Here is a 115,343-nt window from a genome sequence, read left to right as displayed (position 1 = left end):
CGAACAGAATCCCTGAAATCTCAGACGAATTATATAAAATTGATGATGCGATGAAAGCCGGTTTCGGATGGGAAAATGGTCCATTTGAAATTTGGGATGCCATTGGTGTCGCCAAAGGAATCGAAATCATGAAAGCAGAAGGTTTAGAGCCGGCTGCATGGGTTACTGAAATGTTAGCTTCCGGAAGTGACAGTTTCTATTCTGTAAAAGAAGGAGCCTCTTATTTCTATAATATCCCGACAAAATCTCAAACAAAGGTTCCGGGACAAGACTCCTTTATTATCCTGAACAACATCCGCGAAAGCAAAAAAGTCTGGAGCAACAGTGGTGCAATCATCCAGGACTTAGGAGACGGAATTTTGAACTTAGAATTCCAATCTAAAATGAATACCATTGGTGGCGACGTACTTCAGGCGATCAATAAAGCAATCGATTTATCTGAAAAAGAATATCAGGGTCTAGTTATTGGAAACCAGGCAGCGAATTTCTCTGTGGGAGCCAATATCGGAATGATTTTCATGATGGCGGTTGAGCAGGAATACGACGAACTGAACATGGCGATCAAATTGTTCCAGGACACGATGATGCGCGTTCGTTACTCTTCAATTCCGGTTGTAGTAGCACCTCACGGAATGACTTTTGGCGGTGGATGCGAAATGAGCTTACACGCTGATAAAGTAGTAGCTGCTGCAGAAACGTACATGGGATTAGTTGAATTTGGTGTTGGTGTACTTCCTGGTGGTGGCGGATCTAAAGAAATGGCTTTGCGAGCTTCAGATTTATTCCGTAAAAACGATGTGGAACTAAATGTTCTTCAGGAGTATTTCTTAACTATCGCAATGGCAAAAGTATCAACTTCCGGTTACGAAGCTTTTGATACCGGACTTTTACAACATGGTAAAGATGTGATCGTCGTAAACAAAGACCGTCAGATTGCAGAAGCTAAAAAACATGCGTTGTTAATGGCTGAGGCAGGTTATACACAACCAATCAGAAGAACGGATGTTAAGGTTTTAGGTAAGCAAGCACTTGGAATGTTCTTAGTTGGAACGGATCAGATGGAAGCCGGAAAATACATTTCTGAGCACGATAAAAAAATCGCCAACAAACTGGCTTACGTAATGGCCGGTGGTGATTTATCTGAAGCCACTTTAGTATCTGAACAATATTTATTAGATATCGAACGTGAAGCTTTCTTATCTCTTTGTACAGAGCGTAAGACTTTAGAGAGAATTCAATATATGTTAACTAAAGGAAAACCTTTGAGAAACTAGTATCAAGTAATAAGAATTAAGTATTAAGAAATGCACCAGTTTGAAAAATTAAAGATTTGGCAGAAAGCAATGGATATTGCGGTTCATGTTTATGAGATTTCTTCATTGTTACCCAATGACGAGAAATTCAATTTAATTCATCAAATAAAAAAATGTGCCGTTTCAATTCCTTCAAATATTGCTGAAGGTTCTGGGAGAAATTCAGATAAAGAATTTATGCATTTTCTAGGAATTGCAAATGGTTCAACTTTTGAATTAATAACTCAATTAATACTTGCTAAAAGACTTAAGCTTGTAGGTGAAGATCTAATTCAACCCACTATTAATCAATTAGTAGAGGTTTCAAATATGAATTTTTCATTTCAAAGATCACTAAAAGATAAAATCAACAAAACAATTGGAAAATCTTAATACTTAATTCTCCAATCTTAATACAATCATTTATGAAAACAGCATATATAGTAAAAGCTTATCGTACAGCGGTAGGGAAAGCACCAAAAGGAGTTTTTAGATTTAAAAGACCTGATGAATTAGCTGCAGAGACCATTCAGTTTATGATGGATGAACTGCCTGATTTTGATAAAAAACGTATTGATGACGTAATGGTAGGAAATGCCATGCCGGAAGCAGAACAAGGTTTGAACGTTGGTCGTTTGATCTCTTTGATGGGATTAAAAGTAGAAGATGTTCCTGGTGTAACCGTAAACCGTTATTGTGCTTCAGGATTAGAAACTATCGGAATGGCGACAGCTAAAATCCAGTCAGGAATGGCAGATTGTATCATTGCCGGTGGAGCAGAAAGTATGAGTTTTATTCCGATGGGAGGTTACAAGCCAACTCCGGATTATAAAGTTGCCGCTGCAGGTCACGAAGATTACTATTGGGGAATGGGTTTAACTGCTGAAGCGGTGGCCAATCAATACAAAATCTCCAGAGAAGATCAGGATGAGTTTGCTTACAACTCTCACATGAAAGCCCTAAAAGCACAAGCGGAAGGGAAATTTGATAAACAAATCGTTCCGATTACTGTTGATCAGACTTTCATCAACGAAAACGGAAAAAAAGAAACTAAATCATACGTAGTAAAACAAGACGAAGGCCCAAGAGCCGGAACTTCTGTTGCTGCATTGGCAGGTTTAAGACCTGTATTTGCTGCTGACGGAAGCGTAACTGCCGGTAACTCTTCTCAAATGAGTGATGGTGCTGCTTTTGTTTTAATCATGAGCGAGGATATGGTGAAAGAATTAAACCTGGAGCCAATTGCAAGATTGGTAAACTTTGCTTCTTCGGGTGTTGAGCCAAGAATCATGGGTATCGGTCCGGTAAAAGCAATTCCGAAAGCCTTGAAACAAGCTGGTTTAGAATTGAAAGATATTGACTTAGTGGAATTAAACGAGGCTTTTGCTTCTCAGTCTTTGGCTGTAATTCGTGAGTTAGGTTTAAATCCTGATATCGTAAACGTAAACGGTGGAGCCATCGCTTTAGGTCACCCACTGGGATGTACAGGTGCTAAACTTTCTGTTCAGTTATTCGACGAAATGAAACGCAGAGGCAGTAAATACGGAATCGTAAGTATGTGTGTGGGGACTGGGCAAGGAAGTGCAGGAATCTACGAAGTACTATAGATAAAGTATGCGTTCAGTTTGTCATTTCGACGAAGGAGAAATCTCCGTAAGTAACTCGACAAAGATTGACAAACTATGCGGATAATTGTCGCGGAGATTTCTCCTTCGTCGAAATGACAAGATTGTGGAATATTAGCAATAAAAAACAAAATAATTGAATTTCAAAAGATGACAACAGGTTTCATAAGTAAGTTAGATTAAAATCTTTCTTCTTGACTCTTTCATCTTTATCTAAACAAAAACAAAATGGCAGATACAATCGAAAAAAACGTAACCCGTGGTGGTCAGTTTTTAGTTAAAGAAACAAAGTGCGAAGATGTCTTTACACCAGAAGATTTTTCGGAAGAGCAATTAATGATGCGTGACTCTGTAAAAGAGTTCGTAGACAAAGAATTATGGGCGCATAAAGATCGTTTCGAGAAAAAAGATTATGCGTATACTGAAGCTTCTATGCGTAAAGCAGGTGAATTGGGACTTTTAGGAGTTGCCGTTCCGGAAGAATACGGCGGATTAGGAATGGGATTTGTATCTACGATGTTAGTTTGCGATTACATTTCGGGTGCTACAGGATCTTTCTCGACTGCTTTTGGTGCACATACCGGAATTGGGACAATGCCAATTACCCTTTACGGATCTGAAGAACAAAAGAAAAAATACGTTCCTAAATTGGCTTCAGGAGAATGGTTTGGAGCTTACTGTTTAACTGAGCCAGGCGCAGGATCTGATGCCAACTCAGGAAAAACAAAAGCGGTTTTATCGGAAGACGGAACGCATTATAAAATTACAGGACAAAAAATGTGGATTTCGAATGCAGGTTTCTGCAGCGTTTTTATCGTTTTTGCCCGTATTGGTGATGATAAAAACATTACTGGTTTCATCGTAGAAAACGATCCGTCTAACGGAATTTCTATGAATGAAGAAGAGCATAAATTGGGAATCCGTGCTTCTTCGACACGTCAGGTTTTCTTCAACGATACTAAAGTTCCTGTTGAAAACATGTTGTCTGAAAGAGGAAACGGTTTCAAAATCGCCATGAATGCTTTGAATGTTGGTCGTATTAAACTGGCAGCTGCCTGTTTAGATGCACAACGAAGAGTGACTACAAATGCTGTAAAATATGCTAACGAAAGAATTCAGTTTAACACTGCAATTTCATCTTTCGGAGCGATCCGTTCTAAATTAGCTGAAATGGCAACGAATGCTTATGCGGGAGAAAGTGCTTCTTACCGTGCTGCAAAAGATATCGAAGACAGAATCGCTGCCCGTGAAGCAGAAGGAACTTCTCATCAGGAAGCAGAATTGAAAGGTGTTGAAGAATATGCTATCGAATGTTCTATTTTGAAAGTAGCTGTTTCTGAAGACGTTCAATCTTGTGCTGATGAAGGAATTCAGATTTTTGGCGGAATGGGATTCTCTGAAGACACTCCAATGGAAAGTGCCTGGAGAGATGCCCGTATCGCAAGAATCTACGAAGGAACTAACGAAATTAACAGAATGCTTTCTGTGGGAATGTTAATCAAAAAGGCTATGAAAGGTCATGTTGATTTATTAGGACCGGCTATGAAAGTTTCTGAAGAATTAATGGGGATTCCATCTTTTGACACTCCTGATTTCTCTGAATTATTCGCCGAAGAAAAAGGAATCATTGCGAACCTGAAAAAAGTTTTCTTAATGGTTGCAGGAAGTGCCGTTCAGAAATACGGACCGGATTTAGATTCTCACCAACAGTTGTTAATGGCTGCTTCTGATATCTTAATCGAAGTTTATATGGCGGAAAGTACTATCCTTAGAACTGAAAAATTAGCCAAAAACCAAGGTGAAGCTAAAGTACAAGAGCAAATTGCAATGGCAAAATTATACTTGTATAAAGCGGTAGATATCGTAAACTCAAGAGGAAAAGAAGGAATTATTTCTTTTGCTGAAGGTGACGAACAACGTATGATGTTAATGGGACTAAAACGTTTCACAAAATATACAAACAATCCAAATGTGGTAGCTTTAAGAGAGGTTATTACATCTAAATTAGTGGCAGAAAACGAATACTGCTTCTAATATAAAAATAGTTTTTAGCTTTTAATTTGTTTAAACCCGCACTTGTCCGAAACAGTGCGGGTTTATTTTTGCTTTTTTTTATCCTATTTTTTTTTTTACCATATAAGTGATGTAAGTTCATATAAAGCAGGTTGTAATTTGTTTTTTGTAATTTGGATAACTGCATCACAATTTACCCCGTCCTTCTTAAATGAACTTACATCACTTACATGGTTTAAAAACCCCTGCCCTTATTTCACAAATCTTTATTAAAATTACATTTCTGTTACATATCTGATAGTGAATTTTCAATTCTAATGTTTTATATTTAGCATTTCAAAAAACTAAAAGCTTAAAAATGAAACAGATTAACCTGATTGCCTTATTTTTTCTGTGCCTGTGTACCACAAATATCTTTGCACAAAAAAATAAAAAAATGGATATTATCGCTTATTATACAGGTGATGATAAATTGATTAACGAATACGAAGTCAACAAATTAGACCAGATTATTTTTAGTTTCTGTCATTTAAAAGACGGAAAATTAAGTGTTGATTCTCCTAAAGATTCTACCACCATTAAATATTTAGTTTCTTTAAAAACCAAAAATCCACAGCTTAAAATTGTTTTATCACTTGGTGGCTGGGGAGGCTGCGAGCCTTGTTCTGCTGCATTTTCAACCGCTGAAGGACGATTGAAATTTGCCAAATCGGTAAAAGAAGTGAGTACTTATTTTAAAGTAGACGGTTTAGATCTAGATTGGGAATATCCGGCAATTGAAGGACTTCCGGGACATTTATTCCAAGCCGCTGACAAAAGTAATTTTACCGAATTAATCAAAATTTTACGTTCTACTTTAGGTAAAAAATATGAATTGAGTTTTGCTGCCGGAGGATTTCAAAAATACCTTGACGAATCCATAGACTGGAAAACGGTTGCGCCATTGGTAAATCGTATTAACATTATGAGCTACGATTTGGTTAATGGCTATTCTAAAGTTACCGGGCATCATACGCCTTTATACAGCACCAATCCGAACGAAGAATCGACAGACAGAGCCGTTAACTATTTACTAAAACAAGGCGTTCCTGCTGAAAAATTAATCATTGGAGGTGCATTTTATTCCAGAACATGGAAGAATGTTGAAAACGTAAACAACGGTTTATATCAGCCTGGTGAACATATTGAGGGGGTTAATTTTAAAAATTTCGCTTCAACTTATACGGAAGCGAACGGATGGAAATATTTTTGGGATGAAAAGGCAAAAACCCCTTATTGGTATAATGCAGCATCAAAAACATTTGCGACATCCGATGATCTTAAATCGATCAAAGCAAAAACCGAATACGTAAAATCTAAAAAACTGGGCGGCATAATGTTTTGGGAACTTACTTTAGACAGTCCTCAAAACGGAATGGTAAATGCCATCTATGAAGTTAAAACAGCCAAATAAACTGATTTGAATAAATAATAAACGGTTGCGATTTTAAAAATCGCAACCGTTTTATTTTTGTCGAAAACTATATTTATATTTTTGCTTTTGGAGCTTTAATTTCACCATCGTAAGAAATTGAAGCCCTGTTATTACTGGTAACTGACACATTTGTTCCGCCATCAAAAAAAACGGAAAACAAAAGAGTGTAAACATCATCCTTCCCTTTTACGACCATTTTTATGCTATAGCTTTTTTTCTTTTTTTCTATCGTAATATTTTCCGGCTTCCCTTCAAACTTCATTCCTCCGTCAGATGATCCGTAAGCGACATGATACGCACGTCCAAAATACGGGAGATCACATACAACATTCTCTTCCGTAACTTTTATAGTGTACGTATTGTAATCGAGAATAATCATTCTGTACCCTAACGGATTCGCTTTTTCAGCATTAAAAACAAAATTTTTCGAATTAATCAGACCTTCAGTTTCCTTCTGTTCTTGAAGAGCTCTTTCGGCTTTTAGCTCTTTTTTAGATTTTTCCTGGGCGAAAAAAGAAACACTTAAAAAGTAAAATAAAACTAATAAAATCAAGGATTTAGTTTTCATAAAATATATTTTTAGCAGGTTATAAAATGAATGCTACTTTTTTGTAAATCGCATCATCACAATATCACCGGAAATAAGATTTAATGTCTTACCGTCCTCGGTTACATCATAAGAAGTTATTTTTTGCAGTGTATTCATAAAAACCTGATCACCTTGTCCGTTATCAATACACATCATTTTAGTTGTAGCCATTGGCCCTGTAAAATCAAGTTTATTTCCGTTTACAACAAGTTTTCCCGTAAACGAGTTACAACTATTATTTCCTGAAACCTGATTCTCCTTACTATTAAAATTAATTCTGGGCTTTTTATTCGGGTACAAACCATCAAAAGTAATTCTTGGGCCTGTTATATAAGTAAGCTCCCAATTCCCTTCAATCTTGGAAACTGCGTCTGTTTTTTTACATTTGAAAATACTACACGAAATCAAAATTGTACTTAAGACAATAAGGATAAAAACATTCTTCATCATAGGGTTAAACATTTAATTATTAATGAATTGAAAAACTGTAGTTCGGAATTTTTTGATTAAAAACCTACACGAATTTAAGCAATATTTTTGGGTACTATTCCCAAAATGACATTAAATTACAACCAATAGTTTTAGATTTTTTTAACTTTTAGCTTCAAGTATATCGGTATTTTTATGTTAAATTTACTTAATCTTTAATTTAAAAGCCCTACAGATGAAAAAAGTAATTCTTTCTTTCGCTATACTTACAGCCTTAATTATTGGGTGTAAGACCAGTACAAAATCAAATGACGCCAAAACCCTGACGGTAAATTTAGAACCAAAAAGCAATAGTACCGTAAGCGGAACTGCCACTTTTACGGAGAAAAATGGTAAAGTAACTTTTGTTGCAAAAATGGCAGGTTTACAACCGGGAGTTCACGCCATCCATATTCATGAAAAATCAGATTGCACCGCAGCAGACGGAAGTTCTGCCGGCGGACACTGGAATCCTACCTTTAAAAAACACGGAAAATGGGGTTCAGCCGAATATCATAAAGGTGATATAGGAAACTTTACCGCTGACGCAAAAGGAAACGGAACCATCACTTTAACTACTGACGAATGGTGTGTTGGCTGTGGTGATGCAACAAAAGATGTGTTAGGAAAAGGCCTGATCGTACATCAGGGAACGGATGACTTTACTACTCAGCCTACCGGAAATGCAGGTGGCAGGGTTGCCTGCGCCGGAATCATCAAATAAAAAAAGACAATAACCACTATTTCACAAAATCTAGTGGTTATTTCATTTAAAAACTAATCTTAACACCAGAAAAAGATATAGCTTTGTATTCTCAAACCAAAAGTTAAATGATTAACGCATCGGCATCAGGCTGGATAGATAAATTTTTTAATGAACAAAAGTTTTCAGAAGCGATACCTTTTGAAACCATAGATTCGTTTTATTATAAAGTTAGAGAAACTGGCTTTATCTATGGCCATATCATCTCTATTGATTCCCAGATTCCTATTCCGATAAAAGGCTGGTTTAAAACCGAAATTTCGAAAGTAGCACTCTTAAACACCTTATACCATGTTTTTTGCTTAGAAAAAAGAAGCTCTGAACCCAATAATTTTATAGCTGAAGTCTTAAAATTCTACAAAGAAATGAGTCCCGAAGGATTCAGTCTGTTCAAAATTTTGCTGCCAAAAGATACTCCTTCCTTAGCGTTAGAAAACATTATTGATGAGAGGGTTCAGACCAATGACAGTATCATTAGTAAAAACTTTTCGCATCTGGTAACCAATGCTTTATTATTTATAGATGTTTTGGCTTTCCGGCAGTATTTAGCAAATGGCGAAATTCCTGAAAAATATTTAAAGCGAATTGAAGAAACGGTTCTCGGCATTGTGGCTTTGGCCTTAAAAACAAAAACAGTTAAATCACAGCATGATGATTTGCTGATTAAACTGTTTGAAGCTTCTATACGATATTCAAAATTTTCGAAAGTTACCGTGGATACTCTGGAGACCTTACAACTGGATTATTTCAGTAATAAACTCGAACAGTATTATTTAATTGATATGGCCGGAATGGCTTTGTGGAGTGATGGTGTTGTCGAAAACGAAGAAGCTTATTTTCTGTATTCCTTAGGTTCCATGATGGGCGTTTCCGATGATTTTGTAACCAGGAGTATTGACACGACCCACACTTTTATCACAACCCATAAAAAGAAAATTCCGTATTTTAATTATTCCAATCCGGTCAAGCACTTTTATGATCAGATGACGCACACCGTTGTAAAACTGATTGTAAGAAACAAAAACCGATTGGTTAAGGAAATTGTTCAAAGTAAGGAATTAATGATTCTGCTGGCGCATTCGACAACAAGAGATCTGGATGCCAAAGAAAAGAAAAAAGTAAAAAAACAATTGTTGGATATCTGTAAAACGATTCCGTCACTGACTATATTTTTACTTCCGGGCGGAAGTTTACTGCTTCCCATTTTAATTAAGTTTATTCCAACTTTATTACCGTCTGCTTTTAACGAAAATCTGGACGAAAACGAATAAAAAAAATCGCCCTTTTGAGGCGATTTCTTTTTTTATGTAATTTAAAGATCCAATTGGTAAACTTCGTCAAGTTCTTCATTCGAACTGATGTTTACATTTAAATCGGTTACAAAACCTGAATTTAAACCGTAAACCCATCCGTGAAGCATTAGTTCCTGACCGTTTTTCCAGGCTCCCTGTACAATCGAAGTTTTGGCTAAGTTGTACACCTGCTCTTTAGCATTAATTTCAACAAAAGCATTAAAACGCTCTGTCTCATCTGCAATTGAATTTAGATATTTATCGTGTAAACGGTATTCGTCCTTAATATGGCGAATCCAGTTATCGATAATTCCAACAGACTGGTTACCCATTGCTGCTTTCACACCACCACAACCATAATGTCCGCAAACAATAACGTGTTTTACTTTTAGTACGTTTACCGCATAATCTAAAACACTCAGCATATTCATATCCGAGTGAACTACCATATTGGCAATGTTTCTGTGTACAAAAACTTCCCCTGGTTTAGCACCGATTATTTCATTTGCAGGAACGCGGCTGTCAGAACATCCAATCCATAATAATGGCGGAGTTTGTCCTTTGGCTAAATCTGCAAAATAATTAGGATCTAATGCTAATGATTTTTCAACCCACTCTTTATTGTTTTCTAATAATTTATTATAAAACTCTCTCATTCTTTTTTTATTTTTTTGAACGGTATTGCTACAGGGTTAAACATCTCAAAATAAGTTTACTGTAAAGCTACCTGATTTTTGATACTTCCTTTACTGTAGAAATACCCTAAATTATTTAATTTGTTTTAAAATCTTCCTTTACCACCTCTTTTTTAACCAATGCTCTTTTGGCAACATCATAATAATGTTCAATTGACACATGGTTATTAATATCCGGTGAATTTTCTAACTGATAGGCTTTCTTAAAGCCTTTCAGTTTTACTTTGATATTTTCATCAATAGCACGGGTTTCCTTAAACTCACGAATCAAATCTAAAACATCATGTGCAATATACTCGGTATCATGTGCATTGATGATTACTTTAGAATTTTGAGGAATTTCACTCAAAGTTAATTTTATAGCCGCTTTATTCAAAAAGGAAACTTCCTGAGCTAAATCAATATGAATAACATCTCCGTCTTCGTATTCTTCTTTTTTGAAACTGTAGGCTCTTTTCAGGTTCCCTCTCAATACGAAAATAATACTTATGATAATTCCTAAAGCAACACCTTTAAGTAAATCTGTAGCGACTACAAATACTAAAGTAGCAATAAAAGGAACAAACTGATATTTTCCTTTTTGCCAGAAATGAATAAATGTTGCCGGTTTCGCTAATTTATAACCAACCAAAATCAATACCGTTGCCAAAGTTGCCAATGGAATTTTATTCAAAATTGACGGTATAGACAAAACGCTGATCAATAAAAGTACCCCGTGAATGATTGCCGACATTTTAGATTTTGCTCCCGCGTTGTTATTTGCAGAAGACCTAACCACAACTGAAGTCATTGGCAAACCACCTAAAAGTGAACTTAATATATTACCAATTCCCTGAGCTCTAAGCTCTACATTGGTGTTGGTATAACGTTTCTGAACATCCATTCTGTCAGCAGCTTCAATACATAATAAGGTCTCAATAGAAGCTACAATGGCAATGGTAAGTGCCACAACCCAAACCTTCGGATTAGTTACCGCTCCAAAGTCTGGCAGAATCAAAATAGACTTAAATTCATCAAAAGATTTCGGAACCGGCAAAGAAACCAAATGTTCTTTTGCAATTGCCAGTGAACTTCCCGAGGAAACGAAAATTTCGTTTAGAACTACTCCCGCAATAACAGCAATAAGTGCTCCCGGAACTAATTTTAAGTTCTTTAAGAACGAAATTTTATCCCATGAAATTAATATTACCAAAGAAACCAGGGAAATCACTACTGCACCTAATTGAATATGATTCAGGAGATCAAACAGAAACGAAAAAGTATTACTGCCATCGTTTTGAATAAAAGCCTGATCACCTTCAAAATCAGCATCGTAACCAAAAGCGTGTGGCAATTGTTTTAAAATGATAATGATTCCGATACCCGCCAGCATTCCTTCGATAACATTGGTAGGAAAATAATTTGAAATACTTCCTGCTTTTAAAAACCCTAAAGCTAACTGAATTAATCCAGCAATAAAAACAGACATTAAAAACACATCGAAAGCGCCAAAATCAGTAATAGCTGTTAAGATTATAGCTGTCAGGCCAGCTGCTGGTCCAGATACACTAATGTGAGACTGGCTCAAATAGCCTACCACTATACCACCAATAACACCTGCGATAATTCCGGAAAATAAAGGAGCTCCTGAAGCCATTGCAATACCTAAACACAACGGAAGAGCCACTAGGAAAACCACTAAACCTGAAGCAAAATCAGATTTAAGGTTGGCAAAAAGATTAATTTTTTTTGTCATAATACAATACTAAGAATTGATACATTAAATAGCTAACTGCATTTACGATAAATACAGTCGGTTTAAAATAATCGGAAGTATTATGCCAAATTTGGAGGTGGAGCAAAAATGCTTGGAGAAATATTATCTAACTTTACAATATTGCCTGATAATATGATTTTACACTCATTAAAAACTGGCATAACCAATTCATGCTGAAATATAGCTGCAAAAACAGCTGCTTTAAGTTCTTTGTGCGCTTGCTCCTCTTCAGAAAAACTGAAGGCTACAGCCGTATTACTGCTTTTTTTTATTACCGTCACAATAGTTGGGGTGGATAAAAAAGCAATAAATATGAATAGTAATATGCGAGCGATTAATTTCATTGTGGCAAAAATAGCTTTAAACGAATAAAATCAAAGCCTGAAGGCAAAAAATTTATACAAATTTAACATTCATAAAAAATCAGAATGATTAAATTTCACCATTCTGATTTTAACTCATTTATAATGAGATTTTTATAATGTTTCTTCTAACCAGGCATTCATCATCCAAATGGTCTTTTCCTGCTCTGCAATAAAATCACTCATCATGGAATTTGTTCCTTCATCATTAATTTCATCTGATTTATTCAGAATTTCTCTTTCAATTTTTAATAAATCAGACAGAGAATGAACAATTAACTGTACTGCTTTTTCATCATTAGAAATATTTTTTCCAATGGTTAATTTGTTGTTTTTAATATAATCTTCAAAAGTATGAAGAGGTGTTCCGCCAATAGTTAAAACTCTTTCGGCTATCATATCAATTTTTAGTTGTGCGTCTGTATACAATTCTTCAAATTTCACATGAAGATCAAAGAAACGTTTCCCTCTGATGTTCCAGTGAATTCCTCTTAGGTTTTGATAATAGACCTGAAAATTGGACAATAATATATTTAATTCTTTTACTACTAATTCTGACTCTTTTACCGGTAATCCTAAAATATTTGTTTTCATAATCTTGTTTTTTACACTAATTTACTACAAAACTACAGCAAGTTCCTTAAATTTTATATCAATAAAAATTATATTTTCTTATTTTTGCATCAAAAAATACTATCAACATGACGATAACTCAATTACAATATGTGTTAGCTGTTGCCGAACATAAAAATTTCACACTTGCTGCGGAAAAATGTTTTGTAACCCAGCCTACCTTAAGTATGCAAATTCAGAAAATTGAAGAGGAACTTAACATCCTGATTTTTGACAGGAGCAAAAAACCAATTCAGCTTACAGATATAGGCCATAAAATTGTAAATCAGGCCAAAAACATTGTAAACGAAGCAGACAGAATTAAAGATATTGTAGAACAGCAAAAGGGGTTTATTGGCGGAGAATTTCGTTTGGGAATTATTCCGACGATCATGCCGACACTTTTACCTATGTTTTTAAGTAATTTCATCAAAAAATACCCAAAAGTAAAACTCCTTATCGAAGAGTTAAATACAGATGAAATTATAACAAAATTAAAAAATGGTCATTTGGATGCTGCGATTGCTGCCACTCCGTTAGAAGACGAAAAAATCAAAGAAATTGTTTTATACTTCGAGCCTTTTGTAGCTTATATACCGGAACATCATGCCAGTTTTGAGAAAACAGAAATTGAGGTTTCCGATTTAAACCTGAATGAAATCCTGCTTTTACAGGATGGACATTGTTTTAGGGACGGGATTTTGAATTTATGTAAAAATGGAACTGATATCGACCAGAATAATTTTCAGATTCAAAGCGGAAGTTTTGAAACTCTTATAAAATTAGCAGACGAAGGTCTTGGTACAACGTTACTTCCGTACTTGCACACTTTGGACTTAAAAGATTCCGATAAACTGAAACTACGTAACTTTAAGGAACCAAAACCGGCTCGCGAGGTAAGTTTAATTTACCCTAAAAGCGAATTAAAAATGCAAATCATTGACGCGTTAAGATCCACAATCGCCGGAGTTGTAAAAGGAGCAATTGTTTTTCAGAATGTTCAAATCATTAGTCCGCTACAAAAGAAATAAAAATAAAAAAGGAGCCAATTGCAATTGGCTCCTTTTTTTATACGTTAATTAGTAGTAAACTTTGTTTTAATTCTGGTTTCTCAATTATGAAATTTAATAACCATTCTTGTAATTGTTCCATTTCGTACGGTAACAGTGTTTTGATAGCTTTCTCTAATTCTTTACAGAAAAGTATCGGGTCGAAACTAACTCTCTCAAGTATTGATTTCGTGTAATCAAACATCATTTTTGACATAATAAAATAAGATTGTTGGGGGTTATCTATATTTTTAAACTTGCAGCAAATTTAAACAAATATGATATATAAACATTGATTTTAACTTATTTTTTTAAAAACTTTAGCAACGAATACGTTTTCTTAATATACATAAATCAATTTAGAACTATTCTAAACAACTCATTTAAACCTTTTTAAAAGCCCGAAACATTTCTCTTTTCCCCGGAGGGCCTGCCAGCTTTTCGACGGTAAATCCAACAGCAATCATACTTCTTTTAACAACGCCTCTTGCAGCGTAAGTTACCAAAACACCATTAGGTTTTAAGCTATCGTACATTTTCTGAAAAATTTCAGTGCTCCACAGCTCCGGCTGCACCCTGTATCCGAAGGCGTCAAAGTAAATCAAATCAAAAATCTCAAAATCGTTTATTTCATCAAAAAATTGTTTCCTTTTCGTTAACGAAAAATCGGTACTTATTGCGATTTCCTCATTCCATTCACATTCATGCATTTTTGCAAAGACAGCTTTGTAGGCATCAGCTTCTAATTCAGCAACATAATTCATTTCCAAAACTTCTTTCGCTTCAACCGGGTAGGCTTCTACTCCAACATACTTTATTTTTTGTTGTTTTTGAACTCCCTCCAAAAAAGTAATAAAAGCATTTAGTCCTGTACCAAAACCTATTTCCAGAATACTAACCGGATTACGCTCAAATAAGGAAAGTCCGTTTTTAATAAATACATGTTTAGCTTCCTGAATTGCTCCGTGTTTAGAGTGATAACATTCATCCCATTCCTGCAAATGAATTGTTGTTGAGCCATCTAGCGTTTTAATTATTTCTCTTTTCACCTTTTTAAAAATTTACGATACGATTTCGTTGGTTTTCAAGTTAATTCAGGAGTCAAATTTAGTCAAAACAAATGCGTAAAGCCTTAAAAATCGATGGTTTTTTCATAAATTCTTTATAAAACTGTGCCAATTTTTTGAGTTTGTTATAAGATAAATAAATCTCAGTCAAATGCGGTAATTAATGCAGTTTTACTAAGTAAATTACATATTTTTACTTAATTTTGCATTTATTAAAATCAATTTTAGACCAGATCATTGCTTTAGTTTTTCTATTGAAATGAAAATTCTATAAAACCTTTACATACTTATGAGTACAACTCAAACAAGCAAAATTGAAATCAGAAAAGCTACTTCTTCGAAAATAAGCGAAGTTGACTTTGAAAACCTAAGCTTTGGCTCTGTTTTTACAGACCATTTATTTGAATGTGATTTTAAAAATGGCCAGTGGCAAAATCCTGTCATTAAGCCCTATGCTCCTATTTTGATGGACCCTTCTTCAAAAGTCTTCCATTACGGACAGGCTATTTTCGAAGGTATGAAAGCTTATAAAGATGAGAACAATGATGTTTGGTTGTTCAGACCTGATGAAAACTTCAAGCGTTTTAACAATTCTGCAGTTCGTATGGCAATGCCTGAAGTTCCGGAAGATGTTTTTATGGATGGTTTGAATGAATTACTGAAATTAGATCAGGAATGGATCAAGAGAGGAAACGGAAGCAGTATGTACATCCGTCCTTTTATGATTGCTACCGGCGCAGGTGTTGTGGCAAACCCGTCTGATGAATATAAATTCATGATTTTACTTTCTCCTGCACAATCTTATTATGCCGGTGAAGTAAAAGTAATTATTGCTGAACATTACAGCAGGGCAGCAAATGGTGGAATCGGAGCTGCAAAAGCTGCCGGAAACTATGCTGCACAGTTTTACCCAACTAATCTTGCCAACAAAGAAGGATTTCAACAAGTGATCTGGACAGATGATGCAACACATACAAAACTGGAAGAAGCGGGTACAATGAACGTTTTCTTCAGAATAAACAATACTTTACTTACTGCTCCGACAAGTGAAAGAATTTTAGATGGTATTACCAGAAAGAGTTTAATTGCTATGGCCGAAAAAGAAGGATTAAATGTAGACGTTCGTCCTGTTATCGTTTCAGAATTGGTAGAAGCGGCTAAAAACGGAACTTTGAAAGAAATCTTTGGAGCCGGAACTGCTGCTGTTATCAGCGTTATTAAAGGATTCTCTTATCAGGATACGTATTACGAAATGACGCCGGTTGAAAATTCTTATGCTTCTCTTTTAAAAGAAAAACTAACAAGTCTTCAAAACAAACTTTCTGAAGATACTTTTGGCTGGACAGTAAAAGTTCAATAAATAAAAGTCCTTTAAAACATAAAAGCCCGACAAATTTTTAAAATTTGTCGGGCTTTGTTTTTATAACAGTTTCGAAAAATCCGGTTTAAAATAATTCGGCCCTTTCATGACTTTTCCGTCTTCCCTGTAAATAGGCTTTCCGTCTTCGCCCAATTTACTCATATTGCTACGCTGAATCTCATCAAAAACAGCCTCGATTTTATCCTGCAAGCCGTGTTCAATAATAGTTCCGCACAAAATATACATCATATCTCCCAGTGCATCAGCGATTTCAACTAAATCATTTTTCTGAGCTGCATCCAGATATTCCTCATTTTCTTCTTTCATTAAATTATAGCGAAGGTATTTTTTAGTTTCGCCTAAATCTGCAACCGGCGTTTCGCTGTGCCCTATTTTAAAAGCAGTGTGGAATTCCTTAACTGCATCTATTTGCTTTTTCATGATTTTATTTAATTAATTGAACTACCAAATTAGTAACTATTCCTATACAATTCTCTAAATTTGCCAAAAATAATTTTCAACTATGTTTAGTCAAGGACAATTAATATTCGCACTCTGTTTTTTTATTGCATTTGTAATCGTAATGATATTTGCTTATCGAAAAGATCTGGCATTACATAAAGTTTTTTATAAGGGAAATTATAAAGTACTGATTGGTTTCCTTCTTTTTATTGCGATCTTATTTGTCATCAAAATATTTTTAAAAAGATAAGTATCGATTTTTTGCTTATATTTAAAAATCAAAAATAAACACCGGAGATTTGCCTACTATTTTCAAAAATTGTTTTATTTAAACACTATTTGATCAGAATATAAGCAAAAATTGTTATTTATATTTAATACCGCCCCCAAGACTAGTAATAAAATTTATAACTTTACGACACCAAACAACCTACCCAATGAAGATTTTAAAATATCTGTTTCTTTTAGCGTTACTAAGCTTAGTTGCCCTTACTGTTTTTGTAGCTACTCAAAAAGGAGATTTTTCCATAGAAAGAAGTAAAGTAATCAATTCACCAAGAAATACGGTCTATAACTACGTAAATGATTTTAGAAATTTTGAAGATTTTGAATCCTGGTCTATTGAAGATCCAACGATGAAAATGTCATTTCCGGCGAATACAATTGGCAACGGAGCCTCATTTTCATGGGAAGGCACTGAAGGAACAGGGAATTCGCTTACGCTAAAAACAAAAGACGGAGAAAGCATTCATCAAAAAATGACTTTCAACGGAACTCAGGCAGATGTAAACTGGACCTTCAAAGACACTTTGGCCGGTAAAACAAAAGTGACCTGGAAGGCAAAAGGAACGATGAGTTTTATGTTTAAAATATACACAGCACTAAATGGCGGTTTTGATAATGTGATTGGAACTGTTTATGAAAAAAGCCTTGTAAATATTGATAAAAACCTAAACTACGAAACTAAAACATACGCCATTAAAGTCAATGGTGTTGTAAAGAAAACGGAAACACCTTATATCAGACAGACTTTTACAAGTGAAATTCAAAAGATAAATAAAAATGCCAGAGTTGTAATTCCGAAACTGATACATTTTAGTCAGACAAACGGTTTACAGACCAGCGGAAAGCCATTTATCATTTATCATACTTATGATACAGCAATCGGTTTAGCCAAAATTTCGATCTGTTTACCTATAAATAAAGACATTTCGATAAGCGCGGGAAGTGATATTTTATCCGGAAAACTAAATGGTTTTGAAGCGGTAAAAACGACCTTAACTGGTGATTATTCCCATACAGCCGAGGCAATTACAAAAACAACGACTTTTATAAACAACGAAAAAATAGTTCCGGATTTAAGCTGGTCACATCTTGAAATCTTAACCGTAAGCAAACTAGATACAAAAAGTCAATCTAAATTAATGACCGAAATCTATTTTCCGGTAAAACCTAAGGTAGTTCCGGTTGCGAATGTTCCGGTTTCCACACCGCAAACAGAAACCACTACTCCCCCTGCTACAACTACAACGACTGTAAAACCGAATACAACTGTAAAACCAAAAAAACCTGCTTCTCCGCCAACAACCCCACCGGCAGAACAAGAAGAGTCTGAATTCTAAAAAAGAATAAAGGCAGATTAAACCTTTTGTTTTAAATTCATTCTAACTAGATAAATCAACAAGTTTGACAAACGAGAAGGAATTTATAGCACAATTATTAAATCCCAAAACGCAGAACACGGCGTTTCAAAAACTCTTGTCCGATTATCAAAGGCCATTGTATTCTCATATCCGAAACATTGTTTTGAATCATGACGATGCAGATGATGTGCTGCAGAATACTTTTGTAAAAATTTTTCAATATTTAAAGAACTTCAAGGGAGAAAGTAAGCTTTTTTCCTGGATGTATCGGATTGCAACCAATGAAGCCCTGACTTTTCTGAACCAAAAAGCAAAACTAAACGGGTTGACATCTGAGGCTTTACAGAATAAAACAATCGAAAATTTAAGAGCCGATATCTATTTTGACGGAGATGAGATACAATTGAAACTCCAGAAAGCGATAGTAACATTACCCGAAAAACAGCAATTGGTCTTTAAGATGAAATATTTTGAGGAATTAAAATATGAAGAAATATCAGAAATTCTTGGGACTTCTGTAGGCGCACTGAAAGCCTCTTACCATCATGCCGTAAAAAAAATTGAATTATATGTTACGTCAAATTAAACCTTTTGTTATAAAACATATCTTATAGACATTATGAAAGCATTTAAATTAGAAAACGAACCGAAGATAACAACAGGATTTAAAACACCTGAGCATTATTTTAATGCTCTTTCGGAAAGAGTTTTACAGCAAATTAATGAACAAGAAGTAAAAGTTATCCCTATTTATAAACGTAAAAGGGTTCTTACAATGCTCGCCGCCGCTGTAATTGTTATTGCATTAATGATTCCGATAGTAAATAATTACAACAATACATCAAAAGAACTGGACGAAAACACCTTAGAAACATATTTGACTTATCAGTCTAACCTGAATCAGTATGATTTAATTAATCAGCTTGACTCAAAAGATATTGAGTCACTTAATAAGAATGTTGCCCTCGAACAGGAAACACTTGAGGACATTCTGTCTTCAAATCCTAATATTGAAAATTTAATTTCAGAATAAAACAAAAACTTAAAAATATGAAAATCAAAAATATATTGCCGCTACTTCTATTTTTAGTTAGTTTTTCTTTCTATGCACAAAGTGACAAAACAGATGAGAAACGCGAAAAAATCAAAGCTTACAAAGTCTCTTTCTTAACAACTGAGCTTGAACTTACTTCTACAGAAGCTGAAAAATTCTGGCCTATTTATAATGCTTTTGATGATAAGCAATTTGAATTGCGTCATGATAAAATGAAAACCTATCTGCGTAAACTGGATGATGACAACATCAATTCAATTTCAGAAAAAGAAGCTTCTGCACTCCTTTCACAAATAGAAAGCACAGATAAGGAAATATATCTTTTACGCGAAAAATACATGTTGAATCTTAAAAAAGTTCTTTCGGCAAAAAAAATATTGAAGCTTAAAAAATCAGAAGATGATTTTAACCGAAAATTATTAAAACAGTATCGGGATAAGGCGGTTAAAAACTAACAGCGCAAGAAACAACAGCGATAGGAACCCTATATAATAATACTTACTTTATTATTTAGGGTTCTTATTATTTTAATTGAAATGCAATCTGGCTAATTTATTGAAACCCGCAGCAATTGCCGTATTTTTATTAATAAAACGAATGGTAAAGAATTTATTGTCATTGGACAATTCTTTCCAGGAAGCCCCTCCATCTGCAGAATACTGAATACCGGACGCACCCACGCAAACCAGTTCTTTGGCATTTCCTCCCGGAACATATTGAATGCATGAGGCATATCCAAAACCCTGTTCCTGACCTATTATTTCCCAGGTTTTTCCACCATCTTTTGTAAAGGCTTTATTATCATTTTTATGCTCAGGAAGCTCATAGTCTCCACCGGCAATAAACCCTTGTTTGGAATCGTAAAAATCAGCTGTAAAAATTCCTGTCATTGTTTTTCCCTGAACAATCGGCGTATCCATAACTTTCCATGTTTTTGCTTTATCAGAAGAATAAAAAACGCGTGCTTTTTTTCCTCCCGAAACGAGCCATGTATGATCACCTTTAATAACTATATTTGAATTGCTGGCAGCAAAAGCAGCTTCGCCTTTAGCGTTTGTCGGCAATTTATCGGATAATAATTTGGTCCATGTTTCACCTCCGTCACGGGTAACAATGATCGAAAAAGTATCTTCTGTAGGATCACCTATTGCAATACCTTCTTTATCGTTCCAGAATTGCATACTGTCGTAAAATACTTTCGAATTGATTTCTTTGTATACTAATTTTACTTTTTGGGTCTTTTTAGAAACCTGATACAACAAGGCAGGATTAGCTACACTTAATAAGAAAATATTTTTTGAAGTCTGTGCAATACTCCTAAATTCCAATTTTAAGGTATCCCTGTAAATATGATCTTCAAATTTTTCTTTTTTATCTAAATCATACCATCCAAAACGAGAATTATCACCTCCATACCAGATCTTATCTTTATCAATTGCAATCGCCCTGATACTAATTTTATCCTGAAATAAAGTTTCTATTTGTACTGAGGTGAAGCCACTGTTTACGAACTCTTTTTCATTATTATTCAATGTTTTAAAAGACACAAACAAAACAAAAGCACCAAGAAATAAAATTACTTTTTTCATATTAATTACTTTTTTTTAATGCTAAAATACAATTAATTATAACATATAAAATATGTTTTGTTCTTTTTTCTGGCACAGTAATTGGATATCCCACAATATTAATCTTAATATGATTTGTCATGAAATCGAAACTACTTTTTATAGCATTACTAGCCTTAGGTTTTAGTACAGTTCCGGCACAAAGCCAAACAACTGTTTATGCAAAAAATTCAGATATAAGCGACAACTTAGACCTTAGGGCCGTTGCTTCCATATTTGGAGAATCAGCCAATCTTCAGGATTTTGAAAGACGATTGAATGATCCGAAATATCAGATCTCTAACCTTGATTTAAATGACGATGACGAAGTTGACTACCTGCGTGTAATTGAATCTGTAGAAGACAGAACCCACGTTATAATCATACAGGCCGTTTTGGATCGCGATGTGTATCAGGATATCGCAACAATTGATGTTGAAAGAGACAACTCCAACAAAGTAGTTGTTCAGGTGGTAGGAAACTCTTATTTGTATGGAGATAATTATATTTATGAGCCTGTTTACAATGTAACTCCGGTAATTTATACTTCATTTTGGATCACTAATTACAGACCATACTATTCAACATGGGGATGGAATTATTATCCTAATTATTACACTGCATGGAGACCTTACCCTATTTACAGATATAGAAATAACATAAATGTTTGTATCAACGTAAACAACCACTATAATTACGTAAATAACAGGAGAAGTTACAGAGCTCCGGCTTTGTATGAAACAAGACGTTCTTACGGATATGAAACAAGACGTCCCAATTATAGCTTTTCTCAAAGACATGCGAACACCAACAACAGATATGAATTAGATCAAAGACGTGTTGCAAGCAGAGAATCTAACAGAAACCAAAATGTTTACAATACCAATAGATCCAATTCAGGAAGAACAACCGGTACAGACAGAAACTATGCCGATAATAGAAACGCAGCTGTTAACAGACCCAATTCAGACAGAAATTACAACACCAATCGTGCAACACCAACCAGCAGAGATAATTCACCAAGTGTAAATACTCCCGCAAGAGTTGAAAACACACAGAGAAATGAAGTGAGAAGAAATTCTAATGATAACAATTCAAGAGTTTATTCAGAAAACAGAGGGAATTCTAACAGAACTTCTGCTCCGGTACAACGAACAGAAGCGCCGAGAAGCATGCCTGAAAACAGAGGAGGCTCTGAAAACAGAGGAAACACTTCGCGAGCACAGGCACCACAAAGAGCTGAATCTCCAAGAGTAAACCAGGAATCAAGAGGCAGTCAGCCACAAAGAGAAAATAGTTCAGGGTCAAGAGGAGGAAACAGAAGAGGTTAAATTCTGTTCCTTAAATATCTAATAAAAATTAAGGCACAATTTTACGATTGTGCTTTTTTTTATCTTTTTAATTTTAATTGACGCTAATTTATTTTAAAACAGTAAATTTGCAACCGTCTTTTATAAAAACATACATGAGCGCAGCGCATAAAAACTTACACAGTAAGTTGTCTATTGGAGGTTTACTAATCACATTAGGGATTATTTATGGAGATATTGGTACTTCTCCATTATATGTAATGAAAGCCATTCTTGGAGAACACATCATCAGTGCTGACATTGTTTTAGGAGGTATTTCATGTGTTTTCTGGACCTTGACCTTACAGACTACCATAAAGTATGTGCTTATTACACTAAGCGCAGATAATCACGGTGAAGGTGGTATTTTTGCATTATATGCATTAGTCAAAAAAACCAAGATAACCTGGCTGATTGTCCCGGCCATTATTGGAGGTAGTGCTCTGCTCGCAGATGGAATTATCACGCCGCCTATTTCGGTTTCATCGGCTGTGGAAGGAATAAAAACCTACTATCCTGAAATTAATACGATCCCGATTGTTATCGGAATTTTATTTGTTCTCTTTACCATTCAGCAATTTGGAACTAAATTAGTTGGGAAATTCTTCGCTCCGATGATGCTAATCTGGTTTACCATGTTAGGAACTCTGGGAGTTATTCAGATTTCTAATCATCCGGAAGTTATTAAAGCCCTAAATCCTTATTATGCGTATCATTTATTACAGATACACCCTGAAGGCTTTTTTGTTCTTGGACTAGTATTTTTGTGTACAACGGGAGCAGAAGCATTGTACTCAGACATGGGACACTGTGGAAGAAAAAACATCAGAATAAGCTGGATTTTTGTTAAACTTACCCTGGTATTAAACTATTTCGGTCAGGCAGCCTTTTTGATCCATCATGAAGGACAGACTTTAAAAGCCTTAGGAGGAGAAAATGGCAATCCATTTTATCTTATCATGCCGGACTGGTTTCAGCCGGTAGGAATTGTTATTGCAACTTTAGCAGCCGTAATCGCATCACAGGCTTTAATCAGCGGATCCTTTACTTTGATAAATGAAGCAATGCGCCTTAATTTCTGGCCAAAAGTTAAAATCAAATATCCGACCGAAGTAAAAGGTCAATTGTATATTCCGTCCATCAACTGGCTGTTATTTTTTGGCTGTGTTGGAATTGTTCTGCATTTTGAAAAATCAAGCAACATGGAGCATGCCTATGGTCTGGCAATTGTTTTATGTATGATCATGACGACCATTCTGCTTAACTATTACCTGATCATGAAACGTATTAAATTATTTTTCATGGTGCCGTTAATTACCATTTACCTGATAATTGAATTTAGCTTTTTGATTGCCAATGTCACCAAATTTGCCGAAGGTGGTTATGTAACTTTAATTATTGCAGCTGTCTTAATTTCGATTATGACGATCTGGTATCTGGCCAAGAAAATCAATAAAAACTATACCAAAATTGTCAAAATCGACGATTATAAAAAAGTATTGATGGAGTTGAGCGAAGACTTATCTATTCCAAAATATGCGACCCATTTGGTTTATATGACCAATGCAAACCGCGTAGATGAACTGGAACAGAAAGTAATGTATTCGATCCTGCAAAAGCGTCCAAAAAGAGCCGATATCTACTGGTTTGTACACGTGAATATTTTAACGGAACCTTATAAAACACAGTATAAAGTTACCGAAATTGCAAAAGACGATATTTACAGAGTCGATTTTAATTTAGGATTCAGAGAGCCAACCAAAATAAACCTGATGTTTCGTGAAGTAATCAGGGATATGGTAAAAAATGGTGAAGTGGATATTACCAGCCGCTATGAGTCATTAAACAAAAATAATATTATCGGAGACTTTAAATTTGTATTGTCTGAAAAGTTCCTTTCTAATGATAACGACTTAAGATGGCATGAAAATATTATCATGAACTCTTATTTCTTTATCAAAAAATTAAGTTTGTCTGAAGAAAGAGCTTTTGGTTTAGACAGCAGTTCCGTAAAAATAGAGAAATTCCCGATGGTGCTTCATGCTCCGGAAAATATTGGATTGACCAGGATTCTAAAATAAAGTTATTCCAAAAATAAATTCAGAAAACACTCTTTTAAACTTTATTAGAGTGTTTTTTTTTCTTTTTAATGAAAGTCTAAATAACAATCAAAATTAAAAATTTAACTTTCAATCAATTAATAGTACCTTTGCAACTCAAATAATTAAAATGAGATTACACAGAAATTTAGTTTATACTACCATCGATTCTTTAAATGCCATCTTCAATGAAGGAGAATATGCAGACAAAGTGGTAGCAAGAGCATTAAAAAAAGACAAACGTTGGGGAAGTTCCGACAGGAAGTTTGTTGCTGAAACGATATACGAAGTTGTTCGTTGGAAACGATTATACGCAGAAATTGCCGAAGTAAAAGAACCTTTTGACAGAGACAATTTATGGAGAATGTTTGCGGTTTGGGCCGTTTTAAGAGGATATCCAATTCCGGATTGGAGACAATTGGAAGGAACACCGGAAAGAAAAATCAAAGGACGTTTTGACGAACTTTCTAAAATCAGAGCCCTTAAAGAATCTATTCCGGACTGGATGGATGAATTGGGAGTTAAAGAATTAGGTGAAAAAGTCTGGGCAACAGAAATTGCTGCACAAAACCAGCCGGCAAAAGTTATTTTAAGGACCAACACACTTAAAGGAACCAAAGAAAACCTGAGAAACACCCTGATGGATTTAAATATTGAAACCGAATATTTAAAAGATCAGCCGGAAGCTTTAGTTTTAAAAGAAAGAGCAAACGTATTTTTGACGGATGCTTTCAAACAGGGACTTTTTGAAGTTCAGGATGCAAACTCGCAATTGGTTGCTGGTTTTCTTGATGTAAAACCAGGAATGCGCGTTGTGGATACTTGCGCAGGAGCCGGAGGAAAAACACTGCACATTGCTTCTTTAATGGAAAACAAAGGACAACTGATTGCAATGGACTTGTACGAAAGCAAATTGAAACAATTAAAATTACGAGCAAAAAGAAATGGCGCTTTTAATATTGAATATCGTATTATTGACACCACAAAAGTGATCAAGAAATTACATGAAAAAGCAGATCGTGTATTGATCGATGCGCCATGCAGCGGTTTAGGAGTTCTAAAAAGAAACCCTGATGCGAAATGGAAACTGCAACCTGAATTTATTGATAACATTCGTAAAGTTCAGGCAGAAGTTTTAGAGAGTTATTCTAAAATTGTAAAACCAGGCGGAAAATTAGTATACGCTACTTGTTCTGTTTTACCATCAGAAAATCAGGAACAGGTAGAAAAATTCTTAAAAACTGAAATCGGAAAACAATTTACTTTCATAAAAGATCGTAAAATTTTAGCCTCAGAATCAGGTTTCGACGGATTTTATATGGCTTTACTGGAACGTAAAGATGCTGTAATTAAAGAATAAGTAAGCTTAAATTCCAAAAAATAAAAAATCCCAAATCCCAATTTTTACTAATTGAGATTTGGGATTTTTACCTTTGGAATTTTTATTTAAACCAAACTCCCTTTACGTAATAATTTTCCGTTTTGGTTTTCTTTGAATTTCGGAACAAAAACAATTTCTTTTGGTTTTTCATACTTTCCCAAACCATCAAAAAAGTCGGTTGCAAAATCTTGTTTTTCGCCTTCAATAACCAGAATCAGTTTTTCGCCCAGAGCAGCATCCGGAATTCCGGTTACAAAAAACCTTCCCTTAATTTTATCCAGCAGTTTGGCTTCTATCTGTTCCGGAATAAGCTTCACCCCTCCACTATTAATAACATTATCAATTCTTCCTAAGAAAATAAACTGATTTTCTCTTACAATCTCAACCAGATCATTGGTAACAACAGGATCTTCAGAAATAACCGGAATGGTAATTACCAGACATCCACGGTCGTCCTGAGCTATTTCTACATTCGGCAAAACAGTGAAAACATTCTCTCCCACTTTTCTGGCTGCAATATGAGTAATAGTTTCGGTCATTCCGTAAGTCTCGTAAACCTCCGTTTTCAAAGGCAATACTTTTTCCTCAAGTGACGCATCCATTTTAGCACCTCCTACAATTAGTTTCTTTACATTTTTCAAAGCTTCAATTGAATTTTGAACTTGCAAAGGAACCATTGCCACAAAATCGTATAACGTTGTATTCAGAGCTAAAGGTGCGGTACTGGGAGCCACTACATCCAAATCAAGACCTAAAATCATACTTCTCACCAACATCATTTTCCCGGCTATAAATTGAACCGGCAAACACAACAAGGCTTTATTTCCGGGTTCTAAGAGAAAAAAATCTCCCGTCGCCAAGGCAGAATGAATCATAGCGCGTTTTTCCAGCCGAACCAGTTTGGGTAGCCCGGTTGTTCCCGACGTTTTCATTTCGATGAATTCTTTATTATCGAACCAGTCCAATAGAAATTCACCAATGGCCTGTTCGTTCGAATCTCCCTCTTTTATATAACTGTAAGCGACACGGCATAAATCTGCCGCGTTGAGATGATATCCGTTTATATTAAAATAATTGTGGACATTTCTATGTGTTAATTCTAACATGAAACTTTTAATTTGATGATTCTACACTATTAATTTTACCTGTTAATTTTTCCTTCCAATTGCTCCAGCCGTATTTTTTAGCAAAAATAAAAAGCAGAATCGGGTAAATAACCAACACAGGCAAAATCACATCCAAACCCGCTGAAGGTTCTGACATATCTTTGAAAATAGAATGAGTCTGAAAAACAGACCAGTCTGAAGTAACCAATAAAGCCCCAATCAGATTATTAGCAGCATGAAACCCTAGGGACAACTCAATTCCTTCATCCATAAGTGTTAAAATACCTAAAAAGAAGCCTGTACCAATGTAATATATCATAATCACATAACCCATTTTAGCGACTTCAGGATTAAAAAAGTGCATGGAACCAAAAATTAGCGATGTCATCAATAACGGAAACCATCTGTTTAAGGCCAGATTAGCAAACCCCTGCATCAGATAACCTCTAAAAACATATTCTTCTGTACTGGTCTGTATCGGGATCAATACAACACCAAGAGCAACTAAAATCAGAAAGGGAACTAATTTAAAATTCCACACAAAATTTTCAGGAGATTTAAAATAGAGCGCTACAAAACTCAGCAGAGAAAAAACCGCCCATAACGTAAAAGAAAACAAAATACGTCCCCAGTCTATTTTTTTGCGGGCAGTTGTTATTGATAAAATTGTCTGATGGTGGAGGTGTTTTACAACAAAATAAATCCCGGCAAATGCAAAAGCAAAAGAAATCATCACCAAAAACAATGTCAAATTAGGTTCAAACATTTTTAAAGCTGAATCACTATCTGTTGGAAAAGCTTTATTGGAATTAAACGTTTTATAGAGAACTGCGATAGAAAAAGGAATCTGACCAATAAAAGACGCAGTAATGATAAAAACGGATCCTAAAAGATATTTCCAGAATTTATTTTCGGGTTTAATTCCTAGTTCTAAAAACATATTTATAAAAATTTAAAAATGAGAATTCAGTTTAATAAGTAAATCTTATTTTTGGTCTTGCTAAAATACCGAATTCTCCTGTAATAAATTAAAAAAAATAAAATGATCGAAGTTTACCATAATCCACGTTGCGGAAAATCAAGAAATTGTCTTGCCTTTTTAGACCAGTCCAATCAGGATTACAAAATCATTCCGTACCTGACAGAAACACCTTCGTTTACTGATTTAAAAAAGTTACTTGAAAAACTAAATTTAAAACCTCTTGATTTAGTAAGGATTAAAGAAAAAATCTGGATAGAAAATTACAAGCAAAAGACGCTGACTGATGATGAGATTATTCAGGCAATGGCTGACCATCCTATTTTAATAGAACGCCCAATTGTAATAAAAGACTCAAAAGCCATCATTGGAAGAGATTTAGATTTGGTAGCTTCTTTTTTAGATTGATTATAAAGAACAGCATTAACATTTTTTTGTGACTTTTCGCTTTAAACCAAAAGCTAAATTTGCGGTCTAAGAAGAAAAAGAACCAAAAAAGACAATGAAACAAATCAAATTTGCTGTATTACTTGTATTGCTTTTTACAAGTTTTTACAACTATGCACAACAACTGCCATCTGGTGGCAATAAAGTAAAAGTTAGCGGAAAAGTTTTCGAAAAAGTAAGCAAGCAACCTCTGGAATATGCTACTATTTCGATTATGGCTCCAAATGACACTAAAGTTATTGCGGGTGGAATTACAAATCCAAAAGGAGAATTTGAAGTAGCGGTTGCTCCGGGAACGTACGATATAAAGATTGAATTTATTTCGTTTAAGGCAACCGAGATCAAACAAAAAAACATTGAGACTGATACTAATTTAGGTGTCGTAAATCTTTCTGAAGATGCTGCGCAACTGAATGAAGTTGTTGTTCGCGCTGAAAAATCTACCGTTGAAATAAAGCTGGATAAAAAAGTTTATAATGTGGGTCAGGACATGATGGTAAAAGGCGGAACTGTAAGTGACGTTTTAGATAATGTGCCGTCTGTTTCTGTGGATACCGAAGGAAATGTAAGCTTAAGAGGAAGTGATAATATCAGGATTTTAATTGACGGAAGACCTTCAAACGCGATCAATGTAGCTGAAGCGTTACGTCAGCTGCCTGCCGATGCTATTGACAAGGTAGAAGTTATCACTAATCCATCAGCGCGTTATGATGCTGAAGGTGGTTCAGGATTAATTAATATTATCCTTAAAAAAGGGAAAAACCAAGGGCTTAACGGAACTTTTATTGCTTCAACAGGTCTTCCTGAAACCTATGGTTTAAGTGCGAATCTGAATTATAAAACAGAAAAATTAAACTACTTTACAACTGCAGGATACAATTACAGAACCAATGAAGGTACAGGTTTAACCAATTCCGAGTATTTAAATGAAGATGGTACCACTAAAAGTTATTTAGATGAAGACCGTGACACCAAAAGAATCAGAAAAGGATTTAATGGAAGAGCCGGAGTTGAATGGACCATTAATCCAACCACTTTTTGGACAAATGCGATCAATTACCAGAATAATTCAGGTGAAGACAAAGATTTGATTAACTATAATAATTTTGATGTTAATCATAATTTTACCGGTAGTTCTTACCGATTAAACAAAGGGATTACGGATAGCGATAATATAGAATACACTTCTAATTTAATAAAAAACTTCAACGATAAAGGACATAAACTTACCGTTGACGCTTCTATTTCAAAGAATAATGATGATAGTAACAGTGATATTTCAGGAACACAGAAATACAACAGTACACTAAACAACCAGGTGCAGAAACAAGTTCAGTTACAAACCGACTATGTTTTGCCAATCAGCGAAGGAAGTCAGTTCGAAGCAGGATACAAAGGAAGTTTCAGTAATTTAAACAATGAGTATTATGTTATTGATCCTGCAGGGGCGACAATTACTAATTTATCCAACACTTTAGAGTATAAAGAAAACATCAATGCACTTTATACCCAATATGGTTTTAAAGTAAACAAATTCTCCTATTTATTTGGATTGCGTTGGGAAGACACCAATATTCAGGTCAATCTTTTAGATACAAAAGAGTTCAATACGAAGAAATACAACAATTTATTTCCAAGTGCTTTTATTAGTTACGAGATTTCAGATCAGAGTAATTTCTCAGCAAGTTACAGCAAACGTCTTTCAAGACCAAGAGGACGTTTTATGAATCCTGCCGTCAACTATTCAAGTAATATCAATATTTTTCAGGGAAATCCGGATTTAGATCCTTCCTTAACAGATAAATTTGACCTTGGTTATATCAAACGCTGGGACAAGGTAACTTTTAATACATCAGCTTATTTCGAAAATACAAAAGATGTATTTAGCTTCGTTCGCTATCCCAACGGAGATATGGTAGGTGGAATTCCGGTAATTGTTAACACACCGATTAATGTAGGGAAAGAACAAAAATTCGGTTTTGAATTTACACTTAATTACACCCCTTATAAATGGTGGAGATTAAACAGTAATTTCAATCTTTATAATGTCAAAACAACCGGAGAAAATACTTATACTGACATACAAACAGGTAACCTTGTAACTCAGAATTTAGACAATCAGGCTAATTCGTGGTTTGCAAGAATCAGTTCAAAAGTGACTTTACCATACAAAATCGACTGGCAGCTGACTTCTATGTACAACGGTTCTCAGAAAACAGCACAGGGTAAAAATTTAGGGCAATTCGGAATGAATACTTCTTTTAGTAAAGATGTACTGAAAGACAAAGCCACTATTGCTTTTAACGTGAGTGATGTTTTCAACTCCAGAAAAATGAAATCCTATACGTATCTGGACGAGGTGAATTCATATAGTGAATTTCAGTTCCGTAAGCGTCAATTCAATTTATCCTTTACGTATCGTTTTAACAAAGCTAAAAACGAAAGAGAAAAGAATCCTGCTCAAAAAGAAGGAGGAACCGAAGGCGGTGGAGAATTTCCGGGATAACTTAAGTTAAAATTCCAATTTTTTTAAATTCCAAATTCCAGTTTACTAAAACTTATTTATGAAGTCTTAGTAAACTGGAATTTGGAATTTTTTTATTAGATTTTGGATTTTCCTCAATAAAAAAAAAGGACTCGTAAAAACGGGTCCTTTTTTTATGAAATCAATTTAAAATTAAATTGATTGTTCTTGCTTTTTCTTTGCTCTCATTTCTTTGAACATTTCCCAGCTTGCTCCCGTAACCCAATAAGATACGAAACCAACTAAGAAGAACATTAACCAAAAACCTATAGTTAGTATGGTTAAGAAAAGTAAAAAACCTAAGTACTGTGAAAATTCAAACATGTTTTCCGGAATTTTTGAATGTAAGCACAAATGTAGGTTTTATATCTTTCCTTGCCAATAAAAACCAAATCAATTTTCATAAAATAACAATAATCCGTATATTTAAACTCATTTTAAATAAGGGCTTTTTAAAAAAGTTTACAGTCGCAGTTTACAGTCACAGTCGCAGTTCACATTTTACAAATAATATTTTACAGCTTACAATTCACAATTACACAAAACAAACAAATGAAATACAGAATAGAAAAAGACACCATGGGAGAAGTTCAGGTCCCGGCCGATAAATATTGGGGTGCGCAGACAGAACGTTCGAGAAACAATTTCAAAATCGGACCATCGGCATCTATGCCAAAAGAAATCATAGAAGGCTTTGCTTATTTAAAAAAAGCTGCTGCATATGCGAATTATGATTTAGGCGTTTTACCACTTGAAAAAAGAGATGCTATTGCAGCGGTGTGTAACGAAATCCTGGCAGGAAAATTAGACGATCAGTTTCCATTGGTGATTTGGCAGACCGGTTCGGGTACGCAAAGCAATATGAACGTAAATGAAGTAATTGCCAACCGAGCACAAGTTCTTAAAGGTTTTCAGATTGGTGAAGGCGAACAATTTATAAAAGCAAATGACGATGTCAATAAATCGCAATCCTCCAATGATACTTTCCCAACCGGGATGCATATCGCTGCTTATAAAATGATTGTAGAAACTACCATTCCCGGTGTCGAAAAATTAAGAGATACACTGCATGCAAAAGCAGTAGCCTATAAAGATGTTGTAAAAATTGGACGCACCCACCTTATGGACGCTACGCCGCTTACTTTAGGTCAGGAAATTTCAGGTTATGCTGCCCAATTAACATTCGGATTAAAAGCATTGAAAAATACTTTAGCACATTTATCTGAAATTGCACTGGGCGGAACCGCAGTTGGAACAGGACTTAACACTCCGGAAGGTTATGACGTAAAAGTGGCCGAATACATTGCCAAATTTACCAATCATCCTTTTATAACGGCTGAAAATAAATTTGAAGCTTTAGCAGCCCATGATGCTATTGTTGAAACACACGGAGCATTAAAACAACTCGCTGTTTCTTTAAATAAAATTGCAAATGACATTAGAATGCTGGCTTCAGGCCCCCGCTCGGGAATTGGAGAAATTCATATTCCTGAAAACGAGCCCGGATCGTCCATAATGCCCGGAAAAGTAAATCCGACACAATGTGAAGCTTTGACAATGGTTTGTGCACAAGTTATCGGAAACGATATGGCTATTGCTATCGGTGGCATGCAGGGACATTATGAATTGAATGTTTTCAAACCGCTCATGGCGGCCAATTTTCTTCAATCAGCTCATTTATTGGGTGATGCCTGTATTTCATTTGACGAACACTGCGCACAGGGAATTGAGCCCAACCATAAACGTATTAAAGAATTAGTAGACAATTCCCTAATGCTGGTTACCGCTCTGAACACCAAAATCGGATATTATAAAGCAGCCGAGATCGCTCAGACCGCACACAAAAACGGAACAACCCTAAAAGAAGAAGCCGTTCGCCTGGGCTATGTTACACCCGAAGATTTTAATGCCTGGGTAAAACCGGAAGAAATGGTGTAAAAAAAGTCTTCAGTCTCAGTTTGCAGTCTCAGTTTACAGTCTAAGAGGGTATGTAAAAGTATACCATTCCAATAACTGAAAACTGAGACTGAGACTGCAAACTTATTTCCCGTCTACATAATCCTGTAAATAACTAAATCTTGGAGTCAGTTTTCCATTCTCTGTTATTTTGGCTCTTTGCAGAATTCCATCTTTATCTCCATTAAAGAAAGCAGGGATTACGTGTTCCATAAATTGTTCCCCGAAACCTTCACTGGCATCTTTTGGAATTTCACACGGAAGATTATCAACCGCCATTACGACAACTGCACCCGGGTGAAAAACATCTACTTCTTTATCTTCGGCAGGCCAGTATCCGTAGATTGGTTCTGCAATTGTGGAAGAACGTAAGGTACAGGCAATTGGCCCTTTGACATCACAGGAAATATCCGCTACCACTTTTATCTTACAATCACTTGCATTCAACATTTCTCTTGTCAAAATTACCGGTGCTTCACTTGCATAAAAATGACCCGTGAAATAAACGTCGGTTACTTTTGTGAATTTTTCAAAATCAGAAACATAAGCTTCCGGATGCGTTACAAAATCATTAAAATCAAGAACCTGTCCGTCAATTCGTTTGTTGTATTCTAAAACATCCAACTGAACGTATACCGGTTGGGTGTAGTTTTTAGTTAAATAATTTTCAACCGCAATTTCTTTTATTTTTATAGCATCCAGAATTTCTTTGGCTCCGCTCCCAACTTTACCAGTTCCGGTAATCACAAATTTTAAAGGAGGTAACGTAATGCGTTTCAAATGCATAATCAGGGCCTCTTTTCCGGCAAGAGTTTCTGCTTTTGGCAATTTAAACAATTCGAATTTTAATCCAAAAGCACGAATTCCGTTGTAAACACCAACCATTCCGGCATATTTTCCAAACCCAATCAGCCTTCGGTTATTACTGTCCACAATAGTTTCGTGATCGTATAAATCGATATTTTTTTCCAAAATAGCCAATAATAGCTTTCTGTTATAAGGTTGTTTCTTTATAGTATGAGAAAAAAAGAAATACGATTTATTTGGAATTAAATTTTCTACAGGAACTTCTTTCACTCCGAATAAAACATCACAACCAGAAACATCATCTGTAATAGTTATCCCTAAACTTTGGTATTGAACATCAGAAAATATTCTAATATCTGAGCTTTCAACTTCAACTGTAGCCTCATGATAAAGCTGTTTCAGTTTTGCAAGTTCACTTGGTGCAAACACAACACGTCTGTCTGGTGGGTTTTTTCTTTCTTTTATAATACCAAATTTCATTTATATCGGATTAGAGTAAATATTAATATAACTTTTCAGGCTTAATTTGTTTCAAATATAACAAAATAAGTTAAATTTTTGTTGTAATTCTTTAATTTCAAACAGATTCATAATGCTAAAAGCTGATGCACAATCGACTACAAAAAAAAGAAGTTAAAAAAAAGTTAAAAACTATATTCTGCAGATTAATAAAGGGCAAATCAAAAGTATTGAATTCTATATATTTGTTTTTAAAGAATGATGAAAATGAGCTTCCTTAAAAAAACAAATATACCACAAATACTTTTTCTAATCTTAGTTTTAGGATCCTGCGGAAAAGATAAAAAAAACACAGAAAAAGAGATTACAGCGGTCGAGGATACTTTGCCTAAGATGAAACCTTTAGGACCGGAAAAAAAAATAAGTCAGGCTTATATCAATTCGGTTGCAGGAAGAATAAATCACTTTTACACTAAAAACTGGAAGAACAATAGTATGAACGGCGGTTTTTTGGTAGCAAAAAATGGTCAGATTATTTTTGAACGATATAATGGTTACGCAGACCGAAATGAAGGTACAACCATCAATGCAGATACACCTATTCATATTGCATCGGTAAGTAAAGTTTTGACAGCGACTGCAGTTTTAAAACTGGTGAATGCCGGAAAACTGGATTTAGACCAAAAAGTAAACACCATCTTAAAAACCTTTCCTTATCCGGAATGTACGGTTCGAATGTTATTGAGCCACCGCAGCGGAATGAGAAATTACGCTTATTTCACCGACAGGGATAAATCGGTTTGGGACAGACACAATCAACTGACCAATAAAGATATTTTGGAGCTCCTGGCTACTAAAAATATTGGATTGGAAGCCACAACGGGAACCCGTTTTGCATATTGCAACACCAATTATGCCATGCTGGCGCTTATTATTGAAAAAATAACGGGACTGTCGTATAAAGAGGCAATGACCGAAATGATTTTCAAACCTCTGGGAATGAAGCATACTTTTGTTTTTGACTGGGAAAAAGACCGGAAAACAATCGTTCCGTCTTATAAAGGAAACAATGTCGAAATCGGACTGGATTATATGGATGCTGTTTATGGTGATAAAAATATTTTCTCCACTCCACGCGATTTATTAAAATTTGACCGTGCCAGAAATTCACCCGATTTTTTAAAGCCTGACTTATTAAAACAAGTTTATACCGGTTACAGCAACGAACGTAAAGGCACCAAAAATTATGGTTTGGGAATCAGAATGATCAATTGGGAGACCGGACAGAATTTTTACTTCCATAACGGCTGGTGGCATGGTTATACGTCATCTTATATTCCGTTACAGAAAGAAAACATCACTATTATAGCTTTATCGAATAAATTTACGCGAAACACTTATGCAGTCCGTAAACTGGCTCCTGTTTTCGGAGATTACCCGTTTAATTTTAAGGACGAAGAATAAAGATATTTTTCTGAAAAATTTATTACGAAACTAACTTCAAATAGTATAAATTTGCAAACTCATTTTTGGGGTCGACTGGTTTTGACAGCAAGTCGAATTGAAAAGTAAGCACGTCGAGCATTGAGACCTTGCTCGTAAATATAAGATCTTACAATTTCACACGGCGAAAATAACTACGCTTTAGCTGCATAATCTGAATTACAGTAAGATTAGCCACGTCCCTATCAGATAGGGAAGCTGGATTCTCCTTGAAAGCCTTGGTTTGTGGCGGTCAGTATAGGGGAACCGTAAAAATAGACCTAGATTTCCATGAGCTTCGGGTGGATTTCGAAATTAAGAAGATAAGTGTTGAGTGGTTGTTCCTGACCTAGCTTAACATCGAAAATCCAATCAGGAAATAAACGTGTAGAAAGCTCTTTAGTTGCTTGTTTGGACCCGGGTTCGATTCCCGGCGACTCCACTTAATAAAATCGCAATTATCAAAACATCTGATAATTGCGATTTTTTATTTTAATCCTTCACCAATCTTCACCCTGTTATTTTTATAACTTCTTTTTTCCTCAGGCATTTTTTCAGTCAGAAAAGACGTTTACGATTTTGTTACGATTTATAACACTCTATTCATTCTGCATTGTTACAATTTGAACTAATTTTGATAAACGTAAAATATAAAAACCACGATTTATAGCTACGATTGAAAGCGTCTGCCTGTTTCAAAGTGAACAGGGGATTTCCAAAAACAAAAGAGTAATCCTAAAAAGATCATTTTATTGGATGAAGATTCATCGCTTTCTTTTATAAAGGTTATAATTATAAAAGAAATCAAAATGGTACACGAAAGAGTAATGGAAAAGCTGGCTATTTTGTCTGATGCGGCAAAATACGATGTTTCTTGTTCGTCGGGTCAGAGTAATCGAAAAAATAAAGACAAAGGACTTGGGAATTCCAGCGGTTCCGGAATTTGCCATTCCTATACCGAAGACGGGCGCTGTGTCGCTTTACTGAAAATTTTACTGACCAATCATTGTATTTTTGACTGTGCGTATTGTGTCAGCAGAAAAAGCAATGATGTAAAACGAGCCGCATTTACGGTACAGGAAGTCGTGGATCTTACGATTGGTTTTTACAGGAGAAATTATATTGAAGGTTTATTTCTCAGTTCCGGTATTTTTGACAATCCTGATTTTACTATGGAGCGTTTGGTCAGAATTGCTAAGAAATTGAGATTAGAACATAATTTTAATGGCTACATACATCTAAAAGCGATTCCAGGAGCAAGTGACGAATTATTGAAAGAAGCCGGAATGTACGCCGACCGCTTAAGTGTAAATGTAGAAATGCCAACCGAACAAAGCCTGAAATTACTGGCACCGGAGAAAAATCACATTGATGTGATCAAACCCATGCACTATCTTAAAAATCAAATTGCCGGCCATAAAGAAGAGCGAAAATCAAACTATAAAGCCCCTGTATTTGCTCCCGCCGGCCAAAGTACCCAAATGGTAATTGGGGCAACAAAAGAAAGCGACCTTGAAATTTTAGGAATGGCAGACTATTTTTATCAACAAATGAACATGCGGCGGGTGTACTATTCCGGATATGTCCCTATAAGTTATGACAACCGCCTTCCTTCTATTGGAACTCCGGTTCCTATTATACGTGAAAACCGTTTGTATCAGGCCGATTGGCTGATCCGCTATTATGGTTTTAATGTAAATGAAATCGTCGGATTTGACCAGCCTAATCTGGACCTTGACATCGATCCCAAACTTGGATGGGCGCTGCGCAACCTGAATCAGTTTCCTGTTGACATTAATGTCGCGGATCTTGAACTCATCAAACGCATTCCCGGAATAGGCTTTTTAAGTGCCCGGAAAATTGTAGCTGCCAGAAAATTTAAAAAACTTACTGCTCCGGACTTACAGAAAATGGGGATTGCCTATAGCCGGGCCCAGTATTTTCTGGCTTTTGCATCACCCTTTCAACTGCAGAAAGATTTTACCGCTATCCAGATTAAGGACCATATTTTAGATTCCCAAAAAAGTAAATACAAAAACGATTTCTCCAATCAACTTTCTCTATTTGGCGCATGACGCAGGTAATTTATGACGGTACTTTTGAAGGATGGCTCACTGCTGTCTTTGAAATTTATGAGTTCAAACTAAAGGATATTGTTTTTACAAAACAAGAACCGACAACAGCTTTCCTTTTTGCTGCCACTTATTTTGTGGTAACAGATCCGGAAAAAGCAAAACGTGTTGCTGACGGATTAAAAAACCGGCTTTCAAAAGAAGGATTTAAAAGAATCTACGGCACTTTTTTATCAGAAACAGAGCAGGCAGAGGATCTTATGTTTCGGTTTGCCAGCTATGTATTTTCCACTACAAAAAACATAGAAGAAGACTTATCGAATAATGAGGTTTGGGATATCAGAAAAGCGGCCCGGATAACAAGAAGAGAAAGCCACCGAATGAAAGCTTTTGTTCGTTTTAAACTAACCAAAGATCAGCTGTATTATGCCATTATTGAACCCGAATGTGATGTACTTCCTGTTATCGAGAATCATTTTGTGAGTCGTTATGCAGATCAGCGCTGGCTTATTTACGATGCAAAACGAAAATATGGAATTTATTACGATCTCGAAAAGGTCTCGACAGTAGAATTACAATTTAGCAACGATTTGAATTCTACTAAATTCCTGGCTGAAATTTGTGACCAGGAAGAAGCGTTTTTTCAAAATTTGTGGGTGCAGTATTTTACTCATGTCAATATTGAATCCAGAAAAAACACACGCCTTCATCTTCAGCACATGCCAAAACGATATTGGAAAAACCTGACAGAGAAAGTGGCAAACCTTAAAAAATAATTATAATTAGGATGTGAGGGTTACGTTTTAAATTTAAAAAATCTAAAAGTGATAATTATTCGTACATATAATTGGATTATTCCCAAAACATATTGGTAATTAAGCAGAAAGTGTTATTAAAAAATTAACTTTGAAGAAAAACATGAAAACTACAATGATTAAAATTTTAATGCTGTCGGCTATTTTTTCTTTTGCAAGCTGCAGCGTAAGTTCCGGCAGCCATTCCCATAACTCTAGCGGAAAAGTAAAAAGTGTACCGCCGGGTCAGGCCAAAAAAATGAATGGTGATAAAAGTGCAAAAAAATACGCTCCGGGACAAAACAAATAGCCTACAGACTACTTCATTTTACGCAGTCCTTTTATACAAAATCAATTTTTAGCTGTTTCGTTTTTAACTTCGGCTCAGTTTTTGTTTTTAACCTAATTATTAATCTAATAAAAATTACGATCATGAAATCTTTAAAACATTTATTGACGATACTATCTTTTTTTGCATTGAGTTTTTCATATGCTCAGGTCTCTGTTAATGTAAACATTGGAACACCTCCTTCATGGGGTCCTTCAGGATACAATGATGTGCGTTACTACTATCTTCCTGACCTTGAAACCTACTATGATGTAAATACTTCAAATTACATTTATGTAAGTAATGGAAAATGGATTCAATCAAGATCCTTACCTAGAGCGTATCGTAATTATGACCTTTACAACGAATATAAAGTAGTACTTACCGATTACAGAGGAAACAGACCTTATGATAATTATAAAGTTCATAAAGTAAAATACGGTAAAGGTTACAAAGGAGGCCCACAAAAAACAATTGGGCAAAAACCCGGTAAAGGAAACAATAAACATTCCCATGATGACCATGATAACGGTCATGGAAATGATAAAGGTCATGGAAATGGTCATGGCAAAGGAAAACACTAAAACAAAACAATACTATACGGACTGCAATGCAGTCTAATTCACAAAAGACCTGTAAACGATATGTTTACAGGTCTTTTGTTATTACAAAGTTTTCTTCACTTAAATACCTTTTAAATCTAAGATAAGAATGCTAACTTAGTAAAAATCAATTCTGGTCCTTAGAATCTATTTAAAAAATAGCTTAATGAAAATACTCTGGAAATATTTAAAACCACATCGCAATCTTGTTTTTCTTTCTTTATTACTCGCCGGAATAGCGCAACTTCTTACTTTGGTTGATCCTGTAATATTTGGAAAAATTATAGATCAGTATGCTACAAACAAAAACAACCTTCCTGAAAATGAACTGATTTCGGGCATAGTATACTGGCTGGGAATAGCACTGGGAATATCGGTATTTGCAAGACTCAGCAAAGCAGCGCAGGACTATATTACAAGAAAAGCCGTTGCCGGATTTGGAATGTCTATTTTTAATGATGGACTGAAACAAACCTTAAGGCTTTCCTATCAGGAATTTGAAGAAAGCAGGAGCGGTACTACCCTATCGGTACTCCAAAAAGTAAAAACAGATTCCGAACGATTTATCAATTCCTTTATCAATGTAATGTATTCGTCGCTTATTGGGGTTGGTTTTCTTATTTGGTACAGCATCAACAAAAACTGGCTGCTGGTTCCTGTATTTTTTATTGGAGTTGTTTTACTGGGATCGCTAACCGGACTGGTTTCGAAAAGAATAAAAGGGATACAGAAATCCATCAACAGACAAACGGATAAACAGGCCGGAGTCATTACCGAAAGTCTGCGAAATATAGAACTCGTAAAAAGCCTTGGCCTTACTTTTGCCGAAATTAAAAGAATGAATCAGCAGACTTTACGGATCTACAATCTGGAAATGCAAAAGGCAAAAAAAGTGAGCGTTCTTTCTTTTCTTCAGGGCAATATGCTTAATCTGCTCAAACAATCGATCCTGTTTATTTTATTATGGCTTATTTTCAGGAAAGTATTGACGACAGGCGAACTGATTGCGATGCAATTTATATCGACTGCTATTTTTACTCCTTTACAGGATTTGGGAAATATGATCATCTTATACAGAGAAGCAGATGCTTCTTTAAAAACTTTTGACCGATTAATGAACAGACCCATTGAAAAGCGACCTGAAAATTCTGTTGAAGTTGATCAATTGGAATCTCTTGAATTTAAAAACGTAATCTTTAAACACAAAACTGCCGGCTACAATGCTATTGATGATATTTCCTTTAAAATCAGTCTGGGAAATACAATTGCCTTTGTAGGCCCATCCGGTTCGGGAAAATCTACTTTGGTAAAATTGCTGGTCGGACTTTATATTCCCGTAGAAGGAGCTATTTATTTTAATGAAATTAACTCCGATCAGATCCGTTACAACCCTTTGCGAAGACAAATTGGTTTTGTTACGCAGGATACACAGCTGTATGCCGGATCTATTAAAGACAATCTGCTGTTTGTAAATCCCGCTGCAACAGATGAGGAAATCGATGAAGCATTGCGAAAAGCATCTGCAACTGCACTGATTGCAAAAGCCTCACATGGTTTACACACAATATTGGGAGAAAGCGGAATGAAACTTTCGGGTGGTGAAAAACAACGTCTTTCGATTGCCAGAGCCTTGTTGCGAAAACCACAACTGCTCATATTTGATGAAGCAACATCTGCCCTGGATTCTCTTACCGAAGAACAGATTACTGCTACTATCAGGGAAATTTCACTAAGCAGAAAGCGTATGACCATATTAATTGCACACCGACTTTCCACCATCATGCATGCGGACACTATTTATGTTTTAGAAAAAGGAAAAATTTCTGAAACAGGAACCCATGGCGAACTTCTGGAGAAAAAAGGACTTTATTACTCGATGTGGCGCCAACAAGTCGGTGAGAGAAGATAACAATACATTGATATGTTGGAAGATACGACAGGTTCAAATTATATAACAAAGCCCCATAATTGTATAAATTAAAAATTAGGTTCGTCTGTATTTTTGAGCTGTCTTTTAAGAGATAAAAACAGTATCACCAACAACCTTTATCATAAATACATTCGACCATGGCTTACGCAAATAATGATTTAACCCGCTTTTTAGATGCTCAGAACAAAATGTATCTTACTGCCTTTTCGGAAATTAAAAAAGGAAAAAAAGAATCACACTGGATGTGGTTCATCTTTCCTCAGATAAAAGGATTGGGTAAAAGCAGCATAGCCGATTATTATGCCATTGCAGATCTAAAAGAAGCCAAAGCCTATCTTCAGCATCCTATTTTAGAAAAGCACCTTGTAGAAATCTCACAACTATTATTACAATACAAAAGGAAATCTGCCGAAGCTATTCTGGGAGAATTAGATGCCCGAAAATTGCGTTCATCCCTGACACTATTTTCTCAGGTTGAAAATGCAAATCCTATCTTTAAAGAGCTTCTGGACACTTTTTTTGCTGGCCATTTAGATCCGTTGACTTTGTCTATTGCTCATGCCACGATGCCGGTTCTTGAAAAAGTAGCGTAGTTTAAAAGTGAAATATGAAATGAAAATTTAGGAACAAGCCCCATAATTTCATAAAACACCAATCGTATAGAAAGTTTGTTTTTCTTAACTTTGCAGAATGGAAAACAAAAATGAAAGGGCAGTTTCCGAATTTAATAGCGGACTCAAACTAAAAGGTTTTAATGTATTTCAAATAGAAGACGATACTACCGCCACAAGGGTTTACAGCAGAAAAGATTTTTATAAAATCTGCCTGACAACCGGTAAAAGCATTATACACTACGCAGACAGAAGTTATAAAACCGATGGTACTGTTTTATTTTTCGGTAATCCAAATATCCCTTATTCATGGGAAACACTCTCAACGAGTTACGTAGGCTACACTTGTCTTTTTTCGGAGGATTTTTTAAAACCATCTGACCGTTCTGACAGTTTACAACAGTCTCCTCTTTTCAGGATCGGAGGAACTCCGGTATTAAATATATCCGAAAAACAACGTGGTTTTCTGAATACCATTTTTCTGAAAATGATTGAGGAACAGCAAACTGATTATCCTTACAAGGACGACCTCATTCGCAATTATATTAACCTGATCATTCACGAGGCCTTAAAACTTCAACCTTCAGAAATCTCTAATCAGAAAGACAATGCTGCTTTACGACTGACAACAGTTTTTCTGGAACTTTTAGAGAGACAATTCCCTGTTGAGAGTACAGACCGTCAGCTTCAGCTTAAAACAGCACAGGATTACGCTAATAATCTAAATGTTCATGCTAATTATTTAAACCGTGCCGTAAAGAAAATTACAGGTAAATCTACAACCACACATATAAGCGAACGCATAGCCAGCGAAGCAAAAGCACTCTTGCAGCATACCGATTGGAATATAGCAGACATTGCCTATGCCCTTGGATTTGAATATCCCTCTTACTTCAATAACTTCTTCAAAAAAATAACCAGTACCAATCCCACGAGTTTCAGAATACAAAAGGTTTGAAATTCTTAAGCATTGGTTTGAATAGTATTAACTCTTTACTTACTTCCTTACATAATTTTGCCTCTGATAACTGAAGCGATTTACTACGCTTCGTAAATACAGGAAATTATGGAAGATAATACCGAAAATATTTTTAGCCGGGACAGATCTGGTCAAACCATCCGGCTGGATGATCCGGACTACCCAAGACTTTTTGAGGTAATCAAAAAAGCCCTACGCGTTACAGCAAAACTGAACACGCTCGTAACTGATGATTTGCAGGAAATTAATACCGTTTTCAGCGAGCTCATTGGAAAAAAAGTAGACCCCACATTTTTTCTCATCCCTCCTTTCCACTCCGACTTTGGAGAAAATATAAGTATCGGAAAAAATGTTTTTATCAATCATGCCTGCACTTTTATGGACAGAGGCGGCATTACGATAGAAGATGATGTGCTTATAGGACCAAAAGTAAATCTTATTACCACCAATCATCCGGTGTCTCCGGCTGCCAGAAGAGCCACTATTTCAAATCCGATCCACATTAGGAAAGGAGCCTGGATCGGTGTCGGGGCGACTATTTTACCGGGAGTTACTGTCGGAGAAAATGCAATAGTCGCAGCCGGCGCAGTTGTTTCTAAAAATGTACCTGAAAATACAATTGTTGGTGGTATTCCTGCAAAAATAATCCGATCGATTGATGCCTTTTAAATCATTAAAACAGAAAAAATGACAAAACAAATGCGAATGATAACAATGACTATCCTTTCAATTATAGGAATCTCCGAAACAATTACGGGGCAGCATACAAAATCTGTAAAAACGGAAAAAATGAATAATACAGAACAAACAGATCATTATACCTTTGAATTAAGTGATAAAGTAACACGCCAAAAAGTAACGTTTAAAAATCGTTACGGAATTTCTCTTTCGGCAGATTTATACGTTCCTAAGAATAGTAAAAACCAACCCTTAGCCGCGATTGCCATCAGCGGTCCGTTTGGCGCGGTAAAAGAACAATCTTCAGGATTATATGCACAAACAATGGCAGAACGTGGTTTTGTAACCCTTGCTTTTGATCCGTCTTATACAGGTGAAAGTGGCGGTGAACCCCGCAATGTGGCTTCACCGGACATTAATTCAGAAGATTTTAGTGCTGCAATAGATTTTTTGGGATTGCAAAATGCAATTGACAAAAACCGTATCGGAATTATTGGTATTTGTGGATTTGGCGGAATGGGACTAAATGCTGCTGCAGTGGACAAACGCATCAAAGCTGTTGCTACAACCAGCATGTATGACATGTCACGGGTAATGGCAAAAGGTATAAATGATAATATGACTGTAGAACACCGCACAGAACTGCTGGAAAAAATGAGTCAGCAGCGTTGGATAGATGCGAAAAACGGGACACCTGAAGCCGGTTCCCGTATTTTACCGGAAAAACTAACAGGAAATGAAGATCCGGTAACTTTAGAATTTTTTGAATATTATCGAACACCACGCGGATTTCACAAAAACTCACCGAATTCAAACGGTTCATGGACAGCTACAAGCGCCTTTTCTTTTATGAATATGCCCTTACTGGCTTACATTAAAGAAATAGCACCTCGTCCTATTTTATTAATAGCGGGAGAAAAAGCCCATTCCCGTTATTTTTCTGAAGATATCTATAAATCAGCAGCGGAGCCAAAAGAACTCCTTATTATTCCCAATGCAAATCACGTAGATTTATACGATAAAACAGCTGTTATTCCCTTCGATACTTTAGTTTCTTTTTTTACGAAAAACCTGAAGTAAATTGAAATTCAAATCCTTAACTTTATACCTGAGCACCATATTAATGATTATGATATGGGCTTGTACAACTAAAAATTCAGAAAAAATGACAACAGAAAATAATGATGCCCTTTTTCCAAAAGGCAACAAACTACCCAATGACTGGTTTAGCGGAGAAGCTTTTTTAAACCCTTTGATCGCAAGAGACAAAAACAACGAATTTTCGGCAGGCAGCGTTAGTTTTGATGCCAAAGCAAGAACCAACTGGCATACACACCCAAAAGGTCAGGTATTAATTGTAACTGAAGGTCACGGTTATTATCAGGAAAAAAATAACGCTGCCCAAATCATTAAAAAAGGTGATGTAATTAATATTCCTGAAAATGTAGAGCATTGGCATGGAGCTTCGGAAAACACCAATATGACACATATCGCAATTACAAATTACAAAGACGATTTGCAGGTAACCTGGCTTCAGCCTGTAACAGATGAAGAATACAAAACTGCCATACAATCCACCGAAAATAATTAATGTTAAAAGCTTTATTCCAATTAGCATCAGTACTTTCTTAAAATAAAAACAGCTACCAAATTTGCTATTTCAAATATAGACTTCAAAAAAAAACCTGTAAATCTATTGTTTACAGGTTTTTAACTTTTAACTTTAAGCTGATTTTAAAAAACTGTACTTATTTTCTTTTTATTTCATTATAAAGAAAAAAAAATATCCAACGGAAACAGATACACTATTTAAGATATTAAAGCCTGATACTATGAACAGTACTTCCTTACTTCGCCCTTTAGTATTGATAACAATGCTGCTTTTTCTGTCTGATTTAAAGGCACAGGGAAAAGGTTTTCAGGTGCTCTTTACTACTGAAAATGATTTTTTAGCCATTAATAATAAGGATGAAAATTATACCGGAAGTGCCAAAATAGAAGTGCAGTTTCCTGAACTCGTTAAAGGGTTTCCCTTTTTTAAATACAAAAAGCCGGAAGAATCCCTCACTATTCAGCGGATTGGGATTGGAGGAACAGCGTACACACCCCAAAATTTAGCCGCTTCAGAACCTATTACCGATGACAGGCCCTATGCCTCCCTCATGTTTCTTAATTTCGGAAATACTTCCTTTAATCTGGTAACGGGAGCTGTACTGCAAAGTGAAATTGTAATTGGCGCCGTAGGCACTTCCCTGCCCGGCAATGCGCAGTCTTACATTCATAAACATCATTGGTTTGGTTCCACACGGGATGTCCCAATGGGCTGGGACAATCAAATTGGATATAAAGGATCTTTTATTTTTAATTATAATGCCCGAATAGAGTATCCTGTTTTTTCGGGATTTAATGCTGATGCAAAATGCAGCTGGCTGCAACTGCGTTTGCGTGCCGGAGCAGAATTGGGAAACTACACTGCCAATTTAAAAGGCGGAGTAAAAATAAATCTCCTCAATTTAAATAGCGGCATCATGCAGGACTATTCTCCGAGTGTTCCCGGTACTTTTCTAAAAAAAGCAAATACCATTTTTCCTGCGATCCGAATGAATGTTTTTATCACGCCCGAAATAAGAGCCGTTGCCTATAACACCACTTTAGAAGGATTACTGTTCAGCGATCACAGCGTTTATAAAATTCCCCACAGTGATATCTCACGCGTTGTATTTGACGTTAGTGCCGGAATAAATGTACTGATCAAAGATCGGTTTTATTTAAAATATGCCTTATACGGAAGAAGCAGTGAATATCAGGGAGGTAAAGATTTTCACTATTGGGGAGGGATTTCACTAGGATATTCTCCAGCCCGATGGAATCGATAGGGAAATTTTCCTGCCATAAACAGATTTCGCACCTTTAATTTCCATTTAACAAAACCTTCCAGTCACATCATTTTCTTTATAAAACCGGATTAGCATTTAACATCTTCTGCTGCTATTTTTTCGTAATTTTACAGTTATCCAAATCTCTCCAATGAAACGTTCCGGTACGGCAGATCTTCCTTTACATTACGGTCATGTTCCTTTATGGCTGGCTGACCGAATGTCAAAACTTGGCTTTGCGATTGTTGAGACGATTGCTATGGAATTTTCAACCTCTGAAGTAATCAGTAAGCTCAGTAATCCGTTTTGGTTTCAGAGTTTTGGTGCTGTTATGGGAATGGACTGGCATTCTTCGGGAATTACAACTTCTGTTTTGGGAGCTTTAAAAAAATCGGTCAATCCACATTCCAAAGAACTCGGAATTTATATCTGCGGCGGAAAAGGAAAACATTCTATGCTTACGCCTCAGGAACTTTTGTTTGTTGGCGAAAGAACAGGACTTGACGGTAATGAGCTGGCCAATTGCAGCAGACTAACGGCCAAAGTAGACAACACGGCCATTCAGGATGGTTTTCAATTGTACCAGCACAATTTTATTGTGGACAACAAAGGACAATGGGCGGTGATCCAGCAGGGAATGAATCCGAATTCTAAAACTGCCAGAAGATATCATTGGCATTCCAGGGATTTAAAATCCTTTATAAATGAACCCCATACTTTCATATATGGAGAAAATCAGGGCTCGATCCTTAATCTTACGGCCGGAACCGCGGAGAAATCCAGAGCCGGTATTTTAGAATTATCGAAAGAATCCCCGACCAAAATCATGAAGGAAATGCAATATCTTTCGATGCCGTCACACCATGATGTCAGAATAGAAGACGTCAACATGAAACGTCTCGGCGCCATGTTATGGGCTACTCACGAAAATAAACCGGAAGATTTTGAGGAACTTTTACTTTTAAAAGGAATGGGGCCAAGAGCCTTACAATCATTAGCACTGGTAAGCGAGATTATTTACGGAACGCCAACCCGTTTTGAGGATCCCGCGCGTTTTTCTTTTGCGCACGGCGGAAAAGACGGACATCCCTTTCCTGTTCCGTTAAAAATTTATGACGAAACAATCTGTACTTTAGAAAAAGCCATCCAACGTGCCAAAATTGGCAACAGTGATAAAGTTGATGCGATTCGAAAATTATCTGAAATTTCCCGAAAGGCCGAAGAAGGTTTTACCCCAAACAATAATTTTGATGCTCTCCTTCAAAAAGAAAGAGATGAGTCACATCAATATGGCGGAAGAACCATTTTTGGGGACGCCAAACCTCCTAAAGTTAAGCCGATAAATCCTGGCAATCAGTTAGAATTATTTTAGTTCTTATAAAATTAGAAAACACCAAAAAGTCTAATCAACTCATAAACAGCGCTATATTTTTAATTTTAACACACTTCCTGCTCTAAACATGGGAATTATGTAATTCGTAAAACAATAAAATTATCTTAAAGAGGGTTATATTTATATTGAGTTAATTTTAACATTAAAAAATTTACATTATGAAAAACCCATTTCTAAAAAAGCAGAATGTTCTTGTTTATCTTTCTGTTTTATTCTTAGCCTTTACACAGTTATCCTGTAATAATAATGATGATAACAATAATGATGATAACAATGGTGATGATGACGATGATGATGTACCCGTAGGAACACTTCCTCCGGTAGAAACTAAACCTGCAAACTCAACTTATGTTCCGGCATTTAAAGGGCAAACCAGAATTGCAGGCATAAAAACCGAAACTGCTTATACAAGTAAAGTTTTTGCCGAAGGCCTGGCCAATCCGTGGGGAATGGACAATTTGCCTGACGGAAGAATTATAGTAACTCAAAAAGCGGGTACAATGAGAATTGTTACTCAGGCCGGAACTGTTGGTGCAACAATCACCGGAATTCCGGCAGTAAACAGCAGCGGACAAGGCGGTTTATTAGATGTTGCCATTGATCCTGACTTTGCTACGAACCGAATGGTGTACTGGAGTTTTTCATTTAACGGAACTGCAGGTACTGCAACAGCCGTAGCAAAAGGAAAACTTTCAGCAGACGAGACAAAAATCGAAAATGCCGTTGTAATCTATAAAGCAATTCCCGAATTTAACAGCACGCTGCATTACGGTTCACGCCTTGCCTGGGACAAACAGGGAAATCTTTTTGTGAGTACCGGTGAACGTTCTGATATTGCATCAAGACCGCTGGCCCAGAAATTAGATGCTGCTCTTGGTAAAATTGTACGTATTACCAAAAATGGTGAACCTGCTGCGGGAAATCCTTTTATCGGACAAACGGGAGTTTTGCCTGAAATTTATTCGTACGGACACAGAAATCCCCAAGGTCTTGCCGTACATCCTGTAACCGGAGAACTTTGGGAAGCAGAACATGGCCCACTTGGAGGTGATGAAATCAATAGAATTACAATTGGAAAAAATTACGGCTGGCCAACCATTACATACGGTCTTGAATATAGCGGTGCAAAAATCGGAGATGGTATTACAACCAAAAGCGGTATGGAACAACCGGTTTATTATTGGGATCCTGTAGTTTCGCCAAGCGGAATTACTTTTTACTCAGGAAATTTAATTCCGGAGTGGAAAAATAATTTATTTGCTGCTGCATTAAGTGGTCAGCATGTCGTACGACTTGTACTTAAAGACAATGTTGTAGTTGCCGAAGAAAGATTACTTACTTCTGCCAACAGCCGTTTTAGAGATGTCTTAGAAGGAAAAGACGGCGCTTTGTATGCTGTTACAGATGGCGCAAATGCTAAAATCTACAGAATTGCAAAATAATCAGAATAATTAATCAGAGATGAAGAATGAAATTTTTCATCTCTGATAATAATTATAACCCATCAACTGAAAAGTCTTTTTTATACACTTTTCAGTTTTTTTATTTGGATATATGTATTCAACTACGTAGTTTTGTACCTATACTTAATATCCTGTAAAAATGCACATCGAGCCAATACAAAATGAATACCAAAACCAAATCGTTGATTTGATTTTAAACATTCAGCAGAAAGAATTCAATGTTCCTATCACATTAGAAGATCAGCCGGATTTGTTAAACATTAAAGATTTTTATTACCAGTCAGGAGGTTTTTTTCTCGGTGCTTTTATTGATGGAAAACTGGTTGGAACTATCGCTTTGGTAAAATTTAATGCAGAAGCCGGAGCGATCAGAAAGATGTTCGTGCAAAAGGAATACAGGGGAAAAGAATATAATATAGCGCAGCAGCTTTTAGAAAAATTGATACAATACAGCAAAGAAAAGGGACTCAGCAACTTATATTTGGGAACTGTTTCGATCTTACAGGCCGCGTTGCGTTTTTACGAAAGGAATCATTTTATCACCATCGAAAAGGAGGCACTTCCACATGATTTTCCTCTCATGAGACCTGATAATGTATTCTGTCAGTTACAATTAAATCCGGCAAAATGAATATAATAGATGAAATAGGTATTCTTGCCCTATCAACCCGTTTACAAAGACTTAGTGAGCAATTGCGCAAAGATGGCGCGTTGATTTATAAATCTTTCGATATTGATTTTGAACCCAAATGGTTTCCGGTAATTTATACTTTACACGTAAAAGAAATGTTGAGCGTGGTCGAAATCGCCGTTGAAATTGGTTACAGCCATCCTTCGACCATAAGTTTGCTTAAAGAATTGGAAAAGCAGAAAATCGTCAGCTCGAAAAAAGATAAACTGGATGAGCGGAAAAGATTAATTGTGCTGACTCCAAAAGGCAAAGAACTGATCCTAAAAATGCAGCCTGTCTGGAGCGTCATGAACGATGCCTTAAACGAAATCGCCGATAACCAAAACAATCTGCTGAAAGCCATCGAAGAAGCCGAACTAAAATTAGCGAAACAAGGCTTTTTTCAGCGAGTTTCGGACCTGAAAAGGTAACATATTATACTTTGCCGGTTATTTTTTTTCTATGGTTGTGTCCCCATTTTGCCAATGATTCTATAACTTCTTTTAAGGTATGACCGTATTCCGTCAATTCGTATTCGACCGTTATAGGCTGTGTATTTAAAACGGTTCGCGTTACCAATTGATTTTCCTCCAGATTTTTCAGCTCCCTGCTCAGCATTTTACCTGAAATACCTTCTACTTCCCTTAAAAGGTCGGTAAATCTTAGCCGATTAAAACACAAGGAAGCAATAATCGAAATCTTCCATCTTCCGTTTAGGATATCCATGGCATCGTGCACTGCCATTATGTTTTTGTTGCATTTTTGCTGGTCGTGTTCAGGTTCTTTTATCATAGTATGTTAGTTAGTTACCTCGATGTCACAGTTACTTTTGGTAAGCAGATGACAAAAATAAACTTAAAGTCTTTACTTTTGACAAGAATTTAAATTTAATACAAAAAAATATGGCCTTAATAGAAGCACTTGAATGGCGTTATGCCACCAAAAAAATGAACGGACAAGTTGTTCCGCAGGAGAAACTGGATTATATTCTTGAAGCAGCACGATTAGCTCCTTCTTCATCCGGTTTACAGCCTTATCAGATTTTTGTAATTTCTAACAAAGAATTGCAGGAAAAAATAAGAGCAGTCGGTTTTGACCAGAGTCAGATTACGGATGCATCACATGTATTGGTTTTTGCATCCTGGGATGGGTATTCTTTAGAAAAAATTTCAGCTGTATTCGACAGAACAATAGCAGAAAGAGGATTACCTGCAGAAGCAATGGACGATTATAAAAAAATGCTTTGGGGAATGTACGAACCTCTTGGTCAGGAATGCCATGCTATTCATGCAGCAAAACAGGCTTACATTTCGTTTGGTCTTGCAATTGCAGCAGCAGCTGAACAAAAAGTAGACGCAACGCCTATGGAAGGATTTGTTCCTGCTGAAGTAGATAAATTATTAGGTTTGAACGAACTTGGTCTTAAAAGTGCCATCATCCTTACGCTTGGCTACAGAGATGAAGCAAACGACTGGCTGGTGAACATGAAAAAAGTAAGAACGCCACAAAATGAGTTCATAACAGAGATCAAATAAGAAATTAATTGCTGCTTACTAAAAAAGCTTTTGATTTCTTTGAGGTTCTATCATGAACTGATCACGTTCTGACATGCTCAATTGGCGTCAGCTTACTGTAATTTGACGTCCGGAACCCCATTCATAACGTCTTAAACGTCATTAATGGCGTCTCTGGTTTAAAATTATAGGTTCTGAACCTAATTGGTAGGGTTTAGAACCCCAATCATGCCTGACAGAACGTATAATTATACAGTGCAGAGGCCGTAATTGGTATTCGAAAGAGGTTGAACGGAGTTACAGACGTGAAACTTTAGGGCACGTGACACCAAATATCTATTTTAGAACCTCTTGTTAATTAAAACAAAAAGAGACTTTTTTTAAGTCTCTTTTTGTTTTAGCTGTTTTTATAAGTTACTTATCTTTTAATATCTTTTCTAAATATTCTATTTTTTCTTTTTCAGCCTGAACCAAACGCTCATAAAGCTCAACCATTTTATCAAGTGGATTGAAATTACAGCTATATGCATTTCCATTAACAACATTGCTGTCATGATACGTATTTCCAATAATATTTAAAACGGCTTCTTCGGAGAAATTTTTAATGGCTTCTGCTGTTACACCAAGTGCTTTAGCAACTTCTATCAGTTTGTCTTCATCAATTGTTTCGCTGCTTTCAATAATTGAAACGGCTTGCTGGTTGGTGCCTAAAGCTTGTGCCAGTGCTTCCTGCTTCATATCACGAAGTTCACGAATACGGCTGATTTTTCGGCCTATATGATTTGGTCTTGTTGCTGTGCTCATATCTCAAAGGTATTTAAATTTCTTTTAAAAAAAAGATTACGGTAAAAAACAAGTCCTGATCAGTAGTACACATTTTTATCTTACTGAAGGATTCACAAACAAAAGTACAATTTTTCGGATAAAGTATCCACTACAACCGAAATCCGGGTAAAGCAGCAACTTAACAAAATCAAAACACTGAATTACAATTACTTAACATTTATCTGCTAAATATTTTACTATATTTAAACAATTTTGATTTTTATTCACAATACATGAAATATCAATAAAGAATAGCGAAATATCATTATTCAAAAAGTAGTAAAAGCTGAAATAGCCCCATTTCACACGTTCTTCTATCTGGTCTGATCTTTGCCTGATTTGATTATCGGTAAACAAACCGGAAAAACTGAGCTGTACTGATTTTAGTTTTTTTGCCGAAAATCATGTTTAAAAATCCACTTCCTATTTTTCCAATCTTTACAATATAATTATGAAAAAATTTTATGAAACAGAAACCCTTTTTGCCGATACGGGCGATCGAAAGATTGCTTATCGCTCTTATGGCAAGGGAAAAACGATCATTTTTGTAAACCGTTTCAGAGGAACTCTTGATACCTGGGATCCCTTATTTATCACCATGATGGCTAAAAGATTCAATGTAATTACTTTTGATTACTCCGGTATTGGTTCTTCCGGCGGAACTATGGCACCTGACATTGCAATTGTAGCCAAAGACATTAAAGATCTGGCCGACTGTCTGAAACTGGGCACTTTTATCGTTTTAGGATGGTCTTACGGCGGATTGGTGGCTCAGGCTGCTACCTTATTATATCCGAATCTGGTCACTCATGCTATTTTACTGGGAACAAATCCTCCGGGCAAAAATGAAGTGCCGTTTGAGCAGGCTTTTCTGGGATGCCGCGCTAAAACCCATCAATGATTTTGAGGATGAAGTGGTTTTGTTTTTCGAGCCGAAATCAGAAAGAAGCCGTGCTGCTGCAAAAGCGTCCCATGAACGGATTCATAAAAAACTAGATGTCAAAAAAATTCCTTCGACTATGGATGTTTTTCAGGTTTATTTTGCGGGTGGAGATGGTTTCCGCGAAGATATTCTAAACTTCAGGGAACAGCTTAAAAAAACCAAAACGCCGGTGCTGGTTATTTCGGGAGATCATGACATTAGTTTTGCGGTTGAAAACTGGTATCCTGTCATCAATCATATGGTCAATGCACAACTGATTGTCTATTCTGAAACGGGTCACGGACCTCAGCATCAATATCCGGAACTGACTACCAAATATATTATCAATTTTGTAAAATATATGCATTAAAAAAAGAGGAAGTTTTTAGCTTCCTCTTTTTTTTCAAATTATGTCAAATGTGACATGTTTAATGTATTTTCTGTTGTAGGTATACAAAACATGAATTTTTCCATCTGAAGTCCGTATAATGGCCGGATAACTGAATTCTCCTTCTTTTTGGTTTTCGAGATCAAAAAGCTTTTTCCATGAAATTCCGTTTGCAGAATACTCCACATCCAGAATATTGCGTCCGTTGAACCAGTCTTTTCCCTGTGGCAATGGATTATTGACCAGTAAAAAAGATTTTTTGGATAACGTTAAAGCGTCAATTCCGGAATTCGAATTTACAACATTCAGACTATCGGTTTCTGCCCAGTTTCTGCCATTGTCTTTCGACCAGCTTGTAATTATTTTATTGTGTTTGCTTCTGGATAACATCTGAATCGTGTTATTGGCGTGCACTAAAAACGTGGGTTGAATTACATCAAATTGCTTTTGGTCTGCTACCCCTATTTTCTCCCAGATGTCGGTTGCTTCTGTATAGGTTTCTACATGCACTCTCCATTGATTGTTTTCGGTACTTTCCGTACTGCTGCCACATAAAATAATGCCGGGAACAACCTCAACGGGTTTATTTTTTATTGGTCCCAAAATTCCTTCCGGCAGATATTTCGGTGCGCTCCAGGTAGCTCCATTATCTTTTGACGTGATCATAGCGCCAAACCATTCTCTCGGATTTTTTCCGACTTTATAAAACAAATACAGGTTTTCGCTTTTGCTTTTAAATAATACCGGATTCCAGCATGGTAATGTATCGCCCTTTATGATGGCAGGTTGAACAAGATTTTGGGGCACTGACCATTTTTTGTCTTTATAAACCGAAAAGTAAATACCTACGTCTTTTGCGCCTTCGTATTTGCCACCAAACCACGCCGCCATAATCTGATTGGGCTTAATCTCGACAAGAGTTGCCGCATGGCTGTTATTGGTAACAGGTTCGTCGGCAATATAACTTTGCGTAATATTTACAGCCTGCATCTTTTTCTTCGGTAAAGAAGTACAGGAGATACAAAGCACAACCCATAAAATTACTATATGTTTTAATTTTAAAATCATTTTTCAATTATATTTTCATTTTCAAATTCCAAATTTCGAAACTCCAAATTCCAAGTTTCAAATTCCAAGTTTCAAGTTTTCACTCACATCTCCCACTGTCCCATTGTCCCATTCTCTCATTATCTCATTATCTCATTATCTCATTCTCTCATTGTAACATTTATAAATAGCAAAAGGAGAGTTACCTCTCCTTTTTGCCTTGTTAAGTAACGATTCCCTTAAACTAAACTTTACTTAAACTACTTATTTTGTATCCCACCAAAGTTTGGTTCCTCCGGAATCAGGACCTTTAAGTTTTGAAATTGCATCTGTAACGGCATCTCTGTTTGATGAATATTCATTGGTTACAAAGATGACACGTTTCATCAGGCTTTTACCTACTCCCGTTTCCACATTATCTGTATTCAGTATCGGGTAAATCACTTTAGCATCACTTCTGCGTAAATCGGCCCATGCTTCCCAGGATTCAGGGAATATTGCCAAATATTTCTGCACTGCAATTTGGGTACGCTGGTTGGCGACAGAAGCATCCCATGCCACAGGAAGTGTAACAGGAACGGTCTGTAATCCTAAAGTTGGATAAGCCGTTGCAACATTCGGTACGCTCGGTTTAGAAGTTCCTGAGATATAGCTGTTAATTGCAGCAGCATCTGTTATACCCCATTGTCTCAATGATAATGCAATACCCTGCTCGTACAGGCTTTGTGCAGTACCACTCATGTTCCATCCGTTTAAGACTCCTTCTGCTCTGCTTAAAAAGTTTTCAGAAGCCATAAAGATTTCAATATTTTTAGTTTCACTAAGTGTTCCGTTAGCACCACTTCCTAATACATCATTGTTGAACATAGAGAATTTAGTAGTTCCAAACTGCCCTTGTAAACCTCCGACTGGTCTTCCCTGATACACACCTGTATCAATTGGTGCGAACCATTTTGCCAGTCTTGGATCACCATATCCTACCAGAAGACTTTCCATAGAGGCAGTCATATAATATCCCCATGCATTTACAATCATGTTCATGTTGTTTGGCGTAATATTACTCACTTTAAAAGTGGCGCTTTGCTCATTCGTTTCGATAACACCTGCCGCTACTGCAGCTTCTGCCTGAGTTTTTGCTTTTGCAGGATCAATATCTGAAATTCTTAAGGCCAAACGCAATCTAAGACTGTTTCCAAATCTTTTCCAGTTCTGTACATTTCCTGAATATACCCTGTCGTTAGGCTGAAGTGTACCCACTGTTGTTGCCGAAGTAGCACTAAGTGTAGCATTTGCTTCGTCTAACAGTTTAAAAAAGTCTGCATAAATAAATTCTACACTATCATAAGGTACTTTTTCCTTGTTATTCCCTGCTTCTGTGTAAGGAATCGGACCATAAGCATCTGTCATTTGATTGTACATGAATACTTTCCAGATTTTTAGTACTGCAAGAGCGTCAGCATTTCCTGCAGATGCTTTGATCGCATTGTTTAATGCCGGTACAGCAACAGTGTAGAATCGTAACCATCCGCGTCCTTCATAACCATTTACAAATGCATTTCTTTCGGTACCGTATCCACAACTTAAATATTGTGTAAAAGTAGAGGGCAAAATACCTGTTGCAATACCCCAGGTTCCCTGATCATCTACTCCCGGAGAAGAGTAAGAACCATTGTGAATTCCTGCATACAGGGCAGAGGCAAATGCCGGACCTGCAAGAGTCGGATCTAACTGATCCTCCGTTAAAGTATTTTTATTGGTATTGATCTCGTCAAAATCCTGTGTACAGCTTGAAAAAACAGCGAGCATCGACAGGACCACTCCTATTGTTTTAATTTTATAATTATTTTTCATGTTATCTCTTTTTTAAATTAAAATCCAAACTTTACATTCACACCATATTCTCTCGTTGAAGGAATATTGAAAGACTCGATACCTTGCAGGTTTCCTGTACCTGCTCCTGCTTCCGGATCAAAGTATTTTGCTCCGTTCAGGAAGAAGAATAAATTTCTTCCTACTATAGAGAAATCTATATTGGCAAAACCACTATTCAGTAACATGCGTTTTGGCAATGAATAACCAAAAACAAGTTCTCTTAATCGGATGTTTGTCGCATCATAAATAAAAGGTTCTGCTACCGGTGTTCTTTGTCCAATGGCTGTCCAGTATTGTTCAGCTGTAATACTTGTCGTGTTTGGAGAGTAGGTTCCGTTTCCGTTAGAAACCACACCGGCTACCACAATACCGCCTTCTCTTCCGGCTAAAGTTACATCACTTACTCCTAAACCGGCTTCTCTTGCCTGTGAATAGGAGATCACTTCTCCGCCAATTCTGAAATCAACAAGGAAACTTAATGAAAAATCCTTGTATTTGAAATTATTTTTAAAACCAGCGGTCCAGTCCGGGTTGAAATTACCGGCACGAACACTAAAATCATCTGTTGCCAACGGAATACCTGCAGCGTTTACAATAACCTGACCGTCAGGTGCTCTTTGAAAACCTTTAATGTATAAATCTCCGTATTCTCCTCCTTTGATTACTTTACTTCTCACTAACCTTCCTTCTCCAATAACCAATTCTTCCCTGTTATCGTAGATAGAAGTAATTTTTGATTTATAAGACGCGTAATTCGCCATAATATCCCAGGAGAAATTTTCGGTCTGGATTGGTGTTGCGGTAAGCGTAAGCTCGACCCCTTTGTTTTCGATATCACCACCGTTTAACACTGCTCTTGATTTTGAAGAAGATTCAGGTGTATTGATGTAGAAAATCTGATCTGATGTTTTGGTTTGGAAATACGTAAAATCTAAGCCCAAACGGTTTTTAAAAAATCTTACATCTGCACCAAACTCTGTAGAACTTGACATTTCAGGTCTTAGGTTAGGATTTGCAGCTGTAGTCTGAGAATACAACATACCACCGTTACCACCAATATAAGACAATTGTGAACTTGTCTGATAAGGATCTGTATCATTACCCACTTTTGCGTAAGAACCTCTTATTTTAGTAAAGCTGATCACTTCCGGCAAAGTTACCATATCTGATATTACAGCAGAAAGACCTACCGAAGGATAAAAGAAAGATCTGTTTTGTGACGGTAATGCAGAAGACCAGTCATTTCTTGCTGTTAAATCTAAGAACAGGTAATTTCTGAATCCGATTTGAGAAAACCCGTAAACGGAATTAACTTGTTTCTCTGACATGGCAGAAAGAGACTGAACCGTGGCTACATTGATTAAAGAAAAATAGTTTCTTTTACTTAAAACCCCGCCTGAATTTAAGGAAGAACTGGATTGTTTCAGCATGTTGGCACCGGCATTAAGACCAATTGTAAAATCACCAAATGTTTCTTTATACGAAAGTAATGCATCTGTATTAAACTCACTTACAGTCTCATATGACTCACTATAAGAACCTAAGTTATTATTGAATGCTCTGGTTGCGTATCTGTTTCTGACTGCTTTATTCGTCATTTGATCTAAACCAGTTCTTACCTGTAAACTGATCGTATTGGTAATATCATACTTAAGAGAAGCAAGACCTATAAATCTGTTTCTTTTATCTTTACGGGAATCATCGCGTAATGCTGACCAATATGGATTTCCACCAGGAGAACCTGCCTCGTCTATAAAATAATTTTGCTGCAATTGTCCTGCACCGTCCGTATATTCAAAATCCTTGTATTCATTAAACTTAATACTACGAGGCAATAAATAAGCAGAGGTACCAATAGACTCCTCACCTGTTCTTAATAAATTATTAATATTCTGAACGATGTAGTTTGTTTTGACATCTAAAGAAAGTTTATCCGATAATTTACTGGTCAATCTTAAGTTAAGGTTATGTCTGTCTAAAGCATTACCGCCAACAATACCTTCTGCACGAGTATTTGTATAAGAGAAATATCCTTGTGCTTTTTCGTTTCCGGTTGTAATAGATAATGTATTGGCCAGGTTATATCCTGTTTTATAAAAATCAATAACGTTATTGGGCTGCGGTGTATAACTTGTAGTCGCAGGCCCTGCATAATTAGGATTACGGGCCAACTGCCATGCCGAAACCTGACTTCCGTCTAACTTTCCTCCCCAGCTTGATACAGAGATCGGATTATAAACGCCTCCGTCTCCCTGACCGTATTCATTTTGGAAATTAGTAAGATTATAAGCAGAAGAAGCCATAAAATTAGAAGACAATGAAACTGCAGTTTTACCGGCTTTACCAGATTTAGTCGTAATAATGATAACACCATTACTTGCTCTGTTTCCGTAAAGAGCTGCCGCAGATGGTCCTTTAAGAACGGTCATAGAAGCAATATCTTCCGGGTTAATGTTTGAAATACCATCAGGCTGCGTTGTTCCTCCTGTATCAATATCAGGGTTTCCGGTTGTAGTTCCGTTACTGATTGGTACACCATCTACTACATACAACGGCTGGTTGTTACCGTTAAGCGATCTGTTTCCTCTAAGTGTAATTCTTGATGAACTTCCTACTCCGTTTGAAGTGGTAGAGAAGTTAAGACCTGCAACCTTACCGGAAAGTGAGTTGGCAACGTTTAGTGATCTTGCTTCTGAAAGCTCATCTACCGCAATATTTTGCGCAGAATAGGTAATCGATTTTTTCTCTCTTTTAATACCAAGAGCCGTTACTACTACTTCGCCTAACTGGTTCGTGTCTGCGCCTAACGTAACATTGAGGGTCGTTTGTGTTCCAACCGGAATTTCTTTTGTAGCTGAGCCTACATAAGAAAATACTAATACTGCTGATTGATTTGGAACATTGATACTATACTTCCCATCAAAATCTGTTGACACACTAGCTTTTGTTCCTTTTACCACAACATTCGCTCCCGGGATTGGAATTCCGCTGGAAGCATCGGTGATAGTCCCTTTTACTGTTGTTTGTGCCTGAAGATTTTGAAATCCAAACAAGCAAATTACAAACAGTAATTTTAGTACATCTTTAATCATATAGTTGTTTTTTGAGTTAATAACATGTTAAATTTAATGATAGGATTTGTTAACTAAATCATTATTTCGACAAATGACAATTTTGAAAAGGTGTACGTTACACATTTATAAAAAACCTCATTTTTTCATAGTTAAAATCCTTACTTTTTCAACCATAACATGTTATTAATCCAAACGATTTATCAAATTATTAAACGTATTCATTATAAAAAGCTTAAAAACCTGAATATCTTATTTTTTCAACTACAGTATTAATCGATGACTTTGAAGCTTTGTTTTTGTAAATCTGTCGAATTTCCGCCTACCATAACTTCAAAATCACCAGGTTCAACCACATTCTTCATTTCTTTATTCCAAAGACTTAGTTCGTCGGCAGTTAAAACAAATTCTACCTGTTTTGTTTCTCCTTTTTTAAGGAATATTCTTTTGAAACCTTTTAATGTTTTCTTTGGCGTAGTGACACTGCTGTATACATCATCAATATATAATTGTACGACTTCATCTCCATCATAATTTCCGGTATTTTTAACATCTACTTTTACTTTAAGTTCACCGTTACTTTTAATATTGGTATTGCTTAAGGTAAGATTTGAATATTCGAAAGTGGTATAACTTAACCCATATCCGAAAGTGTAAAGCGGATTTTCGCTTTCGCTCACGTATCTGTGAATGGCTGATGGTTTTTGGTTATAATAGATAGGAAGCTGTCCGACAGACTTAGGAAATGTAATCGGCAGTCTTCCGCCGGGATTGTAATTTCCAAACAAAACATCGGCTACGGCTTTTCCTCCTGCCTCACCGGGAAACCAGCCTTCTACAATGGCGGGAATATTTTCGCTGATCCAGTTTACAGAAAGCGGACGACCGTTTAGTAATACACAAACGACCGGAGTTCCTGTTTTTTGAATCGCTTCTATCAGTTCCTGCTGCATTCCGTGTAAATCCAAAGAAGCTACATCTCTGTTTTCTTCTACCAATTCATTTGATTCTCCTAAAACCACAATAGCAACATCTGCTTTTTTAGCAGCGTCTATGGCAGGTTGTAAATTCACTCTTTCTAAATTCCAACGCAGGTGAGCTCTGGCACCCCAGCCTCCTTCCCACATTTCTATGCGGACTTTGTATTTTTTACCGGCTTCGATATTTTTGGGAGTCGTTACCATATTCGTGGCTCCTTTGGTCCAGTTGTCAATCACTAACTGATCGTCGATCCACATTCTGATTCCGTCATCAGAACTTAGCCCCAGCCAGCCATCAAATGCTTTTTCTGATTTTATGAAGCCGGTCCAGCGAATCGAAAAATCATCATCGGCAACGCCGTCTCCCGGAGACCAAGGCCAGTCAAACTCCAACTGACTGTCGATACGGGTTAAAGCCGGGCTTCCTTCTAAATTTCTATTATTGAAATATTCTCCTTTTAATCCGTTTTGCGATTCATCCGGCGTCAGCAAATACGCTTTCGGAATGACCTGTCCCATTACGATCAGCGGTACGCCTTCTTCATAAAGTACCTTTGTTTTGGCACCCACGACCTGTTTAACTCCTTCTAAAACCGTAGTTCCGATTTTGTTTTTTACGGCATATCCGCCTAATCTTGAAGCGTTGGCATTTGGCCCTATAACGGCAACTGTTTTTATGTCTTTATTTAAAGGAAGTGTATTGTTTTCATTTTTCAATAAAACCATCGATTTAAGTCCTGCCTCTAAAGCAACAGCCTGATTTTCTTTGGTGTGAAAACGATCTTTAATTAAGTTGGTGGCCGTGTATGGATTTTCAAATAGTCCCAATAAAAATTTCAGACGTAAAACACCTCCCGCAGCACGGTCGATATCGTCCATGGATAGTTTTTTTTCATTAACTAACTCAATAACTGTTTTTTGCCAGAATTCATTGGTAAAATCGTAGAATTGCATATCCACACCAGCCTGAATGGCTACCCTGATACTTTCTTTTGGAGAATCGGTCACATTATGCGTCGTCTGAAGGTATTTGATCGCCCCTAAATCGGAAACTACAATTCCCTTGAAACCCCATTCTTTTCGAAGCACATCTGTCAATAACCAGTGGTTTGCCGCACAGGGAATTCCGTCTAATTCCGAATAGGCACACATGGTTCCTAAAGCACCGCCTTTGGTAAATGCTTTTTGAAATGACGGAAGATGATCTTCACGAGCCGAACGTTCTCCCACTAAAATAGGCGAAGAATTTCCTCCCGCCTGTGGAATCCCGTGTACGGCAAAGTGTTTCGGTTCTGCAATTATGGATCGATCCGATTTTAAGTCGTCGCCCTGCATTCCTTTTATAAAAGCCAGACCAATTTCGCTGTTTAGATAGGCATCTTCACCAAAGGTTTCGGCCACTCTTCCCCAGCGCGGTTCGCGTCCTAAATCTAAATTTGGACCTAAACCAAAATGTACCCCGTGGGCTCTGGCTTCCGTAGCAATAACCTGTCCTACTTTGCCTATAAGATTCGTATCCCAGGTTGCCCCAAGACCAATATTCATTGGGAAAGCAGTACTTCCGTCATCTAAATAACCATGCAGCATCTCGCACATAATAAGTGCCGGAATTCCCCATTTGTTCTTTTTAATCACCTCAGTCTGCAGGTCATTGATCATTTTTGCCGAACGCGGATAAATATCATGGATAGCGCCAATTCCTAAATTTCCAATTTTGAGATCTGATTTTGATTTGGAAAAATCTTCTTTTTCCTTAAAATATTCGCCTTTGTACATGTCCATCTGGCGCACTTTTTCCTCCAGGCTCATTCTGCCTAATAGATCTTTTACGCGGTCTTCAACAGGCGTTTTTGCATCCTGATACGGTAATTTTTTCTGTGCATAACTTTCGCTGTAAAAACTAAAAGCCATTACGAAAATAATGGCTGTTTTTGTCATTCTTAATCTTAACATAGTAGTGTTGTTTAGTTTTGTATCACTTTTAGTGTTTTTCCATTCACAAAATCATCATGAGAGATAAAAAAACCAGGAAGCCTTTTTCCGTTTAGTTCAATTTTACTGATTTTGCCATCGGTATTCTTTTCCCTTTCAATTACAATACTTTTATTTTTATAATATTTTGAATCCAATTGAATCGTTATTTTATCAAACATGGGCGTGGTAATCGTATAAACCGGATCACCCGGTGCTATCGGATAAATTCCCATCATGGAATACACCAGCCAGGCAGACATGGTTCCGGTATCGTCATTTCCCGGCAGGCCTTTGGGTTGATTCTGAAAATAGGCTGCCACCAGTTTTCTGACCATTTCCTGACTTTTCCATTCGTCTCCTTTGATATAATTAAACAAATACGGATAAGCAATGTCGGGTTCGTTGGCCATATCAAATTGTTTGCTGTCAAATACTTTTTGCAACTGACTGCTAAAAGCTTTCTCACCACCCATTAATTGTATCAATCCCTTGATATCATGCGGTACCATAAAAGCATATTGCCACGCATTCCCTTCTATAAAACCAACATTTTCTTCAAAATTAGCTCCGGCAACAGGATCAAATGGTTCGTACCATTTTCCGTCTGCGGTTCGCGGGCGAAGTAATTTTAAATTTTTATCGAATAATTTTCGGTACGATAATGAACGGTTTTTAAAACGCTGTTCGTCTTCTTTTTTGCCTAATGCTTTCGCTAAAAGAGAAATTGAATAATCGGACGCGTTGTATTCCTGTGTGGTCGAAACCGGGCCGCGATCCTTTGTGGTCAGATAGCCTTTTTCGATATACTCTTTAAGTCCGGGACGTAATGGATTATTTTCAATCTGATCTGCGCCTTTCAACATGGCACTGTAAGCTTTCTGAACATCAAAATCCCGAATTCCTTTTAAATAAGTGTCCGCAATAACAATACTCGCCGGATCTCCGACCATGGTAAAGGTTTCTGTCGAATTTAATTCCCATTTCGGCAACCAGCCGTTTTCATCATACATCTGCAACATACTTTTAACCATATCCGACTGTTGTTGCGGATATGCCAAAGACATGAGCTGATGCAAATTCCTGTAGGTATCCCATAAAGAAAATACGGTATAACGGGTATTTTTGGTTTTACCAATCTTCCCTCTTTTGATCTCCGGATATTCTCCGTTATAATCATTTAAGGTGTTCGGATGAATCAAGGTGTGATACAAGGCCGTGTAAAAAATAGTCTTCTCTTCTTTTGACCCGCCTTCGACCTTAATTTTCGAAAGTTCCGTATTCCATTCGTTGTATGTTTCTTTGTAAATATCCGCAAATGATTTGTTTCCGGTTTCTTTTTCCAGGTTTTCACGCGCATTTTCGATGCTTACATACGAAACGCCAATTTTGACTTCAACGGTTTCTTCTTTGTCAAACTGATATGAAAAATACGTTCCGATGCTGTCTCCTACTACCATTTTGGTGGTATTTTCCATCATTCTGGCTTTCCCGTTATAGGTCATCCATTTTGCTTCTGTACCTTCATATTTTGATGGTTTTTTCCAAACGCCAAACTGGTCTGCGGGTTTAGAAAATCTCGCCACAAAATAAACCGGATAAGCTGCTTCAGGACTGTTGTAACAAAAGGAGCCTACCGAACGCATGCCTTCAATTTCAGACGAAGACACCACTTTTACCATTGCTCCTTCTTCGTTGGTTAAACCCAAACCAAGATTTAAAAGCACATTCGATTTTCCTTTCGGGAAAGTAAATTTACTCACACCCACTCTTTTTGATGCTGTAAATTCTGCTTTCACCTTGTATTTGTCAATATTTACACTGTAGTAAGCCGCTTTTGCCACTTCATTTGAGTAGTTGGAGCCGTATGTGAGATGATTGATTTCTACGGCTCCAGTTGTTGGCATTAACAATAAAATGCCTAATTCAGGGCAACCTACTCCACTTAAGTTTACCTGACTGAATCCGGTCAGGAATGTATTTTCATGTACATATGGATTAGACAGCCACTGACTGTCTTTTTCCAGTTTATTCTGAGATCCGGCTACGTTAAACGGACTAATACTTGCCATTCCTCTTGGCGCGATTGGTCCCGGAAAAGCCGCTCCGTAATTTGAAGTTCCAATAAACGGATTTACAAAATCTGCCGGCTGTTGTGCAAAAACAGTGATGTTAAAAAACAGCATGCCCCAAAAACAGGCTGCTTGTATTGTGATCCTTTTAATTAAAACCATATTCTAATTGCTATCTGTTAATGGCTTCCACTTTTAACGTCCAGGCTTCTTTTGCCGGTAAATTATTTCTTAAGCTTTCCGGAATTACAACTTTAAATCCCTGAGCTTCTTTGGTCCATTTTAAGGATGTTTTAGAACCCAACATGGTAATTTTGGTTCCTTTTTTAGGATTGATTGCTTTTACAACCACTTCGGCAGGAATTGTGTTTTCTTCTGCTTTAGCCAGATAAAACAGGAATACGTTTCCGGCTTTATTCTGCGTCATACAAATGTTATTTTCCTTGAAAGGCTCGATTGGTTTGGTGTCATAAATAGCCGTACTGTTTACTTTCATCCAGTCTCCGTAGGCTTGCAGTAAATCGTAAGCACCCTGCTCCCATTCACCTTCGGGACTTGGAGCAACATTCAGCAATAAGTTTCCGCCTTTTGCTACAACATCAATCAGCATGTGAATTCCTTCTCTTCCGGTCATGTATTTCGCACCCGGACTATACGACCATCCACCGCCGGACGTAATACAGGATTCCCACGGATAAGGAAGCGTTTTGTCCGGAACACGGTTCTCAGGCGTTAAGTAGTTTTGGTTTTTTCCGTGAACAGCTCTGTCCACTACGATTAACCCCGGTTGTTTTTGACGTGCTTTTACCACCAGTTCATCCATTTTTGGATCCTGATCTACCACTCGGTGCTTGATGAAACCATTTTTGGATTCGTTTTCGGCAAACTTCTCTTCGTAGTTTTCTTTTAAGTTTTGCTGGTCTCTTTTTCTAACCCATCCTCCATCTAGCCATAAAATATCAACTTTACCGTAATCGGATAATAATTCCAGAATCTGGTTGTGTGTAAAGTCAACATATTTCTGCCATTTTTCCGGATACAAGGCCGGATCATAGTTTACGTTTCTGTCGAATGGCGGAAAGTAGGGATCCCAGTAATTCTCGTTATGCCAGTCCGGTTTAGAGAAATAAGCACCAACCGATAAATTTTCGCTTCTGAAAGCATTAAAAACTTCTTTGGCAATATTCGCCTTTGGATTTGTACTGAACGCACAGCCTGGATCTGTTACTTTATAATCGGAGTATTTGGTGTCAAACATATTGAAACCGTCATGGTGTTTCGTGGTAAAAACCATGTATTTCATTCCGGCATATTTAGCCGCTTTGGCCCATTTTGCAGGATCAAATTTTACCGGATTGAATGTTTTTTTCAAACCTTCGTATTCTTTTACATAGGCATTATAGTTACCCGGATTGCTTCCTTTTTTACGTTCACACCAGCCATAATCTTCCGGGCAGATGGACCATGATTCTACGATTCCCCATTCGCTGTAGGTTCCCCAGTGCATCAGCAAACCGAATTTTTTACCTTGCCATTCTTCTAAATTTTTCAAAACTAACGGATCAGTTTCGGGTACATAGCGTTCATCTTCATAAATGGCCTGGGAAAACAGCTGAACTGAAAATAAAATCGCGATTATGAATATTCCTCTTTTCATCTTTACTCTATTTATCATGTTTATTTATTCTTTTAATTCACTAAAATTTCATCTACAAACAACCAGGAGCTTTCTCCTTTCGGGCTCTTTTTTAAATTGCCTGCAATTACTTTTACAAATCTGGCGTTTTGTTTTGGGAAGCTGATTTTAAAATCTTTCAACTCCGAAATCGGGTTTACAGCATAAGGACGGTTTACTTTTCCGACTTCTTTATATTTAAGTCCGTCAGCTGAAACCAAGACTTTTAGCTGTACCGGAAAGAAAACCCCGGCTCCCTGGCTTTCCAGAGTTCCGATGATTACTTCTTCTACACTTTCCTGTTTTTCCAGATCTACCACCAGTTCCATATCATTGACCAGCCAGGCCTGCCATTGTCCGTCATGAAAGTTTTTGCTTCCTCTGATGGTGTTGACCATCTGAAAAGGACCGTCTCCTTTGTAATTTTGATTAAAGGGCGTTAAATAATTGACTTTATGTGCCACTGCTTTGTGGAATACGATTGTATCTGTAAAAGTTTTTCCAACCGGCTTATCATTTTGAAACAGGGAAGCTTTTAAAACCGTTGTTTCTGTAAACGCTATCGGATTGGTATATTTTAAAGCATTATGATCGATATTTTTGTTACCTAAAACGTAACGGATATCCGGGTTTGGGAATTCATTTTTTAACGTTACATTGATTTGTTTTTTTGCTAAATCCGCGCTTGAGGTTGCGGTTACCAAATAGGCACTTTTAGCATAATTGATTCCCAGAAGATCATACCGTTTTAGCATTGAAGTCAGTCTGGTTGTAAAGTCATTCCAGTTTCGGCTTTCTTTCGTACTCCATAAGGTTTCCGACAAAGCGGCTAATCTTGGAAAAATCATATACTCGGAATCTTTTGGTCCCGGCAAATGTTCTGCCCATAAATTGGCTTGTCCGCCTAATACATGTGCAGCTTCCTGAGGCGTCATTCCGGGAACAACAGGATCAAACTTATAAACTTCATTTAGTGGATTATAAGCATCAAAAGCAAGTGGTTCTTCGTTTTGCGGGCCCTGGTAAAAATTAAAATAGCAGGGAGTTTCCGGAGTCATAATAACATCGTGACCTTGTTTTGCAGCATCAATTCCGCCCTGGGTTCCTCTCCAGCTCATCACGGTTGCTTCCGGAGCTAAACCTCCTTCTAATATTTCGTCCCAGCCAATGATTTTTTTGCCTTTAGAATTGATGTATTTCTCCATTCTTTTTACAAAATAGCTTTGCAGTTCGTGGGTATTTTTCAAACCATTGTCTTTCATTCTTTTTTGGCAATTCGGACATTTTTCCCAATTGGTTTTGGTAGCTTCATCTCCTCCGATATGAATGTATTTGGAAGGAAAAATGGCAATCACCTCATCGATTACATTTTGCAGGAACTCAAAAGTCGATTCTTTTCCTGCGCAATAGATATCGGTAATAGGCCAGAGTCCGCCTGAGGGAACTCCGATACGCTGATCGAAACAAGCCAGTTCAGGGTAAGAGGCAATAGCACTGCTTACGTGTGCGGGCATTTCGATTTCCGGAATAATTTCAATGTTTTTGGTTGCGGCATATTTTATGATTTCTTTTAATTCTTCCTGAGTGAGAAATCCGCCGTACGTTCCTTTTTCATCCGGATTTACAGTCAGTCTGGCATTCCAGCTTGTATTTTCCTGATCTACTCTCCAGGCTCCTACTTCTGTTAGTTTTGGGTATTTTTTTATTTCAATTCTCCAGCCCTGATCGTCAACCAGATGCAGGTGCAGCACATTCATTTTGTGCATCGCCAGACGGTCGATCGTCTGCATAACGTAATTTTTATCAAAGAAATGACGTGAGAGATCCAGCATGAGTCCTCTCCATTGAAAACGCGGCTGGTCATTTATAGCAACAGCCGGAATTTCCCATCTGGCAGAAGTCACCACATATTGACTTTCTATTGCTTCCGGAAGTAATTGCCTGATACTTTCCAGACCATAAATAAAACCGGCATTTCCTTTCGAAGTAATCGTGATGCTTATTGGATTGACGTCTAAAAGATACGCTTCATTTTTTAACGCTGGATCAATTTTGAATTGTACGAAGTTACTTACCGGAATCTTCGTGGTGATTTCCGGTTTCCATCCCGCAGCAGTTTCAAATTTATGGATTAAAGCGGTGGAGGCTTCTTTTTGAAAATCACCATTGACCACAAATTGGGTTTCTTTGGAAAATTTAAAAACACCTTCTTTTACCACCACCTGAGTTGGTTTAGGAATGATTTGAATATCCTTTTCGGTATAGGTTTTCTGACTGTAACCTGAATTAAAAACAGTCAGTAAGAGTACAACAAGGAATGGTTTTAATATCCTCATAATGAATTATTTTAGGGATGGTGTAATTTTAAATTGATACTGATAGGTTTTGTCTCTCAGGAGGTATTTCTCCATTGGCCATGCCTGCCAGCTGTCGATACCGCCAACGCCCATTTGTTTGTAATCAATTTTTAAGCTGGTTAAATCTCTTTCTTTCAGTTCAGCAGCGTGTCTTTGGTCTTTTTGCAATCCGTCATCTAAATCTTCATTTAAAAAGTGTAATGCCGTTGTAGATAATAACTCATCTGACGTAACGGTTACTTTCAATTGATCATTTGATAGTTCCAGCCAGCGTATATCTGTTTTATTTCCGGTTTCCTGTGGACGGATGTACGGATAATATTGCTCTGAAACCGTCTGCTTGTAAAGTCCTACCTGAGCACTGTAATTTCTGTCGATATAGTTTTCGTGAGGTCCTCTTCCGTAATAATTCAGCGTATTGAAATCTTTAGGCAAAATAATTTCCATTCCAAATCTTGGCAATACAGGTGTTTCTTTTGTTTTATCAATATTTAATTCTTCTTTAACAAGCAGTTCTCCGTTACTATTGATTTCATAATTCAATACTAATTGTGCAAAAACCTGAGGCAAACTATAGGCTGCTTTTATCTGAATTTTATTGTCTTTTGTAGCATTGTACGTCCAGTTTACCAATGTTGGATTTTCTGTGGCGTCTTTCCACGCTTTTAATTGTACCTGAAGATTCGCTCCGAAATCATTGTCATTTGGGGCTCTCCAAAAATTGGGACGCAATTGATATCCTTCTTTTAAAACAGGTTCATTATTGAATGTGTAACCACTAATAAATCCGGTTTTTTTATCGAAAGTTATAGTCGCTTTTTCGCTTCTAAATACGGTGCTGTTTGTTTTTTTCTCAACGGCAATTTTTCCTGAACCTTCAATTTTAATATCATTTTTCCAAGTCCCTTTATAGGCTAATTGCTCTGTTGCAATTTGAAAACCTTTTGGTAAAAGCGGCTCATCCTGTTTTAAGTGATAGGTGATATTTACAAAAGCTTCTTTAAACTGTTTGTCCCCTAATTTAATAGGCAGCGTATAGGTTTTGGACTGATTGGGATCAATTGCCAAATAATCAATAACTCCTGTGTCTTGCTTCATTCCGTCTAAAATTAAGGTCCAATGCAGGGTTACATTGCTTAAGTCTTTGAATGAAAATTCGTTGTATACTTTAATCGTTGCAGTGGCCTGATTATCCCAGGACGTCAGGATATTCTGCATTACATTTCGCATTTCCAACGCATGCGGATTTGGTTTTCTGTCAACCGTAAAAACACCATTATTCACGAAGTTGTTGTCGCTTCTTACATCTTTTGGTCCAAAATCTCCACCGTAGGCCAAAATACGGGTGCCATCAGCCGTTGTTTTATAAACTGACTGATCGATCATATCCCAGATAAATCCTCCCTGAAAGTTTGGGTATTTGCGAATCACATCCCAGTAATCTTTAAAATTCCCCATCGAATTCCCCATAGCATGTGCGTACTCGCACTGAATATAAGGTCTTGACGGATTTGGATTGGCCAGAATGTATTCTTCCATTTTGTTGGGAGAACTGTACATCGGATCGATAATATCAGAGTCCCATTCAAATTTCAGATCTTTTCCGTCCCAGGCTCCGGCAGTAGCTCTTTCGTACTGAATCGGTCTTGATTTATCTCTGTTTTTAATCCACAAATAGCCTCTGTAAAAATTATAACCATTTCCGGCTTCATTTCCCATGCTCCAGATAATTATTGAGCTGTGATTTTTATCTCTTTCGATCATACGCTGCATGCGCTGAATGTGTGCCAATTCCCAATCCGGTTTGTTTCCTAATGTTTTGGTAATATCGTAGCCCATTCCGTGCGATTCTATGTTGGCTTCATCAACTACATAAATTCCGTATTTATCGCATAATTCGTAGAAATATTCATCGTTAGGATAATGCGACATTCTCACGGCATTGATATTAAATTCTTTCATCAGTTTAATATCCTCTTCCATTCGTTCTCTTGAAATCGTTTGTCCGGTTACCGGATCCACTTCATGTCGGTTTACCCCTTTGATATAAACCGCTTTTCCGTTTACCAGAAGCTGCCCGCCTTTGATTTCTACTTTTCTGAAACCTACATTTTGATGAATCACTTCTACAACTGCTCCTTTTTTATCTTTTAAAATAAAATCAACCTGATACAGATTCGGAATTTCCGCACTCCATTTTTTAGGATTGTTGACAGCAAAATCAAAAGTTTGTTTTTCGCTTAAAGCGGAAATATTTTTTGAGGTGATGATTTTATCGCCGTCTTTTAACTGAACTTCTAAAGTATACTCCCCTTTTTTATCCACGCCTGTAAATTCCGCAGCGATTTTAAGTGTTCCGTTTACATAGGAAGGATCAAAATCAGGAATAATTTCATAATCTTTTAAGTGTGCTTTGTTTCTGGCAACCAGATAAGAATCCCGGGTAATACCGCTCATTCTCCACATGTCCTGACATTCTAAATACGAACCGTCACTCCATTTCATTACTTTTAGAACGATGCTGTTTTTACCCGTTTTTACATATTTATTCAAATTAAATTCAGAAGGTAATTTTCCGTCTTCGCCATAGCCGACATACACCCCGTTGACCCAAACCGTAAGATTTGATTTTGCGGTACCCACATGAAGAAAAATATCTTTTCCTTCCCAGGATTTATCAAGGATTACCTCTTTTCTGTACACTCCCGTCGGATTGTAACTGGTGGGAACAAACGGCGGATTTGGCTTCATTAAATAATCAAAATCATAAGTGGTATTGACATAAACAGGATATCCGTAACCATTTACATCCCAGCTTGCCGGAATTCTGAAATTATCCCAGGCCGCATCATTAAAAGTACTGTTTTCGTATCCTGTTGGCAAGTTAGCCGGGCTGTCAACGTATTTAAATTTCCAGGGGCCGTTGAGATTCAGGTAATTTTTTGATTCTTTCCAGTCATTTTTGGCGGCCAGTGCTTCATTTTCAAAAACATAGTAAGCAGCATGCATCGGCTCGCGGTTCTCTTCATTTATTTTTTCGTTTTGCCAATAGGGAGTTTTGTCCTGTGCATTAACAGTTACTATTGAAGCAATTAGTAATAATATGGAAATTATTTTTTTCATTATTTGTTTTTGTTTGAACACATAGCCCGATAGTTATCGGGATAGATTTTAAAAAGTTTAAAAAATGATATGCCATTTATTTAAATCTTTGTGAGAGAAAAAATCTATGTTTCTATGTGTTTAAAATTTATTCGCAATTCAACTTTCTCAAAGTTTTTCATTTCGACGAAGGAGAAATCTCCGTTAGTAATTCCGCATAGAAGATCGCCAATCTTTGTAGAGCTACTTACTAAGATTTCTCCTTCGTCGAAATGACAATATTGCGTGTAATATTATGAGCGTAATTTAGCTTTGTCAAAGTTTAAAACTTTGACAAAGCTTCTGTACGATAACTATTTATCCCATGACATTTTAAATTTTGCATCTTCCATTCTGTGTCCTTTTTCCTCATCAGAAATGGCATAATTAAATCCCGATCTTAAACTGTAACCGGCATGTTCCCCATTTTTATTCAGGGCAATAAATCCGACTTGCAGGTATTCCATGTCTTTATGGTTTTTATGTTTGTTGTAAATACGTTCCGTAATTTCCTTACAGGCATCAAAAGGTGATTTTCCCTGACGCATTAATTCCACTACCATTGCGCTTCCGGCAGTTCTGATTACTGCTTCACCTAAACCGGTTGCCGCAGCAGCTCCTACTTCATTATCAAGAAAAAGACCCGCGCCGATGATTGGGGAGTCACCGACGCGACCGTGCATCTTCCAGGCAGCTCCACTTGTGGTGCAGCCTCCGGACAGATTACCGTCTTTATCTAACATTAGCATGCTTATGGTATCGTGATTTTCGATATTGATAACAGGTTTATATTTGGAATCTTCCAGCCATTTTTTCCAGTCTTTTTCAGATTCCGGAGTCAGTAAATTTTCTTCCTTAAAACCTTCGGACAATGCAAACTGAAGTGCGCCCTGTCCGGCCAGCATCACGTGAGGTGTATTCTGCAATACTCGCTTTGCTACCGAAATCGGGTGCATAATGCCTTGCAGAAAACAAACCGAACCACAATTGCTGTTATGGTCCATGATGCAGGCATCTAACGTTACTTTCCCTTCGCGATCCGGATATCCACCATAACCAACACTTCGGACATTCGGATCTGCTTCAGGAATTTTCATACCGGCTTCAATGGCATCCAGCGCTGATTTTCCGGCTTGTAATTCTTTCCAGCTTTCCTGATTGGCAGGTAAACCATGATTCCATGTCGAAATGATCACCGGTTTTTTTTGCTTTTTTATTGGATTTTCAAGTTCTGTTTCCTCTTCCTTATTTTTTGCAAATCCGCTATAGCCTAAAACTGAACTTATGGCTAGTGTACCCAAAGTTGTTTTTTTTATAAAATCTCTTCTATTTGACATATGTTTACTTTTTTAAATGAAATGTACTGGAAAGATATTATTTTAAACTGGCTTTTGTTGCTGCAATAGTTTTTAAATTACTATCCGATAAAGCATTTCCGTCAAAGAAAGAAACTCCAATTGCTCCGTTATCTTTTGCCATTAAAATTGCCTCTTTCAATTCAGCATCTGATTTTAATCCCGGAATATAAATCCCTGTGTTGATTTTTGTCTTTTTTCCTTCTAAATCAGCAACTCCTTGTTTTGTAGCATAGCCCACCCAGTCAATTTCCTCGTTATAAAAACTATGGTAAATCATGGGATACACCTCATCAATATTCCATTTATCCCAGCGCTGGCGCACCATGTGATCTGCCATTTCAGGATAAGGAAATACAGCTGCGGTTAATTTTACATGGTGTTTGTGCGCAATTTCATAAGCGTCATCAACCACTGCTTTTATAGCATTCAGCCTGAAGTTTTTCCACTCCATGTCAATGGCAGTATTATGGCTTGTTTTTGGGTTTTTATGATGTTCTTTTTCAAATTTACTAACGCAGGCATCGCAATAACAGAAATCAAATTGCGGCAATTCTTCATCCTGAACCAAATTGTATTTTGGAAGTAAACTAATAGGCAAAAAGATATCCGGAAAACGGATGTAATCTAAATGTACACTTTCTATTCCTTTTACTTTTGCCAAACCTTCCACAAGACCTAAAACATGTTCTCTGGATTCTTTTTTAGTGGGACACAGCCATTGGTAATAGTCTACGTAAGGTCGATTATCAAAACAGGACTTTCCGTCTTTACTGACTTGGTACCAATCCGGATGCTGTAAAGCTACTGAATCGTTGGGGCGATTCATAGCCATAATCCAGGCGTGTACTTTTAATCCTTTTTCTTTTGCTATTGGCACTAATCTTCCTAAAAGTTTGGGATCTGTATTGGTATTGATTAACACCTCATCAATGCCGCCGTCTTTGTATTTTTTGAATTCTTTGGCGTAATCTTCATCTGTTCTTTTGGCATCGGCCGTGATCCATACCCCAAATTTAAAAGTAGTTTCGTCTTTTTTGGCGCACGAAATCATGGATAAAGTCAGTAAAAGAAGGAATAGTTTTGGTAGTTTCATAGTTGGTTTAGTTGTTTATGATTTTGCCATCTTGTCTTATAATAAATGTTTTATTTGAAAATGGACTTTTTACTGAAATATTAAATCCTGAAGCGTGGTTTTCCAGCTTGGGTTTTAAAACTTTAGTGTCAATGCTAATCGGCTCTTTCGTTAGATTTTCCAGAGATGTTGCCCATTTATTATTCTTTTGGTAATATTCTTTTTGTGCCCTGTAAAGCGTGTACAATTCCCATTTTACTTTTTCTTCCTGTGGAATCGTAAAACTGTCTTTTCCTTCTTTCGAAGAGAAATAGACATAGCCCCATTTTTCCGGTTCATGCATATTGATAACGCCCATTGGCGACCAGACCCAATTGTACTCCGGCAGGAATTTGCCGTCTGCGCCTTTTTTGCGTTCGTAACCTTTATCTGTTATGGTATGCTGCCAGTTTACTCTGGAGAAATTGACGCGCCAGAATTTATCTGCGGGTACATTTTTATCAAAATAAGAAGTTTTATAAGATGCCCAGGGAATTGCCATTTCTAATACCCAGCCTTCATCGGTATCGTTGGGATTATTAAGCGTTCCTTTGATTTTTACCGCCGATTTCAGACCCGGAATATTCCAGTCGTTTAAAACAACATTATCATTTTCTCGGTACGGTTTTGACAAAAACAGATCCCAGGCGGTATTTAATGCATTAATTTCTAATTCGTAATAATTAAAAGTGTCGCTATCGGGGTCAATGAAAACTTCAAAATCATTGTTGTAAAAAATAATGGTATCGCGTTGTTTTAAATTGGCCCAGACATGGGGTTCATCAAGTTTTGCTAATATGTAGAAATTGGTTTCATCCCAGAGCATTTTAACTTTTGTCCCATATTTTGGTTTTACGTTGTTTTCAATATCTTCAAAAAGAGCTGTCCATTCTGCTTTATTCCAGGCAACATCAGTATCCTCTCCATCAATTACAATTGGTGTTTCTGTTTTTGATGCCACATAGGTTTTGGGTGTAATCTCCTTGCCTGACTGAGCAAAGCCAAACAAAGAGAAACACCCTAAGATCATTACCAATAACTTGCTTTTAATTCGCGTCATTTTTTTATAAACTGTTATCTATTGTGAATTGTACCACTTCACTTAATTTACCAAATGCCATAGCCACAACAGTATCTGCGGCACCGTAGTATACGGCTAATTTATCTTCTTCTGTATCGTGTAAAGCGGCACAAGGGAATACCACATTAGGCACATCACCCACCTGCTCGTAAAGTTCTGCAGGCCCTAATAAATAAGGCTGTGTTCTGTATTTTACATTTTCAGGTATTTCTGTTTCCAAAATTGCTGCGCCCATTGCATAACGGAAACCGTTGCAGGTATTGATTACGCCGTGGTACAGCATCAGCCAGCCCTCATTTGTAAGGATAGGAATTGGCCCTGCTCCTACTTTGGTACACTGCCAGGCACTGTCTTCAAAAGGAGTTGGTTTCATGACCAGTCTGTGCTCTCCCCAATATTTCATGTCAGGACTGTAGCTGATCCAGATGTCTCCAAAAGGAGTATGTCCGTTATCACTCGGACGGCTTAACATGGCGTATTTTCCGTTTATTTTTTGTGGAAATAAAACACCGTTTCTGTTGAAGGGCAGGAAGGCATTTTCGCATTGGAAAAATTCTTTAAAGTCAAAAGTATACCCAATACCAATTGTGGGTCCGTTATAACCGTTACACCAGGTAATCCAGTACCGATCTTCGATAAATACCACACGAGGGTCATATTTATAAGCCGATTCGATCATTTCCGTATTACCGGACTGCATTACTATCGGTTCATGATTAATGTCCCAATCGATACCATTTTTACTGAAACCGGCAAAAATGTTCATTTGTACCGCTTTGTTGTCACATCTGAAAACACCTGCAAATCCATCTTCAAATGGCACAACAGCGCTGTTAAAAATACTGTTAGAGGAAGGAATTGCATATCTGTCAATAATAGGGTTTTCAGAATATCTCCACATTACATCATTACTGTTTTCGGGTCTGTCTTGCCAGGGAATAGTGCTCATTTTGCTTTTATTTTTTTTAATTATTTTTTTTTTGAATAAATTCGGGTTAGTCCTGAATTTTTCGAACTCTGTCTAACCAGGTGAATTTTAGAGTGGTCGTTGTTATTAAAAACACAATCAACGCCACGATTGCTTTTGGATAATCTTTGATGATAAAAAATATCGGAAGCAAAATCATACTCGACTGCCATACAATTCCGATGGCACAATTGAGCATATCCCTGTAGAAATCGTTATTTTTTTCGAAAGTATGATCTTCTAATTTTAATGTTCTGTACACCGGATTCCACCATCCCCAGGGTCTTACATTGGTATAGAAAGATTTTAAAACTTCCATATCGGTTGGTTTACTTAGAAAAGTCCCCAAAAGACAGCCTAAAATAGAGAATCCAAATATGACGGGAAATAAATAAATCGCCTGCACTTCTGACAAATCGTATAAGAATGATCCCGGTGCGAAGTTTCCTTTATTTTGTCCCAGGATAAATTGAAAAGATGCTACCAGTAATCCGGCAAACATTCCCCAGAAATAGCCCCATCCGTTAAAACGCCACCAGATCCATTTTAAAAAGTTGGCGGCAACGTAACCTCCGTATAAGGCACTCGTAATCCATAAGGTCAGCGAATTGATCGAATCGGCAAAGAAGCCCATAAAAACACCCAGACCCACCACAAGGAAAGAAGAAATCTGACTTACTTTGATGTAATGCGCATTGGTGGCAACCGGTTTAAAGTATTTTTTATAAATATCATTTACAATATATGCCGGGCCTGCATTTACAAAAGCAGAAAAACCGGACATGAAGGCGGCCAGTAAACCCGCTAATAAAATTCCTTTGATCCCCACCGGAATATACAAATTAACCACTTTGGGCATTAGCAATTCTAAATCGGCTCCGGTTAAACCTGTATTGGCGTTTAATTCCGGTGCCAAATTCATCAAAGCAATGACTACAATTCCGGTGATTAATAAGTACCTCGGAATGAATAAGATCAAATTGGTAAACCCACTCATGTAAGCCGCTTCTTTGACCGATTTGGTAGAAAGAATTCTTTGTAAATCATAACTCGGTGTCGGTCCTGCAATACTGGCAAAAAATCCTTTGAATAAAGTCATTCCGATAAAGGCACCAAACATTTTATAGCCTTCAGAATCTATCAGGTGATTGAAGGTTTGAAATTTATCGCTCCACTGGCTTTCAAACTGCCATCCGAAGAAAACATTTTTCCATTCTTCCGTAATAACCGAATTGATCTGAATATCGGTATAATTGATAAAAGCATAACCGGCAATCAAAACACCGGCAATAATCATGATTAAATATTGCACCACTTCTGTGGCTACAACAGAAAACATTCCGCCTTTAACCGTATAAATGGTTGTTAAAAATATAATGATCAAAGCATACGAACGCTCAGAAGTCAGCAGAATCAAATCTCCGTAATGAAGGGCTAAATCCCACGGAAGAATAATGGTTACAAATTTCCCGATACCTTCAAAAAAGTAAGCGATAAAACCAATGGTTGAAATAATGGCAAAAATAGCCACGATAATATGGGATGCTTTTCCGGCCCTGTCGCTTCCAAAACGGGTTAAAATCCATTCAGAACCTGTCATTACTTTTGATCTCCTGATCCAGACGGCCAGAAACATCATGACAAAAATCTGATTCCAGATCGGCCAGAGCCACATAAACATAAAACTTTTTACGCCATACAAAAACAGTACTCCAATCATCCAGGAAGTTCCTGAAACATCAAACATTCCTGATCCGTTGCTCAGACCTAAGAAATACCATTTGATTGTTTTCCCGCCAAGGAAATAATCATCTAATCCTTTTGATGCCTTTCGCGAAATCCAGATTCCTATCCCTACGGAGAGCAGGATGTAGGCTACGATAATTGATACGTCAATAATGTCCATTAATTTTATGTTTATTTATAGTTAGTTCCGCTAGTTTTTATTTTTTTATTCCCCAGTTTTTATTGGGCTCAGCTCCCATTACAAAATGAAGTGTTCCTCCTTTTAAAATCTGCTGATGTGTGATTACGGTCTGATTGAATACAACTCCGTTTAAGGTTGCCGACTGGATATAGAAATTTTTCTCCGAAACATTTTCTGCCTCGATGACAAAAGTTTTTCCTTCCTGAAGATTAATGGTTGCTTTTTCGAAAATCGGACTTCCTATTTCATATTCCCCGGAAGCCGGATTCATCGGATACAGTCCCATTGAACTGAAAACATACCAGGCCGACATTTGTCCGCAATCTTCGTTTCCGCTTAATCCATTTGGTGTTGTGTTGTATTGGGTATCTAAAATATGGCGTACCCAATATTGCGTTCTCCACGGCTGGCCGGCATGATTGAACATATAAGCAATATGGTGGCTTGGTTCGTTTCCGTGTGCATACTGGCCAATTAATCCGGAAATATCTGCCGAAACATTGCTTCCTGTAATCTCGGAACTTTCGGTAAAAAGCTGCTCCAAACGTTTGGTGAAAATTTCATTACTTCCGTGTAATTTGATAAAATCTTCCACGTTTTGAGGTACAAACCAGCTGTGCTGCCAGGCATTTCCTTCGGTATAATCGGTATGCTCCCTGTGATTGGAATGTTTCGGGTCAAAAGGTTCGTTCCAGGACTTTCCGTCTTCTGATTTCCCTCTCATGAATCCTGTTTTGGGATCGAATAGAAAGTGATAGGCTTTAGAACGTTTCAGGAAAAATTCATAATCATCATTTTTACGTAAAGCTTTTGCCATTTGTGCCACACACCAATCATCATAGGCATATTCTAAAGTAATCGTAACGGATTCATCTAATAAATTGTAGGGAATATAACCGTATTTTTTATACAAATTCAATCCGCGTTCGTCCTGCATCATCGTCGCTTTCATGGCTTGATAGGCTTTTTCGGCATCAAAACCTTTAACACCTTTCAAATAGGCGTCCACAATTACCGGAATCGAATGATAACCTGTCATGGTATTAGTTTCATTGGCATACAAGGTCCAGACCGGTAATATTTTTTTATTATCGTAATACGCCAGCATGGAGTTGACAATGTCTGAAGTTTTGTCCGGAGCCAATAAAGTCAATAAAGGATTTTCGGCTCTGAAAGTATCCCATAGTGATAAGGTCGAGTAAGCGGTATAATCCTTTGCCGTAGCAATCTGATCATCCTCTTTTCTAAACTGACCGTTTTTATCACTATAGGTTACAGGGGCAACCTGGGCGTGGAACATCGCGGTATAGAAAATTGTTTTTAGGGAGTCTGTCGGGGTTTCAACTTCAATTTTACTTAAAGCCGTATTCCAGAGGGCTGCAGCCTGAGATTTTGTATTTTCGAAAGTTAATTTTTCATTGTCTAAATTCTCTTTGGCATTGGCCACACTTACAGAAGAAAGCGCCATTTTTACCAATAATTCATTTGTACCATTGGCTTCAAAAAATAATTGCGCTGCAGTATTTTCTCCTTCCGCTTTATTTCCGGTAATGATTTGCTTATTGGCCAGTAAAACAGATTCAGAAATGGGTTTTGAAAATTTCGCTACGAAAAATACTTTCTGGTTTTTGGCCCAGCCCGTACTAAAACGATAACCGCTTATGGTCTGTTTATCTTCAATTGCAATTCCGGTTTTTAGGGCTTTATCCCAATTAATGGCAAAACCAAGATCGATAACCACAGATTGCGGATCATTTTTGGTAAAGGTATATTTATGAAATGCGGTGCGTTGTGAAGAAGTTAATTCTACATTGATTTTAGGATCTTCAAGAAAAACCTGGTAAGAGCCCGGTGTTGCTTTTTCGTTAACATGGCTGTATTTTGATTTATAAGTTAATTGATCGCGAGAAGTTGTTTTAGTGGTTAAATCCAGTTTTTTATTGACGGGCATCAATAAGATGTCTGCCAGATCCCCAATTCCTGTTCCGCTTAGGTGTAAATGACTGAATCCGGAAACTATGGAATCTGAATAATGATATCCGGAACACCAATCCCAGCTCGAAATTCCATTATCAGGACTTACCTGAAGCATCCCGAAAGGAACAGTTGCACCAGGATATGTATGCCCGTGTCCGCCAGTTCCTATAAAAGGATTTACATGGCTCACAAAAACATCTTTTTTGCCGTTATTATTATTTATCTTTATTTTACAGCTTGTAATTAAAATTACAATGAAAATAAGCAGCGTAAAGTTCCTCATAGAAAACAATCTTAATTTAACCTTAAATTTATATAATTTCCATTTTTATTAAAAGTAATTTAGACGGACGACACATTAACTTAGATAAACATCAAAAAAAGTCACAAAATACCACCAATACCATGATTTTAAATTCAGGCAAATTATACCGCATCCAATTGCAATACCATATTATCTTTTGGTTAACTTATTTCGTTTTTAATACGTTTCGCTGGGGCAGTTATTTTAACGATTATGCCTATTCCTTAAAAACAAATTTATTGGGATTCCCCATTCACATGGCGCTTTGCTACCTGAATATCCTGATTCTGATGCCGAATCTGATTTATAGAAAAAAATACTTATTGTATGTTATCTGTATCTTATCTGCCATCTTTATTATGGTTGTGGTAAAATTCCAAATGACCTATTTACTAATCACGCATGACGTTTGGCCGGAAGGACCTGAAACGATAGATAAATTAACGCTCAATTATACGATTGACATGATGATGGGAGAGCTTTATGTGATGACTTTTGTAACGGCTATTAAGATTACTTTCGACTTTATGAGGGAACAAAAAAGAGTTACCGACCTTGAAAAATCACAATTGGAAACCGAATTACTGTTCCTGAAATCTCAAATTTCCCCGCATTTTTTCTTCAATACGCTTAACAATATTTATTCTTTGGCGGTAGAAAAATCAGATAAAACACCCAAAATTGTTCTTAAACTTTCTGAGCTCATGCGATATATGCTTTACGACACCAAAAGCAAAAAACAAAGTTTAGAAAACGAAATCCTTTGCATTCAGAATTATCTGGATTTAGAGCGAATCAGAAATGGTGACCGACTGGAAATAGACATGTCTGTTTCGGGAGATATTCATGACAAAGAAATCAGCCCTATCATATTGCTGACTTTTATTGAAAATGCTTTTAAGCACGGCGTAAACAAAAACACGGGAAAAGTGAAGATTGACATCAATTTTAAAGTCAAGGAAGACTTCCTGCATTTTACCATTTCAAACCCAACACCAGAAATTACCGTACATAAAGATAATTTTAACAAGTCAAGTGGTATAGGAATTGAAAATGTAAAAAAAAGACTCGAATTAGGTTATAATAAAAATGACTATAAGCTTTCTTTTAAGAATAAAAAGAATATTTTTGTTGTAAAGCTGGTAATTAAGGTGTCTTAATTCTGTTTACCCTGTTTTTTTATACTATCTCCCCCGATTCTTTCACTAAAGAATAAATACTATACTAAAATGAAAATAAATTGTTTGATTATAGATGACGAGCCGTTAGCAATCAATGTTATTAAAAATTACTTAGAGGCCGTTGAAAATTTTGAAGTCACAGCTACTTTCAGCAATCCTATAGAGGGTCTGAATTTTGTAAAAAACAACAAGGTTGACGTGATTTTTCTTGACATTAATATGCCGGTTCTGGATGGTATAAATTTCATTAAAAGTTTAGAAAACCCACCTTTGTTGGTTATTACCAGTGCTTATAGTCAATTTGCAATAGAAACGTACGAATTAGATGTTTTGGATTATCTCGTAAAACCTATTGAGTTCCCGAGGTTAATGAAAACACTCAATAAAATCAGCAAGAGATTGAGCAGCAATACCGGTGCTCCTCAGGAAACGGGTACCGAAAGTCCTTTTATTTTCGTTAAGATTGATAAAAAGAGAATGAAAAAAATCTTTTTTAATGAGATTCTGGTAATCGAGAGTTTAAAAGATTATTTAAAAATAAACACCTTAACAGGTAAATACATTATTCACAGCACCTTATCTGATTTTACAGATTTATTACCGGAACGAAATTTTTTAAGAATACACCGTTCCTATACTATTGCAATCGATAAAATTGATGCTGTGGAAGGAAACAGTATTGAAATTGAAGGTCTTCGTTATGTAATCGGAAGATCTTATATCGATCATGTCAAACAAAGGATTTTAAATTCTCCGATGTAACGATTTTTTAGTCGGAATGTTATTATAATGACCTCTGTCAAAGTTTAAAGCTTTTACAGAGGTTTTTTATTTTTGATTTTGATTGCGCCCTTCGACTTCGCTCAGGGGGATAAAAATTACGCTGAAAAAATTCACAAAAAAAATGCGGCCATAAGGCCGCATTTTCAACATACAGGTAACTAACCAAAATAAACCATTTAAAAAATAATTTATTGTATTCTAAACCAATGAAAACTAAAAATAATAACGTTTAAATGCTTCAATAGCCGAGTAATCTGCTAATCCCAAAGCATGATATTTTTCTGCTGTTAATCTGTTTCTGTCTTCTACTCTTACCCAGAATTCACGGCTGTCATCTCCCTGGAACATAACGCCGTCTTTTTGAGACTGGTGATAAAAGATTGCATGACGTTTTTTCAACACCTGATCCGGACTCATCGGAACTGCCATTTCAATTTGGTAGGATTCCCACTCATGCCACGCACCGCGGTATAGCCATACCCAGCAATCATCCATATAACTTTTGCTTTTCAGTCTTTTTAAGGCTTCAAACAAACTATCCAGACACACTTTGTGCGTTCCGTGCGGATCTGCCAAATCTCCGGCTGCGTAAATCTGATGCGGTTGTATTCTTTCGATGATATCACACATAATTTCGATATCGGCTTCCGAAAGATTATTTTTCTTTACTGTTCCGGTTTCATAAAAAGGAAGATCAAGGAAATTGACATTGCTATCCGGCAAACCCAAATATCGGGTGGCTGCCAAAGACTCACTTCTTCTGATTAATCCTTTTAACTTTCTGACTTCCAATAAGTCAATGTCGTTACTTTTTTTGCTTTTCAAAAAGTTGATGATATTTTCAGATTCAACAGAATTGGCGTTTAACGCTTTTGAAATTTCAGCAAATTTTAAAGCTTCTTCGTTCGAAACTGCAATATTTCCTGAAGTCTGATAAGCAATATGCACATCATGCCCCTGCTCTACCAATCTGTCAAAAGTTCCTCCCATCGAAATCACATCGTCATCCGGATGCGGACTGAAAATGATAATTCTTTTTCTTTCCGGAGTGGCGCGTTCCGGTCTGTACGTATCGTCTGCATTTGGTTTTCCGCCGGGCCATCCGGTGATCGTCTGCTGCATTTTGTTGAACATTTTAATGTTCAGGTCATATGCCGTTCCTTCTTCTGTCAACAGGCTCGACATACCGTTGTCATTATAATCTTTATCGGTTAATTTAAGGAAAGGTTTTTTAGTCAATTCACTTAACCAGGCAACCGTTTTCAGTTTTAGCTCTTCTGTCCAAATCACCGATTTAACCAGCCAGGGTGTTTTTACTCTGGTCAATTCAGACGAAGCTTCTGTATCTAAAACAAATGTTGTGTTGTTGTGCTCTTGTAAATACGTTGCCGGTACCCGTGAAGAAATTTCTCCTTCTATCGTATCTTTTATAATTCCCGCTTTGCTGATTCCCCATCCGAGAAGTACAATTCTTTTGGCATTTTTTACGGTACCAATTCCCATTGTAATTGCTTTTCTGGGTACATTATCAATCCCTAAAAACGAAGATGCAGCATCGATACGTGTTAAATGATCCAGCGTAATACTTCTTGTTCCTGAATTTACGTGCGATCCCGGTTCGTTAAAACCAATATGTCCGGTTCTTCCAATTCCTAAAAGCTGAAAATCTAATCCGCCATAGGCTTTAATTTTCATTTCATAATCAATACAATATTGCTGTAAATCCTCATTGCTTATGTTTCCGTTGGGAATATTGATATTTTCCGGAAGAATATTCACCTGATTGAAAAGGTGCTCATGCATAAAATGATGGTAACTTTGAATGTTATTTCGGTCCATCGGATAATATTCATCCAGATTGAAGGTTACTACGTTCGAAAAATTTAAACCTTCTTCTTTATGTAATCTAACTAATTCTTCATAAACTTTAATCGGAGAAGATCCTGTAGCCAGCCCTAAAACACAAGGTTCATTTAATTCTTCTTTCCGTTGAATTATATTGGCTATTTCCTGAGCAACTAATACCGAAGCTTCCTGAGACGATTCGAAAATCACATTATGAATCTTTTCAAAACGTGTTTCCTCAAACTTTCCGGCTTCTTTAAAGTGTATACCTTCTTTAATCATTTGTCTCTAATTCATTTATTAATATGTTAAAATTAGATATTTATGAATGTAAAAAATTAAAAATTCGACTAATAACGTAATAGCTTCGGCAAAAGACATAATTAGAAACTTTAAAAAAAAGGAAGGCTAATTAATCGTGACAAATACTATTCGATAACGTTTATTTCTGCGATCGAAACCGCCTGTCCTTTCCCTACTGCCGAAACTGCAACAAAACGTAAATATCGGGTCTTAACCTCCTTAAAAACTTTAAATTGCTCAATCGGATTATTTCTAATATTCGAAAATTCACCTTCCGACTGTCTGGTCCAGTTTACAGCATCCGTGCTGGTGTAGAATTCATAATTGGAAATCAGGTTAAGATTGTTTCCTACTTGCTGCGGAACATACGTAAAGCCTTTTATTTTTAGAATAGCTCCCATATCTAAGGTAATTTCCAGTGGAAGTTTATCAGACGCATTCCCAAAACCCCAATCTGTATTCGGGTTTCCGTCTATAATACGGTTTACAGTTTTGAGATCTCCGCCTGAGACAGAAAGCACTTTCCATTTTTCTTTAGAAATTCCATACTTTGCTGTATTTACGGCACTGCTTATGTTTTCTTCATTATTAATGGCAATCGCTTTTATCTGAACTGCCTCATTGTATGTGAAGGTTCCCTGATACAGCTTACTTTTTAGGGTTGGTTTTTTACCGTCAACGGTATAATATATCGAATTTCCCGGTTCAGAAGTAATAGTAACCGTTCCGTTTTTATCGTGTTGAATTTCGGGAGCGCGCACAAATGTTGGTGCATTGTAAGCCTGAATATTCGAAATAACCAAACCGGCTTTCGAATCGGTAATATTTATTCTGAGTGCCGACGCCACAACTCTGTCCAGTCTTAAAATTCGCTTGTAGCCAATAGTCGTTTCATTCGCAATTGTTTTCCACAGTCCATTTACTTTAGCTTCCACCGTAAAGGCTTTCACACGCTGTCCTAATTTTATGTATTCCTGAAGCAGGATGCGGTCAATTGCAGTTGGCTGGTCAAAAACAAATTCAATAGAGGCCGTTTTGACATTATCGTCTGTTGCCCAAAAGGTCTCTTTATTGCCATCGATGACATTTTTAGCCGCAAATTCGGCACTGTTTCCTCTAACATTATTAGCGGTTACTTTGCTTTTGGCCAATAGTTCTGTTTTGAAATCTGCTTGTATAGTGGCTACTAATTCTTTTAATCTTGTAACATCATTTTCATGCACCAAACCTCTTCTGTCCACCGGAAGATTCAATAATAAAGTGGCATTTCGTCCGATCGATTCGTAATAGATATCGACCATTTCATCTAGCGGACGAACTTTATCGTCTTCCACCGCATGGTAAAACCATCCCGGTCGTATCGAAACGTCAGCTTCTCCGGGAACCCATCTTTCTCCGTCTTCATGTCCGGACATAAATTCTGTATAATGTACTTTTCCGGCCAGTTCGTCCTTTTGGCGCAAAAGGCTCCAGTTTGTTTTTCCGGCGCGGCCTTCTTCATTTCCAATCCATCTGGCTTCAGAAGGTCCGACTCCCCAAACCAGTGTTTTTGGCGCTATTTTATAGATCAATTTGTAGGTTTCATCCCAATTGTAATATTCCAGCGAATTTATTTTTCTGGTTTCATTTGCTCCTCCATAATAGCCGTCACCACCATTGGCACCATCAAACCACATTTCGAAAACATCACCGTAATTGGTCAGTAATTCTTTCAATTGATTTCTGAAATAAGTGATATATTCCGGTTTACCATAGTCCGGATGATTTCTGTCCCAGGGAGACAGGTATAAGCCCAATTTTAAGTGATACTCTTTACAGGCTGCGGCCAGTTCTTTTACCAAATCGCCTTTTCCGTTTTCCCAGGGAGAATTTTTCACGGATCGTTCGGTATAGGCCGATGGCCACAAACAAAATCCGTCATGGTGTTTGGCAACCAGTATAATTCCTTTCATGCCTGCTTCCTTAACAACCCGTGCCCATTGCCGTACATCTAAATGGGTCGGATTGAACAACGCCGGTGATTCATCTCCGTAGCCCCATTCTTTATTGGTAAAGGTATTTAACGAAAAATGCACAAATGCGTAAAACTCCATTTCCTGCCAGTCCAGTTGCTTTTGTGTAGGCAAAGGACCAAATGGTGCGGGGGATTTCACCAATTCCTGAGATTTAATTGACGATGTTGCGAAAAAAAAAGACAATAGCAGAAAAGAAGTTCTAATCAGATTCATATTTACGTTGGTGTTTGTAAGCGAATTTAAATTTAAAATAAATCTATATTCCGCCACATACTATTTCGACCAACAACAATTCTAAAAGAGTAACGGGAAAATAGAGGTGCCATAAAGAATAAAAACTTTTGAAGTAACTATTTTTCACTATAAGCTTTTAAAAGCAATTTAATTAAAAGCAGAACACTATTTTTCTCTCTTTTTTCTTGCTTAAATTCATTAAATTTGACGAAAACCGTAATCAAATTAGTTTTATATTAGCAGACTAAAATCCAGACACAATTTAAGGTTAATTAATCGATTTTAGAAGTCCTGAATTTAATTGCCTGTTACAACACATAAAATGACCGGAACATTTTAAACATTCTATATAAAATGTGTTCCGGGTGAGTCTGAAAAGATTTGTTTTTTTTATACCAAAATCGCATCACATTAAATTTCACAGTAACAAAATGAAACAAAATTACAATCTTTTATTAGCGGACGATGACGAAGATGATTGTGCTTTCTTTAAAGAAGCACTTGACGAACTGCTTTTACCAGTATCACTTGTAACGGTTAATGACGGTGTACAGCTTATGGATTTTTTATCTGATAAGTCTGCTGAAAATCTTCCCGACATACTTTTTCTGGATTTGAATATGCCCAGAAAAAATGGTTTTGAATGTCTTACCGAAATAAAAGAAATCGTCAGGTTGCAAAAACTGCCGGTGATCATCTTTTCGACTTCACTTGACATGAATATTGTGGATACCGTGTATGAAAAAGGGGCATTATATTACATCAGGAAGCCGGGTGATTTTTCTAAATTAAAAAAAGTGATCGGAAATGCACTTGCCATAACTGCCGAAAATAATTTCGAACAACCTGTAAAAGAGCAATTCATCCTTCAACCCTAAATTTTATTTGAATGGGCCGTACCAATAATGAGCATTACTTTCTAGCCGGTGGTGGAGAAATGGGCGAACAGATTCGTGCTAAAGACTGGAGCAAAACTTCTTTGGGAGATCCTGAAAACTGGCCGCACAGTCTTCAAACCATGGTAACGGTTATGCTTCATAATCCTTTTGGAATGTATATAGCCTGGGGTGAAAACTATACCCAATTGTACAATGATGGCTTTCGTCCAATTCTTGGTTCCGGCAAACACCCGCAGGCTTTAGGAATAAGTTCAGAGATTACATTTTCTAAAATCTGGGAAATTATAGGCCCGCTGTTCACTGATGTAAGGAACGGGAAAGCAGTTAGTTTTCCGGATTTCATGGTGCCTTTAAACAGAAATGGGTTTACAGAGGAATGCTATTTCGATTTTTCCTACAGTCCTATTAGAAAAGAAGATGGAGAAGTTGGCGGCATTCTGGTTACTGTTATAGAAACGACTGAAAAGAAAAAAGCCACCGAAGCACTAAAAGAAAGTAATGCAAGGTTCATGAATAATATCATGCAGGCTCCTGTTGCCATGTGTGTGTTTAGAGGCAAAGATTATATTGTTGAAATTGCCAATAAACAAATGATTGAATTATGGGGCGTACAAAGTGAAGACGTACTCAGCAAACCTATTTTTGAAGCATTACCCGAAACAAAAAATCAATATCTCGAAGATGTACTGGAGCATGTATATCGTACCGGGGAAAAATTCACTGCCAACGAGCAACTGGTGCAGCTGCCCCGAAAAGGTCAGACAGAAAATACGTATATCAATTTTGTATATGAAGCACTGACAGAACCTGACGGAAGTATTTCGGGTATTGTAGCAATAGCGATTGAAGTAACGGGACAGGTACTGGCACGCTCCAAAGTAATAGAAAACGAACAGAAAATAAGACAATTGGTCGAAAATGCTCCTTTTCCGATTGCGGTTTATGTGGGAAAAGAAATGCACATTGAACTTGCCAACGAATCGATCATTACTTTATGGGGCAAAGGAAATAATGTGATCGGAAAATCATTTAAAGAGGTACTTCCGGAACTCGATAACCAGCTTGTATTCGAGCAGATAAAAAATGTATTGGATACCGGAAAATCCTTTCATACCACAAATACACCTCTTGACCTGACGATAGAAGGCAAACTGCAGACGCATTATTTCAATTATAGTTTAACACCGTTGTATGACATACATGGTATTATTTATGGTGTAATGAACACTGGGGTTGACCTTACCGATCTGAACGTTGCCAAGAAAAAAATAGAAGAAAGCGACAAACGTTTCCGTAATACAGTAAAACAGGCTCCTATTGGAATAAGTATTTTACGCGGCCCTGATTATATGGTCGAAATGGCAAATGAAGCTTACCTGAAACTGGTTGGCAGAGAAGAAGCTGGTTTTGTAGGCAGCCCTTTATTCGATTCCTTACCGGAAGTCAAAGAAGCCGTAAATTCACTATTAGAAGGCGTTTTAAAAACTGGCATTCCCTATCATGGATACGAGGTTCCTATTCCCTTAAACCGATACGGTCAGGAAGAGCAAATCTTCTATTTTGATTTTCTGTATCATCCTTTAAAAGAAGAAAATGGCGAAATTTCGGGTATAATAGTAACCGTAACGGAAGTAACTGAAAAAGTAGATACCCGAAAAAAAACAGAGCTTAACGAAGAAAGGCTAAACATTATCGTAGAAGCCAGCGAACTTGGGACCTGGGAACTGAATGTAAAAACCAAAGACTTCCAATACTCCAAAAGATATATAGAAATTGTTACAGGAAACAAAAATGACTTAAATTTAAGCCACGCTCAGCTGGTAAAACACCTGCATCCTGATGATCTTCATATCAGAGAAAAGGCGTTTAAAGAGGCTTTTGTTTCAGGATATATTAATTATGAAGCCCGATTAATCTGGGAGGATCAATCTATTCACTGGGTAGAAGCTAAAGGAAAAGTATTCTATGATTTAGAAGGCCAGCCGGAAAAACTCTTGGGTACCGTAAGAGATATTACAGAAGAAAAACAATATCAGCAGAAAATTGAGGAAAGCGAAAAAAGATTCCGAAATCTGGTTATGAAATCTCCTGTACCAAAAGCAATACTTAAAGGCAGCGATTTAATAATCGAAATGGCCAATGTAGCACTGTTGAAAAACATTTGGAAAAGAAAAGAAAGCGATGTTCAGGGCAAAAAAATATTTGATGTATTCCCGGAGCTTAAGCAGCAAAAATATGCAAGACTTTTAAGTGAAGTTTCTAAAACCGGAAAAGTGCATTCCGAATCCGAATCCCCAATATTCATTGACGGTGAAAACGGGAAACAAAAATTTTATATTGATTTTGAATACGCGCCCTTAAATGAGACAGATGACACACTTTCAGGAATAAAAATAACCTTAATTGATGTAACGGAAAAAGTTGAGGCCAGAAAGAAAATAGAAGAAAGTGAGAAACGTTTCCGTTCGTTGACAGAGAGTATTCCTCAGCTAATCTGTGAAACAGACGAAAAAGGAAATGCTTTGTTTGCTTCGGGAAAATGGCTGGAGTTTACCGGAATTCATCCAAAAGGAGAAGAAGAATGGAGATCTATCATTCATCCGGATGATTTTGAAGAAAATGCCAGAACATGGAGTCATAGTCTGGCAACAGGAGAACTTTACCGTTGTGATGTTCGCATAAAAAGTAAAAGCGGGGATTACCGATGGCATACTGCAATTGGTGAACCGGTTTTAGATAAAGACAATACGATCATAAAATGGGTTGGTGCTTTTACAGATATCCAGACTGAGAAAGCTTTTACCCATGAGTTAGAAAAACAGGTTGCAGAACGAACAAAAGAATTGGAGAAAAACAATATTGATCTCGAAAAGATGAATAAAGAACTTCAGTCTTTTGCTTATATTTCAAGCCATGATTTGCAGGAACCTTTAAGGAAAATCCAGACTTTTGCAACACAAATCATAGAAAGGGAATCTGAAAATCTGTCTGAAATCGGAAAAGACAAATTCCAGAGAATGCAAAATGCGGCCCAGAGAATGCAGACCTTAATTAATGATTTACTTTCCTACTCCAGAACCAGTACTTTAGAAAGGGTATTTGAAAAAACAGACCTTTCAGAAATCATTAATGAAGTCAAAGAAGATTTAAGAGAAGAACTGGAACAAAAAAATGCCACTATTGATATCATTGAAGGTTGTGAATTAGGAGTTATTCCATTTCAATTCAGACAATTGATTTATAATCTCGTCAGCAACTCTATCAAGTTTTCAAAACCGGAAATTGCACCGGTCATAAAAATAAAATGTACCATAGATAAAGGCAAAAACTTTAATTACGAAGCGCTTAGTGACAACAAAGAATACTGTCATATCAGCATTTCAGACAATGGTATTGGTTTTGACCAGCAGTACAACACCAAAATATTTGAAGTATTCCAGCGTCTGCACGGAAGGGAACTGTACAACGGAACCGGAATTGGCCTTGCCATCGTAAAAAAAATTGCAGAAAACCATAACGGATTTATTACCGCCCAGGGAAAACCAAATGAAGGTGCATCTTTTGATATTTATATCCCAGTAACTTAAAAATAAAAAAAGCGGAAACAACTTATGAAGTTGTTTCCGCTTTAATCCCAATCCATAAAGATCAGGTTTTGAACTAAAGTTTTTTACTATCTGGTATAAACTGTAATTACACCTGTAGCTTTATCTTTTATTTTTAATTCTTTGTTGGTAAGATTCATGATATCTGAAGTCGTACTTACACCACCGAAAGTAAGAGTCAAATCATTATGAGATCTTACGTAAGTTCCTGTAGTTTCTACTAAGGCACAATTAGAACCGTCATAATCACCTTCTACTGCTGCGTTACTTACTCTTAAATCTAAGTAATCTCTGTTACAACCACTTGCGTTTTCAATAGCATCAACCAATTGTTCTTTACCGTCTACAACAATACCTTGCTGACTAAGGTTGTATTTTCCCTGAATAGGAACAATAGTTTCTCCTTCATTATCATCGTTACTGCAAGATGTTGCAAACATACCTAAGCCTAAAGCTACTACGAATAATATTTGTTTTAAATTTTTCATGATCTGATTTGTTTAATTATTTGTTTGTTATAAAGGCAAAATTAACAGGAAACAACTTGAAGAATGTTCTACAATTTTTCGATTTAATTACATAATTTATGTTTTAAGATAATTTTAAGATGAAACTTTACATTATCATCAGGTTTTATTCAAATGTAATTTCTCTACTCATTTTCGTTATTCTTAAACAAAAAAAACAGTTAACTATTTCATAACCTTTACGTTACTGTTAATTCACATCTGTTTTATTAATTTGATCAAAACAAATTATCATGAGATTCTTCAGCTTAAATTTTTTAGTTTCATTTAAAGAATGGCTTTTTCTAAGAGCTATGCAATCTACTTTCCTTCATTAATATACTCACATCATAAAAGGAAAGCAGTACTTAAATGAATAAAACAGAAAACGCACTTTTAAATAAAGAACAATTTGGAGAGGATTTCCTGTGGGGAGTTTCCACTGCCGCTTTTCAAATTGAAGGAGCACACGACGCAGATGGTAAAGGAGCTTCTATCTGGGATGTTTTTACCTCGAAAAAAGGTAAAATAAAAAATGGTGATCATGCCCTTTCAGCCTGTGATTTCTATAATTATTACAAGAATGACATTGAATTAATTCGTGAATTAAACATTCCCAACTTTAGATTTTCTATCAGCTGGCCCCGAATTATGCCAACCGGAATACATCCTGTAAACCAATCCGGTATTGATCACTATAACAAAATCATCGATTTTTTATTAGAATGTAATATCGAACCCTGGGTTACGCTTTATCATTGGGATTTACCGCATGCTTTAGAAGAAAAAGGAGGCTGGACCAATCGAGAATCGGTTTCCTGGTTTTCGGCATACACAGAAGTTTGCGCACAACACTTCGGTGACCGGGTAAAAAACTGGATGGTGATCAATGAACCGTCTGTCTTTACAGGAGCGGGATATTTTCTGGGAATTCATGCACCGGGAAGAAAAGGCCTGACCAATTATCTTAAAGCCATGCACCACGTGACCTTATCTACAGCTGCGGGTGCAAAAATTTTACGAGAGCATGTTTCCGGGGCAAATATAGGTACTACATTCTCCTGTACGCATATCGAACCGGAAACAGAGAGACCTAAAGATGTTGAAGCCGCAAAACGTGTCGATACTTTACTCAACAGGACTTTTATAGAACCTATCTTAGGACTTGGATATCCGAAGAATGATTTGTCGGTTCTTAAAAAACTCAACAATTATATTCTGGACGATGATCTAAATAATATGGCTTTTGATTTCGATTTTATTGGTTTACAATGTTACACCAGGGAAATCGTAAAAGCCTCTTTACTTACTCCGTATATTGGCGCTGAGCTGGTAAGTGCAGAAAAAAGAAATGTAATCTCTACCGAAATGGGCTGGGAAGTCTACCCTCCTGCTCTGTATCATACGATCAAAAGATTTAATGCATACAAAAACATAAAGAAAATTATCATTACAGAAAATGGAGCTGCTTTTCCTGATGAAGTCAAAAACGGAAAAGTATATGATATCCGTCGTACACAATATATTCGCGATCACTTGGAACAATTGCTGAAAGCCAAAAAAGACGGGTATAATGTTGATGGTTATTTTGTCTGGAGCCTCACCGATAATTTTGAATGGGCTGAAGGATATAACGCCAGATTCGGACTTATCCATATTGATTTTGAAACTCAGAAAAGAACCATTAAACAATCCGGATTGTGGTTTCGTGATTTTTTAGCGCAAAGCAAATAAAAATATAAAAGAGGAAAAGAGTATAAATTCTTTTCCTCTTCTTTTATCAGAAATCAAATCAGGACAATTGCCCTGTTTTTTAAAGAATGATTTTCAAGACTCAAATCTACTTGTTCAATATTTTCAAGGAAAATCTTAAAAGTTCTATCCAGCGTATTGATTCCAATGGCTTTTATTCGCACTAGAACTTCTTCGTTTGCCGGTATGGGTTTGTCTATTTCTTTAATCTGAAAATCGGATCTAAATTCTTCAGGGATAAGTGCTTTCCTGTTTTTATATTTTGTAATATTGTTATTATTAAAAATTTCTATTGCAAAATTCTGCAATATTTGACTGTAAATTGTTGTAAAATCATGTTCTAAAAGTGTATTTTTTTTGTTATGACAAACGATGTATTGCATGAACCCTATGAGCTGGTTCTGAAAGATTTAACCGAAGAATGCCCAAGAGGCGGACACATGCACAGTTTTTTTGAACTGGCCTACATAGTAGAAGGCAGCGGAATACAACACATTAACAACAATAAACTTCCCTACAAATCAGGTGATTTGTTTTTGCTGACTCCCGACGATCTGCACCGTTTTGATTTTGAAGAGCCCACACAATTATTCTTTATCCGATTTAATAATTACTACTTAAGCGGAGCTTATCAACAGGAATTATTGCAGCGAATTGAAATAATACTTAAAAATGCTTCACACGAACCGGGTTGTGTTATCAAAAATGAAGAGGACACTATTATTGTTCAACCCATTATGGAAGCCATCATCAGGGAACACAGCAAAAGAGCATTGTATCACACCGAATTGCTTTCACATTACATTAAAACTTTGCTGGTCATCATTGCACGAAACATAATGATGAGCCTTCCAGAAAAAATCAACGATCACAGTGATCAGAAAGTCGTTCGCATTTTGCAATACGTACAGGCGAATATTTATGATCCGGAAAAACTAAAAGGATTTCATATCAGTAATAAATTTGGAATTTCCGAGACGTATCTGGCCCGTTTTTTCCGCAAACACACCAATGAGACATTACAGGAATATCAGACCAATTATAAGCTTAAATTAATTGAAAACCGCCTGTTGAATACCGACATGCGTATTAATGAAATTTCAGCGGAATTTGGTTTTACCGATAAAAGCCATTTCAATAATATGTTCAAAAAACACAGAGGCGTAAATCCAACAGAATTTAGAAAGATGTTTTTTGGATTTGGAAATTTTTAAACACTGGTAAATCACATTAAAGACAAGCTCAACTGCGCCGGAATACCTGATTTATTAAAAATTTTGATTTCAGATGAAAATCGTTTATATTTGTGGGATTTTTTATACTAATTATAGCTGTATCGATTATATACGCTATATTTGTTGAACTAAATTTTTAGAAATGGCACAGTCAGCATTATTTTTATCCGGAGAAATTCTAAAACGGGCAAAAGAACAGGACATTGAGATTTCTAATATGTCCCTGCAAAAACTTTTGTTCATTGCCAATGGTTTATATCTTGCCAAAAATGGCATTCCATTAATTCAGGAACCTATTGAAGTCTGGCCTTACGGTCCGGTTATCAAAAACGTTTATCTCGAATTTAAAGAATATGGCAACTCAGCCATAAAAAAAATTCCGTTGAGTTATTCTCTTAATCAAAATAAAGAACTGGACAAAGCTACCGATGACGTTATAGAATTCGCTCTGGAAGTAGCCAAAAATCTTAATGCCATACAATTATCAAACTGGACTCACCTTCCTGAGTCTCCGTGGACGGAAGCGAAAAGAAATAATGAAAAAGAAATATCCAACGACTTAATGAGCAGCTATTTCGAGAAATTTGTTAATAAACCAATCAGCGAATAATGGCAAGAGGTTTTAATTTAGGCGGTCTTATAAGCGATGTCACTAATGCGCCAACGAGTTCAGTATCTATTTCTGAGTTTATTTCTTATGAAAAACACCAATCAGATTTACAAAACTCAAATCAGAACATGCTGGAAAGAAAACGTTATGCAGAATATATCTTTTCTTTTACCTGCATCTGGTGTATCTGTATCTTTTTTATCCTGATGTGGAAAGGTCTCGGCAAACTAAATCTATCTGACGAAATCATTATAACGTTAATTGGTTCTACTACGCTGAACGTACTGGTTTTCTTTACTCTGGTGACCAAATACCTTTTTAATTCGGAGAAATCTACCTAAACAGTAATCTAAAAAATCTACTGAAGACCAATACTACATCTTAATTTAAAATAAAAAACCTTCCGAAAGCGAACTCTCGAAAGGTTTTAATCTACAACTTAATAACAATTTTTATTTCCAACCACCGCCTAAGTCTTTATAAACATTGACTGCAGCATTCAATTGGTCTTTTTTCGTTTCTATCAATTCTAATTTAGATTCCAAAGCATCACGCTGTGTCATCAGCACTTCGAAATAATCTACTCTTGCAGATTTAAACAAGTCGTTAGAAACATCGATTGATGTGTTTAAAGCCGCTACTTGTTGTGATTTTAAATCGTAGCTTTTTTCTAAATTACTAATCCTGGAAAGTTCGTTTGAAACTTCGATATACGCATTCAAAACCACACGATCATAATTGTACAAGGCCTGAAGCTGTCTTGCATTGGCATTACTGAACTCTGCTTTGATTGCATTTCTGTTAATTAGCGGTGCCGCCAAATCACCAGCTAAGGAATACAAAAGCGATTCCGGAAATGTCAACAGGTACGAAGGATTAAAAGCATTTACTCCTACTGCAGCCGAAATATCCAATGAAGGATAAAATTCTGCACGAGCTACTTTTACATCCAGTTTTGCAGCTGTAAGCTCCATTTCTGCCTGTTTAATATCAGGACGATTCTGTAATAATTGAGAAGGGATCCCAGAATTAACAGTTAATGGCAACAAACTTAAAAAGTTGTTTCTATCTCGCTTAATTTCCTGTGGATATTGACCCACCAAAAAGTTAATTCTGTTTTCCGCTTCTTTTATTTGCTGAAGAATTTCAAACTCTTTGCTTTTAGAATCCATAACCTCAGCCTGGAATTTCTGAACACCCAATTCGGTTGCTCTGGCTGCCTGTTTCTGAATCTTTACGATTTCTAAAGCATTGGATTGTAATTCTATATTTTGTTTTACAATCTCTAACTGACTGTCAAGCGCCAATAACTCGTAATACGAATTGGCAATTTCAGCGATCAGGTTTGTAACTACAAAGTTTTTTCCTTCTACGGTTGATAAATACCTGCTTACTGCTGCTTTCTTGGAATTACGCAGTTTTTTCCAGATATCTACTTCCCAGTTAGCATAAGCCGCTACAACAAAATCCCCAAGCGGGTCCGGTGTTTCTTTACCGGGTTTAATTTCAGTGGTAGCATCACCTGCGCCCTGGCTTGTATATCTGCCTACTTTCTCTACTCCTGCACCGGCTCTGATACCGACCGTTGGCAAATAAGCGCCTTTTTTTATACGAACGTCATTCTTTGCGATTTCAATTTCCTGCAAAGTGATCATTAATTCCTGATTATTTTTCAGGGCCGTATCGATCAGATTGACCAGATTTTGATCTTTAAAGAAATCATGCCACGGAAGAGCAGCCATATTTGTTGTATCCTTGCTATTGGTGTAAGCTTCAGGAACAACTGCTTTGTTTGGCGCTTCGGTTGTGGCCTGTGGAGCCTTGCAGCTCACAGCTGCAAGACAAAGACCTAACGCAATACTATATTGTAACTTGAATTTATACATGATTATCATTAATTTCTTCTGTTAATGGATTCTCTTCTTCATTTTTTACCAGTTTGTGTTTCTCTGATATTTTTGCAAAAATGTAATACAATCCAGGAATAACAAATACTCCGCAAATGGTTCCTACAAGCATACCTCCGGCAGCTGCTGTACCAATAGTTCTATTACCAATTTTACCCGGACCTGAAGCAAAAGCCAGTGGCAGTAATCCGGCTATAAAAGCAAATGAAGTCATCAAAATAGGACGGAACCTTGCTTTTGCACCTTCCATAGCTGCTTCTAAAACCGTTTTTCCTGCAGCATGCCTTTGTATGGCAAACTCTACAATTAATACGGCATTTTTACCAAGCAGACCAATAAGCATTACCATCGCAACCTGAGCATAAATATTATTCTCTAATCCTGTTAATTTTAACAAAAGGAAGGCTCCAAAAATACCGGCCGGTAAAGAAAGAATAACCGATAATGGCAGAATAAAACTTTCGTATTGCGCTGCTAAAACCAGGTACACAAATCCTAAACAAATCAAGAATACCCAAATGGCCTGATTTCCTTGTGCTACCTCATCGGCAGAAATACCTGCCCAGTCAATGTCATAACCCCTTGGTAATTTTTCGGCAGCTACTTCCTGAATCACTTTAATCGCTGTACCACTACTGTATCCCGGAGCAGCACCACCACTAATTTCAGTAGAAGTATACATATTATGTCTCGTAATCTCTGAAAGACCGTATACTTTTTCTAATTTCATAAAGGCAGAAAAAGGCACCATTTCATCACGATTATTTTTTACGTAAAGTTTTAAAATATCATCCGGCTGTGCACGATATTCCGGAGCTGCCTGAACGATTACTTTATAATTGATTCCGTATTTGATGAAACTAATTTCGTAGTTACTTCCCACAAGAGTAGACAGGGTATTCATCGCATTTTCGATAGAAATTCCTTTTTGCTGCGCCAGATCATTGTCTACTTTCATCATGTATTGCGGGAAACTGGCACTAAAGAAACTAAAGACATTCGATAGTTCCTTGCGTTTGTTCAGTTCTCTTACAAACTCATTATTGATCGTTTCCATTTTTCTGTAATCACCGGAACCTGTTTTATCCAGCAAACGAAGTTCAAATCCTCCTGCTGCTCCATATCCCGGTACTGCAGGCGGTTGGAAAAATTCGATATTGGCACCAGGAATATCTTTCGATTTTTCTTCCAGTTCCGTCATAATTTCCTGTACCGATTGCTTTCTGTCATTCCAGTCTTTAAGGTTGATCAGACAGGTCCCCGCATTCGATCCCGTACCTTCCGTCAAAATTTCATAACCTGCCAGAGACGAAACGGACTTTACTCCTTCTACTGTTTCGGCTATTTTCTGTAATTTTTCTGCTATATTATTGGTTCTTTCCAATGATGAACCCGGAGGTGTCTGGATAATAGCATAAAACATACCCTGATCCTCATTCGGAATAAATCCGGAAGGAACGGTACTACTGATCAGCCATGTTCCTGCGCAAAAACCTAAAAGTGCGATAATGGTAACAGCTCTTCTGTTTACGATTTTAGCTAATACATTTTGGTATTTCCCTTGTGCCAGGTTAAACTTGTTGTTAAAGCCATCTATAAATCTGTTTACAGGGGTTTGTTTTTTAGGTTTACCGTGATTATTTTTCAGCATCATTGCACAAAGTGCCGGTGTCAGCGTCAAAGCCACAATACCGGAAAGTATAATCGCTGTTGCCATTGTAATGGAAAACTGTCTGTAAAAAACTCCCACAGGACCAGACATAAAGGCAACCGGAATAAATACCGCAGCCATCAGGAAGGTAATCGCAATAATAGCTCCTGCAATTTCATGCATCGCTTTTTTAGTTGCTTTAAGTGGCGAAAGATGTTCTTCCTCCATCTTGGCGTGAACGGCTTCAATAACTACAATCGCATCATCGACGACGACTCCAATGGCCAAAACCATGGCAAATAAAGTAATTAAGTTCAATGAAATATCAAAGAATGTCATAAAAATAAACGTTCCGATCAGGGAAACCGGTACCGCAATTGCCGGAATAATCGTAGAACGCCAGTCACCTAAGAAAAGAAATACCACCAATCCTACCAGGATAAAAGCTTCAACCAAAGTGTGAATTACTTTTTCAATAGAAGCATCTAAGAATTTAGAAACGTCATAAGAAATTTCATAATCCATTCCTTTTGGGAATTTTTGCTTGATTTTTTCCAGTTTGGCTTTTACGTCTTCAATAACCTGATTGGCATTACTTCCAAAAGATTGTTTCAATACAATAGCAGCAGATGGCTTACCATTTAAGTTGGAATAAATATCGTACATCGAACTTCCAAATTCAACTTTGGCAACATCTTTCAGACGTAAAAGTTCTCCGTTACTGTTAGATCGTACTACAATATTCTCATATTGTTCTTTGGTTGTAAAACGTCCGGAATATTTCAATACGTATTCGAATGCCTGAGATCTTTTACCGGAACTTTCTCCTGTTTTACCAGGCGAAGCTTCCAAACTTTGGCTTGACAATGCCTCCATTACCTCATCGGCAGATATTTTATAAGCTAACATACGATCCGGTTTCAACCAGATACGCATGGCATATTCACGTGTTCCTAAAATATCTCCGGATCCGATACCATTTACCCTTTTCAACTCAGATAATACATTGATATCTGCATAGTTGTACAAGAACTTCATGTCGGTATTTGGATCCGTACTGTAAAGATTCACATACATCAGCATACTCGGAACCTCACGGGTGATCTTTACACCTTCTCTAACTACCAACGGAGGTAGTTTGTTTGTAACCGAAGCCACACGGTTCTGAACGTTAATCGCAGCCTGATTTGGATCTGTACCAAGATTAAATACGACCTGAATACTTGCTTCACCGTCATTTCCTGCATCAGAAGTCATGTATTTCATTCCGGGAACTCCATTTAAGGCTCTTTCCAACGGAATAACAACCGATTTGATCATCAATTCACCATTAGATCCCGGGTAATCTGCCGTAACGTTTACCATTGGCGGCGAAATGGATGGGAATTGGGTGATCGGTAAATTCAATACCGACAATATCCCTAAAAAGACAATGATCAGCGATATCACTATCGACAGTACAGGTCTTTGAATAAATTTATTAAACATTTTTATATTTTTTTAATGATTAAACCAAATGGAGTAAAACATTGTAGACTGTGAAATGTAAACTAGTAGATTGTGAAATGTGAAATTCCAATTGCACATTACTAAATACCGTAAACTGACACTGACTACTCCTACTTACTCTGCTTTAAGGCGCAAATGATTCAGTACCTCTTTAGGGGATTGGAATTCATATTTAATTTTGTCGTTGTCTCTTACTTTCTGAACTCCTTCAAGTAAAATTTTATCATTTTCAGTAAGTCCGCTGCTTACGACATATAAATCCGGAATTTCACCTGTAATCGTAATTTCTTTTGAACTTACTTTATTGTTTTTATCCACTACAAAAACGTACTTTTTGTCCTGGATTTCATAAGTTGCTTTTTGTGGAATTACGATAGCATTTCTAAGAGGCACAAGCATTTGAACCTGTCCGGTTTCACCATTTCTAAGTAATTTACCTGTATTGGGAAATCTTGCTCTGAAAGCGATATTTCCTGTTTCGTTGTTAAATTCACTTTCGATTACTTCAACATTACCTTTGTATTTAAACGTTTCTCCGTTAGCTAAAACCAAACCTACTTTAGTTTCTGCACGATCTTTTATATCGGTTTGATATTGCAGGTATTCGGGTTCTGAAACATTGAAATAAGCAAACATCTGACTGTTGTCGGAAAGGCTTGTCATTAATTCACCTTCGTCAATAAGACTTCCCAGTTTTAATGGAATCCTGTCAATAGTTCCGTCAAACGGAGCTCTGATTTCGGTAAATGATAAATGAAGTTTTGCTAATGCAACCTCAGCTTTTGCCGATTGCAATTTGGCCTGAGCCACACTTAATTCGTTTTTGGAAACGATATTTTTATCGGCCAGTAATTTAGCATTCTGCAGTTCAATTTCTACTGATTTTTGTTCAGCCTGTGCTTTTAGCAATTCAGCCTGATACATATTGGGCATAATTCGGAACAAAAGCTGACCCGCTTTTACAAACTGACCTTCATCAACATAAATATTTTGCAGGAATCCTTTTTCCTGAGCACGGATTTCAATATTTCGGACAGATTTGATCTGCGAAACATATTGTTTGGTAAACGAAGTATCAATTTTTACAGGATTGGTTACTGTAAATTTTTCAGCTTCTTCTTTTTCTTCTTTTTTTGATGTACAACTGGTAAGGCACAACAAGGCATATAAGCCCGTTAACACGACAATTCTTTTCATGGTATAATAAATGGAAATTAAGCGATTGAAATTGGGAATAGAAACTTTCCCGGTCTGAGAATATAATCAGTCGCCAGAATAAAACGTGAAACGTAGAATGAAAAAGTATTTTAAAAATACAGTCCGCACTTATGCATGATCACGCTTATTGGTAACCGATGTATAAATAGAATCAGATTCTTAAAACTCTCTGAGTAATATAAATAGGATTTGACTCGCCACAAGATGGCGCTAAAAATTCAAAACGACTATAAGAATTTACAACGATCTGACGAGAGAATGTCAAATAGAGTTTAGCGACTAAACTATAATTGGTTGTAAAAAATTTATTTAAAAGTCCATCTTTAAGAGTATCATTACCAAGACATTCTTCGTCAAGATCTACATCGGCATCTTCAATTACTGAATTGCCCTGATCCTGATTCGTGAATTTTACGCGGTGTCTTTTCTCAAGATTGTGATGAGCGGCGTTATGTTGAGTTTCAGCATTAAGATATTGCCCTCCGCCCAGCAGAAGGAAATTCATGAATACTAAAAATACTATTAACTTTCTCATTTGAGTGCGAAAGTAATAAAAGATTGGAATAAAAAAAATAAAATAAGAAAGTCTTAACAAGTTGAAAGAAACGAAAACGTTTTCATTTTTTTATTCTCTTCTGAAATTTATAAATTTGGTGTTTACCGCTTGAAAAGACTCGGATTACAACATTGTGAAATCAATAAAAAAAAGGTGTCGTAAATAAATATCAAATTATAAATCAGTAGTTTAAAAACAGAATATTCAAAAACTTCGAGGTATTGTTTTTCAGGTACTTGTTCTAAAATAAAATAGTCATTATCGTAAAATTTTTTCCTGCTTTTGTAAAAATTTTATGCGTATCTGACATTCCAAATTTCTCATAAAATGTTTTTTTATTGCTTCTGGCATTGCACCAGACTTTTTTCAATCCTTTTTCTTTTGCCAGTTTTAGAACAAAATTCAATAGTTCAGAAGCAATTCCTTTTCCCTGATATTCCTGTAAAGTGGCTAATTTTCGAAACTGCATTTCATCATCAGTAATAAAACAGGAAACTATCGAAACCAGTTTTCCCTCTATAAAAACACCAAAATGCAATCCTAGATTATCTTCGGCCAGTTGTACAAATTCAAAAGGCTGCTCAGGCCACATTACTTCATGCCTGATCTTCCAGGTTTCCGAAGCTTTAATTGCTCTAATTTCCATACTAATTTGAAAATGTATTCAAAACTTCCATTGCTTTATCGGCATCTTTTTTAGCAATAAAAATGTGGTCGTGATAAAATGCCGCCACCACATTACAACTAATCCCTTTTTCTGAAAGTGCCGTTGAAAATGCCGCCGTTAAACCGACTGCTTCCAGTGAGGAATGAACCGTAAGGGTTATCCAGGACATAATAACGGAATATTCCAGCTTCAGTTTATCGGCTGTTTCCTTTTTTAAAATTAAGGTGACAGCTTCTTTTTCGCGGAATAACATTTCTATTTCTTCCAGATTTACAGTCCCAACTTCTTCCATTTTACAAAAAACAAATTCACCCTGATTTAGCTCCGGCTTCATGCTTTGAAGCAATTTTTGCAGCTCTTTTTCTCCGGACATTTTAAATTAGTTTTAATTTTTAAAATTAATTCTTTTTAAAGGCAGGTCTAATTTAAAAAAAAGTCCCTTAACTAAAGGGACTTTTTAAATTTAATTATTTGCTTTTCCAGGTATTATTAGCGGGTGTAGCATCCAGAAAAATACCATTATCAACCGTGATTTCTTTAATTTGCTTTTTACTTTTTAAAGTAATTGTCGCCAGTTTTTGATTCTTTTCCCAAATAGCAGGAGTCTGATGCAGGGATTCTTTGGTATCGTCTGCATAAACAATATTCACCTCAAACGGAATCGCAAAGCCACCCACATTTTCTACCGAAATAGCTTTGGCATCCGCACTCTTAACAGAAAGGTCAATATAATTATTCGTAAAAAACCAATTATTAAAGAACCAGTTCAGGTTTTTCCCTGAAGCAGTATTTATTGAATTAAAATAATCCCACGGAATTGGGTGTTTCCCATTCCAGTTGTCCATGTAAGCGTGTAATGATTTTTTGAACAAATCATCACCCAACATATCTTTTAAGGCAATATAAGACAGAGAAGCTTTACCGTATGAATTATTTCCGTAACCCGGTCCTGAAACCTGCGTAGACATGGAGATAATAGGCTGATCTTCTTCCGTTGAAGGATCATTTATGTATTGTGCCACTCTAAATTGTTTGTAAAATTTATCTGCTGCTTCTTTTCCGTGTTCTGCCGTTCCAATTAGATATTCGAAGGTGGTAGCCCAGCCTTCATCCATAAAAGCGTAACGTGTTTCGTTGATTCCCATATAAAAAGGAAAATAAGTATGAGCCACTTCGTGGTCTTGTACTAATTGTGCAAAAACAGGATCACCCATTTGCGAATCATTACACATCATTGGGTATTCCATATCGGCAAATCCCTGAAAAGCGGTCATTTTAGAAAAAGGATACGGAACTCCCGGCCAATTGTTCGAAAACCAGTCTAAGGCATATTGATTGTTTTTTACGGAAGCTACAAAATCAGTCCCTTTTACATCATAAGCCGCCTGAACACTGGCGCGGCGATTTGTTTTTTTATCTACTAAAACGCTGCTGGCATCCCATAAATAATGATCACTCAATCCGAAACATACATCTGAAATGTTTTTAGCTTCAAATTTCCAGGTATTCCAGTCGTTTTGTTTGGTTACTGCACCACTTTTCATTTCCTGCTCGTTGGCAATATGAAGCACTTCATCGGTTACATACGATTTTTTCAAACGTGCTGAAAATTCAGGCTGTAAAACTTCATCAGGATTTAATAAATCTCCGGTACCATAAACTACATAATTTTTAGGTGCTTTTACCGAATACGTATAGTCATTAAAATCATTGTAAAACTCCTGACGATCGGTATGTGGCAATCTGTCCCATCCGTTATAATCATCAAAAACGGTTACTCTTGGATAACTGTAAGCCACAAAGAAAGTAGAATTGTCAATTTGTCCTTCTCTTCCGCTTTCTTTAGATAAAGGGTAATTCCAGTCGATATTGATTGTAATTTTTGAATGCGGGGCAACCGCTTTTTTAAGTTTTACACTCCCTACCGTACCCCAGCTTCTGGCATCTTCTTTATAAACTTCACCTTCCACTTTCAATAAAGTGATGGTTAATCCTTCACTTAAAAAATCATCGTTGACAGTTCCACTGCGTGGTGATGATGGCTTGTGAAGATTATTTACAAAGCGGATTGGTAAATTTCTTAAAGTATCAGGGCTGTTATTTTCATAGACGATAGTTTCTGTTCCGCTAACTACTTTGGTAACTGCATTTACAGTAAGGTCAATCGTATACTTACCATGATTTTGCCAGTATTTTTTTCCGGGTTTACCATCTTTAGAACGAGTTCCTTTTTCGTAAGCTTCTTTAATATTTCTGGGCATATAAAGCTCTTGTGAAAAGCTATATTGAATTAAAAACAGAAAGCCAATTAGTATATTTTTTTTCATAAGTGGTTTTGAGAATTTGGTTTATTTAATAGTTATTATAAATATTAGTTGTCCTTTTTTGCCTAAAGTTACAATTATCTAAGATATTTTTAAGTTTGGGTTTCAATTTATCGCAGAGTAACGAAGTCGCATAAAAAACTTAGAACCTCAGCATCTTAAAATCCCAGTAACTTTTAAAAAAAAACCGCCCTTTTCAAAAAAGAAAAAGACGGTGATCTACAATTAATATATAACCTTAATAACTACAAAATATAATCGGTATTAATGAAATTCGATTCTTTGCTGTTAAGCAATTCCTGCAGAATTTCATTATTATAAGCGATATCTTTTGAAGCCACAAACGTACGAATAGAGAAAGAACGCAAAGCATCCGGAATACTTAAAGTCCCTACAGCAGAATCTTTACGACCTGTAAATGGAAATGCATCCGGACCTCTCTGGCAGGAACTGTTCAGGTTTACCCTGCAAACCAAGTTTACCAAAGAATCGATAAGTGGTGCCAGGGTTTTAATATCTTTTCCGAACAAACTTACTTGTTGTCCGTAATTGGATTCGGCCATATCATCAAGAGGCTCATCAATATGCTTAAAAGAAATAATTGGCACTACCGGTCCAAATTGCTCTTCATGATATACTCTCATTTTTTTATCTACAGGAAATAAAACGGCAGGAAAAATATAATTATCGGTATGTTTTCCTCCTTTTTCGTTGAGGATTTTTGCTCCTTTTGAAGTTGCATCATCAATTAGACCCTGTATATATTTTGGTTTATCTGCTTCAGGAAGCGGTGTTAGTGAAACTCCTTTTTCCCATGGATTTCCAAACAACAATCCGTCTACTTTTTCAGAAAAACGTCTGTTAAATTCTTCTGCAATAGATTCGTGTACATACAAAACTTTTAATGCTGTACAACGCTGACCGTTGAAGGATAAAGTTCCTGCAATACATTCCTGAATAGCCAGATCTAAATCGGCATCCGGTAAAATAATTGCCGGGTTTTTAGCTTCCAGACCTAAAATCAGACGTAACCTGTTTTTATTGGGATGCTGATCCTGCAAGGCTATTGCTGATTTACTGTTTCCAATTAATGCCAAAACATCAATTTTTCCTGATTTCATGATTGGAGATGCAATTTCGCGGCCTCTGCCATAAACAATATTAATAACACCTTTAGGAAAACTACTTCTAAAAGCATGTAATAATGGTGAAATACATAAAACGCCATGTTTTGCAGGTTTAAAAATAACGGTGTTACCCATAATTAAAGCCGGAATCAACAATGAAAAAGTTTCGTTTAAGGGATAATTGTAAGGTCCAAGGCACAATACAACCCCCAGAGGTCCGCGGCGAATCATGGCATTTACGCCTTGTACTTTTTCAAAATGCGAACTGCGTCCGTTTAATTCCTTATAACTGTCAATCGTATCCTGAATATATTCTACTGTTCTGTCAAATTCTTTTTGCGAATCGCCAAGGTTTTTTCCAATTTCCCACATTAAAAGTTTTACCACTTCTTCACGGGTATCCTTCATTTGTCTTACGAAATTTTCCATGCATTTAATGCGGTCAGCCACTTTCATCGTTGGCCATAAGCCCTGACCTTTATTATAGGCACCATTGGCAGCCTCAACTACTTCAGCTGCTTCTTTTTCTCCCATAAACGGAATGGAACCTAATACAGTTGGCGCATATTTTTCTGTAGATGAAATGGTAGAAAAAACAGGTGTGGTCTGGCCTGTCCATTGTTTTAGTTCCCCATTTACAAGATAAGTATCTTGATTGATGAGGGTTTTAATCTGAAATTCTTCGGGTATTAAACTCATAATCCGGTAATTTATAATTTGGTTATTAATAGCATTGAAAAGAAAAAGAGGCTTTTTAAGGCCTCTTCATTTTTTTATGGATTTACGGTTTCGCCTTCCCAGTCAAGGATTCCGCCTAATAAATTATAGGCATTTTCGATTCCTAACTCGTTCATAACCTGACATGCTTTCGCACTTCTGGCTCCGGAACGGCAGTACACGTAATAATTTTTGTTTTTATCTAATTCTTCGATTTCGTAAATAAAACCTTGTCCTTTATTAATGTCAATATTAACGGCATTTTCGATATAACCGTCATTAAACTCGTCCTGAGTTCTTACGTCAAGTATAACTGCATTCTCGTCAGCAGCTAGTTGGGCAACCCAATCTTCTTGTGATAAATTCATAATAAATGTGTTTTTTGTAAAATTACGACGTTTCTATTAATTAAAAACGTACCAAATGCGATTTCGATTATTATTCTCAGAAAACGTTTTAGAGAAAGGATTATAATCAGTGAATTACAAATTTACTCACTATTTTCAAAAATACAGTCTATAAAATCGATAGAAAATAGGATTTTTTCATTTGCCTAAATACCTTCTAAAAATAGTTTTCCGGCAATTAATACCAATTCAATCTGCTATCTTTGTATAAATTTAGATGTTTTAATTTTAATTTGATAAAAAATGGCTGCCACAAATAAGGCTGAATTAATTCATACTGAATCGTGAAATTATTAGTCGTAAATTTTTTTAGCCACAGATTAATAGATTAGAATGATTAAAAAAGTAGCCACGAATTACACAAATTCTCACTAATTGATTCGTGTTAATTCGTGTAATTGATTGGCCTGTTCGCTATCGCTCGGGTCAACGCAAAAAACAACTACGGATTAAACTAGTTTTTAGTTGTGGAAATTCGTTCAAACCTTAAAATCCGTGCCCAATAAATAATCAAACCATGCAAAAGTTACTTAAAAATATATTTCCCAATTTCTCCAGCGAACTTATCTCTACAATTGAGGAAAACGGAAGCCTGCAGAATTTTGAAGCCGGAACCATTTTGATGCGAACCGGGCAATACATTAAAAACACGGTTTTAATCACCAAAGGGAAAATCAAAATTTATCGCGAAGGCGAAGATGGCGGCGAATTTCTAATGTATTACCTGCAACCGGGACAAGCCTGCGCCATTTCGATGATTTGTACCGCCAAAAGCGAAAAAAGTCAAATTATGGCCAAAGTGGTCGAAGATGTTTCGGTGATGATGATTCCGCTGCAGATGATGGACAAATGGATGATGGAACACAGATCCTGGTACGAATTCGTAATCGATACCTACCGTAGCCGCTTTGAAGAAGTTTTGGAAGTGGTTGACAATATTGCCTTTCGCTCTATGGACGAACGTTTGGAGTTTTACCTCAAAAGACATTCCGATGCCTGCGGATGTGATGAAGTGAAACTATCACATCAGGAAATTGCAACAGAACTAAACACCTCGAGAGAAGTAGTTTCCAGATTACTCAAAAAAATGGAACAGCGCGGTATGGTCAAACTCAACCGCAATCAAATCGAGCTTTTGAAATAGTTTTTTGTCCACGGATTTTACGGATAAAACGGGTTGCCACAGATTAAAAGATTATATTGATTTTTCTTTATCTGTAAAATATTAAAAAAAGATAATACTAACTCAAAAAAACCAGTGTAAATCTGTCCTATCCGTAAAATCAGTGTGCAAAACAATCCAATAATCTTTTAATCTGTGGCAAAAATAGCCTTGTGTGATAAATGTTACTGTAAGTTTCTATTTAACGAAGCACCTTTGCATAAAAACATGCAATGGAATATTTAGGATATTTTGCTTCAATCATCATCGGAATATCACTAGGCTTAATCGGGGGTGGAGGATCTATACTGACCATCCCGATTTTGGTCTATTTATTCAAAGTAAATCCCGAGCAGGCTACTTCTTATTCTTTATTTATTGTTGGACTGACCGCTATGTCCGGAAGTTACAGCCATTACAAAATGGGAAATCTAAAACTCAAATCGGCATTGTATTTCGCGATTCCGTCTGTGATTTCGATTTTGATTATCCGCGAAGTTATATTTCCTCAAATTGCTTCGACTTTATTTTCTATCGCTTCGTATTCGGTTTCAAAAGATTTTCTGATTATGATTGTCTTTTCGGTTTTAATGATTACAGCAGCGATTTCGATGATTCGAAAAAACAAACCCGAAATAAAGGCTACCGAAACCAATTATACACAATTAAGTTTAATAGGTTTCATAGTCGGAATCATAACTGGATTTCTGGGTGCCGGCGGAGGATTTCTGATCATTCCTGCCCTGCTATTTTTCGCCAATTTACCTATGAAACAAGCTGTTGGAACTTCATTATTAATCATCGCCATCAATTCATCGATAGGTTTTGGAGGTGATTTGTACATTGGCACTCCGATAAATTACCCGTTTTTATTAGGCGTTTCTGCAATGGCACTTCTTGGAATGCTAATCGGAAGCCAGCTTTCCAAAAAAATTGACGGTGCCAAACTAAAACCAATTTTTGGGTGGTTTGTTCTGGTGATGGGATTTTATATTATTACTAAGGAGGTTTTGTTTTAAGTTTTTTTCTCCCCGCAGATTTAGCAGATTATCTTGTCTCGTTATAAAGTAATCTTAGGCAAAGATGAAAACTTAACAAAGATGCAAACTAAAAATCACATAAAATAACCTCAATCATTGTCATTCAGAGGAATGACAAAAATGCGATTAAAAGATCAAAACTAAAAAATCCGTTTATTCCTGAGAGTAAACGGATTTGTATTTTTTGGGTGTTTTCGCCGCGGCGAACGGGCTATCCGCTATATCTTTTTGTTTTTAAAGAAAAAACAAAAAGGATATCGCTTCTATCCCTAACGCAGACTCGGGTAAATTAGAAATTTCGAGTCTATAAAATTGAATAGCCGTGGGTTTTAACCCACGGCTATTGATATAATTAATTCGTGAAAATTTGTGAAATTTGCTGCTAAAAAAACAAAACAACTTAATGCTCTCCATACCCAACATCATCCATTTTCCCGCTAAAAACACGGTACTGAACAATAAAGTAAACGATCACCAAAAACAAAGCGACAAAAAACCAGCTCATTCCCACATTCAATCCGTAGGCTCCGGCGGCAGTATTGTAAATGGTTAAAGAAGGATTTACTTTATTCGTTGAAGGCAAAACATTCGGAAAAATCGAAACGGCTGTGGATGCAAATCCGCCAACGAGAAATAAAGTCGAGAATATAAAACCGTGTCCGTCTTTTTTATAAGATCGTACTTTAAACAAACCTAAAATCCCGACAAAAGTCATTAGGGGGAAAAACCAGAGAATCGGGTTTTCTACAAAATTATGAAAAGGTTTCGGCTCAATAAAATGCCAAATTTGCAGTGAAATACAAACCAAAACCAATAAAACAATATTCAGTTTAAAAACGACATTTTTAAGTTGTGGATTCAAAGATGAATTGGTTTTAAAAATAATCCAATTGGCGCCATGAATGGTTAAAGCTACCACGCTCACAATACCAAGAAACAACGTAAACCAATCGATAATTCCCAATTCATTGGCTTGCGGACTAAAAGTTGGATTCCACAAAGGCAAAAAGAAATAATGTGCTTCCTGTGTTGAAACACCGTTGGTTACCATTCCGAGATTGACACCGCGCACGATATTTCCCAAAGCAATTCCGAAGAACAATGCCAGAAGCAAACTCGCGATTCCGAAAGCCTTGTCCCAGATCGTTTCCCACATCGGGTGATGCACCTGTCCGCGCATTTCTAAACCGATAGCACGAAAAATCAACAGCCATAAAATCATAATCAACGGCAGATAAAATCCGCTGAAAGAAGAAGCATACAACGTCGGAAATGCAAAAAACAAAACACCTCCGGCAGCGATAATCCAAACTTCGTTGGCATCCCAAAACGGACCAATAGCGCTTGTAATTGCTTTTTTATCTTTCTCTGTCTTAGCCAGAAATAAATGAATAATTCCCGCTCCAAAATCGTAACCGTCCAAAACAATATAAACGGCCAGAATTCCCATTAAAACAACGTACCAAAAAAATTCCATAATTATATTTTTTCTGTATTGAGTTCAACATTATGAGGTCCTTTATTGATGATTTTTCCAATCAAAAGCAAAAACAACATTCCTAATAAAAGATACAATCCTATAAATCCCAGTAAAGTAAATAAGGTATTCCCGGACGAAACCGTTGGCGAAGCTCCTGCAGAAGTGCGCAATAAATTATAAACCAGCCAGGGTTGTCTGCCTAATTCGGCGGTATACCAACCAGTAGTATTGGCGATATAAGGGAACGGCATCATAAACATCAGCGACCATAAAATCCACTTCGTCTGATATAATTTCCCCCGAATCAACTGAAAAAGTGCCAAAACCATCAAACCAATAAACAAAGTCCCCAATCCTACCATAATATGATACGCATAATACAATCCGGAAATATTAGTCGGATGCACCTCTTCTTCAAACTGATCCAATCCTTTTATTTCCTGTTCCCAATTTCCATACGTTAGAAAACTCAAAATATTTGGAACGGCAATTTTATTATCCAGTTTTTTGTCTTTTACATCAGGCTGACCAATTAAAACAATTTCAGAACCTTTTTTCTCGGTATGAAAAATCCCTTCCATTGCAGCAAACGTGACAGGCTGATATTTCACTACGTTTTTCGCCAGTAAATCTCCCGTTGGAACTGCCACAATAATGCTCGAAATCAATCCGAAAACAACTCCTGTTTTCAAAAATAATCTTCCGAAAGAAACATTCTTATGACTTAAAATATAAAAAGCACCAATTCCGGCTACAACAAACGAACTTGTGACCATAGAAGCGGCCTGATTGTGAAGATAAGAAGGCCACAACCATGGATTTAAAAATAAAGCCTGAAAATTATTCAATACAAATTTTCCGTTTTCAAGAATTTCATATCCAACCGGATTCTGCATCCACGAATGTGTCGCAATGATTAAAAATCCACTGGCCCACGAGCCAATCATAATTAGTAATCCGGTTACAAAGTGCCATTTATGTCCCAGTATTTTTTCTCCAAATAAGAAAATTCCAAGAAAAGAAGATTCAAGGAAAAACGAAAACATGCCTTCCATCGCCAATGTCTGACCGATAATTCCTCCCGTTAATTCGGAGAATTTGGCCCAGTTGGTTCCGAACTGAAATTCCATTGGAATCCCGGTCACTACACCCATTGCAAAATTTAAGGCGAAGATTTTCATCCAGAAATGCGTGGCGTGATTGTATTGTTCGTTTTGGGTTTTTAAATATTTCCATTTGAAATAAACAATGATCAGCGAAAGGCCCATTGTAAGTTGCGGAAAAAGATAGTGAAAGGTAATAGTGAAGGCGAATTGCATTCGGTCATAAAAAAGCATTTCTTCCATGAGTGGTATTTTATTTATGAAGTCCCACAAATTTACCCATTAAAACCCAAATTTCCGACCAATAATAAAAGTTTATCCGTTTGTATTTGTTAAACTTTTCAGGATTTTAAAACCTCTAGAAATTCTTTACCCTATAAGTTAGGTAAGTTCATTTAAGACAGCGAATAATTTGCGTAAAGCTAAAATGAACTTACCTAACTTATAGGGTAGAATATTACTCCTTTTTCAAAATTCCTTTTGCTACACTTTCATTTATTAATCCTTCGGCGTACGTCCATAAAGTTTGGGATCCTTCTTTTATCACACTCTTTTTTTCGTAAACCTTTTGATACCCTACGCCAAACTCCTTCCAGGTTCCTCCATTATTAGAAGTATTCTGTAATAAGGGTTCCAGTCTGTCCATCGATTTTGCAAATTTTGCTTCGTTGGTTGCACCGGCTTCAAATTCTTCCCAGATTTCAATGAAGGCTTTGGCTTGTTTTTCAGGAAGCAAACCAAAGATGCGACTCGCGGCCAGTCGTTCCTCATCAGTATTGTCATGATTTTTTTGTGTATCGTATAAAAAAACATCTCCTGCGTCAATTTCCACAATATCGTGTATCAAAACCATTTTAACGACTTTCAGTATATCTATTGGCTCATTGGAATGTTCAGCCAGAACAATCGCCATTAAAGCCAGATGCCAGCTGTGTTCGGCATCGTTTTCATTACGGTTGCTATTAAACAATTTCGTTTTTCGCTGAATATATTTTACTTTATCAATCTCTTTTATAAAAGCGATTTGATTCAATAAGTCTTCTGTGTTCATATCAATAATTTTCGTCAGTTGTAAAATTACGTAGATTTTTTTTTCGCCATGCAAGTGGTGTAAGTAAATTTAAGACAACACCAGATCTGCGTTAAGTTAAAATGAACTTACACCACTTATATGGTGAAATCCCTCTTTTTACACAAAAATCAAATTTCTGTAACATTAGTCACTTATTTTAAAGAAAAACTAGGTTACCTTTGTATTCCCATATTTTTAGAATCCGTATCATGAAAATAGAACAAATTTACACCGGATGCCTTGCGCAGGGTGCTTACTATATAACTTCAGACGGTGAGGCTGCAATTATTGATCCTTTAAGGGAAATTCAGCCTTACTTAGAGCGTTTAGAGCGTGACGAGGTACAATTGAAATATATTTTTGAAACACATTTCCACGCTGATTTTGTTTCCGGACATATCGATTTAAGCAAAGAAACTCAGGCCCCAATTGTTTACGGACCCAATGCGGCCTGCGAATTTGACTGTATTTCCGCGAAAGACGGACAAGAATTTAAAATCGGAAAAATTACGATTAAAGCCTTGCACACTCCTGGACATACGATGGAAAGCACCACCTATTTACTGATCGACGAAAACGGAAAAGACCATGCAATTTTCTCCGGAGACACTTTATTTATTGGTGATGTCGGACGACCGGATTTGGCACAAAAAGCAGCCGGAATGACACAGGACCAACTGGCCGGAATTTTATTTCATTCGCTAAGGGATAAAATCATGACTCTGGCCGATGATGTGATCGTATATCCTGCACACGGAGCCGGAAGCGCCTGCGGAAAAAACATGAGTAAGGAAACCGTTTCGACTATCGGAAATCAAAAAGCGACCAATTACGCTTTGCGTGCCAATATGACCGAAGCTGAATTTATTACCGAAGTGACTGACGGATTGTTACCTCCTCCAGCCTATTTCAGCATGAATGTGGCCATGAATAAAAAGGGTTACGAAAGCTTTGAATCGGTTTTGCATAATGGAATGAAAACGATAAAAGCCAAAGAATTTGAGGCTGTAGCCGAAGAAACCGGTGCTTTGATCCTGGATACCAGAAGTGCTGCAGATTTTAGCAAAGGATTTATTCCGCAATCTATTAATATTGGAATCAACGGGGATTTTGCTCCGTGGGTTGGAACTTTAATCGCCAATGTAAAGCAACCTATTATATTGGTTACTGAAACTGGTCTTGAAGAGGAAACCGTAACACGTTTAAGCCGTGTGGGTTTTGATGCGATAATCGGGCATTTGGAAGGTGGTTTTGAAGCCTGGCAGCAAGCCGGCTTTGAAATTGATACCGTTAACCGAATTACCGCTGATCAATTTGCAACTGAATTTAAACCTGAAAAAGACAAAGTAATCGACATTCGTAAAGAAACCGAATACGCCGCAGAACATATTGATGAAGCGTACAACAAACCGCTTGCTTATATTAATGACTGGGTAAAAGATATTAATCCAAACGAACATTTTTACCTGCACTGCGCCGGAGGTTACCGCAGTATGATCGCGGCTTCTATATTGCAGGCACGTGGATTTAGAAATTTTTCAGAAGTGGAAGGTGGTTTTGGGGCGATCTCGAAAACTGAAATCCCAAAATCTGATTTTGTTTGCCAGAGTAAAGTATTAAAATAATTTTTTAAAGGGACAAAGATACAAAGGCTCAAAGCAACAAAGATTTTACCTCTGGACCTTTGTTACTTTGTACCTTTGAGCC

Annotated in this window: 95 protein-coding genes and 1 other RNA gene (1 of these 96 only partly in view); 51 read left to right on the top strand and 45 right to left on the bottom strand. The window is 36.7% G+C overall.

Annotated features, from left to right (window positions below; genetic code table 11):
- The 5 genes from EV142_RS09090 to EV142_RS09070 form a co-directional block, all read left to right on the top strand.
- Positions 1 to 1,274 carry the 3' portion of a 3-hydroxyacyl-CoA dehydrogenase/enoyl-CoA hydratase family protein gene (locus EV142_RS09090; protein WP_132034708.1) on the top strand. It extends 1,117 nt beyond the left edge of the window, so the window shows 1,274 of its 2,391 coding nt (coding positions 1,118-2,391); its start codon lies off the left edge, out of view; it ends in the stop codon at positions 1,272 to 1,274.
- Between the two features lie 30 nt (positions 1,275 to 1,304).
- On the top strand, positions 1,305 to 1,685 hold the full coding sequence (locus tag EV142_RS09085) for a four helix bundle protein (RefSeq protein WP_132034706.1): 381 nt from the start codon (positions 1,305 to 1,307) through the stop codon (positions 1,683 to 1,685).
- A gap of 32 nt (positions 1,686 to 1,717) precedes the next feature.
- On the top strand, positions 1,718 to 2,899 hold the full coding sequence (locus EV142_RS09080) for a thiolase family protein (RefSeq protein ID WP_042563104.1): 1,182 nt from the start codon (positions 1,718 to 1,720) through the stop codon (positions 2,897 to 2,899).
- A 246-nt stretch (positions 2,900 to 3,145) separates the two neighbouring features.
- Positions 3,146 to 4,951, top strand: coding sequence for an acyl-CoA dehydrogenase family protein (locus EV142_RS09075; RefSeq protein WP_132034704.1), 1,806 nt, complete (start codon positions 3,146 to 3,148; stop codon positions 4,949 to 4,951).
- Positions 4,952 to 5,288: 337 nt separating this feature from the next.
- On the top strand, positions 5,289 to 6,383 hold the full coding sequence (locus EV142_RS09070) for a glycoside hydrolase family 18 protein (RefSeq protein WP_132034702.1): 1,095 nt from the start codon (positions 5,289 to 5,291) through the stop codon (positions 6,381 to 6,383).
- Positions 6,384 to 6,456: 73 nt separating this feature from the next.
- Here the strand turns inward: EV142_RS09070 and EV142_RS09065 are convergent, their stop codons facing one another.
- The gene (locus EV142_RS09065; protein WP_132034700.1) at positions 6,457 to 6,972 is read right to left on the bottom strand and encodes a DUF4251 domain-containing protein; all 516 of its coding nucleotides are present in this window, start codon (positions 6,970 to 6,972) and stop codon (positions 6,457 to 6,459) included.
- A 33-nt stretch (positions 6,973 to 7,005) separates the two neighbouring features.
- A complete protein-coding gene (locus EV142_RS09060) occupies positions 7,006 to 7,443 on the bottom strand; it encodes an META domain-containing protein (protein WP_132034698.1) in 438 nt (145 codons plus the stop codon).
- Positions 7,444 to 7,657: 214 nt separating this feature from the next.
- Here EV142_RS09060 and EV142_RS09055 point away from each other — a divergent pair, with 214 nt between their 5' ends.
- Together EV142_RS09055 and EV142_RS09050 are read left to right on the top strand one after the other, a co-directional pair.
- A complete protein-coding gene (locus EV142_RS09055; protein ID WP_132034696.1) occupies positions 7,658 to 8,185 on the top strand; it encodes a superoxide dismutase family protein in 528 nt (175 codons plus the stop codon).
- Positions 8,186 to 8,292: 107 nt separating this feature from the next.
- Entirely contained in the window at positions 8,293 to 9,495 is a 1,203-nt protein-coding gene (locus EV142_RS09050) for an LETM1-related biofilm-associated protein (protein WP_132034694.1), read from the top strand.
- A 41-nt stretch (positions 9,496 to 9,536) separates the two neighbouring features.
- Here EV142_RS09050 and can read toward each other — a convergent pair whose 3' ends face one another.
- The 4 genes from can to EV142_RS09030 form a co-directional block, all read right to left on the bottom strand.
- Positions 9,537 to 10,172: a carbonate dehydratase gene (gene can / locus EV142_RS09045; RefSeq protein ID WP_132034692.1), complete on the bottom strand. Its 636-nt coding sequence runs from the start codon at positions 10,170 to 10,172 to the stop codon at positions 9,537 to 9,539.
- Between the two features lie 115 nt (positions 10,173 to 10,287).
- Positions 10,288 to 11,946 carry a SulP family inorganic anion transporter gene (locus tag EV142_RS09040; RefSeq protein WP_132034690.1) on the bottom strand — a complete coding sequence of 553 codons (1,659 nt, stop codon included), beginning with the start codon at positions 11,944 to 11,946 and terminating at the stop codon, positions 10,288 to 10,290.
- Positions 11,947 to 12,026: 80 nt separating this feature from the next.
- Positions 12,027 to 12,311, bottom strand: coding sequence for a hypothetical protein (locus tag EV142_RS09035; RefSeq protein WP_132034688.1), 285 nt, complete (start codon positions 12,309 to 12,311; stop codon positions 12,027 to 12,029).
- A gap of 132 nt (positions 12,312 to 12,443) precedes the next feature.
- Positions 12,444 to 12,923, bottom strand: a complete 480-nt coding sequence (locus EV142_RS09030; protein WP_132034686.1) for a Dps family protein — start codon at positions 12,921 to 12,923, stop codon at positions 12,444 to 12,446.
- Positions 12,924 to 13,030: 107 nt separating this feature from the next.
- Between EV142_RS09030 and EV142_RS09025 the strand changes: the two genes are divergently transcribed.
- Positions 13,031 to 13,972, top strand: coding sequence for a LysR substrate-binding domain-containing protein (locus EV142_RS09025; RefSeq protein WP_132034684.1), 942 nt, complete (start codon positions 13,031 to 13,033; stop codon positions 13,970 to 13,972).
- Between the two features lie 37 nt (positions 13,973 to 14,009).
- Here the strand turns inward: EV142_RS09025 and EV142_RS24375 are convergent, their stop codons facing one another.
- Both EV142_RS24375 and mnmD read right to left on the bottom strand, forming a co-directional pair.
- Entirely contained in the window at positions 14,010 to 14,207 is a 198-nt protein-coding gene (locus tag EV142_RS24375; protein WP_132034682.1) for a hypothetical protein, read from the bottom strand.
- 166 nt (positions 14,208 to 14,373) lie between these two features.
- Entirely contained in the window at positions 14,374 to 15,039 is a 666-nt protein-coding gene (mnmD, locus tag EV142_RS09015; protein ID WP_132034680.1) for a tRNA (5-methylaminomethyl-2-thiouridine)(34)-methyltransferase MnmD, read from the bottom strand.
- 307 nt (positions 15,040 to 15,346) lie between these two features.
- Between mnmD and EV142_RS09010 the strand changes: the two genes are divergently transcribed.
- Positions 15,347 to 16,417: a branched-chain amino acid aminotransferase gene (locus EV142_RS09010; protein WP_132034678.1), complete on the top strand. Its 1,071-nt coding sequence runs from the start codon at positions 15,347 to 15,349 to the stop codon at positions 16,415 to 16,417.
- Between the two features lie 60 nt (positions 16,418 to 16,477).
- Here the strand turns inward: EV142_RS09010 and EV142_RS09005 are convergent, their stop codons facing one another.
- Positions 16,478 to 16,858, bottom strand: coding sequence for a pyrophosphohydrolase domain-containing protein (locus EV142_RS09005; protein ID WP_132034676.1), 381 nt, complete (start codon positions 16,856 to 16,858; stop codon positions 16,478 to 16,480).
- Positions 16,859 to 16,940: 82 nt separating this feature from the next.
- Between EV142_RS09005 and EV142_RS24370 the strand changes: the two genes are divergently transcribed.
- From EV142_RS24370 to EV142_RS08980, 5 genes are all read left to right on the top strand, one after another.
- A complete protein-coding gene (locus EV142_RS24370) occupies positions 16,941 to 17,129 on the top strand; it encodes a hypothetical protein (RefSeq protein ID WP_132034675.1) in 189 nt (62 codons plus the stop codon).
- Between the two features lie 187 nt (positions 17,130 to 17,316).
- Positions 17,317 to 18,501 carry an SRPBCC family protein gene (locus EV142_RS08995; RefSeq protein ID WP_132034673.1) on the top strand — a complete coding sequence of 395 codons (1,185 nt, stop codon included), beginning with the start codon at positions 17,317 to 17,319 and terminating at the stop codon, positions 18,499 to 18,501.
- A 64-nt stretch (positions 18,502 to 18,565) separates the two neighbouring features.
- Entirely contained in the window at positions 18,566 to 19,108 is a 543-nt protein-coding gene (locus EV142_RS08990; protein ID WP_132034671.1) for an RNA polymerase sigma factor, read from the top strand.
- A gap of 33 nt (positions 19,109 to 19,141) precedes the next feature.
- On the top strand, positions 19,142 to 19,555 hold the full coding sequence (locus EV142_RS08985; RefSeq protein ID WP_132034669.1) for a hypothetical protein: 414 nt from the start codon (positions 19,142 to 19,144) through the stop codon (positions 19,553 to 19,555).
- Positions 19,556 to 19,572: 17 nt separating this feature from the next.
- Positions 19,573 to 20,031, top strand: a complete 459-nt coding sequence (locus tag EV142_RS08980) for a sensor of ECF-type sigma factor (RefSeq protein WP_132034667.1) — start codon at positions 19,573 to 19,575, stop codon at positions 20,029 to 20,031.
- A gap of 72 nt (positions 20,032 to 20,103) precedes the next feature.
- Here the strand turns inward: EV142_RS08980 and EV142_RS08975 are convergent, their stop codons facing one another.
- Positions 20,104 to 21,165 carry a WD40/YVTN/BNR-like repeat-containing protein gene (locus EV142_RS08975; RefSeq protein ID WP_132034665.1) on the bottom strand — a complete coding sequence of 354 codons (1,062 nt, stop codon included), beginning with the start codon at positions 21,163 to 21,165 and terminating at the stop codon, positions 20,104 to 20,106.
- Between the two features lie 119 nt (positions 21,166 to 21,284).
- Here EV142_RS08975 and EV142_RS08970 point away from each other — a divergent pair, with 119 nt between their 5' ends.
- The 3 genes from EV142_RS08970 (at position 21,285) to EV142_RS08960 (ending at position 25,991) form a co-directional block, all read left to right on the top strand.
- Positions 21,285 to 22,514 carry a hypothetical protein gene (locus EV142_RS08970; protein WP_132034663.1) on the top strand — a complete coding sequence of 410 codons (1,230 nt, stop codon included), beginning with the start codon at positions 21,285 to 21,287 and terminating at the stop codon, positions 22,512 to 22,514.
- 134 nt (positions 22,515 to 22,648) lie between these two features.
- On the top strand, positions 22,649 to 24,613 hold the full coding sequence (locus EV142_RS08965; protein WP_132034662.1) for a KUP/HAK/KT family potassium transporter: 1,965 nt from the start codon (positions 22,649 to 22,651) through the stop codon (positions 24,611 to 24,613).
- A gap of 148 nt (positions 24,614 to 24,761) precedes the next feature.
- A complete protein-coding gene (locus EV142_RS08960; RefSeq protein ID WP_132034660.1) occupies positions 24,762 to 25,991 on the top strand; it encodes an RsmB/NOP family class I SAM-dependent RNA methyltransferase in 1,230 nt (409 codons plus the stop codon).
- Between the two features lie 86 nt (positions 25,992 to 26,077).
- Here the strand turns inward: EV142_RS08960 and EV142_RS08955 are convergent, their stop codons facing one another.
- On the bottom strand, positions 26,078 to 27,118 hold the full coding sequence (locus EV142_RS08955) for an AMP-binding protein (protein WP_132034658.1): 1,041 nt from the start codon (positions 27,116 to 27,118) through the stop codon (positions 26,078 to 26,080).
- Positions 27,119 to 27,125: 7 nt separating this feature from the next.
- Positions 27,126 to 28,058 (bottom strand): CPBP family intramembrane glutamic endopeptidase, encoded by a 933-nt coding sequence (locus EV142_RS08950; RefSeq protein ID WP_132034656.1) that lies wholly within the window; start codon positions 28,056 to 28,058, stop codon positions 27,126 to 27,128.
- 102 nt (positions 28,059 to 28,160) lie between these two features.
- On the opposite strand from EV142_RS08950, the gene EV142_RS08945 reads away from it, so the two are divergent.
- The 3 genes from EV142_RS08945 to fumC all read left to right on the top strand — a co-directional run bounded on the left by EV142_RS08945 (position 28,161) and on the right by fumC (position 33,006).
- On the top strand, positions 28,161 to 28,505 hold the full coding sequence (locus EV142_RS08945) for an ArsC/Spx/MgsR family protein (RefSeq protein WP_132034654.1): 345 nt from the start codon (positions 28,161 to 28,163) through the stop codon (positions 28,503 to 28,505).
- Between the two features lie 94 nt (positions 28,506 to 28,599).
- Positions 28,600 to 31,050 carry an outer membrane beta-barrel family protein gene (locus EV142_RS08940; protein WP_132034652.1) on the top strand — a complete coding sequence of 817 codons (2,451 nt, stop codon included), beginning with the start codon at positions 28,600 to 28,602 and terminating at the stop codon, positions 31,048 to 31,050.
- A gap of 570 nt (positions 31,051 to 31,620) precedes the next feature.
- Positions 31,621 to 33,006 carry a class II fumarate hydratase gene (fumC, locus tag EV142_RS08935; RefSeq protein ID WP_132034650.1) on the top strand — a complete coding sequence of 462 codons (1,386 nt, stop codon included), beginning with the start codon at positions 31,621 to 31,623 and terminating at the stop codon, positions 33,004 to 33,006.
- A gap of 102 nt (positions 33,007 to 33,108) precedes the next feature.
- Here fumC and EV142_RS08930 read toward each other — a convergent pair whose 3' ends face one another.
- Positions 33,109 to 34,311, bottom strand: a complete 1,203-nt coding sequence (locus EV142_RS08930; RefSeq protein ID WP_132034648.1) for an NAD(P)-dependent oxidoreductase — start codon at positions 34,309 to 34,311, stop codon at positions 33,109 to 33,111.
- 240 nt (positions 34,312 to 34,551) lie between these two features.
- On the opposite strand from EV142_RS08930, the gene EV142_RS08925 reads away from it, so the two are divergent.
- The 17 genes from EV142_RS08925 to EV142_RS08845 all read left to right on the top strand — a co-directional run bounded on the left by EV142_RS08925 (position 34,552) and on the right by EV142_RS08845 (position 50,599).
- Complete coding sequence (locus EV142_RS08925; RefSeq protein ID WP_132035539.1) at positions 34,552 to 35,754, top strand: serine hydrolase domain-containing protein; 1,203 nt, start codon at positions 34,552 to 34,554, stop codon at positions 35,752 to 35,754.
- A 67-nt stretch (positions 35,755 to 35,821) separates the two neighbouring features.
- Positions 35,822 to 36,217, top strand: a transfer-messenger RNA (tmRNA) gene (gene ssrA / locus EV142_RS08920).
- 364 nt (positions 36,218 to 36,581) lie between these two features.
- A complete protein-coding gene (locus tag EV142_RS08915; RefSeq protein ID WP_132034646.1) occupies positions 36,582 to 37,847 on the top strand; it encodes a putative DNA modification/repair radical SAM protein in 1,266 nt (421 codons plus the stop codon).
- A complete protein-coding gene (locus EV142_RS08910) occupies positions 37,844 to 38,620 on the top strand; it encodes a TIGR03915 family putative DNA repair protein (protein WP_132034644.1) in 777 nt (258 codons plus the stop codon). The genes EV142_RS08915 and EV142_RS08910 overlap by 4 nt, the downstream gene beginning before the upstream one ends.
- A gap of 154 nt (positions 38,621 to 38,774) precedes the next feature.
- Complete coding sequence (locus tag EV142_RS08905; RefSeq protein ID WP_238698682.1) at positions 38,775 to 38,948, top strand: hypothetical protein; 174 nt, start codon at positions 38,775 to 38,777, stop codon at positions 38,946 to 38,948.
- A gap of 122 nt (positions 38,949 to 39,070) precedes the next feature.
- Positions 39,071 to 39,550, top strand: a complete 480-nt coding sequence (locus tag EV142_RS08900; protein ID WP_132034640.1) for a hypothetical protein — start codon at positions 39,071 to 39,073, stop codon at positions 39,548 to 39,550.
- Positions 39,551 to 39,734: 184 nt separating this feature from the next.
- Positions 39,735 to 41,477, top strand: a complete 1,743-nt coding sequence (locus EV142_RS08895; RefSeq protein WP_132034638.1) for an ABC transporter ATP-binding protein — start codon at positions 39,735 to 39,737, stop codon at positions 41,475 to 41,477.
- A gap of 158 nt (positions 41,478 to 41,635) precedes the next feature.
- Complete coding sequence (locus EV142_RS08890; protein ID WP_132034636.1) at positions 41,636 to 42,091, top strand: DUF1810 domain-containing protein; 456 nt, start codon at positions 41,636 to 41,638, stop codon at positions 42,089 to 42,091.
- Between the two features lie 97 nt (positions 42,092 to 42,188).
- Positions 42,189 to 43,067, top strand: coding sequence for a helix-turn-helix domain-containing protein (locus EV142_RS08885; protein ID WP_132034634.1), 879 nt, complete (start codon positions 42,189 to 42,191; stop codon positions 43,065 to 43,067).
- 108 nt (positions 43,068 to 43,175) lie between these two features.
- On the top strand, positions 43,176 to 43,757 hold the full coding sequence (locus tag EV142_RS08880) for a sugar O-acetyltransferase (RefSeq protein WP_132034632.1): 582 nt from the start codon (positions 43,176 to 43,178) through the stop codon (positions 43,755 to 43,757).
- 18 nt (positions 43,758 to 43,775) lie between these two features.
- Positions 43,776 to 44,846, top strand: a complete 1,071-nt coding sequence (locus EV142_RS08875) for an alpha/beta hydrolase (protein ID WP_371311636.1) — start codon at positions 43,776 to 43,778, stop codon at positions 44,844 to 44,846.
- Positions 44,847 to 44,931: 85 nt separating this feature from the next.
- On the top strand, positions 44,932 to 45,357 hold the full coding sequence (locus EV142_RS08870) for a (R)-mandelonitrile lyase (protein ID WP_132034630.1): 426 nt from the start codon (positions 44,932 to 44,934) through the stop codon (positions 45,355 to 45,357).
- 241 nt (positions 45,358 to 45,598) lie between these two features.
- A complete protein-coding gene (locus EV142_RS08865; protein ID WP_132034628.1) occupies positions 45,599 to 46,642 on the top strand; it encodes a lipid A deacylase LpxR family protein in 1,044 nt (347 codons plus the stop codon).
- 151 nt (positions 46,643 to 46,793) lie between these two features.
- Complete coding sequence (locus EV142_RS08860) at positions 46,794 to 48,014, top strand: DUF763 domain-containing protein (RefSeq protein ID WP_132034626.1); 1,221 nt, start codon at positions 46,794 to 46,796, stop codon at positions 48,012 to 48,014.
- Positions 48,015 to 48,193: 179 nt separating this feature from the next.
- Positions 48,194 to 49,477: a PQQ-dependent sugar dehydrogenase gene (locus EV142_RS08855; protein WP_132034624.1), complete on the top strand. Its 1,284-nt coding sequence runs from the start codon at positions 48,194 to 48,196 to the stop codon at positions 49,475 to 49,477.
- 160 nt (positions 49,478 to 49,637) lie between these two features.
- Positions 49,638 to 50,129 (top strand): GNAT family N-acetyltransferase, encoded by a 492-nt coding sequence (locus EV142_RS08850; RefSeq protein ID WP_132034622.1) that lies wholly within the window; start codon positions 49,638 to 49,640, stop codon positions 50,127 to 50,129.
- The gene (locus EV142_RS08845; RefSeq protein WP_132034620.1) at positions 50,126 to 50,599 is read left to right on the top strand and encodes a MarR family winged helix-turn-helix transcriptional regulator; all 474 of its coding nucleotides are present in this window, start codon (positions 50,126 to 50,128) and stop codon (positions 50,597 to 50,599) included. The genes EV142_RS08850 and EV142_RS08845 overlap by 4 nt, the downstream gene beginning before the upstream one ends.
- Positions 50,600 to 50,603: 4 nt before the next feature.
- Here EV142_RS08845 and EV142_RS08840 read toward each other — a convergent pair whose 3' ends face one another.
- Entirely contained in the window at positions 50,604 to 50,960 is a 357-nt protein-coding gene (locus tag EV142_RS08840; RefSeq protein ID WP_202978494.1) for a winged helix-turn-helix transcriptional regulator, read from the bottom strand.
- A gap of 110 nt (positions 50,961 to 51,070) precedes the next feature.
- Between EV142_RS08840 and EV142_RS08835 the strand changes: the two genes are divergently transcribed.
- Positions 51,071 to 51,703, top strand: coding sequence for a nitroreductase family protein (locus EV142_RS08835; RefSeq protein WP_132034618.1), 633 nt, complete (start codon positions 51,071 to 51,073; stop codon positions 51,701 to 51,703).
- A 393-nt stretch (positions 51,704 to 52,096) separates the two neighbouring features.
- Here EV142_RS08835 and EV142_RS08830 read toward each other — a convergent pair whose 3' ends face one another.
- Positions 52,097 to 52,486: a helix-turn-helix domain-containing protein gene (locus tag EV142_RS08830; protein ID WP_132034616.1), complete on the bottom strand. Its 390-nt coding sequence runs from the start codon at positions 52,484 to 52,486 to the stop codon at positions 52,097 to 52,099.
- Between the two features lie 472 nt (positions 52,487 to 52,958).
- Between EV142_RS08830 and EV142_RS24365 the strand changes: the two genes are divergently transcribed.
- Both EV142_RS24365 and EV142_RS24360 read left to right on the top strand, forming a co-directional pair.
- Positions 52,959 to 53,408 carry an alpha/beta fold hydrolase gene (locus EV142_RS24365; protein ID WP_238698681.1) on the top strand — a complete coding sequence of 150 codons (450 nt, stop codon included), beginning with the start codon at positions 52,959 to 52,961 and terminating at the stop codon, positions 53,406 to 53,408.
- Positions 53,365 to 53,799, top strand: a complete 435-nt coding sequence (locus EV142_RS24360; protein WP_238698680.1) for an alpha/beta fold hydrolase — start codon at positions 53,365 to 53,367, stop codon at positions 53,797 to 53,799. Before EV142_RS24365 ends, EV142_RS24360 begins: the two co-directional genes overlap by 44 nt.
- Positions 53,800 to 53,832: 33 nt before the next feature.
- On the opposite strand, the gene EV142_RS08820 is transcribed toward EV142_RS24360, so the two are convergent.
- From EV142_RS08820 to EV142_RS08755, 14 genes are all read right to left on the bottom strand, one after another.
- A complete protein-coding gene (locus EV142_RS08820; RefSeq protein WP_132034614.1) occupies positions 53,833 to 54,885 on the bottom strand; it encodes a sialidase family protein in 1,053 nt (350 codons plus the stop codon).
- Positions 54,886 to 55,128: 243 nt separating this feature from the next.
- Positions 55,129 to 56,715, bottom strand: a complete 1,587-nt coding sequence (locus EV142_RS08815; RefSeq protein WP_132034612.1) for a SusD/RagB family nutrient-binding outer membrane lipoprotein — start codon at positions 56,713 to 56,715, stop codon at positions 55,129 to 55,131.
- A gap of 17 nt (positions 56,716 to 56,732) precedes the next feature.
- A complete protein-coding gene (locus EV142_RS08810; RefSeq protein ID WP_132034610.1) occupies positions 56,733 to 59,828 on the bottom strand; it encodes a SusC/RagA family TonB-linked outer membrane protein in 3,096 nt (1,031 codons plus the stop codon).
- 251 nt (positions 59,829 to 60,079) lie between these two features.
- Complete coding sequence (locus tag EV142_RS08805) at positions 60,080 to 62,740, bottom strand: glycoside hydrolase family 3 N-terminal domain-containing protein (RefSeq protein ID WP_132034608.1); 2,661 nt, start codon at positions 62,738 to 62,740, stop codon at positions 60,080 to 60,082.
- A gap of 11 nt (positions 62,741 to 62,751) precedes the next feature.
- Positions 62,752 to 64,992 carry a GH92 family glycosyl hydrolase gene (locus tag EV142_RS08800; RefSeq protein WP_132034606.1) on the bottom strand — a complete coding sequence of 747 codons (2,241 nt, stop codon included), beginning with the start codon at positions 64,990 to 64,992 and terminating at the stop codon, positions 62,752 to 62,754.
- Between the two features lie 10 nt (positions 64,993 to 65,002).
- A complete protein-coding gene (locus EV142_RS08795; RefSeq protein ID WP_132034604.1) occupies positions 65,003 to 66,487 on the bottom strand; it encodes an alpha-L-fucosidase in 1,485 nt (494 codons plus the stop codon).
- Positions 66,488 to 66,519: 32 nt separating this feature from the next.
- Positions 66,520 to 68,841 carry a beta-N-acetylhexosaminidase gene (locus EV142_RS08790; RefSeq protein ID WP_132034602.1) on the bottom strand — a complete coding sequence of 774 codons (2,322 nt, stop codon included), beginning with the start codon at positions 68,839 to 68,841 and terminating at the stop codon, positions 66,520 to 66,522.
- Positions 68,842 to 68,847: 6 nt separating this feature from the next.
- On the bottom strand, positions 68,848 to 71,985 hold the full coding sequence (locus tag EV142_RS08785; protein ID WP_132034600.1) for a glycoside hydrolase family 2 TIM barrel-domain containing protein: 3,138 nt from the start codon (positions 71,983 to 71,985) through the stop codon (positions 68,848 to 68,850).
- A gap of 332 nt (positions 71,986 to 72,317) precedes the next feature.
- Positions 72,318 to 73,340: an isoaspartyl peptidase/L-asparaginase family protein gene (locus tag EV142_RS08780; RefSeq protein WP_132034598.1), complete on the bottom strand. Its 1,023-nt coding sequence runs from the start codon at positions 73,338 to 73,340 to the stop codon at positions 72,318 to 72,320.
- A 37-nt stretch (positions 73,341 to 73,377) separates the two neighbouring features.
- A complete protein-coding gene (locus EV142_RS08775; RefSeq protein WP_132034596.1) occupies positions 73,378 to 74,454 on the bottom strand; it encodes a putative glycoside hydrolase in 1,077 nt (358 codons plus the stop codon).
- Positions 74,455 to 74,461: 7 nt separating this feature from the next.
- Entirely contained in the window at positions 74,462 to 75,532 is a 1,071-nt protein-coding gene (locus EV142_RS08770) for a carbohydrate-binding family 9-like protein (protein WP_132034594.1), read from the bottom strand.
- A gap of 4 nt (positions 75,533 to 75,536) precedes the next feature.
- The gene (locus tag EV142_RS08765) at positions 75,537 to 76,502 is read right to left on the bottom strand and encodes a glycoside hydrolase family 130 protein (protein ID WP_132034592.1); all 966 of its coding nucleotides are present in this window, start codon (positions 76,500 to 76,502) and stop codon (positions 75,537 to 75,539) included.
- 46 nt (positions 76,503 to 76,548) lie between these two features.
- Positions 76,549 to 78,426 (bottom strand): sodium:solute symporter family protein, encoded by a 1,878-nt coding sequence (locus EV142_RS08760; RefSeq protein ID WP_132034590.1) that lies wholly within the window; start codon positions 78,424 to 78,426, stop codon positions 76,549 to 76,551.
- Between the two features lie 37 nt (positions 78,427 to 78,463).
- Positions 78,464 to 80,707 carry a GH92 family glycosyl hydrolase gene (locus EV142_RS08755; protein WP_132034588.1) on the bottom strand — a complete coding sequence of 748 codons (2,244 nt, stop codon included), beginning with the start codon at positions 80,705 to 80,707 and terminating at the stop codon, positions 78,464 to 78,466.
- Positions 80,708 to 80,829: 122 nt separating this feature from the next.
- Here EV142_RS08755 and EV142_RS08750 point away from each other — a divergent pair, with 122 nt between their 5' ends.
- Both EV142_RS08750 and EV142_RS08745 read left to right on the top strand, forming a co-directional pair.
- Positions 80,830 to 81,888 (top strand): sensor histidine kinase, encoded by a 1,059-nt coding sequence (locus EV142_RS08750; RefSeq protein ID WP_132034586.1) that lies wholly within the window; start codon positions 80,830 to 80,832, stop codon positions 81,886 to 81,888.
- Between the two features lie 69 nt (positions 81,889 to 81,957).
- Positions 81,958 to 82,671, top strand: coding sequence for a LytR/AlgR family response regulator transcription factor (locus tag EV142_RS08745; protein ID WP_132034584.1), 714 nt, complete (start codon positions 81,958 to 81,960; stop codon positions 82,669 to 82,671).
- Between the two features lie 234 nt (positions 82,672 to 82,905).
- Here the strand turns inward: EV142_RS08745 and nagB are convergent, their stop codons facing one another.
- The gene (gene nagB, locus EV142_RS08740) at positions 82,906 to 84,819 is read right to left on the bottom strand and encodes a glucosamine-6-phosphate deaminase (protein ID WP_132034582.1); all 1,914 of its coding nucleotides are present in this window, start codon (positions 84,817 to 84,819) and stop codon (positions 82,906 to 82,908) included.
- A 146-nt stretch (positions 84,820 to 84,965) separates the two neighbouring features.
- On the bottom strand, positions 84,966 to 87,068 hold the full coding sequence (locus tag EV142_RS08735) for an alpha-L-fucosidase (RefSeq protein ID WP_132034580.1): 2,103 nt from the start codon (positions 87,066 to 87,068) through the stop codon (positions 84,966 to 84,968).
- A gap of 452 nt (positions 87,069 to 87,520) precedes the next feature.
- On the opposite strand from EV142_RS08735, the gene EV142_RS08730 reads away from it, so the two are divergent.
- The gene (locus EV142_RS08730; protein WP_132034578.1) at positions 87,521 to 87,967 is read left to right on the top strand and encodes a response regulator; all 447 of its coding nucleotides are present in this window, start codon (positions 87,521 to 87,523) and stop codon (positions 87,965 to 87,967) included.
- A gap of 11 nt (positions 87,968 to 87,978) precedes the next feature.
- The gene (locus EV142_RS08725; RefSeq protein WP_132034576.1) at positions 87,979 to 91,575 is read left to right on the top strand and encodes a PAS domain-containing protein; all 3,597 of its coding nucleotides are present in this window, start codon (positions 87,979 to 87,981) and stop codon (positions 91,573 to 91,575) included.
- Between the two features lie 86 nt (positions 91,576 to 91,661).
- Here EV142_RS08725 and EV142_RS08720 read toward each other — a convergent pair whose 3' ends face one another.
- Positions 91,662 to 92,081, bottom strand: a complete 420-nt coding sequence (locus EV142_RS08720; RefSeq protein WP_132034574.1) for a lipocalin-like domain-containing protein — start codon at positions 92,079 to 92,081, stop codon at positions 91,662 to 91,664.
- 390 nt (positions 92,082 to 92,471) lie between these two features.
- On the opposite strand from EV142_RS08720, the gene EV142_RS08715 reads away from it, so the two are divergent.
- Positions 92,472 to 93,833, top strand: coding sequence for a GH1 family beta-glucosidase (locus tag EV142_RS08715; protein WP_132034572.1), 1,362 nt, complete (start codon positions 92,472 to 92,474; stop codon positions 93,831 to 93,833).
- A gap of 53 nt (positions 93,834 to 93,886) precedes the next feature.
- On the opposite strand, the gene EV142_RS08710 is transcribed toward EV142_RS08715, so the two are convergent.
- Positions 93,887 to 94,159: a hypothetical protein gene (locus EV142_RS08710; RefSeq protein WP_132034570.1), complete on the bottom strand. Its 273-nt coding sequence runs from the start codon at positions 94,157 to 94,159 to the stop codon at positions 93,887 to 93,889.
- A gap of 54 nt (positions 94,160 to 94,213) precedes the next feature.
- On the opposite strand from EV142_RS08710, the gene EV142_RS08705 reads away from it, so the two are divergent.
- From EV142_RS08705 to EV142_RS08695, 3 genes are all read left to right on the top strand, one after another.
- Positions 94,214 to 95,065 (top strand): helix-turn-helix domain-containing protein, encoded by an 852-nt coding sequence (locus EV142_RS08705; RefSeq protein ID WP_132034568.1) that lies wholly within the window; start codon positions 94,214 to 94,216, stop codon positions 95,063 to 95,065.
- Positions 95,066 to 95,228: 163 nt separating this feature from the next.
- Positions 95,229 to 95,696, top strand: a complete 468-nt coding sequence (locus tag EV142_RS08700; RefSeq protein ID WP_132034566.1) for a Panacea domain-containing protein — start codon at positions 95,229 to 95,231, stop codon at positions 95,694 to 95,696.
- Positions 95,696 to 96,037, top strand: coding sequence for a hypothetical protein (locus tag EV142_RS08695; protein WP_132034564.1), 342 nt, complete (start codon positions 95,696 to 95,698; stop codon positions 96,035 to 96,037). The genes EV142_RS08700 and EV142_RS08695 overlap by 1 nt, the downstream gene beginning before the upstream one ends.
- A gap of 111 nt (positions 96,038 to 96,148) precedes the next feature.
- Here the strand turns inward: EV142_RS08695 and EV142_RS08690 are convergent, their stop codons facing one another.
- The 9 genes from EV142_RS08690 to EV142_RS08650 form a co-directional block, all read right to left on the bottom strand.
- The gene (locus tag EV142_RS08690; protein WP_132034562.1) at positions 96,149 to 97,582 is read right to left on the bottom strand and encodes a TolC family protein; all 1,434 of its coding nucleotides are present in this window, start codon (positions 97,580 to 97,582) and stop codon (positions 96,149 to 96,151) included.
- Complete coding sequence (locus EV142_RS08685) at positions 97,575 to 100,742, bottom strand: efflux RND transporter permease subunit (RefSeq protein ID WP_132034560.1); 3,168 nt, start codon at positions 100,740 to 100,742, stop codon at positions 97,575 to 97,577. The genes EV142_RS08690 and EV142_RS08685 overlap by 8 nt, the downstream gene beginning before the upstream one ends.
- 135 nt (positions 100,743 to 100,877) lie before the next feature.
- Positions 100,878 to 101,960, bottom strand: coding sequence for an efflux RND transporter periplasmic adaptor subunit (locus tag EV142_RS08680; protein ID WP_132034558.1), 1,083 nt, complete (start codon positions 101,958 to 101,960; stop codon positions 100,878 to 100,880).
- 172 nt (positions 101,961 to 102,132) lie between these two features.
- A complete protein-coding gene (locus tag EV142_RS08675) occupies positions 102,133 to 102,516 on the bottom strand; it encodes a hypothetical protein (RefSeq protein WP_132034556.1) in 384 nt (127 codons plus the stop codon).
- A gap of 262 nt (positions 102,517 to 102,778) precedes the next feature.
- Positions 102,779 to 103,183 (bottom strand): GNAT family N-acetyltransferase, encoded by a 405-nt coding sequence (locus EV142_RS08670; RefSeq protein WP_132034554.1) that lies wholly within the window; start codon positions 103,181 to 103,183, stop codon positions 102,779 to 102,781.
- Between the two features lies 1 nt (position 103,184).
- Positions 103,185 to 103,577, bottom strand: a complete 393-nt coding sequence (locus EV142_RS08665; RefSeq protein ID WP_132034552.1) for an ACT domain-containing protein — start codon at positions 103,575 to 103,577, stop codon at positions 103,185 to 103,187.
- Between the two features lie 94 nt (positions 103,578 to 103,671).
- Positions 103,672 to 105,531, bottom strand: coding sequence for a M1 family metallopeptidase (locus EV142_RS08660; RefSeq protein ID WP_132034550.1), 1,860 nt, complete (start codon positions 105,529 to 105,531; stop codon positions 103,672 to 103,674).
- A 242-nt stretch (positions 105,532 to 105,773) separates the two neighbouring features.
- Positions 105,774 to 107,354 carry an NADP-dependent glyceraldehyde-3-phosphate dehydrogenase gene (locus EV142_RS08655; RefSeq protein WP_132034548.1) on the bottom strand — a complete coding sequence of 527 codons (1,581 nt, stop codon included), beginning with the start codon at positions 107,352 to 107,354 and terminating at the stop codon, positions 105,774 to 105,776.
- Between the two features lie 74 nt (positions 107,355 to 107,428).
- A complete protein-coding gene (locus EV142_RS08650; RefSeq protein WP_127339532.1) occupies positions 107,429 to 107,740 on the bottom strand; it encodes a rhodanese-like domain-containing protein in 312 nt (103 codons plus the stop codon).
- Between the two features lie 556 nt (positions 107,741 to 108,296).
- Between EV142_RS08650 and EV142_RS08645 the strand changes: the two genes are divergently transcribed.
- Positions 108,297 to 108,923, top strand: coding sequence for a Crp/Fnr family transcriptional regulator (locus EV142_RS08645; protein ID WP_132034546.1), 627 nt, complete (start codon positions 108,297 to 108,299; stop codon positions 108,921 to 108,923).
- 251 nt (positions 108,924 to 109,174) lie between these two features.
- Entirely contained in the window at positions 109,175 to 109,960 is a 786-nt protein-coding gene (locus EV142_RS08640; protein ID WP_132034544.1) for a sulfite exporter TauE/SafE family protein, read from the top strand.
- Positions 109,961 to 110,381: 421 nt separating this feature from the next.
- Here the strand turns inward: EV142_RS08640 and cydB are convergent, their stop codons facing one another.
- The 3 genes from cydB to EV142_RS08625 form a co-directional block, all read right to left on the bottom strand.
- Positions 110,382 to 111,458 (bottom strand): cytochrome d ubiquinol oxidase subunit II, encoded by a 1,077-nt coding sequence (cydB, locus tag EV142_RS08635; RefSeq protein ID WP_132034542.1) that lies wholly within the window; start codon positions 111,456 to 111,458, stop codon positions 110,382 to 110,384.
- A 2-nt stretch (positions 111,459 to 111,460) separates the two neighbouring features.
- Positions 111,461 to 112,807, bottom strand: coding sequence for a cytochrome ubiquinol oxidase subunit I (locus EV142_RS08630; protein WP_132034540.1), 1,347 nt, complete (start codon positions 112,805 to 112,807; stop codon positions 111,461 to 111,463).
- A gap of 214 nt (positions 112,808 to 113,021) precedes the next feature.
- Positions 113,022 to 113,615, bottom strand: coding sequence for an HD domain-containing protein (locus tag EV142_RS08625; RefSeq protein WP_132034538.1), 594 nt, complete (start codon positions 113,613 to 113,615; stop codon positions 113,022 to 113,024).
- 230 nt (positions 113,616 to 113,845) lie between these two features.
- Here EV142_RS08625 and EV142_RS08620 point away from each other — a divergent pair, with 230 nt between their 5' ends.
- Positions 113,846 to 115,261, top strand: coding sequence for an MBL fold metallo-hydrolase (locus tag EV142_RS08620; protein WP_132034536.1), 1,416 nt, complete (start codon positions 113,846 to 113,848; stop codon positions 115,259 to 115,261).
- Positions 115,262 to 115,343 lie beyond the last annotated feature (82 nt).

Origin of the sequence: Flavobacterium circumlabens (assembly GCF_004345565.1) — a bacterium.
GTDB lineage: Bacteria > Bacteroidota > Bacteroidia > Flavobacteriales > Flavobacteriaceae > Flavobacterium > Flavobacterium circumlabens.
This window is presented reverse-complemented; position numbering and strand designations above follow the sequence as displayed.

Bases quoted from the DNA above. Each gene is read 5' to 3' on its own strand.
- cydB (WP_132034542.1), bottom strand. From the start codon at position 111,458: ATGGAATTTTTTTGGTACGTTGTTTTAATGGGAATTCTGGCCGTTTAT.
- EV142_RS08930 (WP_132034648.1), bottom strand. From the start codon at position 34,311: ATGAAATTTGGTATTATAAAAGAAAGAAAAAACCCACCAGACAGACGT.
- EV142_RS08765 (WP_132034592.1), bottom strand. From the start codon at position 76,502: ATGAGCACTATTCCCTGGCAAGACAGACCCGAAAACAGTAATGATGTA.
- EV142_RS08695 (WP_132034564.1), top strand. From the start codon at position 95,696: ATGGCAAGAGGTTTTAATTTAGGCGGTCTTATAAGCGATGTCACTAAT.
- EV142_RS08900 (WP_132034640.1), top strand. From the start codon at position 39,071: ATGAAATCTTTAAAACATTTATTGACGATACTATCTTTTTTTGCATTG.
- EV142_RS08875 (WP_371311636.1), top strand. From the start codon at position 43,776: ATGACAAAACAAATGCGAATGATAACAATGACTATCCTTTCAATTATA.
- EV142_RS09075 (WP_132034704.1), top strand. From the start codon at position 3,146: ATGGCAGATACAATCGAAAAAAACGTAACCCGTGGTGGTCAGTTTTTA.
- EV142_RS08655 (WP_132034548.1), bottom strand. From the start codon at position 107,354: ATGAGTTTAATACCCGAAGAATTTCAGATTAAAACCCTCATCAATCAA.
- EV142_RS08945 (WP_132034654.1), top strand. From the start codon at position 28,161: ATGATCGAAGTTTACCATAATCCACGTTGCGGAAAATCAAGAAATTGT.
- EV142_RS08665 (WP_132034552.1), bottom strand. From the start codon at position 103,577: ATGTCCGGAGAAAAAGAGCTGCAAAAATTGCTTCAAAGCATGAAGCCG.
- EV142_RS08620 (WP_132034536.1), top strand. From the start codon at position 113,846: ATGAAAATAGAACAAATTTACACCGGATGCCTTGCGCAGGGTGCTTAC.
- EV142_RS08650 (WP_127339532.1), bottom strand. From the start codon at position 107,740: ATGAATTTATCACAAGAAGATTGGGTTGCCCAACTAGCTGCTGACGAG.
- EV142_RS09035 (WP_132034688.1), bottom strand. From the start codon at position 12,311: ATGAAATTAATCGCTCGCATATTACTATTCATATTTATTGCTTTTTTA.
- EV142_RS09005 (WP_132034676.1), bottom strand. From the start codon at position 16,858: ATGAAAAAGCAAATAGATGCAGTTAAGGAATTCCACACTGCTTTTAAA.
- EV142_RS08855 (WP_132034624.1), top strand. From the start codon at position 48,194: ATGAAAAACCCATTTCTAAAAAAGCAGAATGTTCTTGTTTATCTTTCT.
- EV142_RS08690 (WP_132034562.1), bottom strand. From the start codon at position 97,582: ATGTATAAATTCAAGTTACAATATAGTATTGCGTTAGGTCTTTGTCTT.
- EV142_RS08950 (WP_132034656.1), bottom strand. From the start codon at position 28,058: ATGTTTTTAGAACTAGGAATTAAACCCGAAAATAAATTCTGGAAATAT.
- EV142_RS08640 (WP_132034544.1), top strand. From the start codon at position 109,175: ATGGAATATTTAGGATATTTTGCTTCAATCATCATCGGAATATCACTA.
- EV142_RS08870 (WP_132034630.1), top strand. From the start codon at position 44,932: ATGACAACAGAAAATAATGATGCCCTTTTTCCAAAAGGCAACAAACTA.
- EV142_RS08660 (WP_132034550.1), bottom strand. From the start codon at position 105,531: ATGAAAAAAAATATACTAATTGGCTTTCTGTTTTTAATTCAATATAGC.
- EV142_RS08820 (WP_132034614.1), bottom strand. From the start codon at position 54,885: ATGATTTTAAAATTAAAACATATAGTAATTTTATGGGTTGTGCTTTGT.
- EV142_RS08805 (WP_132034608.1), bottom strand. From the start codon at position 62,740: ATGTTAAGATTAAGAATGACAAAAACAGCCATTATTTTCGTAATGGCT.
- EV142_RS08865 (WP_132034628.1), top strand. From the start codon at position 45,599: ATGAACAGTACTTCCTTACTTCGCCCTTTAGTATTGATAACAATGCTG.
- EV142_RS09065 (WP_132034700.1), bottom strand. From the start codon at position 6,972: ATGAAAACTAAATCCTTGATTTTATTAGTTTTATTTTACTTTTTAAGT.
- EV142_RS08720 (WP_132034574.1), bottom strand. From the start codon at position 92,081: ATGAAAAATTTAAAACAAATATTATTCGTAGTAGCTTTAGGCTTAGGT.
- EV142_RS08925 (WP_132035539.1), top strand. From the start codon at position 34,552: ATGAAAATGAGCTTCCTTAAAAAAACAAATATACCACAAATACTTTTT.
- EV142_RS09070 (WP_132034702.1), top strand. From the start codon at position 5,289: ATGAAACAGATTAACCTGATTGCCTTATTTTTTCTGTGCCTGTGTACC.
- EV142_RS08960 (WP_132034660.1), top strand. From the start codon at position 24,762: ATGAGATTACACAGAAATTTAGTTTATACTACCATCGATTCTTTAAAT.
- EV142_RS08885 (WP_132034634.1), top strand. From the start codon at position 42,189: ATGGAAAACAAAAATGAAAGGGCAGTTTCCGAATTTAATAGCGGACTC.
- EV142_RS08680 (WP_132034558.1), bottom strand. From the start codon at position 101,960: ATGAAAAGAATTGTCGTGTTAACGGGCTTATATGCCTTGTTGTGCCTT.
- EV142_RS08760 (WP_132034590.1), bottom strand. From the start codon at position 78,426: ATGGACATTATTGACGTATCAATTATCGTAGCCTACATCCTGCTCTCC.
- EV142_RS08850 (WP_132034622.1), top strand. From the start codon at position 49,638: ATGCACATCGAGCCAATACAAAATGAATACCAAAACCAAATCGTTGAT.
- EV142_RS08845 (WP_132034620.1), top strand. From the start codon at position 50,126: ATGAATATAATAGATGAAATAGGTATTCTTGCCCTATCAACCCGTTTA.
- EV142_RS08785 (WP_132034600.1), bottom strand. From the start codon at position 71,985: ATGAAAAAAATAATTTCCATATTATTACTAATTGCTTCAATAGTAACT.
- EV142_RS08685 (WP_132034560.1), bottom strand. From the start codon at position 100,742: ATGTTTAATAAATTTATTCAAAGACCTGTACTGTCGATAGTGATATCG.
- EV142_RS08910 (WP_132034644.1), top strand. From the start codon at position 37,844: ATGACGCAGGTAATTTATGACGGTACTTTTGAAGGATGGCTCACTGCT.
- EV142_RS24370 (WP_132034675.1), top strand. From the start codon at position 16,941: ATGTTTAGTCAAGGACAATTAATATTCGCACTCTGTTTTTTTATTGCA.
- EV142_RS08905 (WP_238698682.1), top strand. From the start codon at position 38,775: ATGATTAAAATTTTAATGCTGTCGGCTATTTTTTCTTTTGCAAGCTGC.
- EV142_RS08700 (WP_132034566.1), top strand. From the start codon at position 95,229: ATGGCACAGTCAGCATTATTTTTATCCGGAGAAATTCTAAAACGGGCA.
- EV142_RS08775 (WP_132034596.1), bottom strand. From the start codon at position 74,454: ATGAAACTACCAAAACTATTCCTTCTTTTACTGACTTTATCCATGATT.
- EV142_RS08890 (WP_132034636.1), top strand. From the start codon at position 41,636: ATGGCTTACGCAAATAATGATTTAACCCGCTTTTTAGATGCTCAGAAC.
- EV142_RS08750 (WP_132034586.1), top strand. From the start codon at position 80,830: ATGATTTTAAATTCAGGCAAATTATACCGCATCCAATTGCAATACCAT.
- EV142_RS08745 (WP_132034584.1), top strand. From the start codon at position 81,958: ATGAAAATAAATTGTTTGATTATAGATGACGAGCCGTTAGCAATCAAT.
- EV142_RS09055 (WP_132034696.1), top strand. From the start codon at position 7,658: ATGAAAAAAGTAATTCTTTCTTTCGCTATACTTACAGCCTTAATTATT.
- EV142_RS08795 (WP_132034604.1), bottom strand. From the start codon at position 66,487: ATGAAAAGAGGAATATTCATAATCGCGATTTTATTTTCAGTTCAGCTG.
- EV142_RS09030 (WP_132034686.1), bottom strand. From the start codon at position 12,923: ATGAAAACAAATATTTTAGGATTACCGGTAAAAGAGTCAGAATTAGTA.
- EV142_RS08880 (WP_132034632.1), top strand. From the start codon at position 43,176: ATGGAAGATAATACCGAAAATATTTTTAGCCGGGACAGATCTGGTCAA.
- EV142_RS08645 (WP_132034546.1), top strand. From the start codon at position 108,297: ATGCAAAAGTTACTTAAAAATATATTTCCCAATTTCTCCAGCGAACTT.
- can (WP_132034692.1), bottom strand. From the start codon at position 10,172: ATGAGAGAGTTTTATAATAAATTATTAGAAAACAATAAAGAGTGGGTT.
- EV142_RS08755 (WP_132034588.1), bottom strand. From the start codon at position 80,707: ATGAGGAACTTTACGCTGCTTATTTTCATTGTAATTTTAATTACAAGC.
- EV142_RS08735 (WP_132034580.1), bottom strand. From the start codon at position 87,068: ATGAATCTGATTAGAACTTCTTTTCTGCTATTGTCTTTTTTTTTCGCA.
- EV142_RS08895 (WP_132034638.1), top strand. From the start codon at position 39,735: ATGAAAATACTCTGGAAATATTTAAAACCACATCGCAATCTTGTTTTT.
- EV142_RS08810 (WP_132034610.1), bottom strand. From the start codon at position 59,828: ATGATTAAAGATGTACTAAAATTACTGTTTGTAATTTGCTTGTTTGGA.
- EV142_RS08955 (WP_132034658.1), bottom strand. From the start codon at position 27,118: ATGTTAGAATTAACACATAGAAATGTCCACAATTATTTTAATATAAAC.
- EV142_RS08915 (WP_132034646.1), top strand. From the start codon at position 36,582: ATGGTACACGAAAGAGTAATGGAAAAGCTGGCTATTTTGTCTGATGCG.
- EV142_RS09010 (WP_132034678.1), top strand. From the start codon at position 15,347: ATGAGTACAACTCAAACAAGCAAAATTGAAATCAGAAAAGCTACTTCT.
- EV142_RS08985 (WP_132034669.1), top strand. From the start codon at position 19,142: ATGAAAGCATTTAAATTAGAAAACGAACCGAAGATAACAACAGGATTT.
- EV142_RS24375 (WP_132034682.1), bottom strand. From the start codon at position 14,207: ATGTCAAAAATGATGTTTGATTACACGAAATCAATACTTGAGAGAGTT.
- EV142_RS24365 (WP_238698681.1), top strand. From the start codon at position 52,959: ATGAAAAAATTTTATGAAACAGAAACCCTTTTTGCCGATACGGGCGAT.
- nagB (WP_132034582.1), bottom strand. From the start codon at position 84,819: ATGATTAAAGAAGGTATACACTTTAAAGAAGCCGGAAAGTTTGAGGAA.
- EV142_RS08970 (WP_132034663.1), top strand. From the start codon at position 21,285: ATGAAATCGAAACTACTTTTTATAGCATTACTAGCCTTAGGTTTTAGT.
- EV142_RS08940 (WP_132034652.1), top strand. From the start codon at position 28,600: ATGAAACAAATCAAATTTGCTGTATTACTTGTATTGCTTTTTACAAGT.
- EV142_RS08965 (WP_132034662.1), top strand. From the start codon at position 22,649: ATGAGCGCAGCGCATAAAAACTTACACAGTAAGTTGTCTATTGGAGGT.
- EV142_RS08995 (WP_132034673.1), top strand. From the start codon at position 17,317: ATGAAGATTTTAAAATATCTGTTTCTTTTAGCGTTACTAAGCTTAGTT.
- EV142_RS08725 (WP_132034576.1), top strand. From the start codon at position 87,979: ATGGGCCGTACCAATAATGAGCATTACTTTCTAGCCGGTGGTGGAGAA.
- EV142_RS09060 (WP_132034698.1), bottom strand. From the start codon at position 7,443: ATGATGAAGAATGTTTTTATCCTTATTGTCTTAAGTACAATTTTGATT.
- EV142_RS08630 (WP_132034540.1), bottom strand. From the start codon at position 112,807: ATGGAAGAAATGCTTTTTTATGACCGAATGCAATTCGCCTTCACTATT.
- EV142_RS08800 (WP_132034606.1), bottom strand. From the start codon at position 64,992: ATGGTTTTAATTAAAAGGATCACAATACAAGCAGCCTGTTTTTGGGGC.
- EV142_RS09085 (WP_132034706.1), top strand. From the start codon at position 1,305: ATGCACCAGTTTGAAAAATTAAAGATTTGGCAGAAAGCAATGGATATT.
- EV142_RS08670 (WP_132034554.1), bottom strand. From the start codon at position 103,183: ATGGAAATTAGAGCAATTAAAGCTTCGGAAACCTGGAAGATCAGGCAT.
- EV142_RS08790 (WP_132034602.1), bottom strand. From the start codon at position 68,841: ATGAGGATATTAAAACCATTCCTTGTTGTACTCTTACTGACTGTTTTT.
- EV142_RS08835 (WP_132034618.1), top strand. From the start codon at position 51,071: ATGGCCTTAATAGAAGCACTTGAATGGCGTTATGCCACCAAAAAAATG.
- EV142_RS09050 (WP_132034694.1), top strand. From the start codon at position 8,293: ATGATTAACGCATCGGCATCAGGCTGGATAGATAAATTTTTTAATGAA.
- EV142_RS08780 (WP_132034598.1), bottom strand. From the start codon at position 73,340: ATGTCAAATAGAAGAGATTTTATAAAAAAAACAACTTTGGGTACACTA.
- EV142_RS09080 (WP_042563104.1), top strand. From the start codon at position 1,718: ATGAAAACAGCATATATAGTAAAAGCTTATCGTACAGCGGTAGGGAAA.
- EV142_RS09040 (WP_132034690.1), bottom strand. From the start codon at position 11,946: ATGACAAAAAAAATTAATCTTTTTGCCAACCTTAAATCTGATTTTGCT.
- EV142_RS08980 (WP_132034667.1), top strand. From the start codon at position 19,573: ATGAAAATCAAAAATATATTGCCGCTACTTCTATTTTTAGTTAGTTTT.
- EV142_RS09025 (WP_132034684.1), top strand. From the start codon at position 13,031: ATGACGATAACTCAATTACAATATGTGTTAGCTGTTGCCGAACATAAA.
- EV142_RS08860 (WP_132034626.1), top strand. From the start codon at position 46,794: ATGAAACGTTCCGGTACGGCAGATCTTCCTTTACATTACGGTCATGTT.
- EV142_RS08830 (WP_132034616.1), bottom strand. From the start codon at position 52,486: ATGAGCACAGCAACAAGACCAAATCATATAGGCCGAAAAATCAGCCGT.
- EV142_RS08730 (WP_132034578.1), top strand. From the start codon at position 87,521: ATGAAACAAAATTACAATCTTTTATTAGCGGACGATGACGAAGATGAT.
- EV142_RS08625 (WP_132034538.1), bottom strand. From the start codon at position 113,615: ATGAACACAGAAGACTTATTGAATCAAATCGCTTTTATAAAAGAGATT.
- fumC (WP_132034650.1), top strand. From the start codon at position 31,621: ATGAAATACAGAATAGAAAAAGACACCATGGGAGAAGTTCAGGTCCCG.
- EV142_RS08770 (WP_132034594.1), bottom strand. From the start codon at position 75,532: ATGACGCGAATTAAAAGCAAGTTATTGGTAATGATCTTAGGGTGTTTC.
- EV142_RS08715 (WP_132034572.1), top strand. From the start codon at position 92,472: ATGAATAAAACAGAAAACGCACTTTTAAATAAAGAACAATTTGGAGAG.
- EV142_RS08840 (WP_202978494.1), bottom strand. From the start codon at position 50,960: ATGATAAAAGAACCTGAACACGACCAGCAAAAATGCAACAAAAACATA.
- EV142_RS08675 (WP_132034556.1), bottom strand. From the start codon at position 102,516: ATGAGAAAGTTAATAGTATTTTTAGTATTCATGAATTTCCTTCTGCTG.
- EV142_RS08815 (WP_132034612.1), bottom strand. From the start codon at position 56,715: ATGAAAAATAATTATAAAATTAAAACAATAGGAGTGGTCCTGTCGATG.
- EV142_RS08975 (WP_132034665.1), bottom strand. From the start codon at position 21,165: ATGAAAAAAGTAATTTTATTTCTTGGTGCTTTTGTTTTGTTTGTGTCT.
- EV142_RS08705 (WP_132034568.1), top strand. From the start codon at position 94,214: ATGACAAACGATGTATTGCATGAACCCTATGAGCTGGTTCTGAAAGAT.